The 115,343-nt window shown below is 38.4% G+C and carries 100 protein-coding genes and 2 pseudogenes (2 of these 102 cut by a window edge); 50 read left to right on the top strand and 52 right to left on the bottom strand.

Annotated elements, in window-relative coordinates:
• The 4 genes from tsaB to ALFOR1_RS19565 form a co-directional block, all read right to left on the bottom strand.
• A protein-coding gene (gene tsaB / locus ALFOR1_RS19580) for a tRNA (adenosine(37)-N6)-threonylcarbamoyltransferase complex dimerization subunit type 1 TsaB (RefSeq protein WP_104644122.1) crosses the window boundary here: on the bottom strand, positions 1-511 show its 5' portion. It extends 194 nt beyond the left edge of the window; the window shows 511 of its 705 coding nt (coding positions 1-511); it begins with the start codon at positions 509-511; its stop codon lies off the left edge, out of view.
• A gap of 9 nt (positions 512-520) precedes the next feature.
• Positions 521-2,437, bottom strand: a complete 1,917-nt coding sequence (locus ALFOR1_RS19575; protein WP_058550301.1) for an ATP-dependent DNA helicase — start codon at positions 2,435-2,437, stop codon at positions 521-523.
• Between the two features lie 163 nt (positions 2,438-2,600).
• The gene (locus ALFOR1_RS19570; protein ID WP_104644121.1) at positions 2,601-4,460 is read right to left on the bottom strand and encodes a M28 family metallopeptidase; all 1,860 of its coding nucleotides are present in this window, start codon (positions 4,458-4,460) and stop codon (positions 2,601-2,603) included.
• A 64-nt stretch (positions 4,461-4,524) separates the two neighbouring features.
• Positions 4,525-6,711: a M4 family metallopeptidase gene (locus tag ALFOR1_RS19565; RefSeq protein ID WP_104644120.1), complete on the bottom strand. Its 2,187-nt coding sequence runs from the start codon at positions 6,709-6,711 to the stop codon at positions 4,525-4,527.
• Between the two features lie 931 nt (positions 6,712-7,642).
• Between ALFOR1_RS19565 and ALFOR1_RS19560 the strand changes: the two genes are divergently transcribed.
• On the top strand, positions 7,643-8,926 hold the full coding sequence (locus ALFOR1_RS19560) for a cation:proton antiporter (RefSeq protein WP_058550298.1): 1,284 nt from the start codon (positions 7,643-7,645) through the stop codon (positions 8,924-8,926).
• A gap of 258 nt (positions 8,927-9,184) precedes the next feature.
• Complete coding sequence (locus tag ALFOR1_RS19555) at positions 9,185-11,050, top strand: cytochrome c/FTR1 family iron permease (RefSeq protein WP_227006974.1); 1,866 nt, start codon at positions 9,185-9,187, stop codon at positions 11,048-11,050.
• A gap of 79 nt (positions 11,051-11,129) precedes the next feature.
• On the opposite strand, the gene ALFOR1_RS19550 is transcribed toward ALFOR1_RS19555, so the two are convergent.
• The gene (locus ALFOR1_RS19550; protein WP_104644119.1) at positions 11,130-11,378 is read right to left on the bottom strand and encodes a hypothetical protein; all 249 of its coding nucleotides are present in this window, start codon (positions 11,376-11,378) and stop codon (positions 11,130-11,132) included.
• A 435-nt stretch (positions 11,379-11,813) separates the two neighbouring features.
• Here ALFOR1_RS19550 and hisG point away from each other — a divergent pair, with 435 nt between their 5' ends.
• The 11 genes from hisG to ALFOR1_RS19495 all read left to right on the top strand — a co-directional run bounded on the left by hisG (position 11,814) and on the right by ALFOR1_RS19495 (position 20,597).
• Entirely contained in the window at positions 11,814-12,713 is a 900-nt protein-coding gene (hisG, locus tag ALFOR1_RS19545) for an ATP phosphoribosyltransferase (protein WP_008129142.1), read from the top strand.
• A 5-nt stretch (positions 12,714-12,718) separates the two neighbouring features.
• Positions 12,719-14,020, top strand: coding sequence for a histidinol dehydrogenase (hisD, locus tag ALFOR1_RS19540; protein ID WP_104644118.1), 1,302 nt, complete (start codon positions 12,719-12,721; stop codon positions 14,018-14,020).
• Complete coding sequence (hisC, locus tag ALFOR1_RS19535; RefSeq protein ID WP_104644117.1) at positions 14,010-15,119, top strand: histidinol-phosphate transaminase; 1,110 nt, start codon at positions 14,010-14,012, stop codon at positions 15,117-15,119. The genes hisD and hisC overlap by 11 nt, the downstream gene beginning before the upstream one ends.
• The gene (gene hisB, locus ALFOR1_RS19530; protein ID WP_058405289.1) at positions 15,116-16,177 is read left to right on the top strand and encodes a bifunctional histidinol-phosphatase/imidazoleglycerol-phosphate dehydratase HisB; all 1,062 of its coding nucleotides are present in this window, start codon (positions 15,116-15,118) and stop codon (positions 16,175-16,177) included. The genes hisC and hisB overlap by 4 nt, the downstream gene beginning before the upstream one ends.
• Positions 16,174-16,764, top strand: coding sequence for an imidazole glycerol phosphate synthase subunit HisH (hisH, locus tag ALFOR1_RS19525; RefSeq protein WP_058405288.1), 591 nt, complete (start codon positions 16,174-16,176; stop codon positions 16,762-16,764). The genes hisB and hisH overlap by 4 nt, the downstream gene beginning before the upstream one ends.
• 33 nt (positions 16,765-16,797) lie before the next feature.
• A complete protein-coding gene (locus ALFOR1_RS19520; protein WP_004586383.1) occupies positions 16,798-17,532 on the top strand; it encodes a 1-(5-phosphoribosyl)-5-[(5-phosphoribosylamino)methylideneamino] imidazole-4-carboxamide isomerase in 735 nt (244 codons plus the stop codon).
• Positions 17,514-18,293 carry an imidazole glycerol phosphate synthase subunit HisF gene (hisF, locus tag ALFOR1_RS19515; RefSeq protein ID WP_104644116.1) on the top strand — a complete coding sequence of 260 codons (780 nt, stop codon included), beginning with the start codon at positions 17,514-17,516 and terminating at the stop codon, positions 18,291-18,293. Before ALFOR1_RS19520 ends, hisF begins: the two co-directional genes overlap by 19 nt.
• The gene (hisIE, locus tag ALFOR1_RS19510) at positions 18,284-18,898 is read left to right on the top strand and encodes a bifunctional phosphoribosyl-AMP cyclohydrolase/phosphoribosyl-ATP diphosphatase HisIE (RefSeq protein WP_006793442.1); all 615 of its coding nucleotides are present in this window, start codon (positions 18,284-18,286) and stop codon (positions 18,896-18,898) included. Before hisF ends, hisIE begins: the two co-directional genes overlap by 10 nt.
• A 119-nt stretch (positions 18,899-19,017) precedes the next feature.
• The gene (locus tag ALFOR1_RS19505; protein ID WP_104644115.1) at positions 19,018-19,548 is read left to right on the top strand and encodes a hypothetical protein; all 531 of its coding nucleotides are present in this window, start codon (positions 19,018-19,020) and stop codon (positions 19,546-19,548) included.
• A 2-nt stretch (positions 19,549-19,550) separates the two neighbouring features.
• On the top strand, positions 19,551-19,736 hold the full coding sequence (locus tag ALFOR1_RS19500) for a DUF1289 domain-containing protein (protein WP_104644114.1): 186 nt from the start codon (positions 19,551-19,553) through the stop codon (positions 19,734-19,736).
• Positions 19,737-19,799: 63 nt separating this feature from the next.
• The gene (locus tag ALFOR1_RS19495; protein WP_104644113.1) at positions 19,800-20,597 is read left to right on the top strand and encodes a glycosyltransferase family 25 protein; all 798 of its coding nucleotides are present in this window, start codon (positions 19,800-19,802) and stop codon (positions 20,595-20,597) included.
• Positions 20,598-21,217: 620 nt separating this feature from the next.
• On the opposite strand, the gene ALFOR1_RS20630 is transcribed toward ALFOR1_RS19495, so the two are convergent.
• The 4 genes from ALFOR1_RS20630 to ALFOR1_RS19480 all read right to left on the bottom strand — a co-directional run bounded on the left by ALFOR1_RS20630 (position 21,218) and on the right by ALFOR1_RS19480 (position 24,130).
• Positions 21,218-21,343, bottom strand: coding sequence for a hypothetical protein (locus ALFOR1_RS20630; RefSeq protein WP_269459764.1), 126 nt, complete (start codon positions 21,341-21,343; stop codon positions 21,218-21,220).
• Positions 21,344-21,389: 46 nt separating this feature from the next.
• Positions 21,390-22,208, bottom strand: coding sequence for a M56 family metallopeptidase (locus ALFOR1_RS20585; RefSeq protein WP_232007060.1), 819 nt, complete (start codon positions 22,206-22,208; stop codon positions 21,390-21,392).
• Between the two features lie 11 nt (positions 22,209-22,219).
• A complete protein-coding gene (locus ALFOR1_RS19485; RefSeq protein ID WP_058550288.1) occupies positions 22,220-22,600 on the bottom strand; it encodes a BlaI/MecI/CopY family transcriptional regulator in 381 nt (126 codons plus the stop codon).
• A 258-nt stretch (positions 22,601-22,858) separates the two neighbouring features.
• The gene (locus ALFOR1_RS19480) at positions 22,859-24,130 is read right to left on the bottom strand and encodes an O-acetylhomoserine aminocarboxypropyltransferase/cysteine synthase family protein (RefSeq protein WP_104644112.1); all 1,272 of its coding nucleotides are present in this window, start codon (positions 24,128-24,130) and stop codon (positions 22,859-22,861) included.
• A 364-nt stretch (positions 24,131-24,494) separates the two neighbouring features.
• On the opposite strand from ALFOR1_RS19480, the gene ALFOR1_RS19475 reads away from it, so the two are divergent.
• A complete protein-coding gene (locus tag ALFOR1_RS19475) occupies positions 24,495-24,803 on the top strand; it encodes a hypothetical protein (protein WP_104644111.1) in 309 nt (102 codons plus the stop codon).
• A gap of 123 nt (positions 24,804-24,926) precedes the next feature.
• Positions 24,927-25,580 carry a hypothetical protein gene (locus ALFOR1_RS19470; protein ID WP_104644110.1) on the top strand — a complete coding sequence of 218 codons (654 nt, stop codon included), beginning with the start codon at positions 24,927-24,929 and terminating at the stop codon, positions 25,578-25,580.
• A gap of 86 nt (positions 25,581-25,666) precedes the next feature.
• Here the strand turns inward: ALFOR1_RS19470 and ALFOR1_RS20580 are convergent, their stop codons facing one another.
• On the bottom strand, positions 25,667-26,089 hold the full coding sequence (locus tag ALFOR1_RS20580; RefSeq protein WP_227006963.1) for a group II intron maturase-specific domain-containing protein: 423 nt from the start codon (positions 26,087-26,089) through the stop codon (positions 25,667-25,669).
• A gap of 171 nt (positions 26,090-26,260) precedes the next feature.
• Positions 26,261-26,482, bottom strand: coding sequence for a hypothetical protein (locus ALFOR1_RS20575; RefSeq protein WP_232007058.1), 222 nt, complete (start codon positions 26,480-26,482; stop codon positions 26,261-26,263).
• On the opposite strand from ALFOR1_RS20575, the gene ALFOR1_RS19460 reads away from it, so the two are divergent.
• The 4 genes from ALFOR1_RS19460 (at position 26,471) to ALFOR1_RS19445 (ending at position 28,616) form a co-directional block, all read left to right on the top strand.
• The gene (locus ALFOR1_RS19460) at positions 26,471-27,040 is read left to right on the top strand and encodes a hypothetical protein (RefSeq protein ID WP_227006961.1); all 570 of its coding nucleotides are present in this window, start codon (positions 26,471-26,473) and stop codon (positions 27,038-27,040) included. The two genes, ALFOR1_RS20575 and ALFOR1_RS19460, sit on opposite strands and share 12 nt — an antisense overlap.
• A 37-nt stretch (positions 27,041-27,077) precedes the next feature.
• Positions 27,078-27,704, top strand: a complete 627-nt coding sequence (locus tag ALFOR1_RS19455) for a Vat family streptogramin A O-acetyltransferase (RefSeq protein WP_373864947.1) — start codon at positions 27,078-27,080, stop codon at positions 27,702-27,704.
• A gap of 32 nt (positions 27,705-27,736) precedes the next feature.
• A complete protein-coding gene (locus ALFOR1_RS19450) occupies positions 27,737-28,252 on the top strand; it encodes a hypothetical protein (RefSeq protein WP_131692512.1) in 516 nt (171 codons plus the stop codon).
• Between the two features lie 112 nt (positions 28,253-28,364).
• Complete coding sequence (locus ALFOR1_RS19445) at positions 28,365-28,616, top strand: hypothetical protein (RefSeq protein WP_104644106.1); 252 nt, start codon at positions 28,365-28,367, stop codon at positions 28,614-28,616.
• A gap of 27 nt (positions 28,617-28,643) precedes the next feature.
• Here ALFOR1_RS19445 and ALFOR1_RS19440 read toward each other — a convergent pair.
• From ALFOR1_RS19440 to ALFOR1_RS19430, 3 genes and pseudogenes are all read right to left on the bottom strand, one after another.
• Positions 28,644-29,248: pseudogene (locus ALFOR1_RS19440) on the bottom strand (S46 family peptidase); the annotation flags it as partial.
• A gap of 62 nt (positions 29,249-29,310) precedes the next feature.
• Positions 29,311-31,401: a bifunctional diguanylate cyclase/phosphodiesterase gene (locus ALFOR1_RS19435; RefSeq protein WP_104644105.1), complete on the bottom strand. Its 2,091-nt coding sequence runs from the start codon at positions 31,399-31,401 to the stop codon at positions 29,311-29,313.
• 180 nt (positions 31,402-31,581) lie between these two features.
• Positions 31,582-33,369, bottom strand: a complete 1,788-nt coding sequence (locus tag ALFOR1_RS19430; protein ID WP_104644104.1) for a M61 family metallopeptidase — start codon at positions 33,367-33,369, stop codon at positions 31,582-31,584.
• 204 nt (positions 33,370-33,573) lie between these two features.
• Between ALFOR1_RS19430 and ALFOR1_RS19425 the strand changes: the two genes are divergently transcribed.
• The 6 genes from ALFOR1_RS19425 (at position 33,574) to ALFOR1_RS19400 (ending at position 40,693) form a co-directional block, all read left to right on the top strand.
• The gene (locus tag ALFOR1_RS19425) at positions 33,574-35,109 is read left to right on the top strand and encodes a GGDEF domain-containing protein (protein WP_058550281.1); all 1,536 of its coding nucleotides are present in this window, start codon (positions 33,574-33,576) and stop codon (positions 35,107-35,109) included.
• Positions 35,110-35,167: 58 nt separating this feature from the next.
• Positions 35,168-36,511 (top strand): nucleotide 5'-monophosphate nucleosidase PpnN, encoded by a 1,344-nt coding sequence (gene ppnN, locus ALFOR1_RS19420; protein ID WP_104644103.1) that lies wholly within the window; start codon positions 35,168-35,170, stop codon positions 36,509-36,511.
• Positions 36,512-36,521: 10 nt separating this feature from the next.
• The gene (xni, locus tag ALFOR1_RS19415) at positions 36,522-37,295 is read left to right on the top strand and encodes a flap endonuclease Xni (RefSeq protein ID WP_104644102.1); all 774 of its coding nucleotides are present in this window, start codon (positions 36,522-36,524) and stop codon (positions 37,293-37,295) included.
• Positions 37,296-37,364: 69 nt separating this feature from the next.
• Positions 37,365-37,748, top strand: a complete 384-nt coding sequence (locus ALFOR1_RS19410) for a DUF3192 domain-containing protein (protein WP_058550278.1) — start codon at positions 37,365-37,367, stop codon at positions 37,746-37,748.
• Positions 37,749-37,759: 11 nt separating this feature from the next.
• A complete protein-coding gene (locus tag ALFOR1_RS19405; protein ID WP_104644101.1) occupies positions 37,760-39,448 on the top strand; it encodes a hypothetical protein in 1,689 nt (562 codons plus the stop codon).
• 237 nt (positions 39,449-39,685) lie between these two features.
• Positions 39,686-40,693: an isocitrate dehydrogenase gene (locus tag ALFOR1_RS19400; RefSeq protein ID WP_058550276.1), complete on the top strand. Its 1,008-nt coding sequence runs from the start codon at positions 39,686-39,688 to the stop codon at positions 40,691-40,693.
• Positions 40,694-40,939: 246 nt separating this feature from the next.
• Here the strand turns inward: ALFOR1_RS19400 and ALFOR1_RS19395 are convergent, their stop codons facing one another.
• Entirely contained in the window at positions 40,940-43,945 is a 3,006-nt protein-coding gene (locus tag ALFOR1_RS19395) for an immune inhibitor A domain-containing protein (RefSeq protein WP_104644100.1), read from the bottom strand.
• Positions 43,946-44,422: 477 nt separating this feature from the next.
• On the opposite strand from ALFOR1_RS19395, the gene ALFOR1_RS19390 reads away from it, so the two are divergent.
• The gene (locus ALFOR1_RS19390; protein WP_104644099.1) at positions 44,423-46,147 is read left to right on the top strand and encodes an acetolactate synthase 3 large subunit; all 1,725 of its coding nucleotides are present in this window, start codon (positions 44,423-44,425) and stop codon (positions 46,145-46,147) included.
• Positions 46,147-46,644 (top strand): acetolactate synthase small subunit, encoded by a 498-nt coding sequence (gene ilvN / locus ALFOR1_RS19385; RefSeq protein WP_058550273.1) that lies wholly within the window; start codon positions 46,147-46,149, stop codon positions 46,642-46,644. Before ALFOR1_RS19390 ends, ilvN begins: the two co-directional genes overlap by 1 nt.
• A 370-nt stretch (positions 46,645-47,014) precedes the next feature.
• Here ilvN and ALFOR1_RS19380 read toward each other — a convergent pair whose 3' ends face one another.
• The 15 genes from ALFOR1_RS19380 to ALFOR1_RS19310 form a co-directional block, all read right to left on the bottom strand.
• A complete protein-coding gene (locus ALFOR1_RS19380; RefSeq protein WP_004586404.1) occupies positions 47,015-47,290 on the bottom strand; it encodes an HU family DNA-binding protein in 276 nt (91 codons plus the stop codon).
• A gap of 210 nt (positions 47,291-47,500) precedes the next feature.
• Positions 47,501-48,037 carry a DUF3833 domain-containing protein gene (locus ALFOR1_RS19375; protein ID WP_104644098.1) on the bottom strand — a complete coding sequence of 179 codons (537 nt, stop codon included), beginning with the start codon at positions 48,035-48,037 and terminating at the stop codon, positions 47,501-47,503.
• A gap of 3 nt (positions 48,038-48,040) precedes the next feature.
• Positions 48,041-48,529, bottom strand: coding sequence for a chalcone isomerase family protein (locus ALFOR1_RS19370; protein ID WP_370592861.1), 489 nt, complete (start codon positions 48,527-48,529; stop codon positions 48,041-48,043).
• 81 nt (positions 48,530-48,610) lie between these two features.
• The gene (locus tag ALFOR1_RS19365) at positions 48,611-49,120 is read right to left on the bottom strand and encodes a DUF2878 domain-containing protein (protein WP_104644097.1); all 510 of its coding nucleotides are present in this window, start codon (positions 49,118-49,120) and stop codon (positions 48,611-48,613) included.
• The gene (locus tag ALFOR1_RS19360) at positions 49,098-50,360 is read right to left on the bottom strand and encodes an SAM-dependent methyltransferase (protein ID WP_104644096.1); all 1,263 of its coding nucleotides are present in this window, start codon (positions 50,358-50,360) and stop codon (positions 49,098-49,100) included. Before ALFOR1_RS19360 ends, ALFOR1_RS19365 begins: the two co-directional genes overlap by 23 nt.
• Before the next feature lie 51 nt (positions 50,361-50,411).
• Positions 50,412-51,140: a DUF1365 domain-containing protein gene (locus ALFOR1_RS19355; RefSeq protein ID WP_058550268.1), complete on the bottom strand. Its 729-nt coding sequence runs from the start codon at positions 51,138-51,140 to the stop codon at positions 50,412-50,414.
• Complete coding sequence (locus ALFOR1_RS19350) at positions 51,133-52,389, bottom strand: NAD(P)/FAD-dependent oxidoreductase (protein ID WP_104644095.1); 1,257 nt, start codon at positions 52,387-52,389, stop codon at positions 51,133-51,135. Before ALFOR1_RS19350 ends, ALFOR1_RS19355 begins: the two co-directional genes overlap by 8 nt.
• Positions 52,386-53,096 (bottom strand): SDR family NAD(P)-dependent oxidoreductase, encoded by a 711-nt coding sequence (locus ALFOR1_RS19345; protein ID WP_058550266.1) that lies wholly within the window; start codon positions 53,094-53,096, stop codon positions 52,386-52,388. Before ALFOR1_RS19345 ends, ALFOR1_RS19350 begins: the two co-directional genes overlap by 4 nt.
• A 2-nt stretch (positions 53,097-53,098) precedes the next feature.
• Positions 53,099-53,527, bottom strand: a complete 429-nt coding sequence (locus ALFOR1_RS19340; protein WP_104644094.1) for a nuclear transport factor 2 family protein — start codon at positions 53,525-53,527, stop codon at positions 53,099-53,101.
• A gap of 1 nt (position 53,528) precedes the next feature.
• Positions 53,529-54,923, bottom strand: coding sequence for a deoxyribodipyrimidine photo-lyase (gene phrB / locus ALFOR1_RS19335; RefSeq protein ID WP_104644093.1), 1,395 nt, complete (start codon positions 54,921-54,923; stop codon positions 53,529-53,531).
• Entirely contained in the window at positions 54,923-55,876 is a 954-nt protein-coding gene (locus ALFOR1_RS19330; protein ID WP_058550263.1) for a YbgA family protein, read from the bottom strand. Before ALFOR1_RS19330 ends, phrB begins: the two co-directional genes overlap by 1 nt.
• An 8-nt stretch (positions 55,877-55,884) precedes the next feature.
• Positions 55,885-56,565 (bottom strand): ChrR family anti-sigma-E factor, encoded by a 681-nt coding sequence (locus ALFOR1_RS19325; protein WP_104644092.1) that lies wholly within the window; start codon positions 56,563-56,565, stop codon positions 55,885-55,887.
• Positions 56,558-57,181 carry a sigma-70 family RNA polymerase sigma factor gene (locus tag ALFOR1_RS19320; RefSeq protein ID WP_058550261.1) on the bottom strand — a complete coding sequence of 208 codons (624 nt, stop codon included), beginning with the start codon at positions 57,179-57,181 and terminating at the stop codon, positions 56,558-56,560. Before ALFOR1_RS19320 ends, ALFOR1_RS19325 begins: the two co-directional genes overlap by 8 nt.
• A 67-nt stretch (positions 57,182-57,248) precedes the next feature.
• Entirely contained in the window at positions 57,249-57,827 is a 579-nt protein-coding gene (locus ALFOR1_RS19315; RefSeq protein ID WP_104644091.1) for an LON peptidase substrate-binding domain-containing protein, read from the bottom strand.
• 237 nt (positions 57,828-58,064) lie between these two features.
• The gene (locus ALFOR1_RS19310; RefSeq protein WP_104644090.1) at positions 58,065-58,337 is read right to left on the bottom strand and encodes a hypothetical protein; all 273 of its coding nucleotides are present in this window, start codon (positions 58,335-58,337) and stop codon (positions 58,065-58,067) included.
• A gap of 296 nt (positions 58,338-58,633) precedes the next feature.
• Here ALFOR1_RS19310 and ALFOR1_RS19305 point away from each other — a divergent pair, with 296 nt between their 5' ends.
• Positions 58,634-60,325 (top strand): alkaline phosphatase D family protein, encoded by a 1,692-nt coding sequence (locus ALFOR1_RS19305; protein WP_104644089.1) that lies wholly within the window; start codon positions 58,634-58,636, stop codon positions 60,323-60,325.
• A gap of 78 nt (positions 60,326-60,403) precedes the next feature.
• Here the strand turns inward: ALFOR1_RS19305 and ALFOR1_RS20560 are convergent, their stop codons facing one another.
• The 3 genes from ALFOR1_RS20560 to ALFOR1_RS19295 all read right to left on the bottom strand — a co-directional run bounded on the left by ALFOR1_RS20560 (position 60,404) and on the right by ALFOR1_RS19295 (position 62,564).
• Positions 60,404-61,621: a cellulase family glycosylhydrolase gene (locus ALFOR1_RS20560; protein ID WP_269459766.1), complete on the bottom strand. Its 1,218-nt coding sequence runs from the start codon at positions 61,619-61,621 to the stop codon at positions 60,404-60,406.
• On the bottom strand, positions 61,582-61,881 hold the full coding sequence (locus tag ALFOR1_RS20555; RefSeq protein WP_227006960.1) for a hypothetical protein: 300 nt from the start codon (positions 61,879-61,881) through the stop codon (positions 61,582-61,584). The genes ALFOR1_RS20560 and ALFOR1_RS20555 overlap by 40 nt, the downstream gene beginning before the upstream one ends.
• 338 nt (positions 61,882-62,219) lie before the next feature.
• Positions 62,220-62,564, bottom strand: coding sequence for a hypothetical protein (locus tag ALFOR1_RS19295; protein ID WP_104644088.1), 345 nt, complete (start codon positions 62,562-62,564; stop codon positions 62,220-62,222).
• A 173-nt stretch (positions 62,565-62,737) separates the two neighbouring features.
• Between ALFOR1_RS19295 and trhA the strand changes: the two genes are divergently transcribed.
• Both trhA and ALFOR1_RS19285 read left to right on the top strand, forming a co-directional pair.
• Positions 62,738-63,367 (top strand): PAQR family membrane homeostasis protein TrhA, encoded by a 630-nt coding sequence (gene trhA, locus ALFOR1_RS19290; RefSeq protein WP_058550255.1) that lies wholly within the window; start codon positions 62,738-62,740, stop codon positions 63,365-63,367.
• Between the two features lie 598 nt (positions 63,368-63,965).
• Positions 63,966-64,865, top strand: a complete 900-nt coding sequence (locus tag ALFOR1_RS19285) for an SDR family oxidoreductase (protein WP_104644185.1) — start codon at positions 63,966-63,968, stop codon at positions 64,863-64,865.
• A 231-nt stretch (positions 64,866-65,096) separates the two neighbouring features.
• On the opposite strand, the gene ALFOR1_RS19280 is transcribed toward ALFOR1_RS19285, so the two are convergent.
• The 3 genes from ALFOR1_RS19280 to ALFOR1_RS19270 form a co-directional block, all read right to left on the bottom strand.
• A complete protein-coding gene (locus ALFOR1_RS19280) occupies positions 65,097-65,648 on the bottom strand; it encodes a diguanylate cyclase (RefSeq protein WP_104644087.1) in 552 nt (183 codons plus the stop codon).
• 529 nt (positions 65,649-66,177) lie between these two features.
• Positions 66,178-66,489, bottom strand: coding sequence for an MGMT family protein (locus tag ALFOR1_RS19275; protein ID WP_104644086.1), 312 nt, complete (start codon positions 66,487-66,489; stop codon positions 66,178-66,180).
• Positions 66,479-67,375, bottom strand: coding sequence for a LysR family transcriptional regulator (locus tag ALFOR1_RS19270; RefSeq protein WP_104644085.1), 897 nt, complete (start codon positions 67,373-67,375; stop codon positions 66,479-66,481). The genes ALFOR1_RS19275 and ALFOR1_RS19270 overlap by 11 nt, the downstream gene beginning before the upstream one ends.
• Before the next feature lie 123 nt (positions 67,376-67,498).
• Here ALFOR1_RS19270 and ALFOR1_RS19265 point away from each other — a divergent pair, with 123 nt between their 5' ends.
• From ALFOR1_RS19265 to ALFOR1_RS19250, 4 genes are all read left to right on the top strand, one after another.
• A complete protein-coding gene (locus tag ALFOR1_RS19265) occupies positions 67,499-68,581 on the top strand; it encodes an efflux RND transporter periplasmic adaptor subunit (RefSeq protein ID WP_104644084.1) in 1,083 nt (360 codons plus the stop codon).
• A 2-nt stretch (positions 68,582-68,583) separates the two neighbouring features.
• Positions 68,584-71,664, top strand: a complete 3,081-nt coding sequence (locus ALFOR1_RS19260; protein ID WP_104644083.1) for an efflux RND transporter permease subunit — start codon at positions 68,584-68,586, stop codon at positions 71,662-71,664.
• A 335-nt stretch (positions 71,665-71,999) separates the two neighbouring features.
• On the top strand, positions 72,000-72,311 hold the full coding sequence (locus tag ALFOR1_RS19255; protein WP_174818520.1) for a hypothetical protein: 312 nt from the start codon (positions 72,000-72,002) through the stop codon (positions 72,309-72,311).
• Between the two features lie 228 nt (positions 72,312-72,539).
• Positions 72,540-72,848, top strand: a complete 309-nt coding sequence (locus ALFOR1_RS19250; protein ID WP_174818521.1) for a hypothetical protein — start codon at positions 72,540-72,542, stop codon at positions 72,846-72,848.
• Positions 72,849-72,864: 16 nt separating this feature from the next.
• Here ALFOR1_RS19250 and rluF read toward each other — a convergent pair whose 3' ends face one another.
• From rluF to ALFOR1_RS19200, 10 genes and pseudogenes are all read right to left on the bottom strand, one after another.
• Complete coding sequence (rluF, locus tag ALFOR1_RS19245; RefSeq protein WP_104644081.1) at positions 72,865-73,860, bottom strand: 23S rRNA pseudouridine(2604) synthase RluF; 996 nt, start codon at positions 73,858-73,860, stop codon at positions 72,865-72,867.
• Positions 73,861-73,945: 85 nt separating this feature from the next.
• Positions 73,946-75,016, bottom strand: coding sequence for a DUF418 domain-containing protein (locus tag ALFOR1_RS19240; protein ID WP_058550248.1), 1,071 nt, complete (start codon positions 75,014-75,016; stop codon positions 73,946-73,948).
• Positions 75,017-75,050: 34 nt separating this feature from the next.
• Positions 75,051-76,265 (bottom strand): EAL and HDOD domain-containing protein, encoded by a 1,215-nt coding sequence (locus tag ALFOR1_RS19235; RefSeq protein ID WP_104644184.1) that lies wholly within the window; start codon positions 76,263-76,265, stop codon positions 75,051-75,053.
• A 92-nt stretch (positions 76,266-76,357) separates the two neighbouring features.
• Positions 76,358-77,893, bottom strand: a pseudogene (locus tag ALFOR1_RS19230) (glycogen synthase).
• A gap of 81 nt (positions 77,894-77,974) precedes the next feature.
• Positions 77,975-79,276 (bottom strand): glucose-1-phosphate adenylyltransferase, encoded by a 1,302-nt coding sequence (gene glgC, locus ALFOR1_RS19225; protein ID WP_104644080.1) that lies wholly within the window; start codon positions 79,274-79,276, stop codon positions 77,975-77,977.
• Between the two features lie 14 nt (positions 79,277-79,290).
• Positions 79,291-81,828 carry a glycogen/starch/alpha-glucan phosphorylase gene (locus ALFOR1_RS19220; protein ID WP_104644079.1) on the bottom strand — a complete coding sequence of 846 codons (2,538 nt, stop codon included), beginning with the start codon at positions 81,826-81,828 and terminating at the stop codon, positions 79,291-79,293.
• A complete protein-coding gene (glgX, locus tag ALFOR1_RS19215; RefSeq protein WP_104644078.1) occupies positions 81,821-83,884 on the bottom strand; it encodes a glycogen debranching protein GlgX in 2,064 nt (687 codons plus the stop codon). The genes ALFOR1_RS19220 and glgX overlap by 8 nt, the downstream gene beginning before the upstream one ends.
• Entirely contained in the window at positions 83,877-86,081 is a 2,205-nt protein-coding gene (gene glgB / locus ALFOR1_RS19210; RefSeq protein ID WP_104644077.1) for a 1,4-alpha-glucan branching protein GlgB, read from the bottom strand. Before glgB ends, glgX begins: the two co-directional genes overlap by 8 nt.
• On the bottom strand, positions 86,082-88,076 hold the full coding sequence (gene malQ / locus ALFOR1_RS19205; protein ID WP_104644076.1) for a 4-alpha-glucanotransferase: 1,995 nt from the start codon (positions 88,074-88,076) through the stop codon (positions 86,082-86,084).
• Positions 88,077-88,085: 9 nt separating this feature from the next.
• Positions 88,086-88,388 (bottom strand): isoamylase early set domain-containing protein, encoded by a 303-nt coding sequence (locus tag ALFOR1_RS19200; protein WP_058550241.1) that lies wholly within the window; start codon positions 88,386-88,388, stop codon positions 88,086-88,088.
• Between the two features lie 378 nt (positions 88,389-88,766).
• On the opposite strand from ALFOR1_RS19200, the gene ALFOR1_RS19195 reads away from it, so the two are divergent.
• Entirely contained in the window at positions 88,767-89,699 is a 933-nt protein-coding gene (locus ALFOR1_RS19195; RefSeq protein WP_104644075.1) for a hypothetical protein, read from the top strand.
• Between the two features lie 7 nt (positions 89,700-89,706).
• On the opposite strand, the gene ALFOR1_RS19190 is transcribed toward ALFOR1_RS19195, so the two are convergent.
• Together ALFOR1_RS19190 and ALFOR1_RS19185 are read right to left on the bottom strand one after the other, a co-directional pair.
• Positions 89,707-90,876 (bottom strand): cache domain-containing protein, encoded by a 1,170-nt coding sequence (locus ALFOR1_RS19190; RefSeq protein WP_104644074.1) that lies wholly within the window; start codon positions 90,874-90,876, stop codon positions 89,707-89,709.
• A 341-nt stretch (positions 90,877-91,217) separates the two neighbouring features.
• Positions 91,218-91,646 carry an Lrp/AsnC family transcriptional regulator gene (locus tag ALFOR1_RS19185; protein ID WP_058550238.1) on the bottom strand — a complete coding sequence of 143 codons (429 nt, stop codon included), beginning with the start codon at positions 91,644-91,646 and terminating at the stop codon, positions 91,218-91,220.
• A 182-nt stretch (positions 91,647-91,828) separates the two neighbouring features.
• Between ALFOR1_RS19185 and ALFOR1_RS19180 the strand changes: the two genes are divergently transcribed.
• The 6 genes from ALFOR1_RS19180 to ALFOR1_RS19155 all read left to right on the top strand — a co-directional run bounded on the left by ALFOR1_RS19180 (position 91,829) and on the right by ALFOR1_RS19155 (position 98,839).
• Positions 91,829-93,034: an aspartate aminotransferase family protein gene (locus tag ALFOR1_RS19180; protein ID WP_058550237.1), complete on the top strand. Its 1,206-nt coding sequence runs from the start codon at positions 91,829-91,831 to the stop codon at positions 93,032-93,034.
• A gap of 45 nt (positions 93,035-93,079) precedes the next feature.
• Complete coding sequence (gene astA, locus ALFOR1_RS19175; protein ID WP_104644073.1) at positions 93,080-94,114, top strand: arginine N-succinyltransferase; 1,035 nt, start codon at positions 93,080-93,082, stop codon at positions 94,112-94,114.
• A 7-nt stretch (positions 94,115-94,121) separates the two neighbouring features.
• A complete protein-coding gene (gene astD, locus ALFOR1_RS19170) occupies positions 94,122-95,588 on the top strand; it encodes a succinylglutamate-semialdehyde dehydrogenase (RefSeq protein ID WP_104644072.1) in 1,467 nt (488 codons plus the stop codon).
• Positions 95,589-95,610: 22 nt separating this feature from the next.
• The gene (locus ALFOR1_RS19165; RefSeq protein ID WP_058550234.1) at positions 95,611-96,414 is read left to right on the top strand and encodes a DUF1338 domain-containing protein; all 804 of its coding nucleotides are present in this window, start codon (positions 95,611-95,613) and stop codon (positions 96,412-96,414) included.
• Positions 96,415-96,558: 144 nt separating this feature from the next.
• Positions 96,559-97,344, top strand: a complete 786-nt coding sequence (locus ALFOR1_RS19160) for a transporter substrate-binding domain-containing protein (protein WP_104644071.1) — start codon at positions 96,559-96,561, stop codon at positions 97,342-97,344.
• A 271-nt stretch (positions 97,345-97,615) separates the two neighbouring features.
• Complete coding sequence (locus tag ALFOR1_RS19155; protein WP_058550368.1) at positions 97,616-98,839, top strand: type III PLP-dependent enzyme; 1,224 nt, start codon at positions 97,616-97,618, stop codon at positions 98,837-98,839.
• A 149-nt stretch (positions 98,840-98,988) separates the two neighbouring features.
• On the opposite strand, the gene ALFOR1_RS19150 is transcribed toward ALFOR1_RS19155, so the two are convergent.
• Positions 98,989-100,269: a flavohemoglobin expression-modulating QEGLA motif protein gene (locus ALFOR1_RS19150; RefSeq protein WP_104644070.1), complete on the bottom strand. Its 1,281-nt coding sequence runs from the start codon at positions 100,267-100,269 to the stop codon at positions 98,989-98,991.
• Between the two features lie 146 nt (positions 100,270-100,415).
• Between ALFOR1_RS19150 and ALFOR1_RS19145 the strand changes: the two genes are divergently transcribed.
• From ALFOR1_RS19145 to ALFOR1_RS19115, 7 genes are all read left to right on the top strand, one after another.
• Positions 100,416-100,673 carry a DUF3081 domain-containing protein gene (locus ALFOR1_RS19145; protein ID WP_104644069.1) on the top strand — a complete coding sequence of 86 codons (258 nt, stop codon included), beginning with the start codon at positions 100,416-100,418 and terminating at the stop codon, positions 100,671-100,673.
• Positions 100,673-100,978 (top strand): hypothetical protein, encoded by a 306-nt coding sequence (locus ALFOR1_RS19140; protein WP_104644068.1) that lies wholly within the window; start codon positions 100,673-100,675, stop codon positions 100,976-100,978. Before ALFOR1_RS19145 ends, ALFOR1_RS19140 begins: the two co-directional genes overlap by 1 nt.
• 380 nt (positions 100,979-101,358) lie before the next feature.
• Positions 101,359-101,934 carry a transcriptional regulator BetI gene (gene betI / locus ALFOR1_RS19135; protein ID WP_173827090.1) on the top strand — a complete coding sequence of 192 codons (576 nt, stop codon included), beginning with the start codon at positions 101,359-101,361 and terminating at the stop codon, positions 101,932-101,934.
• Position 101,935: 1 nt separating this feature from the next.
• Positions 101,936-103,399 (top strand): betaine-aldehyde dehydrogenase, encoded by a 1,464-nt coding sequence (betB, locus tag ALFOR1_RS19130; RefSeq protein WP_104644183.1) that lies wholly within the window; start codon positions 101,936-101,938, stop codon positions 103,397-103,399.
• A gap of 11 nt (positions 103,400-103,410) precedes the next feature.
• Positions 103,411-105,078 carry a choline dehydrogenase gene (gene betA, locus ALFOR1_RS19125; RefSeq protein WP_104644067.1) on the top strand — a complete coding sequence of 556 codons (1,668 nt, stop codon included), beginning with the start codon at positions 103,411-103,413 and terminating at the stop codon, positions 105,076-105,078.
• 157 nt (positions 105,079-105,235) lie between these two features.
• The gene (locus ALFOR1_RS19120; protein WP_058550228.1) at positions 105,236-106,453 is read left to right on the top strand and encodes a BCCT family transporter; all 1,218 of its coding nucleotides are present in this window, start codon (positions 105,236-105,238) and stop codon (positions 106,451-106,453) included.
• Positions 106,454-106,462: 9 nt separating this feature from the next.
• Positions 106,463-107,164 (top strand): TorF family putative porin, encoded by a 702-nt coding sequence (locus ALFOR1_RS19115; protein WP_058550227.1) that lies wholly within the window; start codon positions 106,463-106,465, stop codon positions 107,162-107,164.
• Positions 107,165-107,280: 116 nt separating this feature from the next.
• Here ALFOR1_RS19115 and ALFOR1_RS19110 read toward each other — a convergent pair whose 3' ends face one another.
• The 3 genes from ALFOR1_RS19110 to fdxA form a co-directional block, all read right to left on the bottom strand.
• Entirely contained in the window at positions 107,281-109,191 is a 1,911-nt protein-coding gene (locus tag ALFOR1_RS19110; RefSeq protein ID WP_058550226.1) for a putative bifunctional diguanylate cyclase/phosphodiesterase, read from the bottom strand.
• Between the two features lie 287 nt (positions 109,192-109,478).
• Positions 109,479-111,725, bottom strand: a complete 2,247-nt coding sequence (locus tag ALFOR1_RS19105; RefSeq protein WP_104644066.1) for a carbohydrate binding family 9 domain-containing protein — start codon at positions 111,723-111,725, stop codon at positions 109,479-109,481.
• A gap of 141 nt (positions 111,726-111,866) precedes the next feature.
• Positions 111,867-112,190, bottom strand: a complete 324-nt coding sequence (gene fdxA / locus ALFOR1_RS19100; protein ID WP_058550364.1) for a ferredoxin FdxA — start codon at positions 112,188-112,190, stop codon at positions 111,867-111,869.
• A gap of 191 nt (positions 112,191-112,381) precedes the next feature.
• Between fdxA and ALFOR1_RS19095 the strand changes: the two genes are divergently transcribed.
• Positions 112,382-113,989: an NAD(P)/FAD-dependent oxidoreductase gene (locus tag ALFOR1_RS19095; protein WP_104644065.1), complete on the top strand. Its 1,608-nt coding sequence runs from the start codon at positions 112,382-112,384 to the stop codon at positions 113,987-113,989.
• A 92-nt stretch (positions 113,990-114,081) separates the two neighbouring features.
• Positions 114,082-115,343, top strand: partial view of an amidase family protein gene (locus ALFOR1_RS19090; RefSeq protein WP_104644064.1) — the 5' portion only. Its footprint extends 238 nt past the window's final position; 1,262 of the gene's 1,500 nt are visible here — the first part of the coding sequence; its start codon is at positions 114,082-114,084; its stop codon lies off the right edge, out of view.

Below are 115,343 nucleotides of genomic sequence, written 5' to 3'. Positions count from 1 at the left end.
TGAAACCAGTGCCTACAGCTACATAGTTTTGCTCGTTATCTGAAATATAATCGGCGTTTAAAAGTTCAGGCTTGATCACACATTCTTGATTAACAAGCTGCATTAAATTGTTGTTTACTTGGTACTGAGCAAAGTAAATTTCACCCATTCGAGCATCAATAGCTGGGTATACATTAGCGCTGCCATTTTGTTCAAAAGCTTGCTGCGCCATAATCGCAAGTGTAGACACCCCAACTAATGGCAAGTTAGTTGAATAAGCTAACCCTTGTGCAATTGCAACACTTATACGCACGCCAGTAAAACTACCAGGTCCTTGGCCAAAACCAATGACATCTAAGTCTTTTAATTTACAGTTAGCTTTACTTAGTAGCTCATCTATAAGCGGAAGAATTTTTTGGCTATGCTGCTGTGGGCATTCTTCAAAATGATGAAATGTTTGTCCCTTTACATGTAAAACAATTGAAAGTGCTTCTGTTGAAGCATCAAGGGCAAGAATATTACTTTTGATCATTTTAGTACTCTAATTAATTTGTTTTAAAAATGTATTGGCGTCTTCTAAGCTTCGCGTGCGGCGCATAGGCGGTAAGCTTTTTAAAAATACTTGGCCATATTGGCGTGTTACTAATCGATTATCGCATATTACTAATACGCCTTTGTCTTTATTATCTCGTATTAAACGCCCTACACCTTGCTTGAGTGCAATAACTGCTTGTGGAAGCTGAATATGCGCAAATGGGTCTTTACCTTGCATTTGGCAATCTTGCATTTTAGCTTGCAATAAAGGGTCATCTGGTGCGGCAAACGGTAACTTATCAATAATAACACAGCTTAAAGTGCTACCACGTACATCCACGCCTTCCCAAAAAGAAGCGGTGCCAAGCAATACGGCATTGCCGTGTCGGGTAAACTTTTCAAGTATAATACGTTTAGACATTTGCCCTTGCATATACACTGGGTAATCGATTTGCGTGGTTAAGCCCTCGGCAACCAAGTGCATCATTCTATAACTTGTAAAGAGCACAAAGCAGCGACCTTTAGCCGACTTGATAAGCTCAAGTGTTAGCCTCACAATCGCATGAGGCATATTGTCTGCATGTGACTCAGGTAAATACCGTGGTAAACATAATAGCGCTTGGTTTGGATAGTCAAATGGGCTATCTACCATCATACTTTGCTTGGGCTTTAGCCCTAAACTTGCATTAAAATGCTCAAGCTTATTATCTACAGATAGCGTAGCTGAGGTAAATACAAAGCCCGCGCCTGTATCTTCCATCATTTTAGCAAATTTAGCTGATACATTTAACGGTGTAATATTAACGGTTAAATAGCGCCTTGTGGTTTCGTACCAGTAACTAAATCCTGTTTGAGCTGTATCAAAAACACGCTCTAGCTGACCTTTAAAGGCAAGTGCTCGCTCAAACGGGTGTTCTATTTTATCACTGCGCTCTAAGCATAATTTTAATACTTGGTACACAAAGTCTAAATCACTTATTACTCTGTGCAGTGCTGCACAAATTAATTTATCACTAAGCTTTTCGCGCCAGTCACCACGGCTGCCATCAACACCAAACTGTAAACGTAAGTCGGCTACACTCGTTTCAAGTTTATTTAAGCTTTTACCCAATTGCAGCATATCAGGGATTTCGGCTCGGTAAATTGCACGTAAATCGTTAATTAAATCAACCAGCTTTTTAGTACTTATACTTTCGCCAAAGTAATCACTCGCAATTTCACTTAACTGATGGGCTTCGTCAAATATGTAAGCATCCGCAGTGGGCATAAGCTCAGCAAAACCAGAGTCTTTTACTGCCATGTCTGCAAAAAATAAATGATGGTTTATAACGACTACATCTGCTTCGGCTGCATTTAAACGCGCTTTACGTATATAACAACTTTGAAAGTCGGGACATTCTTTACCTAAACAGTTATCTGCGGTTGAGTTTACATAAGGCAACACTTTGGCGTCTTCTTCAATACCAATACAATCGGCTAAATCACCCGACTGAGTTTCGCTTGCAAACTTTGCAACCATGGCCAGTTGATGCATTACATCAGAGTCATCTGTGGGTACGTGTGCAACATGCTGATTTAATCGATAGGTACATAAGTAATTGGCACGCCCTTTTAGTAAAGCCGTTTTTTTAGAGGCGCTTAGCGCTTTAACAAGTTGAGGTAAATCACGGTGGTAAAGCTGTTCTTGCAGGGCTTTTGACCCCGTTGAGATAATGGTTTTACCTTTTGATTTTAGTGCGGGTGCTAAATACGCAAATGTTTTACCCGTACCTGTACCGGCTTCGACCACTAGTTGGGTGCTATTTTTTAATGCATCTGCAACAGCTACGGCCATATCAATTTGAGGCTGACGAGGTGTATAACCCTCAAGCGATAACGCCAATGGTCCGGTTTCACTAAACAGCTGTTTGATAATACCAATCACTTTAAAATAAATAATAGCAGGATTTTACGTAAGCTATACATCAAGGGCAAGTATTTAAGTAAGCAGCGCAGGTACAAAATAAGGGAGCATAGCTCCCATTAATTAAATCCACCTCTACTTAGCAATCTAATATTTATATTGGTAAGCTATTTTGCGGTGCATTTCATTGCGCAGTAATATTTAATGTAATATTACTTGCAGCACTGTACCCTTTTAAATCTATATGCCACTTACCATCTTGAGGATTAGAAATACTGCATTGTTCACTATTGCCATTTTTGTAAGGCCTACACATATAAACTTGCTCGGATGATTGACTACTAAAATTCACATACAAATCAGCATCACCTGAGCCACCAGCTATGCTTATATCTAAAGAAGAATACCCAGCTTGTAATTCTTGTGTAAACCTAACCCACTGGCCTGAGGCAACACTAATATTTTCTTCAATGCGGTTAACTGGCTCAAAGTTATCTTCTTCGGTATAACTTCCTATGAGCGATACATTAGCTATGTCACTCCAAGCCTCCACCATCACGTAATAAACTCCCGCTTGAGTGTTTAAAATATCACAGCTTTCATTGCTAGATGAGGTTGCACTTTTACAATCGTAACTATCAAGTGTTGGCGCAGAGTTATATTTCACATATAAATCAGCATCGCCACTGCCACCAGCGGTGGAAAAGTTTAAATTACTAATATTATTTGCTACTTGTAGCGTGTAAAAAAGTTGCTCTTTTGCATTAGCGGCTATACCTGTTACTGCTACCCCATTTTGTAACTCATTATTATTTACTGGAGGTGTTTCTCCAGCATTTTTAGCCATTTCAGCTAAATAACTAACGGCTAACTTTGCAAATTTACTTGCGTGTTCAGCATCAAAAGCTGCATCATTTTCGCTATGTATTAACGGGTTTATATCAGCCATTTTTGACTCAAACGGTATCGATGCTGAAAAGCCTTGTTGATACCACGAGGCATGATCAGAACAACCATAACCACATTGATCAAATCCATAAGTAACCGCAGGTAAGTATGTATCAATTAACTGGCCTAAATACTGATTTTGTGAATTAGTAGTGTAATCTGTCATCATAACAATATCTTGACTGCTACCATTGTTACCGGTCATATCAAATTGCACCATACCAATCACATTTTTACCTTGTGATTTATACGCTGTAGCAATCTCCTTTGAACCTCTAAGACCCACTTCCTCAGCAGCAAAAGCCATAATTTTAATCGTTCTTTGGGGTTTATAATTCTGCTCTACCGCAACACGAAGTGCTTCAGTTAAAACCGCAATGCCTGATGCATTATCATCAGCACCGGGTGAACGTCCATTGCTTGGGTTTGACTGATTAATAGAATCTAGATGACCACCAATAATTACTATTTCGTCTGCTTTTTCACTGCCGTTAATAGTCACAATAACCGATGACTGAGACCAACTATGTGTAAAATAATCAACTGAAATATCATTTCTAACACTTGCGAGTTGCTGCCAATAACCTTTTAACCATTGGGCTGCATCTACACCAGTTTGAGATGAATAGTAACGGTTATAAAAATTACTTAATGTATTTACCGTATTTGTTAGATTATTCTCGTTTACACGATTTATTAGCGCTTGAACTGTTTGTGAATTATCTATGGTGTAGTTAGTCGAAATATTCGCAAGTTGATTTTGAACAGAAGCTAATTGCTGCGTATATTGCATAGCTTCACTTAGTGAGCTATGCGCAACAAATCCACCACAACGGTTGTAATTGTGATGCATAAACTCACTCAATTGAGTGACGTTTTTCTGATCAATTTTCATTAAGTTTACCGAATCCATATTTGTATTCTTTACGCTTAATAATTGATTGTTTTGTATAAATGTTTTTTGGGCTTGCTGATAATGTTTTGCAACAACCGGGTCAATACTAACCCAAATGCTTTCATTATTTTGAGCATATAATGTCGACGATGTTAAGAGAGTAAATGCGCATAATAGGGAAGTATAAATAGAACTTTTCATAAGTATTCCTTGTTATTAAATACAACTTTAAAAGAAAGGGAGCTATTGCTCCCTTAAAGTAGGTTTAATTTGCTGAAATACTAAGCGTTACACCACTTGCAGAACTATAACCGCGTAAGTCTATATACCAAGTCCCCGCTTGTGGAGCATCAAAGGTACAACTTTCACTATTACCATTTTTATATGGGCGACAAAGATATGTACCCGTACTTGATGCTGTTCCATAATTTACATATAAATCAGCATCACCACTTCCACCGGATATAGAGACATCAAGTGATGAATAACCTTCATTTAATGTTTGTGTAAACCGCGTCCACGCCCCCGTAGCAACACTCACATTAGTTTCTGTTACATTGATAGGAGTAACATCCCCCCCATTACTGCCATCAAAGCTACCTGTTAAAGAAACACCAGAAATTGCATTCCATGCCTCTACCATTACATAGTAAGTTCCGCTTTGAACATTACTAATTGAACAACTCTCAGTACTTGATGAAGTGGTACTTTTACAATCAAAGTTATTTAACGTTGGTTTTGATCCAAATTGTACATAAAGATCAGCATCGCCTGATCCACCATTGGTATTAAACACTAAATTACTTGCTCCAGCAGGAACCTCTAACGTAAAAAATAGTTGCTCTTTAGAAGAACCGCTTATGCCAGTACGAGTTACGCCATTAGTTAAAGCTTCATCGTTAGTTGGAGGAGGTGTTGAGCTACACGTGCTACCTGAACTTAAATTAGAGTTTACTCCCACAGCACTTAGCGCTGCTTGTACATCACTTGGGTCATAGTTTAAATCACAAGCTGCATCCATTACGCCATTACCGGCTAAATCCCAATTTGTACTTGCGCTCCAATAAAGCTGATTAGCTCTAGTCATTACAATAAATGCTTTTTTTGTATCCCAACCGGGTGTGGTAGCCAAATTATAAAAAGCTTTATTAAATACACCAGAGCTATGGTGCACATCCATCCCAGAATAATAACTTGATTGGTTATCTATTGAATTACCATCTTGCGTTGGGTTATTCATGTAGCGAAGCGCACCATTGCCTTTAAATATGTCTTGGCCGACTAGCCAATCATTAGTACCTTTCATATAAAATTCGGCCGCTTCACCCGCCATATCAGAAAAGGCTTCATTTAAACCGCCCGATTTTCCACTGTAAACTAAGCCAGAGTTTTGTTCAGTAAATCCATGGCTTACCTCATGAGCAGACACGTCTAAACTAACAAGCGGATAAAACGTATTTTGGCCATCACCAAAGGTCATGGCGCTGCCATCCCAAAATGCATTTTCATAGTTACTACTGTAGTGAACTCGCATTTTTAACTGAAACGTAAGTGGTGGCGTACCAATCCAATCGTTATACATATTAAAAATTACATTACCAAAATAATGCGCATCATTGAGTGGAGAATAAGCACCATTTATTTCTTTAAATGTATTTTCAGGACAAGTAAAAGAATATGCAGACGAACCACTTGTACCACCGTTGAGGTTTATGGTGCGCACATTAGTGTTGTTCATCGTACAGTTATTGCCTGACTGAGTAACATCTAAACTATCAAAGTCACTACCATATATGTATTTCCCTGTTTTTAAATTTCCACCAGGACCTGTAGCTTCTGCATGTTGAAGATTGTCAAAGCTAAGTAGTACTTCGCCAGAGTTAGCATCAATAATTTGATAGGGTCTAGAAGGCAATTTACCATAGGTGACATACGACACCTCATAAACCAAGTGCGCTTTACTTTGCTGATCGACCCAAATAGCTAATCTAGATTTTTCATTATGTTTTTTTAAGCCAATTGTTTTTGCTGCAATACCCACATTTTGGCTTTGGAGCATAGCCTGTTTAGCTGATAATTTAGCGCTAACATCGCTTATATCACCTTCAATGTCATACACTGCCGCGCCATGCGCTTTTTTTAGCATGCCGTTTTTAAATGTAAGGCTTACAGTATCCCCTATCACGGGCAATCCTTGATAAGTTTGTTGATACCGGCGGGTTACTTCCCCGTTGCTGCTCGTAAACTCTTTTAATACAACTAATTCGTTCCTTACACTTAACCCAATCAATTCTTGAGGGCTTGTAGATAATATTGATGCAGAGTTAGATTGCACCATAGTATTTATAGCCGATTGTTGATTTAGGTATTTCTTATTCGCAGCTACTGCATCTGTTGCTTGAACAAAAGTTAAAGCAGCAAAAGTTGCTAATGTGATTTTTGATAAATTCACGTTTACGCTCCGTTAAAATATTTAGTTTGTAGTGGAATTGTATTAACCGGAACTGCCTGTACCCGATTAAGGATCAAGCATATGTTACAAATTAAAGTTTTAGAAATTAAACATTTAATTTACAAGTAAAGTATTAGTTTGAAATTTAAACTATTTAATTACAGTAAGTTACTAATTTAGTGACAAGCGACTAAAATCTCACCTTTACAATTTGTAAACATATATTTACTTAAAATTACATTGGCTTATATTTCAAAAAGGATTAGAAAAACTCGAGGAAGATTTAAAAGCAGCTGGTAAAAACAAAAAATAGTGTTTATTTTTTGATTAACATTAGGGCGTGTTGATCTTTGCGGATTGAAATTTGTTCAATCTAGGGGCGATTAAATCGCGGCGCGAAGTTTGTAACCCAGTGGGCTAAGTAAAAACCGAGTAAAGCTTCCGCGTCCTGCTCACGCCCCTTACCTACATCCATGTAGGCAACAAAGAGTTTATCGCCCTAGGCAGAACCCGAAGAGCAGCGCATGTTTGGCATTTATGCTGCGTTATCGCCTATTTATGGGGAGTAACCACACTCCATAGGCTCTGCCTTGCCTAAAAACCAAACATACTGCTGCAAATTCAACCATCAAATATCAACACGCCCTAATGCAGTTAAAATATTAGCGCTTTCAAGGATATTAAAAGGGGTATTTAGAGAAATGTTTCGTATTGGTTTAGACAACTACCTGTACCAAGTAACCTAGTATTAAAAAATACATTACAACACGTAACAACAGAAATTATACATTAACTAAATGTCCTACAAGACATAATAAATATAGCTAATCAAACCATAAAGACTGTGACACAGATAAAGCACAGGAGTACCATATGGCGGGTTTATACTCCCCTTTTTTGTGTGTCGTTTAAAAAATAGTAAGGTTAGCCAATGAATGCTTGGTATCTCATTTGTTTTCTCTCTGCCATTGCAATTTTTATTGCTTTTGCAAACCAATATATCCTCAAAATGCAAACTACAATTGCCATTACAACTGGCTCAGTTGTTATTTCTTTATTATTGATTATTGCCGTTAAATTATTAGGCGATCAAAATGCGTTAGCCATGACCCAAATTGTCTCTAGTATTAATTTTAATGAATTATTACTCAAAGGTATGCTCGGATTTTTACTTTATGCTGGCGCACTGGAAATTAACCTTATGGCGCTTCGTAAACAGCGATGGGAAATTACCGCATTAGTACTATTTTCTACTATTGCTTCGACTTTTATAGTTGGTTATTTAAGTTTTTATCTGTTTGCTTTATTTGGCTTTGATGTACCGTTTATATACTGTTTATTGTTTGGCGCACTTATTAGTCCAACAGATCCTATTGCCGTATTGGCTATTATTAAACAAATGCGCGCACCAGAGGGTATATCTGTGCAAGTTGAAGGTGAGTCTTTGTTTAACGACGGTATTGGTTTAGTAATATTTACGACCATTTTCTCGGTTGCTTTTTATGGCACAGATGCACAATTTGGCGATATAGCAGAGCTATTTTTTGTAGATGCCCTAGGCGGTATTGCGTTTGGTTTAGTGATTGCTTTAGTGGGTCACTTTTTAATTATAAATAGCCGCGATGTAAATATTCGTTTATTGATCACGTTAACTATTCCTACTGCAGGCTTTGCTGCTGCAAATATTTGGGAAATATCTGGTGCACTCGCTATGGTAACGAGCGGTATATTAATGGGTAATATTACTCGCACTAAAGCAACAGAGCGCACAGGCCCAGAAGATACACGCTACGTAAAAGATTTTTGGCATGCAACCGACAGCTTTTTAAACGCACTTTTATTTTTAATAATCGGCATGTTAATAGTCACAATGCCTATCACCTTTGAAGAGATTGGCTTAGGTTTGTTAATGGTACCTGCAGTATTACTCGCTCGCTTTATAAGTGTAGGAACACCATTTATATTTTTCAAACGATTTAGAGCCTATGATAAACACAGCGTAAAAATATTGACGTGGGGTGGCCTTCGTGGAGGGTTAGCACTTGCAATGGCTGCGGCAATTCCTCGCGATCAAGTGTTTATTGGTGGCTCAGACTTACACAACTTACTTGTTATTGTTACCTACGTTGTAGTTATATTTTCTATTATTGTGCAAGGTTTAACTATTTCACCGCTTATCCAAAGTAGTATTAAATCGGCTGAGAAAACTAAATAACACTAATTTTAAAGCAGCGAATAGAGCTTTAGCGCCTTTATTCGCTGTTATTTAAGTGTTGCAAAAGCGTTTAAAACTTTTACTAATTGTTATAGTTTTAGCCAATAGCCACGCTTTAGTTCAATCTACTTGAAATGCAAATGAAAACGATTATAATTTTTGACTTTTCCTCTTCAGGGCTTTTCAATGTCCATAAATAATTCTCACGTATTTTTTAAATTATTGTCGTTAAGTAAAAGACAGTTTAATTTTATTTTCATGGTTTTAATTATCACTGTTGTGAGCTTCAATGCTTTGGCTTTAGAAAGTGAACAAACAAAAATTAAACAAATTGCTCAACTTTCTGAATATGTAGGGGTAGATTACGTTGCCGCTGTAGGTAATGGAGAAATACTGGACCCTGATGAATATCAAGAAATGAGCGAGTTTTCACACGTTATTCTTGAGCAAGCAAGTCAGCTTTCAAGTCAAACAACTAAATTTGATACCGTAAAAGTACAAGCAAAAGCCTTGCATACAGCGATTTCTAATAAAGCGAGTGTAGAAGATGTACGAAAGGCGAGTTCTTCACTTCGCGAATCACTACTTGCTTTTATGCCTCAGTTATCTTTACCAACAACACTTCTGCCAACCGAGCAAACAAAAGCACTCTTTGCTGCTAATTGTTCTATGTGCCACGGCGCAAGTGGGCAAGGTAACGGGCCGCTTGCTAAAAACCTAACACCAGAGCCAACCAATTTTACTGACAAAGAACGCGCAACCAACCGTTCGCTAATGGGCTTATATGATGCTGTAACAAATGGCATTAACGATACACCTATGGTTGCTTTTACACAGTTTAATGAGCAGCAGCGTTGGTCATTAGCCTTTTATGTAGGAAGCTTAGCATTCAAAGATGTACAAAAACCCGAAGGGACTTTTGAAAGTGTTACAGCTTCACAAATTGTAAACTTAAACCCGGCACAATTATCGGCAGGTCAAAGTGATGCACAAGCACATTACGTTAAATGGCTTCGTGGTAACCCCGCGCAATTATTTACCGGTAACAAAAATCCGATAACAGTTACTCGCACGCAGTTACTTGCAGCGCAAGCCGCGCATGCTAAAGGCAATTACTCTCAGGCGAGTGATTTAGCAATTAGCGCATACTTAGATGGCTTTGAGCTTGTTGAAAACAACTTAAATGCTTACGACGAAACTTTGCGTAAAAACATCGAAGTACAACTGATGAACCTGCGCCAAACATTCAAAAACGAAAAAGATACAGTCGTCGTTGCCGAAAAAGTAAATGCGGCGTTAGCTCAACTAGCTAAAGCAGATAGCATGCTGAACGAAACCAAACTAACTGATGGCGCACTCCTCTCAGCAAGTTTAGTTATATTGCTACGCGAAGGTTTAGAAGCACTATTAGTTGTTATTGCGTTGATGACTGTACTTATAAAAACGCAGCGCCAAGATGCGCTTAAATACGTTCATATAGGCTGGGTTATGGCACTCATTGCTGGTGGATTAACATGGGCCGCAGCGCAAACATTAATACAAATAAGTGGTGCAAGCCGCGAAGTTATGGAAGGTGCAGGCGCCCTATTTGCAGCTATTATTTTGCTATATGTTGGCGTGTGGATGCACAGTAAAACCAGTGCACAACAATGGCAAAAATACATAAAAGACAATATTGATAAGCGTCTTGAGTCGGGTACATTATGGGGATTAGCAGGGCTTTCTTTTATTGCCGTATACCGTGAAGTTTTCGAAACGGTATTATTTTATCAGTCGTTATTAACGCAAAGCTCACAAGCGCAGTATTCATCGGTGGCTATTGGATTTGCATTGGGTGTCGCTTTATTAGCGCTTATTGCATGGGTGTTAGTTAAATATTCGATTAAGTTACCTATTGCTAAGTTTTTTGCTTATACAACTTACTTATTATTTGCACTTGCCTTTGTATTAATGGGTAAAGCTGTAATTGCATTACAAGAGGCTGATATAGTTGCTATAAGCTCAATGCCGATAAACTTTGATATTGCACTACTTGGTTTAAAATCTACGTGGCAAGGTTTTATAGCGCAAATTGCTGTTGTAGCCATATTTAGCTTTTACATTATTAAAGCTAAAAAACACTAACAAATATATTAGGCGTAAAGAACAACACGCCCATAATAGTAAAAAGTCATTCGTGGCTTTTTACTATTATTAATTCAGATCATGCCCACGTATCTAAATGTTTATTCCCTTCATCATCTACGGTAATCGCTTTTTCATTATCGGTTTTTACGCTTTTGTTGCCCTGAGCTGTTTCTAATCGTTTTTTATTTAGCGTTTGTTTTTTTTCATTTTCCAGCTTAATTTTTTGTGTTTGCGGCGTATTTTGCACACCCGCAATGTGAAAAGCGCCTTTTGGCTCGAGTTCGAGTCGTGATATTTTCCCTAAAAAAGGGATCATTATATCCATACGTTTCTCCCTAACGTTAATTTACTAAATTAGATAAAACGGCTAATAAGGCCTGGTTTGTCTACATTTTAAACATTAAAACAGCAAAAAGTGAGGTTTTGCTTTCAATATTATCGACTGTTATAAGATATGCTTTAATTAGGTAAAAAAAAACTTGCCTTAACAAGGCGGTTTATGTTTTTATGAATGCGAAATTTATTGAAACAGATTAAAGCTTAACGCTCACTAAATAGCGCTAAGCAAAATAGGATATAAAAATGCGCTTAAACCTGACAACAGTACATCATCACCACCATTCACCGGAATAACCTGTCAGGTCTTTCGCTGAGAGGTTATTCCTAAAAGGAACCTCTGGCGATTCAAAACACATTGATTCATTTTCGCCCTGAGGTTCCCCTCGGGGTTTTTAGTTTTTAAATTAAAGGAAAATGAATAATGAATAACACAAATCGTCTACGTATCGCCATCCAAAAAGGCGGTCGCCTGTCTAAAGATTGTCAAGATCTACTAAAGCAACTAGGTGTTAAATTAAACCTACGTGAGCAACGCTTAATTGCACACTCAACCAATATGCCAATTGACGTACTTCGTGTGCGCGATGACGATATTCCGGGCTTGGTAATGGACGGTGTATGTGATTTAGGTATTGTTGGCGAAAACGTGCTAGTAGAAGTTCAAGCAGAACGTGAACGCCAAGGTGTACCAAGCGAAGTTAGCAAACTAGCTAAACTAGATTTTGGTTACTGCCGCCTTGCACTTGCATGGCCACAAGAGCTTGGCCCTCGTGATAAGAGTTGGTTTGAAGGTAAGCGAATTGCTACAACCTACCCAGAAATTTTAACGCAGTGGTTAAAGCGCGAAGGCATTAATGCAAGTACTGTAATGCTTACAGGGTCAGTAGAAGTTGCCCCACGTGCAGGTCTTTCTGATGCAATTTGTGATTTAGTTTCAACCGGTGCAACACTTGAAGCGAACGGCTTAATTCAAGGTGATACAATTTTAGAATCAAACGCGTGTTTAATTCAAAATAAAGACCTTCAAGATGAAGACAAACTAGCGCTAATCAATAAGCTTATGCCGCGCCTTCGTGGTGTTAAACAGGCTAAAGAAAGCAAATACATTATGCTACACGCACCAAAAACTAAACTTGATGAAATTTGCGAAATTTTACCAGGCTCTGGCCAACCTACTCTACTTGCACTTGCTGGTAACGAAGAGTACGTAGCGCTTCACATGGTAAGCAGCGAAACATTATTTTGGGAAACAATGGAGCAGCTTAAAGCCCTAGGCGCTAACTCTATTTTAGTAATGCCAATTGAAAAAATGATGGAGTAAGTACCATGCTTCGTTGGAATGAGGAATCTTCACAAGTACAAGCAGCGGCGCTAATGCGCCCTGCGGTTTCTGCCAGCGCAAAGGTTGAAGCTATATGCCAAACAATTATGAGCGATGTGAAAGAGCAAGGCGATAAAGCCTTACTTGATATGGCTAAAAAGTTTGATAATAGAGCTACCCCTCGTTTACGTGTACCGCTTGATGAAATAAACGCATCAGAGCAAGCACTAAGCGCAGAGCTTAAATACGCAATTGACACCGCTTATGCAAACGTTAAACGTTTTCACGAAGCGCAATTGCCTAAAGATATTAAGTTATCAACCCAACCTGGCGTTGTATGTGAACTGAAATATCAGGCCATCGAAGCTGTGGGTATTTATGTACCAGGTGGCAGTGCTCCACTGCCATCATCTGTTATTATGCAAGGTGTACTTGCACAATTAAGTGGTGCTAAAACCGTCGTACTTGCAACCCCTGTGCAAGGTGATGAAAGCATTAACCCTGCGATATTATATGCAGCTAAGTTATGTGGCATTACAACTTTAATTGAAAGTGGTGGCGCAGGTGCAATTGCCGCAATGGCCTACGGCACTGAATCAGTGCCTAAAGTGAACAAAATTTTTGGCCCAGGTAATAGCTTTGTAACGATGGCAAAACAGCTTGTTGCGCAAACAATTCCTGGTATGGCAATCGATATGCCAGCAGGCCCCTCTGAAGTATTAGTAATTGCAGATGAGCGTGCAAATCCAGAATTTATAGCAGCAGATTTACTCTCGCAAGCTGAGCACGGCGGCGACTCACAAGTTATTTTATTGTGTAACAGCGAAAGTATCATTGAGCAAACGCAGCAGGCACTTACACGCCAGCTTGCAAACTTAAGCCGAAAAGAGACAGCCGAGCAAGCTCTGGCTAATTCATCACTTATTTTAGTGGACTCTGTTGAGCAAGCATTTGACGTATCAGCGCAATACGGCCCTGAGCACTTAATTTTGCAATTAGCAGATTCAACACCTTATTTAGATAAAGTAAAAAATGCAGGCTCTGTATTTGTAGGCGACTACACGCCAGAGTCAGCGGGCGATTATGCATCGGGTACTAATCACGTGTTACCTACCTATGGTTACAGCGCAACGTATTCAAGTTTAAACTTGCTCGATTTTTTCCGCACTTACACTGTGCAAACTATTAGCAAAAGTGGCTTAACACAGCTATCAAAAGCTATTTTACCATTAGCAGATGCAGAAGGCCTTGATGCACACGCAAATGCGGTTTCAATTCGTTTAGAGGCAATTAAAAATGAGCAATGAGAGCGCACAAGCGACAAGCTTATTACCACAAAATATTGCAGCACTTGCTGCCTATAGCTCTGCTAAAAGTGAAAAGCTAACAGGGTCAACTTGGTTAAACGCCAACGAAAGCCCTTATACTAAAAACCTTGAACTGAGTATTGAAGATTTAAATCGCTACCCAGACCCACAGCCGCAACTGGTTATTGACCGCTACGCTGCGTATGCAGAGCTTGAAAGCGAAAACGTATTAATGACGCGCGGCGCCGATGAAGGCATTGAGCTTTTAGTACGCACTTATTGTGAACCAGCTAAAGACAGCATTGCGTTATTTTTACCAACATACGGTATGTACAAAGTTACGGCTGATACTCATAACGTTGCCATTAATAGCCTAACGCAAGCGCTATTACTTGATGGTAGTGTAGATGAAATAGTAAAGGCTGTGGGCAACTCGAAACTGGTGTTTATTTGTAATCCAAATAACCCAACAGGTAGCCTAACACCTCTTAATAAAGTAAAGGCAATTGCTACAGCGCTTGCGGGAAAAGCACTGGTAATTGTTGATGAAGCCTATATTGAATTTTGCCCAGAGCAAAGCGCCACAGCACTTATAAACGAATTTAGTAATGTAGTGGTACTACGCACATTATCTAAAGCTTTTGCACTTGCAGGCCTCAGAACTGGCTTTACGCTTGCACAACAAAGTGTACTGGCGCCAATTCGTAAAGTGATTGCGCCGTATCCGGTATCTGGCGTAGTGGCAAGTATTGCTGCGCAAGCAATTGCACCTGATGCAATTACATCAATGCGCCGCCAAGTGACTATTTTAAATAGCTTAAAAGCTAAACTTGTACAGTGGTTAAACGCCTCCCCCGCTGCATTAAAAATTCTCACTGGTGAAGGTAACTTTGTTACCTTAAAATTAGCCAACAAAAACTACTTTAAAGTAGCACTTGAGCAAGGTTTAGTAATGCGCGCGTTTACCCTATACGGTGAAGACGATTGGCTACGAATTTCAATTGGTAGTGAACAAGAGCTAGAACAAGTAAAAATTTGGTTAGATGGCTTACAAACGCCGGCTACCACAGCACCATTAGCAGGAAACGAAGTATCATGAGTAACCCCTATTTATTTATTGACCGCGACGGCACCATAATTGAAGAGCCAATTACCGACAAACAGGTAGACAGCCTTGAAAAGCTTGCCTTTTTACCAGGTGTTATCCCGGCTTTATTACAATTACAAGCCGCCGGTTACCGTTTAGTGATGGTATCGAATCAAGATGGCTTAGGCACAGACAGCTTCCCGACTGCTGACTTTGACATAGCCCAAGATAAAATGATGGACATAATGCAAAGCCAAGGCATTAGCTTTGACGAGGTATTAATTTGTCCACACTTTGACGAGCAAAACTGTGATTGCCGTAAACCTAAAACAGGTTTATTAACTGAACTTATGCGCTCTGGCAAAGTTGATTTAGCTCGTTCATATGTAATTGGCGATCGCCAAACAGATATTGGCCTTGCTCAAAACTTATGTTGTGAAGGCATTTTGTATGATGGCAGCTGGCCTGCCATTGTTACAAAGCTTACAACTGCCAATCGCGAAGGCCGTGTTACCCGTAACACCAAAGAAACCCAAATTGATGTAGCCATAAACCTAGATCAGACTAAAAATGGCAGCATAGATACTGGCCTTGGCTTTTTTGATCACATGCTTGATCAAATTCGCACGCACGCCAACATTGGTTTAAACATTAAAGCGAAAGGCGATTTACACATAGACGAGCACCACCTTGTTGAAGATATTGGTATTGCCCTAGGTGTTGCACTTAAACAAGCGCTTGGCACTAAATCGCAAATAGCGCGCTATGGTTTTGCACTGCCAATGGATGAATGTAAAGCAGAGGCACAAATTGATTTATCGGGCCGCGCTTCATTTGTATTAAACGCTAATTTTAGCCGCGAAAAAGCTGGCGATTTAGACGTGCAAATGGTTGAGCACTTTTTCAAAAGCTTAAGCGATAATGCCGCTATTAGCCTTATTTTATCGGTAAGCGACGGTAACTGTCATCACCAAGTAGAAGGCTTATTTAAAGCGTTTTCACGTGCCCTTCGTATGGCAGTAGCACAAGACACGACCCAACAAACAGCCAGCTCTAAGGGATGTTTATGATTGCAATAATTAATACCGGGTGTGCCAATATAAATTCAGTTCGTTTTGCCTTTGAACGCTTAGGGCAAACGCCAACAGTAATTACCTCGCCAGAGCAATTAAAAGGCTTTGAGCGTGCTATATTACCAGGTGTTGGCCATGCATCTGTTGCCATGAAACGCCTTGTAGATAACGGCTGGCAACAAGCTATAAACGAATACCAGCGCCCACTTATGGGAATTTGTTTAGGTATGCAGTTACTGTGCGAAAGCACCGAAGAAGGTAACGTGCAGTGCTTAGGTAAAATACCAGGGCAAGTAAAAGCCCTTGATGTTGGTAGTTTAACGTCGCCGCATATGGGTTGGAATAACTTAAGCATTAATAAAGAGCATGCACTTACTAAAGGGTTAACACAAGACGAGCAAGTGTACTTTGTACATAGCTTTGCGCACACTGTAAACGACGCAACACTTGTAAGCGGCGAATACGGCCAAACCTTTTCAGCTATAGTTGCTAAAGACAACTACGCTGGCATGCAATTTCACCCAGAGCGCAGTGCAAAAGTAGGCACCCGTTTATTACAAAATTTTGTTGATTGGCAGCTATAAACTGCCCATTAACCAACAATAAAGAGATTATTTGTGATTATTCCAGCATTAGACGTATTACAAAATCAAATTGTTCGTTTATATCAAGGTAAATACGACACCGCTCAGTTTTACCCTTTTGAGCTTGGTGCACGTTTAAAAGAATACGCCGACAGCGGCGCAGGTAAATTGCACCTTGTAGATTTAGAGGGCGCACGCGATCCGAGTAAGAAGCAGTGGCAACATATTCAAGCCGCAACTAAAGCGCTTAATGTACCGTACCAAGTGGGCGGCGGTATTCGCTCAGAGCAAGATGTAAGTGATTGGCTAAAAGCCGGTGCTAACCAAGTTGTTATTGGCTCAATGGCGGTAGAAAAACGTGAGCAAGTAAAAGCCTGGATTGAACAATTTGGCGCAGAGCACTTTGTTATTGCCCTTGATGTAAATAAAACAGCCACTGGCTGGGCACCTGCTACGCACGGTTGGTTGAGCGAGTCAGAGTTTGGTTTACTTGAGCTTGTTGATTTTTATGTAAGCTTGGGTGTTATTGACTTTTTATGTACGGACATCAGTAAAGATGGCACCATGACTGGCCCATCGTTTGAGCTTTATGAAGATTTAACTCGCCATAACAGCAGCATTAAAGTGCAAGCTTCGGGTGGCGTGAGCTCACTTGATGACATTAAAAAGCTTAAAGAGCTTGGCGTAGGCGGCGTTATTTTAGGTAAATCACTGCTTGATGGCGCATTTAGTGTTGAGGAGGCGTTGGCATGTTATCAAAACGCATAATCCCGTGTTTAGATGTAAAAGACGGCCAGGTAGTAAAAGGCGTTAAATTTAAAGGCCACGAAATAGTGGGCGATATTTTAACAATGGCAAAAGCATACAGCGATGCCGGCGCCGATGAACTGGTTTTTTATGAAATCAGCGCAAGTGTTGAAAAACGCCTACTTGATGTAAATTGGGTAGAGAGCATTGCCCGCCACATCGATATTCCATTTTGTGTGGCTGGCGGTATTAAATCGGTAGCCGATGCAGCACGTGTACTAGAGCGTGGTGCCGATAAAATAAGTATTAACAGCCCTGCTATTGCCCGCCCTGAGCTTATAAAAGAGCTACACGATGAATTTGGTAAGCAATGTGTTGTTGTAGGTATTGATAGCTTTTACGATGAAGTGACCGGCGAATACTTAGTGTATCAATTAACCGGCGATCCTAATGCATCAAGCCGTACACGTTACAAAACCGAGGAATGGGTTAAACGCGTACAAGACTTAGGCGCAGGCGAAATTGTTTTAAACTGTATGAACCAAGATGGCGTACGTAACGGTTACGACAATGAGCAGCTAAGTAAAATGCGCGCATTATGTGATATTCCTTTAATCGCATCTGGCGGTGCAGGCAGTATGCAAGATTTTGTTGATGTATTTAAACAAAGCGAAGTCAATGGCGCATTAGCAGCAAGCGTTTTTCACAAAAATGTGATTAACATTGGCGAATTAAAACAATTTTTAACCGATAACCAAGTGGCAGCAAGACTATGCAAGTAACACAACAAAACCAAACTCAAGTAGATTTTGCTAAAAGCGAAATGATCCCTGCGATTGTTCAAGATGCTCGCTCTGGTGTTATTTTAATGCAAGGCTTTATGAACAGCGAAGCACTAAAGGCGACGCTTGAAAGTAACAAAGTAACCTTTTACTCGCGTTCAAAGTCACGTTTATGGACCAAAGGTGAGTCATCAGAAAACTACTTAAATGTAGTATCGGTGCATACCGATTGTGACTACGACTCAATTTTAGTACTGGCTAATCCAGAAGGCCCAACATGTCACTTAGGCACACAAAGCTGCTTTGGTGATGACGCTAAACCTAGCCTAAGCTTTTTAGCGCAATTAGAAGATGTGATTGTTGAGCGTAAAAACGACGACCCAGCAAAAAGCTACACCGCTTCATTGTTTGCTAAAGACTTAAGCCGTAGCTGTCAAAAAGTGGGCGAAGAAGGCGTAGAAGTAGCGCTTGCTGCAATGAAACACGATAACGATGAACTTACTAACGAATCGGCTGATTTAATTTATCATCTTACTGTATTATTACAACGCCAAGGCTTAGCCCTAGAAGACGTTGTAAAATGCCTGCAAGGTCGCCATAAATAACGCGTGCTAAAGTAAGTTAAAAAGAGGCTCATATTTTATGGGCCTTTTTATTTTCCCTTTTAGTTGAATAAATGATGTGTGTTATAGTGCATGGCTCAATTTATCGGTTACTGTGAACTATGAAAAACTATATTATCCTTCTTATTATCGTGTTTATTTTAGCGGGCTGTACAAGCAAAACTAATCAGACTACAACCAAAGCTACTACAACGAATCAGTCTGTAAAAACCACAGTAACATCCAATGAATGTAGCACCATAAACAGCCTAGTAACCGGTTATGAATCTGAGTTTGACTCAATAAAAACAGATAAAGTAAATAACCAGTTCACTAACCAATGGCGCACTAATACTCATTTAATAGGTTCACGTTGTACTGTTACTTTAAATAAGTCTGAGCAAGTAAGTTACCAATGCCAAACACCTATAAAAACACAAACACATGCAGTAAAGTCGCATCAAACACTTGTTAAGCAATTACGCCAATGCCTATCAAAAACAGGTTGGTTTGAAAGCCAAAAAGAAACAGCAAGTTCAATTTACAGCTCATTTGTACTTGATACTAAAAATCCGGTTATTACACTTTCTACAATTCAAGAAGGTAATGGGTTTTCTACTCGCTTTGAAATTGCTCCACCGTTAGGATTTTAATAATGCGAAAAACGAATAAAAACACACCTAAATTAAAAAGCGACTGTTTAGGTATATGTGAACGTCGCAGCGGTTATTGCACTGGGTGCGGTCGAACTAATGAAGAAATATTTGATTGGATCATTCTCTCTCAAGATGAAAAAGACGCAATTTTAGCGCAGCCAAGAGCAGACTTAAAAAAGCCATAAATTTGCCACTGCCATGTAATACAGCCTTCTTACTATAAGTAAAAAATGTAAGAGGCATTAGGTATGGCAGCAATATTTGTAATTAATTTGGCACGATCAACCAAGCGTTTAATACAAACCACAGAGCGGCTATCTGCAGTTAAATTAGCGTTTAAGCGTATAGACGCTATTGATGGTAATAACTTAACTGATAAACAAAAATACCTTCATTACAACCCACAACTAAACAAACAAAAATACCACTACGCACTTAGCAATGGTCAAATTGGCTGCTATTTAAGCCACCGTAAAGCATGGCAAAAAATAGTTGATGAAAAATTAAAATACGCGATTGTGCTTGAAGATGATTTTTATATTGATGAGTCTATTCATGATGCGATTAAAAATATTGAGCAGCTAAACCAGCCTTGGCAACTTATTAAACTTGCAGCTTATGAAAACCGCACACGCCCTATCGCCTATCAGCACAGCCTTAATAACCACCAGCAGTTAGTAATACATAAAAAACTAATGACCGGCTGCTGCGCTACAGCAATAAGTTATGAAGGTGCAAAACAACTACTTAAAGCCACAGCCCAATTTGGTCGCCCTGTAGATTGCGACTTGCAACATATATGGGAAACACAGGTTAATGGTTTTTCACTTATGCCATACCCAATTAAGCAAGACGCCAACATAAAAAGTGATATTGCCAGCCGCACAACTAAAACACGAATTAAAAAAGCATTTTTGCGGCGTAAAACACAGCAAATTAAAAGCTGTATTTTTAATAAGGTTTACACAAGCGCCTTTGTAAAAAAATTTAAACAGAATGAAACAGGAGCCTCAAAGGCCCCAAGTTTAATTACTCAACGCTTATAACATCCTTAATAGTTGAGAACCTGGTAAGCCAGTTTGCGGTAATAACGCGGGGGTAACTGCAAATACGTCTGGAATTTTACTTTTAATTTCGTTCATCTTTTTGCGGTTATTTTGTTTATCATAAACATAGTATTTAAGGATATTTCCGTATACATCATCTTTTGCATCAACCTGATCTAGGGTTTTTAATGCCTTATCGTAATCAGCAAGGTAAATGTATGCTAGTGCTAAGTTATCAGCAGAGCCAACATGTAGTTTCCCTTCAAGCTGTTTTGATAAATCTTCAAGCTCTACAACTGCAAGCTCATAACGCCCTAGTTGTATATACGCGGTTGCTAGTGAATTTTTTAAAAAGTAAGGCGGGTTACTACCAGGCTCATACCATTTTTCGTAAGCACTCAGTATATCTTCATATTGCTCAAGTTTAGAGTAAACGTGATTTAGCAGCCTAAAGCTTTGTAGTTTGATTTCAGCTTCTTCAAAACCTGTAAGTTTATCTCTACTTAAGTGCCATTGTTGAATGCCTTGCGCAGCTTGGTTTAACAGTTCAGTGTTATCACTTTTTGCCCCTGCTGCACTTTTAAGAAGTTGTGCAAGTTGTTGATTATAAGCTTCACTTTTTACAGGTACCTGAGAAGTTTTACTACTTGCTGTTTACTACCCGTAGTACCATCTACAATTTGCGCTGCAGCTAAAGCACTAAAAGACATTGCCGCCGCAACCATAACCAAATATTTACTTTTCATTGTTTTTTCCTTGTTTAACATTTTGATCCTCTGAATATTAAAACTCTTAGAATGAGCAATATTCAAAAGTGGGGGGGGTAAAAAAGTTAGGCGAGCTTTTAGCACTTTGCTTTTGTAGCAATAAACTTGCTAAATCCAATTGGTATTTACCTTTTAGCTTTTGCATACACAACTCATCACAGCTAAGTTCGAGTTGCTCTCGCGCCAAACCAGTTAACTTTGAGCAAATAGGATTCCACCAAAAAACGCTTTCTATAAAACAAATAAGCCACGTCCAATAAATATCACCTTGTTGTAAGTGCGTAACCTCATGTTGAATAACTGAATTTAATTCTTCACGATTCATCATCGACGACTCTAACCAAATAACAGGCTTTATTAACCCGGTAGCAAAAGCTGGCTCTGTATGGGTTGTTAGCCTAATTGGGTACTGATTTTTGATGTGTTTAAGTTCAGGACTTGGCTTTGAGTTAATGTATAGATTTTTTATAAGCTTTACATATAAGCCCATACGTAATAAAAACAATCCAAAACCAGCTAAAACTAAAACCATAAAAACATTACTAAGTGATGGCAATAAGTGCCATATATCCATATCGCTTTGTAATTCGTCCTTAGTTGCTACTTGTTCAGCGTTTGGTATTAATGCTTTAACATCGGGAATTAATTGCGCCACGTTGAATGTGTAACGATTTGTCCCTTCAAATAACGGTATCTGGGAAAAGTACTGCCAAGGGACAAACCAACATGCCAACGCAGTCATTAAAATGTAAAAGTTTAATCGTGCTGGGGCATTTTTTAGCCATTTTACAGTAAGCAAAATACATAAGCTAATAAGTGTGCAAGTTAGTAAATAATCCGTCATTACCCTCTCCTTTAATCTAACTTTTTATTTTTTAAAAGCGTTTGTAAGTATTCTATATCGTCATCATTTAGCTTTTCTTCTTTGATAAAGTGGGCAATTAAACTACGAGAATTACCTTTAAAAAATCGTTGCATAAAACTAGGCATAGCTTGCTCCGATAATGTGTCTTGAGTAACTATTGTTCTAAAAACAATAGCTCGCCCTTCATGTCCACAGCGCTCAATCGCTCCTTTGTGTTCTAACCTATCTACAATAGTTTTAACTGTTGTATAGGCTACTTTTTTATCTTTTTGCTTATCAGCTAAAAGCACTTTATGTAGTTGACTGGCGGTACAGGGTTCTTCCTGCCAGAGCAGCTGCATAATATCCATTTCAAAATCACTAAGTTTCATTGTCGCTCCTAATACTACATTTGTAGTTGTACTGTTACAAATGTAGTAGTAAGTAATCTTAGTGTCAATACAAAATTGTCATATGAATAAAAAACAAACGGTAGAAATATAAAAGTCTTAAGAAGGTTTTATAAAAAAGGTAGATAAAATAAAGAGGTATACTTATTAATCGATTTTAGAAAAACATAAAAAACGATAGTTTATTTTCAACTATCGCTTTTTATGCTTTAAAGGTTTTTATGAAAGGTAGTGAGGTAACTATGCTTTATCGAGCGCTTGGCTTACATCGGCAATTATGTCTGCAATGTTTTCAATACCAACCGACAAACGAATTAAATCAAGACTTACGCCTGCATTTGCTAATTCTTCATCGTTTAATTGGCGGTGTGTGGTAGACGCTGGATGGCACGCAAGCGACTTTGCATCGCCAATATTAACTAAGCGTAAAATCATGTTTAGTGCATCAATAAAACGAGTACCCGCTTCAAGGCCACCCGCAATACCAAAACTTAAAATACCCGATGCTTTACCACTGGTAATTTTTTGACTCATTTCGTTATACGGGCTTGATTTAAGCCCTGCGTAATTAACCCAAAGCACTTTTGGATGATTTTCTAAATATTCAGCTAACTGCTGTGCATTTTCGCAGTGGCGATCCATTCTTAAGCCTAAGGTTTCAAGGCCGATTAAAATGTCAGATGCGTTTTTAGGGGCAAGCGCTGCGCCGGTATTTCTAAGTGGCACTACTCTGCAGCGACCAATAAATGCAGCTTCAGCAAAGGCTTCGGTATAAACCACATTGTGATACGACGGATCGGGCTCGTTCATCATTGCAAAACGCGTGGCATTCGCTTTCCAATCAAATTTACCTGAGTCGACAATCATGCCGCCAATAGCAGTACCGTGCCCGTTTATATACTTTGTCAGTGAGTGAACCACTATATCGGCGCCCAGCTCAAATGGGCGGCATAAATACGGCGTAGCCACGGTATTATCAACTATAAGCGGCACACCTTTGCTGTGTGCAATACGTGCTAAACGCTCAATATCAACAATATTACCTGCCGGATTACCAATAGATTCACAAAAAACAGCACGGGTATTGTCGTCAATGGCATCCTCGAATGCGCAAAAGTCATCAGCCTTAATCATACGCGCTTCAATACCTTGCCTAGGTAATGTATGTGCAAATAAATTATACGTGCCGCCATATACTTGGCTGGTGCTCACAATATTAGTACCTACTTCGCACAAACATTGAATAGCATACGTAATAGCCGCCATCCCAGAAGCAACAGCCAGCGCACCAATGCCCCCTTCCATTGCAGCAATACGTTGTTCAAGTACGGCATTGGTTGGGTTCATTATACGGGTATAAATATTTCCAGGTACTTTTAAATCAAATAAATCGGCACCATGTTGCGTGTTATCAAACGTGTACGATGAAGTATGATAAATAGGCACCGCGGCAGATTTTGTCGTAGCCTCAGATTCGTAACCGTGGTGCAGTGCTAATGACTCTAATTTCATAATTATTTCCTTAAATTAATTTACCACTAAGCTAGCACTTCTTGGTTATAAAATGCACATGAAATATATTATAGGATGTTGAGGTGGTTTGATTTAAGTTAAAGACAACTCAGAGCGATTACCGGTCATTGAGATATGCTTAATATCGTCGTTAATTGATTAGTTTAACTGCTCTTTGCGCATATATTCACGAAAATGAGCGGTGAGCGCAAATTGATCTATTTAACTTAACTCAAATATTTTAGAAAACTTAGTGATAGTAATACCTTAGGTTATTTGTTAAAACTATATAGAGTAGACAAATGAGCGTTTAGTCGGCAGAAATATGCGCGATGAGCGCACTATTAAATTGTTAGGAGTCAGGATGGAAACTGATAATACAGTGAATTGTTGTAAGCACGGTGAACAACAAGCTACTTTTGTGTGCCAGCATCTCATGGATAGTATGACAACGAAGAACAAAGTAGGTTACAACTCAGCACCAGAATCAGACGACAACAAAAGACCAGATGCTTGGTGCAATCAATGTGAAGTTAAAAGGTTAGAATGTGGTGGTGACTGGAATGAAGAGTCTGAAGCATTCGCGAACATAAAGTTACTTTGCGGCTGTTGCTACGACCAAGCGAAAGTAATCAACACCTCTAATAAAAGTTGGTGGAAGTTTTGGCACTGACACCTAACAAAAAAATTAAGTCACTCACTTCGTTCGCTGGGACGCATACATGCGGGGCGGCTTCGCCATTATGCCCCACATGCCTGCGCCCCTTATTTAAGGGTTATGCGAAAAGGAAGAAACGTGAAGCTTAGAGAGTTTTCACTTTGGGCATATAAACTAGAGCTGAATGATTCAAGGGCTTTCACACTTGAAAACAGGTGTGTTTGCGCTCATTTTGAAAGGCACTTTAAGAGCCTAGAGGAAGATAATATATACAGGGTAGTCATTAAACTAGGTGAGCCTGATCAACGAGATGGAACCACAGAAGAAAGTAGCTCCGTTCTAAAGTTTTACTCTAATTTCGATTTCGATCATTTTTACAAATTAAAAGGCATTGAAAGAAAAGAGTTTTTACTTAGCACTCTTTATACAGCTCTTTTAAAAGTCTGTGAGCTAAAAGTCTGGGATATAGAGCCTTTTAAGCAAGCATATCGAAGAGTCATTGAAGATAAATTTGATAATTCATATGAGGTTAGCACTAAAAATAACCGTGCCAGGAGTATGGCGGCGAGCTTGAATGCTCAGCATACTGAAGAGCAGTTCAACTTAGTCATTATCGTGAAAAATAATGATGGCAAAGTTATATTCGAAAGGCAGGTTCTATCAGAAGAGCCAGATGAGTTTTTATTCAACGGTCAAATTGGCAACTTAAAATGGACTTCCAATGACATTTTAACTTATATAGCTAAAGACAAAAGTGTCATTGAAACAATGAATTTAAGTCCTAATGGTTAACTGTATAAAATCGCATAATCGGGTAGCCGGAGGTCTCTAACCTCCAGCCCCCACACCACCCATCATGCGGGTCCGCAATGGGCGGTTCATTTCCCGTAATGAATATTGATCCAAATATCTCTCAATGACACTAAACCTTGTGACGCTAAGTAATCATTACCTAGCGCAATGTTAATTCCTTTTGTTTTTGAGCTTCTACAAGGGCCTTTACTGGTGATACCACAGGCTATGGCGAGTCGTTCGCTAACACCCAATTTCATTAAACTGCTTACTTTGGTGCGAGGTTTACGCCATTGCCGCCAGTAGCACATTCTTATCCTACGGCGGATCCAATGATCTAAATCCACCGTTAGCTGATAAGCGTTGGCTATCAGGTAGTAGTGTCCCCAGCCGCGTAAATACTGCGTGAGTTTATGAATTTGTAGGGTCATTGAGATCCCCCAGTTGCGGTTAGTGAGCTCTCTTACATTTGCTTTAAATTTCTTTAGCGCCTGTTCGTGGTTCTGCACTTGAGCGTAACGGAATGTAAACCCGAGAAATTTCGAGCCTGATACGGGACCGACTCGACTTTTCGATTCATTCACTTTGAGTTTTAATCGGTTAGTGATAAACGCAGTAATGTCCCGTTGGATTATTAGCCCTTCGCTTTTCGTTTTTACTAAAATGATTATGTCATCAGCCTAACGTGCAAACTTAAGGCGTTTGTAGGTTAACTTCTTATCTAATTCATCGAGTAAAATGTTGGAAAGCAAAGGGGATAATGGCCCACCTTGAGGATCTCCCTTGGTTGACTCAAACCACAGACCAGTTTCGCGTTCTGCTACCCTTGCTCGCAGATATTTACCGAGTAGGCGCATGAGTGCTTTGTCTTTGATTTTACGAGCAACACGATGCATCAGCATGTCATGGTTTACTTCATCAAAGAACTTAGTCATTTAGTATTGCTACTAAGTTCGACTTTCACAGCAGGGAGCTTCGCTAACGTATGCTCAAGTGATGAGCTTATTCAAATCAATAATTATATTTATGACGTTAAGAACCTATCAAAAAGTTATCACTCTGCTGATCGAATAGATGAATATCATGATTACTTAACTGCAATGGAAAGGTATAAGAAATCAATTCCAGAGTGGAATGATAAACAAGCCTTAATTAACGCGTTCAGTTCTTCCTTAATTCTGTACCCTGCTTTTTACCAAGTTTCTTCTGTTACACACGTTAAAATGCAACGCACAGAAAACCAAACCTCTTTGACTTTAAAAATCAATCGCAATGAAGCTAAGGGAGTTGATTCGTTAAGTGTGTCTTTTAACCCAACAAATAATAAGATAATTGGTGCACTATTTTATTCTGATGAAAAGTTTGAGAGCGGAGATATATGCAAAAAAGAAATGGGACTAGAGTATATTCAAGCTAACAAGCAAATGCAGCCGACGCCAAACAACGGCTCGACTGATTAGCGCGTTAAATGTCACAAATAGTAAGGAGTATGATTTGATTGGTCCAAACCCAAATAATAAAGAGCCAATGAAAGGATTTCCACAAGTTGGATATCTTAAAAATTATATTAAAAATGAAAATATAATAGTAGGCGATTACACATATTATGATGATCCCGACGGTCCTGAAAATTTTGAAAGTAATGTTCTGTACCACTTTCCTTTTATTGGAGATAAGTTAATTATCGGAAAATTTTGCGCTATTGCAAAAGATGTAAAATTCATAATGAATGGCGCAAATCATAAAGCTTCTGGTTTCTCTACTTATCCATTTTACATTTTTGGTAATGGCTGGGAAAAGTCGATGCCTAAAGAAGGTGAGTTACCATTTAAAGGCAACACCGAAATTGGTAGTGATGTTTGGATTGGTTATGAAGCAACAATAATGCCTGGAGTTAAAGTTGGCCATGGAGCTGTGATTGCGAGTAAATCTGTCGTTACTAAAGATGTTCCTGCTTATAGCGTTGTTGGTGGTAATCCTGCGCAAATAATTAAACATAGATTTGAACAACCAGTTATTGATAAATTACTTCAACTAGCATGGTGGGACTGGACAGCAGATAAAATCACATTGAACCTTGAGGCTATTGTTGGAGCTGAAATTTCAAAACTGGATGATGCCTAATGACACTTAACAAGCTAATGAACAAGGAAGATATGCGTAAATTTCTAGCATTGGATAAAAAAGATCAAACATATTTACGTGAAAAATTTCCAGATCTTGATAAGTTGTGTGCTGTGGAAGAAACCGATGCATACACTTACATGGCGGTTTCAGTTTTCGATCGTTGGTTGGGAGCAGAAGACTCAATAAAATACTTATCCGATGTTTCTGAAGAGGAGCAACAAAGTAGAGATTCAAAGTTCGTTAAATTTGCGAAGCAACTAATCGAAAATACCGAAGTTTTAAACTTTACATTCAAAGGTCGTTGGAGTTCAGCCAAACCGCAGTTTCGCAAATTTAGATCAGACACTGCTAAAGCAAGTTATCTAATGTGCGCTCAGCACAATGTAGATAGTAGTCATTTTTATAAATTGGTGTTGCCTGAGTTAGAAGCTGTGTATTTTGAAAGCTGGGACGACACCAATGTTTTCTATTTACGTAATCCTACGCATGCAGATAAAATTGAAAAATGGGCTAATGAATGTGGCTTATACCGTCTAAACAGGTAACTTAACAAGTCGGTAAAGCAGGACAAATAACAGTTGGCTTTTGCTCCTGCGTCGCTAATTTTAACCAACAATTTTTTCCTCTGATTGAGGCGTTAGCAGTACAAGGGAAGATATGAGTAAATCCGAAGAAAAAGGAGCATCTACATTTGTAAGAGTATTAATTTCAATATTCTGCTTCCTTTTAGCCGCAATGGTACTTTTTAATTATGTTGTAGTTGAGCCAAAAGGTGAGATTAATAACGGTATTGTTTTTCTATTATTTCTATTGCTGGTTCTCGTTTTGGCAGAGTCGTTTGATAACTTCTCCCTATGTAAGCTCGTCTCAATTACACGGGAGGCAAAAAAAGCGCTTCCTTTGCGGTAAGCGCCCTTCTGTTGTCTCACTAATTACTTATTTTACGATTGTCATTTCGTCTAACAAGTTTTGTGCATTATCTACTTTATCCATTACCCACAACATATAGCGTGAATCAACGTGGATTGAGCGATTAAGCTCAGGGTTGTAATCCCAGTCACCAATAATACTTTCGTAAACACCGTCAAACAGTAAACCAACAAGCTCTGCTTTACCGTTAAGTGTTGGCGAGCCTGAGTTACCACCAGTAGTGTCTACATTAGATAAAAAGTTAACGGGCACTGTATTCATGCCACCTGTATAGTCACCGTAAAGTTTGGCTTTAATTTGCTCTTGTAACTTTTTAGGTGCATTAAATGGGTCAACACCAGTGTTTTTAGCGAGTAATCCTTCAAGCGATGTAAAGGGTGTTGCTACCAAGCCATCTTGAGGTGAGTAGCCGCCTACGGCACCATAGGTTACACGTAATGTGCTGTTGGCATCGGCGTATACAGGTTTGTTTTTAGCTTTGTTAAGCGCAATGATTGCGCTCATTAGCTCTGGCGAGCTGCTTGTAATTTACCTGTAAGTGCTTTTGGTTTATCTTCCTCAGCTTTCGATACTTTAAAGATTGCTTTGGCGTACTGCACAAATGGGTCTTGCTTTGACTTAGCTGGCCAAACGATTGCTAAAATAGTGAATTGTTACAATCGAGTGTTTAATCTTACTTTTTATCAAAATTCATCGAAAAATCAAGAAACTGTTCTGCTGGTATTGGTTTACTAAAATAGAAGCCTTGCATAAAATCACAACCCAATTCGTTCAATAAAGTATGCTGCTCTTTTGTTTCTACACCTTCGGCAACAACTGTCAGTCCTAAGCTGTGCGACATGGCAATAATTGCCTTTACGAGATTACAATCTTCATTGTTTAGCACAATGCCATCAATAAAACTTCTATCTATTTTGAGTACATTAAAAGGGTATTCTCTCAAATAACTCAATGACGAATAACCTGTACCAAAGTCATCCATTGATAAGTAAATGCCTAACGCTGTAATTTCGGTCAGTATATCAACAACATTTGTGTGGCAACTCATCAATACTCCCTCAGTTATTTCAAGCTCTAAACTTTCGGGATTTACGTTTGCTTCACTCAATGAGTTTTGAATAAAACTGAGTAGTCCTACGTCTCTAAATTGGCGAGGAGATAAGTTAACAGCCATTGTATATTTTTGTTGGCGTTTACAGGTACTTTGCCATGTGTTTAAAAAGTGTAAAGCTTGGCTAATTACAAACTTGCCAATAGGTACAATTAATCCTGTATTTTCGGCAATAGGTATAAACTCATCAGGTGTTACATTACCTAACACAGGGTTATGCCAACGTAATAACGCTTCTGCACCAATGATGTGTTTATTTTTGGCGTCAAATTGGGGCTGGTAGAATAGCTCGAATTCATTGCGTTCAAGGGCGTCACGCATCTGCTCTTCTATTACTAGTCGGCGCTGAATAATTACATTCATTTTTTTAGTAAAAAATGAATAAGTATTACGACCATATGATTTTGCTTGATACATTGCTGTATCGGCATTTCGTAATAAATCAGCAACTGTTGTACCATTTTCAGGATATATGGCTACACCAATACTCGCTGTAAGTATGTGCTCTCGGCCTTCAACTTTAAAAGGGGCTCTAAAGTTATTAAGCAGTTTTTCAGTAATTTTTAGCGCTGCATGGTGATCAGTTATACCTCGTAGCAATACGATAAACTCATCTCCACCTAGGCGCCCTACCGTGTCGTCTTTTCGAAGTGCCTCTTGCAGCCTCTGCGCTGATTCAATTAAAAGTTTGTCTCCTGTTTCATGGCCTAAAGAGTCATTTATTTTTTTAAAGTCATCTAAATCCAAAAACAGTACTGCCGCTTTCTCGTTATTTCTTTGTGCTTCAATAAGTAATTGCGACAAACGATCAAGTGCTAAAAAACGATTTGGGAGTAAAGTTAGACTATCGTAATACGCTTGATGTCTAATTATTTCATCTGCTTTATGCTGTTCTGTAATATCTCGAATAATAACCATTAACTGATTATGTTCTGTTATTTTATTTATTCTTGCTTCAAAAAAAACGAGCCCATGGAGCAAAGCTAGCTCGTATTTAAAGCTCATCATCTGCTCTTTTTCTAATACAAGGCTGATATAAGTTTCAAATTTTTTGGCTACTTCCTCAGGTAATACATCTCCCATCTTTTTACCAATAAACTGCTTTGGCTTGGTATAAAGATCGGTTTCATTGCTCGCATGATACTCTAGGATAGTTCCATCATTTTCCATCAAGAAAAATAAATCAGGGATTGCCCCAAAAATGGTTTTTAGCATATCCTCATTAAATGAAGCCTCTGCTTGTGCTTTTTTCACATCCGACAAATCGATATCAATACAGTACATTTGTTTTGTATTATATTGATTTGTAAACATAACATGGCTGGAAAAAACCGATACGTTGTTTCCATCCTTGTCTTGTAAGATAATTTCAGATGCTGGAATTTCTATATCTTTTTTTACCCAATCACTGTGCGCTTCAATAACAAATTCACACATTGGCTCTGGAATTATAAGATCTTCTATTTTTTGCCCTATGGCTTCTTCTTTGGTATAGCCATAAAGTCGCTCACTGCCTTCATTCCAATAAATAACACGACGTTCATTGTCATAACCTTGAACAGAAATAACATTTACTGCATCAAATAACTGATGCAAATAGTCGTTAATTACAAATTGATGGGTTAAGTTTGAAGTCGGGTTATCTGATTTCATTTTGAGGCTATATCCATAATAATTTTATTTAATAATAGAGAAATACTAAATAATAATTAGATTTAACTTTAATGTTAAATTTCCATATACATTTTATACGTCATTATGCAAAACAAAAAAAGAGCCGAAGCTCTTTTTTTAATGGTAGTTATTTATATTTAAACACTATAAAAACTGAGTTTAATTTTTTGTCACATCATTTGGATGTTCCACGCCAATCCATGCTTTAAATAGTGCTTTTTGCTCAGGTGTTGCCTCTTTATCAGCAACTACTTTTTTAGGTTTATCGTAATTTTTAGATAAAACTAACGTTAAGCTTTCAAGTTTATCTCGACGAATATAATCAATTGTCACCTTATCGCCCGCATTAAATGTTTCTAGGCTACTTTTTAGATCTTTGCCTACATGTTGCTTGTTAATAGCAACAATCTTGTCGTCGGTTGTTAAACCCGCCTGCCATGCACTACCACCGCGTTTAACGTAGCTAAGAGTTAACAGCTCGCCTGTGTTTTTAGCCGTTGCATCAATGCTTGCAACTACTTTAGCTTTTTCAGGACGCTCAAGTTTTAAACCAACCTTAGCAAGTAGCTCATCAAAGTTAATATTTGCTGGAGAGTCTACATTTTCTTCCCACCAGGTTGAATAATCACGGCCGGTTAGATTTTCTAAAATATTTAGCACATCAGTTTGTGTAAAGCCGGCAGGCATCTTATGGTTGTTATAAAGTGCCTTATGTACGTCGCGGTAACTAATTTTACCTTGGCTTTTTTCAAGTAAGTCGATATCTAAAGCTAATGAAAGTAACGAGCCTTCTGAGTAAATATTGGTGCTGTAGTTACGTGCGTGATCGCCACCTTGATTAATCCATTTATCAAAGCTTGTTTCACTTGCACTTTGTACTTCTCGACCTGGTGTTTGTAAGTGTCGATTAATAGTTTTACTCATCACTTTAAAAAATTCGTCGGTTGTTTCTATACCCGAGCGAACTAATAAGTGATCTTCAAAATAACTTGTTGAACCTTCTGCAATCCAAAGCAGTTTTGAATAGTTCATATTAGTGTAATCGTAAGGCACCAAACCTTGAGGGCGGTATGCTTTAACATTCCACGTATGAACAAACTCATGCGCAGCGGTGCTAATAAATGCTAGGTAATCTTCGCGGCTACCAAATCGGTCACGTGGACGTTGAATAATTGTTGAGTTTAAATGCTCAGTTGCACCACCAGCACCCGACGTAGCGTGTACCATAAATACATAACGTTCATAAGGGTAGCTATCCCAAATTACATTGCCTGTAGCCACTAATTTTTTTAAATCACTTAGCATTAAATCTACATCGTAGTTACCATCACCCCATACCACTAAATCATATTCTCGATTATCTACTTCAAAAGTATGTAGTTGGTTAATACCCGTTTCGATAGGTGAATCTACAAGCACATCATAATCGGCCGCTTTAAAACTATTTTTCCCTTTTAAATTATCCATCCCCGATACAGAGCGCCACTTTTTAGGCACGTCTAAATTAACGGTTACTGGCTCTTGGCGAAATGATTCACTAAACATAAAAAAGCCTGACGCATCTATAAATGCATGGCTGTCGTCAATGTGACGTGCACGCTTACCAAGCTCATTTGCATACACTTGATAATCTACGCTTACTTGAGTTGGTTCAGTTAAATGAACTCGCCACGTACTGTGATCAATTTTTTCCCATTTTAGTGCTTCACCATTATCACCTTGTGCTTTGAAATAACGTACACCATTGGCTAGGTTAAGCATTTCATAGCGACCCGTGCGCCACGCAGGAAGTTTTATATCAAGATGTGCTTGCGCTGTTTTTGGAAACTCTACACTTACATCACCTAAATGATGTTGTGGCTGCGATATGTTTAAAGAATAATTTACATCGGCAAATACAGGTGCTGAACACGCAGCTAAAATAGATAGGGCTAATAACTTTTTCATAGAGACTCTTAGTGGAAACTTAATTACCTATAAGACTAACAAGCCCCTATTTAAAAGTGAATTAAATACGACAAATTGCCCTGTATACGAGTTTATACGTACTATGACTTTAAATTTTATAAGTTTTTTACTAGATAACTACACTTAATAAAATTTTGTTGTAAACTGAACTTAATGAAACTAATACAATGGCGGTATGCTTAGGTGACTGAAAAATCTAAAGCTACAGATAAAAAGTTGAAACAAGCTATTGATGCTCGTATGGCAGTAGAAACTGCGCGAAAACACCAAGTTGATATTTTATCTAATTTAGCTGCAAAATTGTCTTTGAGCTGTAAAGGCCTAGACACAGAGCTTGATAATAGATTAGCTAGGTTTCGTTCTGCATTAGTAAAAGGGGTTAGTTTTGAAAATTTATCACCACTAATTGACGAACTGGTTGGCCTATTACAAAACCAAGAGGCAGTTCAACTAGCGCAGCAAAGAGATTTATTTACGAGTGTTCAAAGCGCAGGTAAGCAACTACAAAAAACAAAAGGCTTACCAGATGAAACGCGTCGTACTTTGCGTCACTTATTAGATCATGAAATAAATAACGTTCAGTCTACGCACGACTATATCCCTTTATTAGATCAACTCATTAGCTTTTATCATCAAGCTCTTCAAACCAAACTAGCAGCAAACCAAGGTGAAGGCGGCTCAGTATCCTCACAAATGGCAAAGCAATTGTTAGAGCTTGCCAATGAGTTAGTTCTTGAAGATGAGTCGACGGATCAAATAAAAGTAATAAAAAATACAATCACTGATAGCGACAGCCTAGAAAACCTTCTTGATGCTGCAATAAAAATAATAAGCGTTATCGTAAAAAATATTAATAAAGAACGTCAGTCAGCTCAAAGTTTTTTAACTTCACTTAATCAAACATTAGAAGAGCTACATCACTCGATTGTATCTACCAGTAAACACTCTGAATCAATGAATGTTGAGTTTAATATTTTAAACAAAAGCATTGAAAGTAAAATTAAAAATCTCAATGAGCAAACTCAACAGGCCACCTCAATCTCATCGTTAAAAGAGCTTGTTGATAACGAATTAAAATCTTTGAGTGAAGACTTCATCGCCAAAGAAAAATTAGAACAAGAAGACCGTCAAATGCTTGTTTCTAGTTTTGATAGCATTACAAAACGAATTGTTACCCTAGAAAGCAAGTTAACAACGTATAAAAAACGCTTAAACGAACAACGTTTTAAAAGCTTACTTGATGGGCTTACAAAATTACCTAATCGCGCTGCCTTTGACGAGCGCTACAATCATGAAATGCACCTATTTAATGTGCAACCATCAGATGTTACCCTTGCGGTGATTGATGTAGACCATTTTAAATCAATAAATGACCGATTTGGCCACACAGCGGGTGATATTACATTACAGGTTATTTCTAAAGCACTGCAAAAGTCGGTAAGAAAATCTGATTTTATAGCCCGTTACGGCGGTGAAGAATTTGTATTATTAATGCCGGGTGTATCGCTAGAAAACGCCGCACTTCCGCTTGATAAGGTTAGAAAGGTTATTAAAAATATTCCTTTTAAATTTAGAGAAAAACAAATAGAGATCACTATTTCTGTTGGTGCGACTCAATTTAAAAAAGGCGATACCCCGCTCAAAGCATTTGATAGAGCAGATGACGCCCTTTACGAAGCAAAAAATTCTGGTCGGGATCGCCTTTGTACTAGTAAGTAATAAATGTTGTTTATTTATTACCACGCAGTTTACTATTTTAGCCTCAAGGAGAACGCCGATGTTAATACAGTTAAACCCTACTGGGGTTTTAGATTTACTGTCGCAATTAGAAGTTGATTTATTAGAGAAATCTTCCGCTAGCGAGCGTTATAAGTTATTTAGAAACTGTGCGCTTGCAGTTCTTAATGTAGGTAGCCATACCGATTCAAGCAACGAAATTTATGACAAATATCAAGACTTCGACATTCGATTAGTTAGCCGTGAACGTGGTATTAAAATTGAACTTGAAAACCCACCCGAAACAGCTTTTGTTGATGGCGAAATAATTACAGGTATTCACGAACATATTTTTTCGGTTATTCGTGACATTTTATTTATTTGCCAAAAATATGAAAAGGATCTTAAAGAGCAAAAAGCTATCACACATATGGTTTTTGATATGCTTAGAAATGCAGGCGCTTTGAGAGTAAATAGCGAGCCAAGCATGATAGTTTGTTGGGGCGGCCACTCAATTAACGAAATTGAATACAAATACACTAAGCAAGTTGGCTATGAACTTGGCCTACGTGGTTTAAATATTTGTACAGGTTGCGGCCCTGGTGCCATGAAAGGCCCAATGAAAGGTGCAACTATTGGTCATGCTAAACAGCGAAATACCGATAATCGTTATTTAGGGTTAACCGAGCCAAGCATTATTGCTGCTGAGCCACCAAACCCGATCGTAAATGAACTTGTTATTTTACCTGACATTGAAAAACGCTTAGAAGCATTTATAAGAACAGCCCACGCAATTATTATTTTCCCTGGTGGTGCAGGTACAGCAGAAGAATTACTATATCTTTTAGGGATTTTACTTCACCCAGATAACGCTAAGCAGTGTTTACCTGTAATTTTAACAGGGCCAAAAGAAAGTGAAGCGTATTTTAATGAGCTTTGCCAATTTATTGAAATGACTTTAGGCACGCAAGCACTCGATAAATTTGAAGTGATCATAGATAACCCTGAACTCGTTGGCCAAAAGCTAAAGTCTGCCATGGCAAGTGTACGAAATTATCGTAAAAGTGAAGGTGATGCTTACTACTTTAATTGGACACTTAAAATTGATAACGATTTTCAGCAACCGTTTGCCCCTACTCACGAAAATATGGCAAACCTCGACTTACATCTTGAACAACCCAAGCAACAATTAGCGGCTAATTTACGCCGTGCGTTTTCAGGTATAGTTGCCGGTAATGTAAAAGATGAAGGTATAAAAGCCATTAAACAAAATGGGCCTTATATTTTAAGTGGCGAGCCGGCCTTAATGACCGATATGGATAAACTACTACAAGCATTTGTTGACCAAGGTAGAATGAAACTCCCTGGTAGTAAATATATTCCGTGTTACAAAATAAAAGCATGAGTTATATAGTTTGAAACCCCAATTACTTCTTATTGATGCGCTTAATTTAATTAGGCGCATTTACGCTGTTGATGCTAATCAAAAACACCACAGTGATGCACAAATGATTGAAATATGCTGCTCACGTGTTGCCCACGCATGTAAAAAACTACTTAAAAGTAGTAATGCAACACATGCTATTGCGGTCTTTGATGGAGATAGAAGCTGGCGATACCATTTTTACAAAGATTACAAACATTCACGCGCACCAATGCCGCAAATGTTAAAAGACGCATTAGTAGATTTTAAAACGGCAATAGAACAAACAGGCATTGTTGTATTTGAACCCGTTAACGATGAAGCTGACGATATAATAGCAACGCTTGCTTACAAGGCCTCCAGTAATCAAATAAGTAACATTGTAGTATCAACGGATAAAGGGTTTTTACCACATATTGGCTCTTACATTACCGTTTACGATTACTTTAAAAAGTTATACCTTGACGAGACAAGTATAAAAGATCGTTTTGGAGTAGAGAAAAACAAGCTGGTTGATTTTTGGGCTCTAGCAGGCGATAAAACCAATGATATACCTGGCGTTAAAGGTATTGGCACAAAGTCTGCGCAGCAATTAGTAAATAACTATAGCTCTATTGAGCAAGCGCTAGAGGATGACTCTTTAACCCCTAGTATTAAAAATAAGCTTGCCGCTAATATGGATATGTATGTTATTTCAAAACACTTGGTTAGTTTGCGTACCGATATAAATTTAGGCTTTAGTTTAAAGCAGTTAAGACTAAGTTAATCGCAAGTTTATAGCCTGCGTTACCATCAATACGTATACTATTATTAGTTACAGCAGCCAGAGTTAAGCATGTTGAAAAAGTTTATTAGATATTTAATTTTAGGTTTAGGGCTATATGCGCTAATAGCAGCATCTGTGATCATGTTTTATAAAGACGATCCGCAAGCTATGATCTGGCAAGACCGCGAAGCATTTAATAAACGATTTATAGAAAAATTATCTCTTGAGCAACCCACTACTTTAAATAGTGTGCTTGATTACTTAGGCAGCCCCGATTTAACGTATGCTAAACGCGATGGAGAACAAGTTTTTCAAATTGTTTTTTATCGTACACAACATAAAACATCTGACGGTATTACAACAATGGATGAATGTACTGGATTACTTTTTAAAAATGGACAGCTTTTTTTATGGGGTCCCAGCGCTTATAACAAATACCAAGAACAAAATTAGGTGCAGGTTTAATGGAAGAAACCGTATCAACCACCTTAGAGCAGCTACTTAGTAATACGCAGTTATTTTTAGGTACTTATAGTAATAAAAAAAAGTGGACAGCCATATACCCTATGGCAAATAAACTCGCCGAACAATATAGAACACTCTATGCTGAACAACCCCATGCTCTTCAAGCACGGCTTACGCTTTACAATCCAAATTATTCATACGCTACAAACCTCGTTATTGCACAGTGCGTTGTCACTGCAGCTCTGTGTAAATCTCAAAGCTACGACTCAAAGCTAAGCGAGCTATATATTAGCACCGCGCTTATTGAGCATTTATGTGTTGGTGCTCAGTTAAATAAATTAGGCAATCAAGATGAGTTTACCGATACAGATAAACATATTTGGAAGATGCGTCATAAACTAGCTGCAAAGATTATGCTTACGGCTGGAGAGCCAGCCCAGCACGTTGCGCAATTGCTAGCTAAGCTAAATAAATACAAGCAAGCATTGGTGAGTACCCCAAAAATTATGCTTTACGACGGCGGTATTACACTACTTGCCATCGCAAATATCATTGCAATGAACATTAGCAATAACTCGCAAAATAAGCATATGAGCATATATAAAGCTTTAAGTGATTTATATATTCGGACTCCAAACTTGTTTGCCCTAGAACTAATTAAATCACTAGTTTCTCATTTGGGTCCGTTATTACCAGGTAGCCGAGTAAACTATGCTGACCAATCAATGATTTATTTAGCGACAGATCCCCAAGGGAAGCATGTATTAATAAGCACTGAAAATCCTAAAAAACTCGTGTGGTACAAAGTTAAAGCATCCTTTAGCGACAACGCAAAACAATGGAGCTGCGTTAATAAAAGCATTAGCTTTACGGTATTTAATAGCGAGCATATTAAAACAAAAAGTCCCTCGTTTGAAAATAAAGCACAAGAGCTGCTTAATTTAATTAGCCACATTAAATTACAACATGAATACAGTTATAAAGGGTTAAGCCAACTAATGGCAGCCCACCCACTCGTGGTCGCAAATTTATGTGAAGCAGTAAAGCCTTATAATAAAGAGTATCAAGCCGCAAAAGATTTAAAGCACAGTCTGTCAATGGTCGGCTATTATAACGCGCCAGCTATAATACAACGTGTTGTATTTGAGCAGCTTGTAAATGTTACCCCCCACCCTTTGCATGCCTATATTGTTAATAGATTAAATGCACTGGTAAAAATAATGGCTTTGCTTGTAAGTAAAAATAAACACGATCAGTTTGAGCATATAACATTGCCCTTATATGCTTATACACATTTTTTACTAACACAGTGCAGTAAATTACTTTCTCGTAAAACATTAATAGACAGCACCCCTAATAAAATATTGAGCGCGCCCATTTGCTCATTTTTTGGCGTAAAAGAAGTTAATTCTGATGCACTAACTCAGCAATTAACTCATTTATTAAGTGATAACCCATGGACAATGGCATTATTAGAAGCAGAGCAAACACCTAAAAAACATTTAACTAACTCTCATAAGCTATGGGTGTCGCTCAAGATACTTGCACAGATCGTATTTAAACCAGACCTTGAAATGAGTGCTTGGCAAAAGCAAACATTAAACGAGCAACTAAAAATACAAAAGTGGCATGACGAAACAGATTTCAATCAACATTTAGCTGCTTTGGGTATATTCAATAGTATTTAACCTAAATTGCGAATAATAAATCTAATTTAAGTTGACTAAAGGTTATTTAATATTTCTATACCCACTATAAATTTCATTTATACCCGGTATTTACTGTATAAACTAGCAAAATGGGTGATAAATTGGTATAAATGCGCCCTTAAATTTTCAAGCACGTTCACATAAATGACCTAACAAGCAGTTACTCTCTCAGAGTAATAATTTATGTGCAAATCAAACTCTTTAAAGGAAAAGTCAATGGCCAAACAAACCATCACAGTGATCAAAGGCGACGGCATCGGTCCGAGCATTATCGACTCAGCACTTGAAATATTAAAAGCCGCAGGTTGCGACTTTGATTATGAATTTGTTGATGCAGGCCTTGCAGCACTTGAAAAAACAGGTGAGCTACTTCCACAGGAAACAATTGATACAATAGCTAAAAATAAAATCACTTTAAAAGGCCCATTAACTACGCCTGTAGGTGAAGGTTTTACGTCTATTAACGTTACACTGCGTAAGCAATTTGGTTTATACGCAAATGTTCGCCCTGTGAAATCGTTTGTTGGTACTAAAGCACGTTACGACGATATTGATATCATCACTATTCGTGAAAACACGCAAGGTATGTACTCAGGCGCAGGCCAAGTGGTTAGTGAAGATGGCAACGAAGCTGAAGCAAAATCAGTGATCACACGTGAAGGCGCAGAAAAAATTGTAACGTTTGCTTACGAGCTTGCAATACGTGAAGGCCGTAAAAAAGTAACAGCGGTACATAAAGCTAACATATTAAAATCAACATCAGGCTTATTTTTAAAAGTAGCCCGTGAAGTAGCTGAGCGTTACCCACAAATTGAGTCAACAGAAATGATTGTTGATGCAACATGTATGAAACTTGTAATGACACCAGAAGAGTTTGACGTAATTGTAACGACTAACTTATTTGGTGATATTTTATCAGACTTATGTGCAGGTTTAGTGGGTGGTTTAGGTATGGCTCCAGGCGCTAACATTGGTGAAGATGCCGCTATTTTTGAAGCTGTACACGGTAGTGCGCCAGATATCGCAGGTAAAAACTTAGCTAATCCTACATCAGTAATCTTAGCGTCTATTCAAATGCTTGAGCATTTAGACATGGGCGACACTGCAGAGCGAATTCGTAGCGCTGTAGCTGATGTGATTAAATCAGGTGATCGTACAACACGTGATTTGGGCGGCAGCCACGGTACTACAGACTTCACTCAATCAGTGATTGATCGTCTTTAAAAAGTAGCCGCTTAATATCGGCTTCTATTTGAACGTTAAAAAGCCAGCTATGCTGGCTTTTTTGCTTTTACGGGCGAAGAAATAGTTTTATACCAATTCGCTTAATTAATTGATCTATTTTGAGGTAGGAAAAACGTGTTGATAGCGAGGCAAAAAAATCGCTACTTGCTCTACCTTCTGCATCCATGCAGTCATTAATGAGAATTTTTTAACACAGGTAGCGACACGTTTAGCCTTGTGGAATGATTAAGTATTTTTGCCCATTGGTATTACTCTCAGGGTACTAAAGGCTAATAAAATAAGTAAGCCTACTAGTGTTCCACCACTTGAGCCTGAACTACTTTGCTCTATGTTTACGCCTACAGTTAAGCTTTCAGTAATAACTTCGCCCGTATGAGCATCAGTCGCTTTAAGTGTCACAGTATAACTCCCTTCATTTTGATAAACATAACTTGGGTTTTGTATGTTAGAAGTACTTCCATCACCAAAATTCCAGTTGTATGTGTAGTTACCAAAACCACCGCTTATATCACTATTAAACTGAACATTTAAATTATTAGAAGTAAAACCACTTTCAATGCTCATAGGCACTGTTGTAGAAATATCTAGCGTTTTTTCAGTTTGATTTCCTTGACTGTCTGTTACGGTCAGTTCAACTTGGTAATTACCTGAATATAAATAACTATGTGTAATACTCTGCGTCGCTAAGCTGTTATTATCACCTAAGCTCCACTGATAAGTAAAAGGTGAAACGCCACCCGTAATATTAGCTTGGGCTGTCAATACCCCTTGGTTAATATCATAATCAACCTCGTTAATTGCTAATGGCTTAGTAATATTTACTTCAGCGGTAAATACTTGCTCAGCATTATCGTTGCTAACAATAAACTCAACATTATAAGTGCCAAAATCATCATACTCATGAGAAGGTGCAAGCTCAGTGCTTGTTGAGCCATCATCAAAACGCCACATAAACTTATCGGTTGGTATTAAAGTTAATCCTTCAATATCAAATTGCACATTAAGATCATTAATACTAAATTTAATCCCATTTGCAGAACTATAACTTAGCTCAACACTAACGCTTTCGTTATTAGTTGATTGATTTAATAAAGTAAACCCAAAACCTAATTGTGGTAATTCAACACCAGATTCAGTTTGTTGTGAAAAACTATAATCTGTTTTATCACTAAACTCACTAATGGCTGATAAATCGTTGTCGCCTAACCCTGCACGCTGGTCATATAAACTAAATGCAGCATCGCGTATTTGTATTGCCGTATTGGCAGTTGTTTGCGTAGTGCCTGTTTTAATTGCTCGCTGGTCTGCGTCAACAACTAACGCAAAGCCAGTTCCTGGGTGCTCGGTGGTATTATTATCTGATTGTGATTCGTCGGCGTACCACAAAAGTACTCCCGGGGAATATTGCTCACTTTGCAATCCGCTATCGATACCTAGATAAGATCTTAATTGTAAATAGTAATGCGATGGTGCGGCGTATATGTAACTACCTATTCTTTCAAAGTTTGTTAGTTGAGCAGATGTTTGCACTTCTGCGTTGTTTTGCCAAATTAACGTTTCGTTTTGCCTAACCTTCATATCATCAACAACAAAACCATAGTAATGGGTATTTGCATCAGTTATGTATTCAATACTAAACTCTACTGTTTGCCCTGCATAAGAGGTTAAATCAAACTCATGCGTTAAATAGCCGTTAGGTTGTTTAGCATCACTATTTAAAAAAGAATCACCGGTAATGTAAGGCCCAATATCGCCATAATATGGGTTAATAGCTTGGGTGTAATTGCCACTAATTGGCGTACCATTCACTTTTATTTGCACTAAATCGTAATCACGTTCAATGCTGTAATAGGCATTAAAACTTAGCATTAGTGCATCATTGCTCGGTGGCAGTTCTATCGTATTTATAAAACTATTACGCAGGTTATCACCTGTATTTGAATAATATTGAAACTCCCCTTCTACCGGTGTTTTAAACTTTTCTAGACGCTTAGGTAAAACAACTTTTAATTGGCTTTGTGATTGTGAAGTACTTGAGGTATCAACAAGTATTTGCTCAGAATTTGCGTTAACTTCTGTCATTTCAAGCTCTAGCTGATTGACCCAATTTCCCTGATAGCGCGTTTGTAAGTATTCAAGCGCATAAGGACTAAACATCACAGGCTCTGAGCCCCTTAAAGCCCCCGACCAACTACCAGTAGACATAACAGACCAAGATGCAACCGGCTCACCCACAGTATTAGATTGTAAATCGTATTCATCAAGCAACCCTAAATCGTGGCCAAACTCGTGCACAACTACACCAATTCCAGCATCAATTGGGTTAATTGTATAGCCAAAAAGCTTAACAGAACTTCCCGTTACTTCACTAGGTTGGCTGTTTTCATCAAATACATAGTAACGATGAGACCAAATCGCATCGGTAGCTAAGTAACCTCCTCCAGCTTCTTCACCAATACTTGAATGAAAAATCATCACATGGTCTATTATTCCGTTGGGTTCGTTAATAATACCGTCACCGTCAATATCGTCTAAATCAGTAAGGTCGTAATCACTTAAATTGATATTATATTGTGCTACAGCTTTTTCTACTGCTTCTTTAACTAAAGATGGCGCATTAATATCTCGGGTATTCCCTTGTCTTTCTCCATATACTTTGGCGTTACTATCAGCGGTTACCCAGCCATAAACATCACCGCTAAAATTTAAGCTTGCACCCGACGCGTCTGAATAATAGCTTTTTGCGGTTAATAGGCTTTGATCATCTGGACCTAAATAACTTTCGCTATTAAATAACATCTGTTGATAATGTTCTTTAGAGTAATCAGCGTAAAACATATCGGTATCTTGGGCTGTTAACTTATTATCGTCATGTTTCAAATCAGGAAAGTCTATTAATATAGTCAGTATTTTAACTTGATTTACAGTCTGATCGGGAATCAAAGCAGTAGAAAAACTTACTTGAGATTTTACTGAAACCGTTGAATTATGAATTTTAGAATTAAATTGCCTAAAACCATTTTTAATTAAATGTTGGTTATTAGCACTCATATCCATGTATTGATCATATGATGACTCAAGATCACTCGGCGCAATGTTATCTCTTTTATTAAGCCAATATAAAATACGTTCCTTGTTAGTAATACCCACATCATGTGGAGATGCTTTATCAGCAATTGCTAAAGGACTTATTAATGTAGATAAAAGCGAAATTATAGTCACTTTTTTCACTGTAGATTCCTCAATCATTTTTATGAATTCATCATACCTAAAATTTACTATTTAGGCAGTTTCTAAAACATATAATTAACACAATTAAACTTAGCTAAATTTAATTGTTATGCTTACCTTTATAACAGTAAAAAATGCATAATATTTACTGAGTACTCAGATAAAAACACCACATTTTGCAATTTCAAGTTGAAAAATAATTTAAAATGAAATTTCAATGCAAAAAAGCCATTTCAAGGTTGACATAGAGCCTTAAAACCCTTAAAAATAACCTTATACAGAATATTTAATTTAAAAGCAGTGTTTTGCTAAATAGAGTAAAAACTATGAACACACAAATTAACCTTTTAGTCGTACTCGTACTGGTCTTAGTTATAAGCCCAGCGGGGATGTATTAAAAGGTGATACTGCTTTTTAAAAACCCTCGCACTACGCGGGGGTTTTTTTATGCACAAAAAAGCGCACAGAGGAATGAGGATGAGCAAACAAGAGTATAATGGCTCTGAACTAGTAGTTCAGGCATTGAAAGACTTAAAGGTTAAATACATATTTGGCTACCCCGGTGGTTCGGTTTTAGACTTATATGATGCACTTTTTCAGCAAGATGATATTGAGCATATTTTAGTACGCCATGAACAAGCAGCAACGCACATGGCTGATGGCTATGCCCGTGCCACCGGTGAAGTAGGTGTTGTACTTGCAACCTCTGGCCCTGGCGCTACAAACTGTATTACAGGAATTGCTACAGCTTATATGGATTCAATCCCTATGGTTGTTTTATCAGGCCAAGTACCGACTAATTTAATTGGTGATGATGCCTTTCAAGAAACCGACATTGTTGGTTGTTCGCGCCCTGTGGTTAAACACAGCTTTAACTGTCGAAGTGCTAAAGAGATCCCAGCGATCCTTGCAAAAGCGTTTTATATTGCAAGTACTGGTCGCCCAGGCCCTGTAGTGGTTGAGCTACCAAAAGATATGCTCAACCCAGCGATTAAGTTTGAGTACGAATTTCCTAAAACTACCGAGCTTAGAACCTATAGCCCAAATACAAAAGGTCATTCAAAACAAATACGCAAAGCAGTAACTGCTATTCTTGAAGCAAAAAAATTAGTGATTTATTCTGGCGGCGGAATTGTACTTTCTAATACCTCAGAGCAATTAACTCACTTAGTTGAATCATTAAATGCTCCTATTACAAATACTTTAATGGGCCTTGGTGGTATTTCAGGTGTACACCCTAATTTTGTAGGCATGCTTGGAATGCATGGTACGCTTGAAGCAAATAAAGCAATGGCCAACGCTGATGTAATTTTAGCCTTAGGCGCACGTTTTGATGATCGTGTTACAAATAACGTTAACAAGTTTTGCCCTAACGCAACCATCGTGCATGTTGATGTAGATCCGACCTCAATTTCTAAAACTATTAAAGCTCATATTCCAGTTGTAGGGTGTTTAGCAACGGTTATAGAACAACTACAAACTGCTATTGATAAAAGCCCAATACAAATTGATAGAAGCGCCCAAGAAGATTGGTGGCGACAAATTATTAGCTGGCGTGAACAAAAATGCCTTAATTACAACGCCGATGGCGATAAAATTAAGCCCCAAGCTGTTATTGAAGCAGTGTACAAAGCAACAAATGGCGATGCATATGTAAGCTCAGACGTAGGTCAGCATCAAATGTTTGCCGCTCAATATTACCCGTTTAAAAACCCTCGCCAGTGGATCAACTCTGGAGGCCTAGGCACTATGGGCTTTGGTTTACCTGCTGCAATGGGCGTTAAACTTGCGTTCCCAGATAAAGAGTCTGTATGTGTAACGGGCGATGGTTCTATTCAAATGAACATCCAAGAGCTATCAACGTGTTTGCAATATAACTTAGCTGTTAAAGTTGTATCATTAAATAACCGCTCTTTAGGTATGGTACGCCAATGGCAAGACATGATTTACGGCGGTCGCCATTCATCGTCTTACATGGACTCTTTACCTGACTTTGTAAAACTTGTAGAAAGTTACGGTCACGTTGGTATAAAGGTAGACACGCTCGATGAACTACAACCAGCGATAGACAGAGCTATGAGTATAAATGACCGTTTAGTATTTTTAGATATAAACGTTGATGAAAAAGAACATGTATACCCAATGCAAATTAAGTTAGGCGGCATTGATGAGATGTGGTTACGTAAAGGAGTAAAAGCATAATGCGTCGTATTTTATCTATATTATTAGAAAACGAACCTGGTGCACTATCGCGTATCGTTGGGCTTTTTTCACAACGTGCTTATAACATTGATAGCCTTACGGTGGGTACTACTGACGATCAATCACTATCGCGTATCACTATTACAACTATGGGTGATGACAGAATTGTTGAGCAAATTACGAAACAAGTAAATAAGCTTGTTGATGTACTTAAAATCATCGACTTAACAGAAATGAGCCATATTGAGCGTGAGTTATTACTTGTTAAGGTATTTGCCCAAGACGAAACCACACGCGCTGCCGTAACACGTGTGGTTGATGTGTTCCAAGGCGCTATTTTAGATATGGGCCGACAAAGTTACAGCCTACAACTTGTAAGCAGTACAGACAAAATAGAATCGTTTTTAGACACACTGCGTCATGAAACAGACATTATTGAAGTTGTACGCTCAGGTGCCGTTGGTATCGGACGAGGCGACAAAGCTTTAAAAGCGTAACTTTAAATACGTTACAGCCCATTTTTAGTGAGTTTTAAGCAAAATCCCTGCTAAGTAATTAGTAGGGATTTTTTATGGTCTGTACCTATAAAAAATCATACTGATTCGTTTAATTAAGAGCAATTTTGGGCAATAAACCGTATAAGCAAGAGGCAAAAAAGTTGTTGTTTAGTTATTAACACTAATTGCTTTTGCATTGCTCTACGGCCTGCATTAATACAGTCGTATATTAGAAATTTTTAACGCATTAACGTCAATTTAATTGAGTATTATTGCGGATTAGTAGTTGACCCGCTTTGGTGGCAACTTTTATACAGGCAAAAAAAAAGAGCTTAATAGCTCTTTTTTAAAAAATTCTGTAAATCGCCAATTAAGGGTTTACTTGGTCTTTAAGACCTTTACCTGCTTTAAAGCTTGGGATAGTTGCCGCTGCGATTTGGATCTCAGCACCCGTTTGTGGGTTACGGCCAGTGCGTGCTGCACGTTCTTTAACTGAGAAAGTACCAAAACCAACTAATGCAACTGAATTACCTTCTTTTAAAGAAGAAGTTACAGCGCCAGTAAACGCGTCAAGTGCACGTGTAGCAGCAGCTTTAGAGATTTCTGCATCAGTAGCGATTTTTTCAACTAATTGAGCTTTATTCATTGTTAGATTCCTATTCGTTATTATTTTGCCTTCGCAAAACCTATCTTTATGCATTTTTAAAGAGTTAGCAACAGCAAATTGCGTTTTTTGCTTAAATTCTTAAAAAATGCGTAAAATTTAAATAATTCTCGGTAAAATACAGCGTGTTGGGTTAACAAAGACTTAATTTGAGTACAATTTTGGTGCAAGTTAAACAACGACGTAAATCAACTATATTTTTTCGATAACTAAGGTCACTTCCCCGACCTCGACACCAAACTTAACAATAGATGTGCGGTTTATCAAGCGCGATTGTGTAACCAGGTACATCCAATCGTCAAAGTTTACATTTAATGTTGAGCCATCGTAAGGTAGCTCTACATTGTAGTTCCAGTGAAACACACTGCCCATACTTTTTCCTTTAGCTACACCTGTAACATCTGCGGCTGTGCCCGTTAATGTATTATCATCGTTAAGTGTTACTTTCCAAACACGCCTTTGCGCTTCACCATCGTCGTATACAAAATCTTCTTCAATAACGCCTTGTGAGCCATTCCAGCTTGCATTCATATCAACAACAAGCTTTCGGGTTAATTCACCTTTAAAGTCTTGTACAACGCCATATGCTTTTAATTCACCACTAAAAAACTCTTTGAAGTTAAACTCAGGTGAACTGTTTTTATAATGTTCAACACTCGGCGCTGAGCAGCTAATTAAAAATACGGCAAAAATACACACCATAAGTGGCTTTATCTTTAATAAGCTCATGAGTTAGTTTCCCAGTAGTTGTTGTCGAAGCGCAGGCTCAGACGTATTTTTATCAAGCCATATTGCCAAAAAATCATTAGCAAATTGAACATCATCTATTTGGCCCACTTTTTCATCATTATAATAAAATGTACTTTTACCATTTACGTCTGTTTCTAGCATTAAGGAGTCGCCTTTGCTTATATTTGGCCAAATATTAAGTAATTTATCAGCATACTTTTGAGATAAGTCAGGTTTGTTTAAGTGCTCCCACTGCTCTTTAGTTGCTTTAACAATGTCTTTTGCCTCAAAGTCACGCAAGTATTTAAGCTTAAATTTTATCGGGTTTTCACCGCTTTTATATTTACCAGAGGGTGTAAACAATGTGGCATCGTAAACGTCCCAAAATAAATACTCCATTCTGGCTTCGCCTACTTTTGTAAAGTCATCATTTGCATAGGCATTATAGGAGATGAGTAAAAAGCAAAAACTAATCAATAAATTTATTTTCAAAATCGTTCCTTAACTTTATAAAGTACTTAATATACGCGCTACAGAACAAGTTTGATCAAATCACAAGCAGGCTGAGGCATGCTAAAGAGATTTTGTGTTCAGCACCGCTTTTATTTTTGAGTTTATAAACAATATTAAAGTAAACATACTTGACCATATTAAGCCGTATATCAGCCAAAATTGTATCAGGGGAAATTGTAAGTTTAGTACACCAAAGCGTGCGCCGGCCCAGTAGCTTGCAGGTGCAAAGGCCAAACATACTAAAAATGCTTGCCAAAACTTAAGTGACGTCAAAAAAGACATTGAGCTGTTAATACATAGCACTAAAGAGGCCCATAAAAATACAAGCCAAAGAGGAAATGGGTAAGAATGAAACTCAAGCAATCCAATTTTTACAGCAATATACTCGCCTAGTAACCCTAGCGGAAGTGCTTTAAAAATTAAAATAGCATCGTGTTTTTTTTGCTTTGATAAATAAAACATCAGAGCAATTACTAAAGGCGTTACATAAATAGATTGCCCTTCAAGCAGTAATGATAAAAACCATACTGCTTGAAACAAGACAAAATTAATAACCGAGTGCAATTTCATCGTTATCGCTAGTAAAACGCGGTTTACGAGCCATTAAGTGAACCGTACTAGTGGCACGAGTTCTAAATGCCCCTTCACAGTAAGCAAAATAAAATAACCATAGTCTGTAAAAGCGTTCGTCAAATTTAGTTCTGTCTAACTCTGGCCAGCTTTGAATAAAACGCTCGCGCCAATCCGCTAATGTTCGCGCGTAGTGAGCACCAATATCATTCACAGTATGAATAACCATGTTTGTGTTATTTTTAATTTGTTCACTCATTTCGTTGAGCGATGGCAAACACCCACCAGGAAATATATATTGCTGAATAAAATCGGAATTTTTTAAATAATGTTTATAACGCTGATCGCTTATTGTTATTGCTTGAATAAGCATAGCGCCATTTTCTTTGAGTAAATCACCGCACTTGGTAAAAAAGCTTGGTAAATACTCATGGCCGACAGCTTCTATCATTTCAATCGAAACAAGCTTGTCGTACTGCCCTTCTAATAAACGATAATCAAGCTTTAATAACGTTATTTTTCTTTCAAGACCAAGGGCTTTAACCTTATTAGCAACGTAATCGTACTGCTCGTCAGAAATAGTTGTAGTTGTTACGTGGCAATCATAGTGGGTGGCTGCATAAATAGCGAAAGCACCCCAACCTGTACCAATTTCAATCACCGAGTCGCCTTGTTGTAACTCTACCTGCTCACAAATACGTTTAAGCTTATATTGCTGCGCCTCCTCAAGCGTTGCATCTTTACTAGGGTAAACGGCGCTTGAATACAACATTTCATCAGATAAAAAAGATTCATACAAATCATTACCTAAATCATAGTGAGCAACAATATTCTTTTTTGAACCAGACTCTGAATTTTTATTTTTAAAATGGTTAATTCTATGGGCAATATTACTAAAAAAAGAGAATTTCTTTTCAAAATTGTCTAATTGATCTTGGTTAATTGCAAAAATTTCGATAAGGCGCGTCAAGTTGTCGCAAGACCACTGGCCTAAAATATAAGATTCACCAGCGCCAACACTACCTGATAATGCAAATGCTTTATACATCGCTTTATCATTTACGCTTATAGTCACCTTTAAGTTTGACGAAGTATCACCAAAAACAGAGCGAGAGCTACCGTCAACTAAAACTACTTGGCCTGTTTCTATAGAAGAAAATGCGCCTATTACTAACTTTTTATAAAAGTTAGTAAACCAACCTGTGTTTTGTGCGCAATTTAAACTCGACACTTTTTCCATTGAATTACCTATATTATTGTTTTAACTACCAAGGCTTAACACCTAATGGCTTTACGAATGACCTAAAAAAGGCACTCTTTTAACAAACAACTTAAAAGCTTGAACATAAATACCTTTGAAAACAGACCACGTCATAGCTGGAAAGCGTTTTAGTAATTGACTAACCGCTTCTTTGGTTAGGTCTTGACGTTTTAGCCTAAGAGAAGCATCAAATAACAATGTTTCGTCTTTCTTATTTTCTATGTGTATCAATGTATTGCTAAGTGTATGTCGAATGTTCCAGTGGTAGTCCATATTCAAATCCATAAATGGTGATACGGAAAAAACCTTTTTAAAGTTCACTTTTTTTCCTAAAGGAACTAAATAGTAATGTCTCTCATTCCAAGGTGTATTACTTACTTCTGCTACTAAATACTTAAATTCGTCACTAGTGTGGCCATAAAAATAAAAATTTACTGGGCTGAAATAAATTCCAAAGCAACGCAACTGCCCCAACATATAAATATGCTCAAACTCTTCATTAACACCTAATGATTGCAATTGCATTTGTGCACGCTCAAACACGGTATGTTGCTGCGGATGAGGTACATTTTGTAAGTAGTCTGCCTGTTTAAACCTAAGTGCTTTAAACCCAAATGTACCCAACATAGGATGAATATTATTTAAGTTTAAAGGCTGCTTTAAGTCAACCCACATCATATAAAGCGAGTAGTTAAAGCTATGGTTTTTAACAGCAAATCGGCGATGTCTAACATCTCCTAAGTACACTGCACTAGTCAAACTCAACACCTAACTGCTTTGCTACGTCTACACCGCTTCGTACACCGTCTTCATGAAAGCCGTTATACCAATAAGCACCACAAAAATAACTGTTATTTTGCCCATCAATACTGTGTTTTTGCTTTTGTGCGGCTATGGATGATTGATTAAATACAGGGTGGTGGTAAGTAAACTCACGAAGTATTTTACTTTGTTCAATCCCCTGCAGGTGATTAAGCGTTACACAAAATTGTGTATCACTTGCAATTCCTTGCAAAATATTCATTTGATACGTAACAACTGCGGCTTTGTCTGTGTTGTTATTAAGAAGATAATTCCAGCTTGCCCACGCTGCTTTTCTGTCCGGTAATAAACTCGTATCGGTATGTAAAACCACAGAGTTTTCAGTATAAGCGATGGCACCTAATACGGATTGCTCTTGCGCTGTTGCATCACCCAAAAGGCTAAGTGCTTGGTCTGAATGGCAAGCAAAAATGACTTTATCAAATTCGTCTTTGTCACCATTTGCAAACTCAATAATAGCTTTGTCGTTAGTACGAATCACTGATTCTATATTACTATTTAGTTTTATTTTATCTGCAAACCCCTTAATTAAAGGGTTAATGTACTCACGAGACCCACCAGGAATAACAAACCACTGCGGACGGTTTGTTATGTCTAAGAGTCCATGATTAAAGAAAAATTTAACAAAAAACTCGACACCAACATTTTCCATTTCTTTAATACTGGTAGACCAAATAGCAGCGCCCATCGGCAAAATATAATGATATTTAAAAAAGTCGTTAAAGCCATGTTCGTTAAGTAACTCACCTAACGAGTGTTCTTGTTTGTAGTCACCTTGCTCGTAAATAGCTTTACACACTTTATTAAACTTAACAATATCGTATAAAAGACGCCAAAATTTAGGTCTAAATATATTTCTTCGCTGAGCAAACAAGCTTGTAAAAGTATGGCCGTTATATTCAAAGCCAGTAGCATCGTTATGCACGCTAAAACTCATTTGAGTAGGCTGTTTATCAATGCCTATACGAGCAAGTAGTTTTTCAAAGTATGGATAAGTTCTATCATTAAAAACAATAAAACCAGTATCAATAGCGTATTTGGCTCCGCTTATAGTTACATCAACTGTTGCAGTGTGCCCGCCTATGTAATCATTTTTTTCAAACACCGTTACATCGTAATGTTTATGAAGTAAATGTGCGGCAGTTAATCCAGATACACCAGATCCAATTATTGCTATTTTTTTCAACGAGTTAATCCTTTTGCGATTTTAAGCCATAGCGGGAGTGGTAATATTCGCAAAGCTTTTAAAATAAGTGTAAAACGATAAGGGAAATGAACTTCTTTGCGGCGCTTACCGATACCTTTAATCATATAATCTGCCGCCTCTTTTGCGGTAACCGCCATTGGCATAGGAAAGTCATTTTTGTTTGTGAGCGGTGTTTTTACAAACCCAGGATGAACTAGCGTTACATCAACGTCACTTAAATCTACGGCTAAGCTCTTAGCTAAATAACTAACGCCTGATTTAGATGCCCCGTAGGCTTCTGAACGAGGAAGCGGCAGATAAGTTACGCTTGAGCTTACTAATACAAGTTGGCCACCTGCATTAATTTTAGGTAGTAAAGCTTCTAGGCAGTAACCCATTGCTAATAAATTAACTGTAATGACACGTTCAAATAAAGCACTATCAAAATTTCGTGCATCATCAACATATTCACAATTGCCTGCGTTTAATATAACGCGGTCATATTGTGTAAAACCAATGGTTGATTGTTTAATATCATCCAGACTTGTGGCATCAAATTGACAAATTTGAATATTTTTATGCTGAGCAAGTTCAGCTAGTTTTTCTCTGTTTCGACCACAAGCAATAACGGTATCGCCCTGCTCAGCGTATTTAATCGCTAGTTGCTCACCAATACCTGAGGTAGCCCCTGTAATTAATGTAATCATATTCAGCCTGCCCTTTTATCTATGTAGTTAATAACAGAGCCTAATAACGGAATGTGTTTGTACAAAAGCTCACCAACATTAAAATAATCTCGATGCTTAATAATCTTATCTTTTTTAAAAATAAGCTTACTGTGCCCTTGTACAGATATTGTTTTACCCGAGGAAAGTTTTGGGTGTGCGTAGTGCATAGTCCAGTAAATAAATGCGTTATTGTCAATGCTAAAAGAATCCGTTATGTCAAATTGGCAGTGTTTAACATTGCTATATAAATTAGCAAAATAAGCACGTAACTCGGCAATACCGTTTATCTGATGCATTGGATCTATAAACTCAATATCATCACTGTAAATTTCACTTAATAGCTCTAAATTGCTGTTATCAAGTTTTTGATAAATATCTACAAATTTATCTACTGGTAGCACGTTATCCATATCACACCTTAAAAGCAGCCAACGCACGCTCACGTGCAGCTTTATGATCTACAATTGCCGGCCAGTAACAGTCCTTCGTTTTACCCATAGAAGCAATATAAGTATGTGGAAAGTGAATTTGTTTATCTGGCACATTTTTAAGCTCTGGCAAATACTTACGTATAAACTTACCTGTTGGATCAAAGCGTTCACTTTGGGTAATAGGGTTAAAAATTCTAAAATACGGCTGAGCGTCACACCCTGTACTGGCAGCCCATTGCCAGCCACCATTATTAGATGCTAAATCACCATCAATTAGATGCTTCATAAAGTACTTTTCGCCTTCACGCCAATCAATAAGCAAATGCTTAGTTAAAAAACTTGCAACAACCATACGTAAACGATTGTGCATCCAACCTGTTTGCTTTAACTGAAGCATAGCAGCGTCTACAAGTGGGTAACCTGTACGACCTTCGCACCATGCATTAAAGTCATCTTCGTTTTTACGCCACTTTACCGCGTTATACTTTTCGTTAAAATTATCTCCACGCGATAACTTAGGAAACTCTGAAATTAAATGTCGGTAAAATTCGCGCCAAACAAGTTCATTTATCCATGTGAAGGTTTTACTTTTTGACGTTGTTAAAATATCAGGATATTGCTGCTGAATATTAATTAATAGTTGCTTTGTACTCACTATACCAAGCGCTAAATAAGGGCTTAAGCCCGAAGTTCCTTTAATACTTGGAATATCACGGTTATCGTCATAGCTTGTTAGTTTGTCAGCAATAAAACCATTCACTATTTTAGAGAGTGTTTCATCATCTACAGGCCATTTTTCAGAGCCATCATCACTTTTAAGAAGTGGTTCAGCTTTTACATCAACTGACGATTTTTCTAAAGGCCACGTTGGTAAATTAAAGTGAATGTCTTGATACTGCTTTAGCCATGCGCGCTTAAACGGAGTAAACACTTTATACATTTCATTGCTTTGGTTTTTAACACTGCCCGCTGGCGCAATTAAATCCCCTTCGTACAGAGTAAATGTAACACCAACATCATCGCATTTAGCTAAAATTGCCTTATCACGATTTACTTCATTTAATTCATATTCAGTGTTAGCAACAATATGTTTAACGTTATTCGACTGGCAAAACTCAATTAACTTCGATTCGCAATCACTAAAGTATGGCGCACTAATTACATGCAGCGTAATACCATAATCAGCTAGTTGCTGTTGTAAGTACTTTACTCGTCGCTTAAGTAAGTCTATTTGAATTGGCGCGGTGTTATGCTGATGCCATTGCTTTTCGCAAACAAAAAAAATGGCGTGTTTAGCGCCATCATTTAGCGCCTGAATCAACGCTTCGTTCGAAAAAAGGCGCAAATCGCGCCTAAACCAAAATAATGTGTTCATTAAATACCGTATCGTAGTTTTAGTTCGTTAGGGTAAGGGTTAAAGAATACTTGTTTTTCAAGGTACTCGTTTGGATGCACTTTTAAGTGGTGTTTAAGTAACGTTAACGGAACATATAACGGCACCAAGCCTTCTCTATATTCATCAATAGCGTCACGTAACTCTTGTTTTTCAACTTTAGATAAATCTTTTTTAAAGTAACCTTGTAAATGCATTAAGGTATTGCAGTTATTTCTACGAGAAGCAGGCTTTTTTAAACCCGTCATTAAACCTAAAATATATTCGTCGGCAAGTGCGTTTACATCATCCCCAACAAAAGTCCCCAGTAAGTTGCCGAGGTCTCTATAAGCTTTGTAGTTATGGGCCATTAGCAAATATTTATACTGAGAATGAAATTGAGTTAATTTGTGAACACTTAGCGGCTCTTTTGCTAGCATTTGCCAGTTTTTATATACGTAAACACGCATTACAAAATTTTCACGAAGGTGCATGTCATTTAAGCGGCCGTTTTCTTCACATGGCAATAACGGATTGTGTTTCATTATTTGCTCTGCAAAAAAACCAACGCCTTCAGATGTGTTTCCTGTACCTGCTTCGTTATAAATTTTTATGCGTTCCATACCGCAGCTTGGGCTTTTGGCACAAAAAACAAAACCGCTTAATGTACTTGCTTGCTCTGTTGCTACTTTTTTACCATATTCGGTTAATTGTGGGCCTACATCCCCAGAGCCATCTGGCCTGCACACTTTAATTGTGTCGCCAACCCTAACCTGCCTAATCGTAGGTCGAGGTATTGGTAAACCTACGGCGACCTCTGGGCAAAAACGCGTGTATTCAACGTGCTTCCCCAGTTCATCCATACAAAAGTTAGATTTTTTATGACCTGTATCAAATCTTACTTTTTCGCCTGCTAAGCATGCGCTTATGCCTATTTTTATTGTGTCTGTTTGCATAAATTCTCTTAATAAATCAAATTACCAATTGGATTTAGTAACTTGCTGAAGCCCTTATTAAAATGTAGCGCACTACTGACCACTGTAAAGCATAAACAACCATCTTTTGTTAGTGGTGTATGTTGGTGGCTACCATCTTGAAAAATAAAGTCACCTGGTACGTAGCTACCTTCTTCGTCACTAAACTCACCATCAAGTAATAAAGTAATTTCAAAACCAGTATGAGTATGCTCCGGAATTTCACCACCAGCATCAATATGTAACAAGCTTGAGCGCAGTGGGCCGTCATCAAGCGATACACGTGAGCGGGCTAATTTACCAACCTGCGTAAACTTACCATGCGATATACGTGTCAGTGCTCGTGGTAACTGGTAATTATGGTTATTTACTTTAATAGCAACTGGTTCTACTTCATATACTTCATCAACGCTTGTATCGGCAGTAATAAAATCGAATAAGCTAGACTCTTGCTCACCTGTAATATCAGCAGGCAGTGGTTCTGCATGCGTACTTTGCTCAAAAGAGTCGCTAAAAACTTGCTCGGCATTGCTCGCCTCGATTTTTGCTACTTTTGCTTGGCACACTGGACACATATCTACATGAATAGATACGGCTAAGCTAAGTGATGCGCTAAGTGATGCACTGCAATATTGTGTCAGTAAGGTTTCACTCGGGTGATGTTTAATCATGCTGATCTCCCATTTCATTACGTAATTTCTGTAAGGCCAAACGTAAACGTGATTTTACCGTGCCTACTGGAATGTTAAGTTGATGTGCAAGTTGCTCTTGCGACATATCTTGAAAATAAACCCCTCTTACAACTTCTCTTTGTGCAAGTGGTAACTTGTCGAGATAACGTTTGATTTGTTTATCTTCAAGGTGATCGGTGTATTCGTGATTTGTATCTTGGGTTTCGTTCAATAACGGCCAAATATCTTCGCTGATATTTTCTTCTTTATTGCTTTTCATTTTACGAAGCATATCAAACGATGCATTACGCATTACCGTGTAAACCCACGTAGTCGCAGCGCCTTTGTCGCTGTGATATAAATGCGCTTTTCGCCATACAGATGTTAGTGTTTCTTGCACAAGTTCCATTGCTTGCGCTTCAACACCAAACTGTTTAATACCAAATCGTTTAATTTTTGGAGCAAAATATTCAAATAAATAAGCAAACGCTTTTTTGTCTCTCGATTGAGCTACATCAATGAGCGCTTGCATGAGTTCTTTGCTTGGCGTTTCTGGCATGGCAGTGTACTTACCTGTATTAGGTTCACAACGTGGTGATTGTTGTTGACTTACCATAATAATATCCCGTTATTGCTTTTGTATTAGTAAATACGCACGCAAGTTTGTTTGGGATCAAATAAAATTAGGCAAATTCGTTATTAATCACAGTATGGAGGAAACTTAGTAAGTTATCAAAGTTAGTTTCGAACGCAAGTTGCTGTTTTTTCTCAATAGATATAGGCAATAGCTCTAACCAGCGGGCTACAACCCACGTTAGTTCGTCAAAGCGAGTTTGCTTATACAATTCACTCAGTTCAGGATTGGTTGAAAATATATTTTGAAGGGTCAATTTAAGCTTTGTATGCTCGCCAATATCAGCGAACGATTGGCTGTACCAATAAGGTGCAGTACAATTTGAAATTAAACCATGGCGAAGCTCTTGCTCATCTTGGTAAACATCATCAATTTGCACGGTTTTGGATGCAATTACATCTATAAGCAACATACCGCTGTCATCTTGGTTAAAGTCTATAATGTCGACTAAGCAACCTTGAGCGCTTATATTAAACGGTGTGTCGTGCTCAAAAGTACACAGTACAAATCCGGTGTCGTTTTCTAGTGCTGTTTTAACCATATTTAAATAGCGAGGCTCAAATATACGCAAACGCGTATAGCCCTGAGGTAGTATAAAAATTGGTAATGGAAAAATCGCACGCTTCATAAAGTCTACTTATTTAAATCACTCTGCCTTTATTTACGTGCGCTTTTGCTAAGTCGATCAGCTTAGTATCAATCGAATTAATTACCTGTAATGTTATTAATTAAAGATTAAACCAACTCCCCATAACTTTAATCATTTGAACCGAGTAATAAGCACTTATCATACTCACTACCGGTGCTAACATTAATGCAAATAATCCTAATTCATTGCTCATCGTCTTAATTCCTTTTAATTAGTTTACTGCGCGTTATTTGCTAATTTTTTTGCTGTAGTACTATCACTAACTTCACTTGGCTGCTTGGTTTCTAATAAGCTATCTAAAATAGCTTGTGCATCAAAACTTAGCGTTTCTTTTAACGAGCTTTCAAGCTCAGATGTTGTTTGCTTTACATAGTTACTAACACTGGTTGATAAAATATCAGTTACATCTAGGTCCACTTCAGCTGCATTAACATGTGCAGAACCTAATACTAATAAACTTGCCATAGCGATTTTAATTGAATTTTTCATAATGGTATTCCTTGTTTGTGTATTGTTTAGACGTAATAACATAATCAAGGGTTGTGCCAATATAAAATAAAAATTAAAGTGTTGTTATTAAACAACTTTATTAAGTAACATTAAAATCAAACAATTCAGCGCTAGTTAATTTAACCACTGTATTTAATTTTTTGACCATATTTTAGTAAATAAATAAAACGCTATTCTCCCTCACTCCGTCATATTAAATACATTTAGCGTGTATAAAAATGTCATATCGACACAATAAAATTCAGGCCAATTTAAATAACTCTAAAAAGTGCAGTATGCCAATTTCATCTCGTCGTAATTTTTTAAAAACAACCGCTGCAAGTGTGTTTACCGTGGCAGTTTCAAGCAGCATTACTGGTTGTACCAACTCATTAATCAATAAACCATTGTCACATACTGAATTTAACCACGGCGTGGCAAGTGGTGATCCATTAAGCAATGCGTTAATAATTTGGACGCGTGCAACTTCATCACAATCAACAGCTTTAGTAACTCTTGCATGGGAAGTAGCACTGGATCCTCAATTTAAAAACATTATCAGAAAGGGGCAAGAGCAAACAGATGCAAGCCGTGACTATACAATAAAAATAGACGTACAAGGGTTGCTTCCAAATACGCAGTACTTTTATCGCTTTATAGGAGCAAATACGACAAGCCCTATCGGTCGTGCTAAAACACTTCCTATAGAGAACGTTGAACAAGTTAAAATGGTTGTTGTGTCATGCTCAAACTATCCGGCAGGATATTTTAATGCATACACTGATGCTGCTACGCAAAAAGATCTAGATGTTGTACTTCACTTAGGTGATTACATTTATGAATACCCAATGGGTGGATACGCAACCGAAAATGCAGAAAAAATTAACCGTAAACTAGCAGATGATAATAGCGGTGAAATAATTACATTGAATGACTATCGAAAGCGATATGCTATTTATAGAACCGATAAAGGATTACAAGCACTACATGCAGCAGCCCCTTTTATAGCAATATGGGATGACCATGAAATCACAAACGACACGTATAAAGCAGGTGCTGAAAACCACAGCCCCGATGAAGGTGATTTTTACAAACGCCGCGCTGCAGCCATACAAGCGTATTATGAATGGCTTCCAATTCGCCCGCCAATGGGCGAACAAAATCCCCATATTTACCGCACGTTCAATTTTGGAAATTTAATAAGCCTACATATGCTAGATACTCGTGTAATAGCACGCGATAAACAACTCCTCTACAGTAATTACCAAAGCGCTGAGACTAAGCAATTAGATATTACTCGCTTCATGAGTGACTTAAATAATCCACAAAGGCAATTACTAGGAAACACTCAGCTAGCCTGGCTTACAAATGCAATAAAAAACTCAAATGCAAAGTGGCAAGTATTAGGGCAGCAAGTACTCATGACAAAAGTGTGGCTACCTATAGAGGTTTTTTCTCAATCTGAGCGTAAAAAAACTGCGCAAATACTTGAAGAGCTAGTTTCAATAAAAAACGCGGTACTGGATAATAAAGCTGTAACACGACAGCAATTAGCACGCATAAATACATTAATGCCTTATAACTTAGACGCGTGGGATGGTTACCCTAGTGAACGCGAAGCACTGTATAAAAGCGTTGCTGCATTAAATAAAAAATTAGTCGTCCTTGCGGGTGATACTCACAATGCATGGCAAGGCACGTTAAAAAATAAAAAGGGTGAAAACGTAGGGGTAGAATTTGCAACGCCAAGCGTGACCTCACCCGGTATGGAGCACTATTTAGCTCTTAACCCGCAGCAAGCCAAACAAATGGCCGATTCACTTTCGTTACTAATTAACGATTTAGATTATTGCGAATTATCGCATCGTGGTTATATGTTACTTACAATTACAAACAATCAAATTACAACCGATTGGCGTTATGTGGATAACATACAATCACCTACTTACAATCTTATTAATCAGCACCAAAGTATTTATAAAGGCTAACTTATATAACAATGCTTTATAAGGTTAAAAGGCAAATACACTGAGTATTTACCTTTTAACTTTTTGTACAAAGCCTAATTAATTACAACTGTAAATCAGTGTCCACGAAGCATCACTTCCTGGCGTCGTATTAGTGTACCAATTAGCAATGTATGCATTGCCTTGATATTGCATTTTATCGTCTGTGTTATTGTGCGTATAAGGACCTGCAGCATAGTCTTTTTTCACCCAATTAGGATATGCGTTTATATCACTGCAGTCTGTAGAGCTCACTATAGCGCATCCGTTCGAATCAACACTTGCTCCTGCAGGTGTATCAGGACATTGATCAACATCATCATATACGCCATCGTTATCGGTATCAGTTTGTGGCTCCTCTACTTCCAATACACAGCCTACATCATTTACCGTTTCGCCGACTGGTGTATTAGGACACTGGTCAATATCATCGCTAACACCATCAGCATCAGTATCAGATACTTCACACCCGATGCTATCGACAATAGTATCCGCAGGTGTATTCTCACATTGGTCAAGGCTATCAATAATACCGTCGCCATCACTATCAAGCTGAATGTTATCATTAGCATCATGCCAACTTTGAATGATTTCTTTTGCTTTAGTACCAGAGGCTGTTAATGAATCCCAATCTCCACCTGGTGTGAACATTGACGCACTTTCACTTTTATCGTTAAGTGCCCACATTGCATGGCTAATGTTGTTAGTTTTTAAAAATGCCATCCAAGCATCTGTTTCATTAATATTAACACCACCATTACCGTCTGCATTTACACTACCCCACTCGGTGGCAAATAAAGCAATGCCGTTATCTAAAGCAACTTGAGCTTTATTACGGTATGACTGGCCATGCGTACCTGCATAAAAATGAAGAGTATAAGCAACATTCGCACGATCGATTGGGTTTTGTGACGCAACATCAACATCCTGAGACCATGTCGGCGTACCAACAACAATTAAATTGTCAGGATCAATTGCGCGTATTTTGTCTATAACGGTTTCTGCGTATGGCTTAATATCGTATTCCCATGATATTTGTAATGGCTCATTATAAATCTCATAAATTACGTTATTATTGTCTCCATACTTAGTGGCTACTTCTTCAAAAAATTTGATTGCAGTAGCTTGATCTTTATGCGCTTCGTGGCTATGGAAATCTATTATAACGTACATATCTTCGGCAATTGCCGCAGTAACAACTTCATCAAGTCGACCCATGTTACCGTTCCAATCTTGATTTATATCACCGCCAGCACCGTGGCCGATTGCTGCACGTATAATAGTTGCACCAAATTCAGACTTAGCTTTAGAAACTGTTTGCGCGGTGTAAAATTTTCCCCCCCCCAGCCTGTATTACTCCAAAACAAACTAGGGCCTGCAAAACTTTTACTTACACCGTCTACCAATACCTGGTTGCCGCTTACCGTTAGCTTTTCAACTTCAGCATTTGCTACTGACGTCATTCCTAGCATTAATGCTAAAGATAGGCTGCTAACTTTAAAGCTTCTTTTAACACGATTATTGGTACAAACATTCATAACACTTTCCTTAAAAATTATTAGCTTTTTTAGGCTAAAACAATACATTTTAGTATCAATTTAGGTACACAAATAATAACTAATACTATTTGAAAGCGAGAATAGCAAACTTTTGTTAACAAAAAAACGCCTATTACAATATAAAAATATTAGATAAATTAAAATTAAAAACCATAAAGTAGTGCATTCGAGTTATTTAGAGGCAACAATAAGGAAGATAAGGGACTTTACAATACATTTACATAAGTGGATTTAATTGAAAAATAATTTACTAAAATAAAAAATGGCTGCTCTTGGCAACCATTCATTAAAAAATCAACCTAAAATAACCATAAAGTTTATTTAATGTGAGCTTTTCTACCTAAGCGATAAGCATCAACAATGCTCAAAGCCCACACAATAACCATTAAGGGTACATACTTATATTGTGCAAGCTTTGCGCACTCATCAGAAGGTTGTTGCGCTGCTTTTAATATACCCACGATTGTCATGGGTATTTTACCCGACACAAGTTCATTAGCAGTACATTGAGCAATCACAAAAATATCTCTAAGCGTCAATATTAATAAAATAGAAAATACACCTGCAAAAATACTCCCTATTAGATGTTTCTTTAACGAAAAGTGCCCCGCTCCAGGGTAAACAACAGCGGTAAGTAAAGCCGCTTTTAAATCTTTTTTCATGTTTGTTTCAGCTCGTAATATGGATTACAGTAGACAACAACATAGTGAATTAATTCTCTTTAAAATCAAGTAAAAGCTTAATTAACTCAAATCGAGAACGCATAAAAACCATATTGAAACTTTCAGCGTACAACTGTACACTCAAATTAAATTTTACAGTGGTAGGATATGTTATGTCGTTAGACGCGCCTTATTCCCGAAAAGAAGAAAAGCTCAATGTATTAAGCCATGCATTGGGTATTGCATTTGCAGTGTTTGTAATGTGGGATTTGTTCACTCAAGCAACCAGTGTTAAAGCATATATAAGCACAGCTGTTTATGGGGCAAGCTTATTTATTTTATTTTTATCATCCACACTTTATCACGCAAGCGTACAGCCTAAACTCCGTGCCTTTTATAAAAAATGTGATCACTGCGCAATTTACGTATTAATAGCGGGTACGTACACCCCCTTTTTATTAATATCGCTAAATGGCGCTTGGTCTTGGGGCACACTTAGCTTTATATGGGCTGTAGCACTTAGCGGCGTTGCTTATAAAATACTGGTTAAAAATGGTAACAAAAAAGTATCGTTAGCTACTTACTTACTCATGGGCTGGTTTGCCCTAGCTATTGTATACCCGCTTTATTTAAATATTGATGTAAATGCACTTTATTGGTTACTCGCCGGTGGTATTTTTTACAGCTTAGGTACTTTATTTTATAGCGCTAAAAGCACCCAATTTAGCCATGCTATTTGGCATTTATTTGTGATTGCTGGGTGTGTGTGCCACTACATTTCAATTACTAATTACGTGTATTAATACATGTAATTAGTAATTTACTGCCACGCACATAAACCGCATTAATTTGGCTACCCTTTTACGTAAAAGCGCGTTGTAGCTTAGTCGATATCACCTGGCCTTAATTAAAAACGCTGTTATTTACGGCTCTGACTATAAGCCTATCATTGTCCCTTACTCGCCTAATTAACTAGCTCAATAAACAGCGTGTAACATTTTCGGTACTCTTATCCATTTTTTACCCATTTCATTCACTTACTCTTCTCCTAGTTTAAAAATAAATTCTTTAAAATAAGTGAGATAGCTTCATATCTTGAATGTAACGCTATGGCATATCTATTGCTCCTTCAATATAAATGGTCAGTAAAACCTTGGCCAAGCAAATACGTTAAAGGAGATACAAAGTGGGCGCATTCCAGGCTGATTCTACAATTGAGTTAAGTGCTACATTAGTAAGTTGCTACTTATACTCAATATTTTACAACCACACTCACTTTTACGTCTATTCCCGCAAAGCAAAGAGGTAGGTAACATGCATTACTGCGTTATCTAACATTAGGCTCTTTGTGATTACATGCAGTTAATCCAACTTAAACTTTACGTTAAAGGAGACGTTGATATGCCAACTAACCAATTTACGATGCAAGACCCTAGAAGCCAATATCAAATGGGACGAACCGAAAAAGACAGTGATCAACCAGACCCAGGCCTAGATGAAATTTTAAAACCCAAAGCAGATCACGGCGAAGATACCTATGTAGGTAGCGACAGATTAAAGGGTCGCAAGGCGTTGATCACTGGGGGCGACTCGGGCATTGGGAGAGCGGTTGCCATTGCATTTGCCAGAGAAGGTGCCGATGTAGTTTTTAATTACTTAGCCAGCGAAGAAGCCGATGCGAAAGTAACACTCGATATATTAAAAGACAGCGGTATAAAAGCATGGGGAATTGCAGGCGATATCTCTGACGAGAGTTTTTGTAACGATCTTGTGGCTCAAAGCGTTGAAAACTTAGGCTCAATCGACATATTAGTGAATAATGCGGGTAAGCAACAGTTTGTTGCCGAGTTAGACGATTTATCTACCGAGCAATTTTGCCAAACATATGCAACAAATGTATTTGCTATGTTTTGGATAACAAAAGCGGCGGTAAAACATATGCCACCGGGCGCTAGTATTATTAATACAACCTCTATCCAATGTTATCAACCCTCTGCTGGGCTTCTTGATTACGCATCGACTAAGGGTGCAATTACAAGCTTTACTAAAAGCTTAGCAAAAATGGTGATTGATAAAGGCATTCGGGTTAATGGGGTTGCTCCTGGGCCAATTTGGACCCCGCTTCAACAAAGTGGCGGCCAACCGGCTAAAAAATTGCCTGAATTTGGTGATAACGTGCCATTAGGTAGACCAGGCCAACCTGCTGAACTAGCACCCACCTATGTATACTTGGCATCGCAAGAGTCAAGTTACATTACCGCTGAAATAATGGGCGTGACAGGTGGGCAGCACCTACCTTAATCATGATGGTTAACTCATATTAGTTAATCTCAGCTTATTGATTTTATAAAATAATAGCGGCGTATATACGCCGCTATTATTACCTAGCTTTTTTTTCAATCACACCTAAATAAAGCCCGCTAAATATTGGCCAGGCTCTGGTTAACAACACCTTAGATACACACTAAAACTTGTGCTTACACAGCAGTATTTATACACGCATAAATTAACTGCTTAAATAACTCAAGCAGATTAAGTGTTATCTTTTTTAGCACGTATACCGCGAATGAACTCTTCTAAATAAGGTGTAAACTCTAACGCGAGTGCTATAAATAGCACAGTTGCCAAGTAAGTTATTGGTAAAGGAGATGCTTTTAATTGCAACGTAAAGTCAGGAGGAAAGCCGCCTGATGTAAATAAAGCGGTAAATTGTCCCCAATGGCGCGCAATAATTAAAACCAAAGCTAATAGGGGTATCATTTCTAAAAAACTATGTATATGTTGCTCTACCGGCCCTACCCTTCGCTTACTTACCGCATAAGTTACATCCCACATTGCTGTAAGCTCATGAAGAAAAAACAACACAATACAAATGGCAATAATTAAACTATTAACTTCAAAAATTAAAACTAAGATTAACGGAATGCCCACTTCGGCAAACATTAATAAATGGATAAATGACTCTTTAGCACCGCTGGTTGTAGAAATATTACTACGTCGATGACAAAACCAATCAGCAATGCCAGCGACAAGCCAAACAGGGATCACAAAGTACATTAAAATAACTAAAGTTGGGTCAGTCATAGTTTTTTTAGTCCTTAATATTTGGTTTTTATAACCCTCATGCTGAAATTAAATATCTACACTTAATCACCTCGATTATTCATCACTAGCGATGTGAAAAAACGTATTTTTAAAATAATTTATCAGTCAAATTTAAGATGGCTTGGGGATTACTTACTTTTTACCTTTTTGCAAATGAGATACCATTTTTAAACGCGCCTTTGAGCCAACATTTGGTATGCTCAAAATCTATTTACAACAAATAAGTATTTCAAGTGTTATGCCAAATCTCGACGCTAAATTGAATTAATGAAGGTATAGGTATGTGTAGAGGTGTTTTTACTTTGCCGTATATATTTTTGTTGTGTAAAAAATAGAAAATATTTCACTTATCATTGTAAGTTTTTCATTTATGAAGCTAGATAAGGAGGTTGTGCTAAAAGTAGAACTAAAAAGCCCAATTTGTTGTAGATTTACGATAGCTAAAAAAAGTAAGCAGCACACTTATAATAAAGCAGCCTTTAAAAGCTCTTTTACGATTATACGTTCACTATTGCCATCTACACTCGCGCATATTAACTTTATTATTCTTAAAACTAACACCTTCTGATAATAGCTTTTGGCGTTGTTCTTGGTATTTATCACTGCCTTCGGGAAATGATATTTTACCTTGGCTGTTTACTACTCTGTGCCACGGTATAATAGAATCATCTGGCATTTGCTTTAAAAGGCGCCCTACTAAGCGTGAATTTTGCGGATAACCGGCAAGCGTTGCTACTTGCCCGTAACTTGCTACAAAACCTGCAGGTATATTTGCAATAATGGTGTAAATGAGGGTTTCTTTATCAATATCAGCGGTCATTAACGTAAGCCTCACTGAGTACTTTAAATTGCTCCCAAATAGAGCGCGCAACGGGGCCATGATGTATTGCATCACGCCTAAATGCACGCACTTCTATACCAAACTCATCTTCTCTGTCGTTTATCTGTATTTGCTGCAACAGCCCGGCTTCTATTTCTGGGGCGCAGTAATCTATATTCATCATTGCCCAACCTGCGCCTTGTAATAAAAACGACTTTAAATTGGTTACATCATCTATTTTCATTAAGGCTGAGCCTTTTGAATACGAAAGCTTGTCGCTGTCTATATTTAAGTCGCTTTCAAACATAGCCAAACAGGGGTAATTTTGTAATTCGTTAAAGGTGATATGTTTTGGAAACGTATTGGCCGCTGCAATTATACCAATATTAAATTTACCTATTGGCAGACTTTCTAGGTGCCCTGTTGCATGAAATAAATCAAACCATGGGCCAATGCCTAACTCTACTTGGCCGCTATTTACTTGCTCTAAAGAAACAAAGCGTTTGCCACTGGTTAAATTAAACTCTGTGCGTTTAAATAGCCTAAAAGTATTACTTATGATCTCGTTATAACTTTGCTTTTGGCAAATTTGCTCATAGCATATTCTAAATTGTGGCTCGTTACCCAAAGCAAGCTCTTTAGCAAGCTGTGCTAGCTCATCATTTGCATGCAATAATTCTTGTGCTTCGCGGTGAAAAACACGGCCTTTTTCAGTTAACTGTAATCGGTACTTGGTTCTATCAAGTAACTCAAAACCTATTTTTGCTTCAAGGTTTTTTATGGCAAGTGTAAGCGCTGGTTGAGTTTTATGTAATTTAAGCGCCGCGCCACTCAAACTTGCACTTTGTACAATGGCATCTAAAATTTGTAATTGATTCAGCTTCATACTGCGCTCAACATGATCATAAATAAAACTTATTATGTTTCTAAAATTTAATGAATTTTATTTTATATGGTTGCAGCGTATCCTGCACTTAATTATTTTGCCCATCATTGCCACGGAGAAGACATGAAACTCTTTCGTCTATGTATACTTACTACGACTTTACTTACCTTAATGGCCTGTTCTGAGCCAGAAAAGCAAGTAAAAGAAGAGCCAATAAGGCCTGTTAAATTATTTAATATTGGACATGATTCGCAAACAAATGTACGCAGTTTTCCTGCTGAAGTGGTTGCAAACCAAGGCTCTTACTTGGCGTTTAGAGTAAATGGTGAGCTTGTTGAGTTTCCGGTTTTAGCAGGTGAGGAAGTTAAAAAAGGTCAGCTACTGGCAAAGCTCGACCCAGAAGACTTTCAACTACAATACGATGATAGAAAAGCCCGCTTTGAGCTTGCTAAGTCGCAACTTGGTCGTATTGAGCAATTACTTGAGAAAAGAATCGCGAGCCAATCAGAATACGATGAAGCATTGGCTAATATGCAGGTAGCTGAATCTGCCTTTAAAATAGCGGAAACAAATTTAGAATACAGCGAATTACGCGCACCATTTGCAGGCACTGTAGCTAAAGTATTTGTTAAAAACTTTGAAAACATTCAAGCCAAGCAAAATATTTTACGTTTAGAAACCCGCGATTTAATGGATGTAGAAATACAAGTTCCTGAAAAAATAATAGCGCGCATTAAAAAAGGCAGCGATTACCACCCTACCGTTGTGTTTGATGGTTTTGCTAACAAAGAATACACCCTTGATTTAAAAGAGTGGGATACACAGGCTGATCCAACTACGCTTACCTACCAAGTTGTTTTTTCGCTGCCAGTACCTAAAGACTTTAATTTACTTGCCGGTATGACTGGGCGTGTATTTATTGATTTATCAAAAGTTACTAGCTCGCAAGTGGCTTACACTATTTTACCAGTTGAGTCAGTTTTTTCAGAAGCTAAAGAAAGCGTGTCGGATAACGCCTATGTGTGGATATATAACCCAGAAACCGGTGTTGTTAATAAACAAGCCGTTAAAGTAGGCCAAGTACACCGCGACGGCATTGAAGTGCTAAGCGGCATTAAAGAAGGCCAAATTGTCGTTTCTGCTGGCGTACACTCATTAGATGAAGGCATGAAAGTACGTCCATGGAATAAAGAGCGAGGCTTATAATTATGAGCTTTGCGCAACTCTCCATAGAGAAAAAAGTAATTAGCTGGATGTTTGCACTACTGCTGTTAATTGGCGGAAGTGTGTCGTACTTTGATTTAGGCCAACTAGAAGACCCTGAGTTTACACTTAAAACAGCCATGGTTATTACCATGTACCCGGGGGCATCGCCACAGCAAGTCGAGGAAGAAGTCACCTTCCCTATTGAAAATGCGATTCAGCAACTCCCATATGTTGATTATGTGACCTCTATTTCATCAAATGGTAAATCTCAAATTTCGGTAGAAATGAAAAGCACCTACCGAAAAGAACAGCTGCGCCAAATTTGGGATGAAATGCGCCGTAAAATTAATGACCTTTCCCCCTCTCTTCCTAGTGGCGTTTACCCAAGCACCATTTTAGATGACTTTGGTGATGTATACGGCGTTATGTATGCGGTTACCGGCGATGGCTACTCATATGATGAACTTAAAGATTACACCGATTACTTAAAGCGTGAACTCGTACTCGTTAAAGGTGTGAGTAAAGTGACCATTGCTGGTGAGCAACAGCCTCAAGTAATGGTTGAAGTGTCTACGCGTAAATTAGCGCAGCTAGGTATTGCCCCAAGCCATATTTTTGGTTTACTGCAATCGCAAAATACAGTCTCTAACGCAGGTAAAATTAGAGTGGGTGATGAGTCTATACGCTTTCACCCAACCGGCGAATTTAAAGATGTTAAAGAGCTCGAAACCCTGCTTATTTCAAAACCCGGTGCTAGCGAGCTTATTTACTTAGGTGATGTAGCCAAAGTATTTAGAGAATACGCAGAAGTACCCAGCAATGTTATTCGCTACAACTCAGAACAAGCGCTTTTAATTGGTGTCTCGTTTATGAATAGCGTGAACGTAGTTGATGTAGGTAAACGTATTGACGAGCACTTAGCAGAGCTTGAATATCAACGCCCACATGGCATTCATGTTGAATCGGTATATAACCAACCTAAAGAAGTAGAAAAATCGGTAGATGGCTTTATTGTAAGCCTTGTAGAAGCTATTGCCATTGTAATTGTGGTACTGCTTATATTTATGGGGTTAAAAAGTGGTATTTTAATTGGCGGTATTTTATTACTAACCGTTTTAGGCACCTTTATATTTATGAAGTTGTTCGCGATAGACTTGCAACGTATTTCTCTGGGTGCGCTTATTATTGCCCTTGGTATGCTGGTAGATAACGCCATAGTAGTAACCGAAGGCATATTAATAAATTTAAAGCGTGGCCAAACTAAGTTAAAAGCTGCAGTTAATATTGTAGAACAAACTAAATGGCCGCTACTAGGCGCTACAGTTATTGGTATTACTGCGTTTGCCCCTATTGGCTTAAGTTCTGATGCTACGGGTGAATTTGCGGGTAGCTTATTTTGGGTATTGTTTATATCGCTTTTACTAAGCTGGATCACCGCCATAACTCTTACGCCATTTTTTGCAAATTTAATGTTTAAACAAGATGAGTTTAAAAAAGCTAAAAATGCTGAGGGCGATGAGGAAGATGACGACCCATACCAAGGCTTTATTTTTACCGGCTATAAAGCACTTTTAGATGTGTCTATGCATTATCGTAAAACCACGCTTGTGCTTATGGTCGTGCTCCTTTGCTCGGCTGTGGTTGGTTTTGGTGCGGTTAAACAATCGTTTTTCCCTGCGTCTAACACGCCGATGTTTTATGTAGATTACTGGCAGCAGCAAGGCTCAGATATACGTGCAACGCTTGATGGCATTAAAAAGCTAGAAAACTACCTTCAAAAAGAAGAGCTCGTAGAGGAAATAACCAGTACAACCGGCCAAGGTGCTCCGCGCTTTATGCTTACTTATGCACCACAAAAGTCGTACTCGTCCTACGGGCAGCTCATTATTAGAGTAAAAAGCCGCGAGGCGGTGGCTGTAGTAATGCAAAAAGTGCGTGAATACTCGCAAAATACACCGCTTTCAGCTGAACTTAAAATTAAGCCTATGGAAATTGGCCCCTCAACCGATGCTAAAATTGAAGCACGCTTTACAGGCCCAGACCCTGTAGTCCTTAGAAAGCTAGCGGCTAAAGCAGAAGACGTTATAGCACAGGATGAAGGGGCTTATAATATTCGTGATGATTGGCGGGCACGTACTAAAATGATTCGTCCACAATTTAACGAACAAAAAGCGCGCCGCTTAGGTATTAGTAAGTCAGACCTTGATGATGTACTGCTTACTAGCCTTTCAGGCAAGCAAGTGGGTGTATACCGCGATGGTACACAACTACTGCCAATTATTGCTCGCTCACCGGCAAATGAGCGCCTAAATGTAGAAAGCGTTCACGATTTACAAATATACAGCCCTGTACTGGGTGTATTTGTGCCAGTAACGCAAGTGGTTGACGAATTTGTGGTTGAATGGGAAGACAGCCTAATTATGCGCCGCGACCGTAAACGTACAATAACGGTAATGGCCGATCAAAACGTTTTAGGTGACGAAACCGCTGCTAAATTATTTGCCCGTATACGAGGGCCTGTAGAAGCAATAGAGCTTCCGCGTGGTTATAAGTTAGAATGGGGCGGCGAATATGAATCGTCATCTGATGCGCAATCGGCTATTTTTGGCTCATTACCGTTAGGCTATTTAGCTATGTTTGCGGTAACCGTAGTGTTATTCAACTCACTTAAACAACCTTTAGTTATTTGGGCTACAGTGCCACTTGCTATTATTGGTGTAAGTGCGGGTATGTTAATAATGAATGCGGCATTTAGCTTTATGGCACTACTTGGATTACTAAGTTTAAGCGGGATGCTAATTAAAAACGGCATTGTGTTAGTCGATCAAATAAATCTCGAGCTTCGCGATGGTAAATCGCCTTACCAAGCTGTGTTTGAATCTGGCGTTAGCCGTGTACGCCCTGTAGCCATGGCGGCTATTACCACCATTTTAGGTATGATCCCACTGTTGTTTGACGTGTTCTTCCAGTCAATGGCAGTAACTATTATGTTTGGTTTAGGCTTTGCAACCATACTTACGCTTATCGTAGTGCCTGTGCTTTATACTGTTGTATTTAGAATAGACTACGAGCCTAGAAAGTAATTTAAAAGCGCCTTAGAGGATGTTTAAAACGCAGCTTACCTCACAGTAGCTGCGTTTTTTATTATTTAAACCGAGGTTAAAGATGGACTTAATAAACTAGGTTATATTTGTATTCTCTTTGGCTATTTTCGCTTTATAATCGACGAAAATGGCAATGTAGATTTAAACAACTACCGGTTCACTGGCGGTATTACACTGGTAATAACAGACATGTTTGACGGTACTTACGATTTAATTAAACGACTGCGCTCTAAAAACAGCATATCTGCATTAGCCATTTATTTAGGGCTTTTTTTACTTTATATTGGCGTTGTGTTTTATAAATAACCCCTCAAATGACAGCAAAACAACTTTTTAGAATAATAATTACCGCTAGTTTACTATTCCCACCCCTATTTTTTATTGCTTGGGATGAAAATCTCGATCCCCCCTTTATTGCCAATACCGCTTCTAATTTTTTAACACATAAGCTGCTTCCTGTTTTGTCAGTAATAATTAGTATTGCAGGGGGGATGTACGGATACAAAAAGTACAACGCATGCATAACGTTTAAATCAAATTTTAAAGACTATGTAGGGCCTGTTTATCTTTCGAGGTTAAATTTGCAGCAGTGTGTTTGGCATTTAGGCAAGGCAGAGCCTATGTAGTGTGGTTATTCCCCATAAATAGGCGATAACGTGGAATAAATGCCAAACATGCGCTGCCCGGAGGGTTCTGCCTAGGGGCAATTTACTCTTTGTTGCTCAGTTTTTACTTAGTCCACTAGGTTACAAACCTCGCGCCACGATTAAACCGCCCCTAGTTTGAACAAATTTTAATCCTGAAAGGTCAACAGGCCCTAGCACGATGGAAAGCTTCGCGGGTGGCTTGGTATTTTGTTTATACCTTTTTTAGTTTACTTATGGCTGTGGGCTGCTTTTTGTATTTCAGTAAAGTTATGGACGTATTATTATAGCGACAATAGCTGGCAGCAAGAGTACCAGCTACTGGCTGTAGAGGCGTGTCCGAGTGATTACGAATACAACTGCGCAAAACTGGTTGTGCTTGATTTACAAACTTACAGAAAGCGCTCTTTTAGGTGGTATTTAGATAAACCAGCATTAAAGCGGCTAAAAAATGAGAAAATAAACATAGTGGGCGTTAAAAGCCCACTAGGGTCTGTAGTTCATCAAATACAGTGGTAGTTGAGCTTTTAATACACTACTTTTTTAAACTTAACGTGCCAGATGAACGAGCTTTACGATTTGCTGGCTTATTGTTATTTGAGTTTTTATTATCGTCTTGCGTATTTTTACTAGCTCCACCTTTACCTACATAGGTAGTAGAGCGTTTTTGATAGGGTGAATTACTTCTTTGCGTGCGGGTGCCTCGTTCATTATTAAATGCACGTGGGTTTTCGCCCTGAAAATCACGCTTTTTAGGCTCGCCTTTATTGTTATTACTCATGCTATTTTGCTTGTTGTTATCAACCGAGTGCTCTTGCGTTTTACCCGAATCGGCTATCGAGTCGTTAATTTGCGCCATTTCTACATCGGTTAAATGACGCCACTGCCCTACTTTTAAGCCCTTAAGCGTCACGTTCATAATGCGTGTACGTTTTAATGTCACAACTTCATAGCCTAAGTATTCGCACATACGGCGAATTTGGCGGTTTAAGCCCTGAGTAAGAACAATTTTAAATTCTTGAGGAGCCGTTTGGGTCACTTTACACTTTTTGGTAACAGTATCTAAAATAGGGATGCCGTTTGCCATTTTGGGCACAAATTGGCGGTTTAGTGGTTTATCAACTGTCACCACGTATTCTTTTTCGTGGTTATTACCAGCACGCAAAATTTTATTTACGATATCGCCTTCGTTGGTTAAAAAGATTAGCCCTTCTGATGGTCTATCTAATCGTCCAATAGGGAAAATACGAGTTGGGTAGTTAACGGCTTTAACTATGTTACTTTGAATTTTACTCTCGGTGGTACACGTAATACCAACCGGTTTATTATAAGCAATATAGACACGCTTTGGTTTTGCGCGAAGGGGGTTACCATCAATCAAAACGGTATCAGTATCTGCTACTTTTACGCCCATTTCTGGAATATTACCATTAACCGTAACACGACCCTGCTCAATATATTTATCGGCTTCACGACGTGAGCAAAACCCGGTTTCACTTATAAATTTATTTAAACGTTTTAATTCGGTCATGGCACTTAACAGTCGTAATTTTAAAGGCGACTAGTGTAAACCACACACACTTATTTTTCGCCCCTAATTTAATATAAATAGGTGTTTAAGTACTAATTTTTAATTGAGTGAGCTTACGCCATATAAATTCAAGCGGCCCTTGTATATAAAAGCGGCTATATAGCGCTGTAAATAACAGTTGCACAATGACCAAAGCGGTTGCCACTAACCAATAATCTATGCGGTTAAAGCTTAATACCCACTGCGGAAATAAAACTTTATAAAGCAGTAATTGCATTATGGTTTGGCTTATATATAAGGTGAATGCTAATCGCCCTGCTTGTTGAATAAGCGTGCCAACGTGTACCCTGTTATTGCAAAATTTAACTATGATATGAATATAAAGCACGGCTATAAAAAGCGCTGCAAATGTATTTACTAATTCTTGAGTAGCTATACTTAAACCATCATTTCCCTGAAGTATTAAAAGCCTTAAGCTTGTAAAAACAAACGCCCCACTAACGCACACAAATAACTGCTGCGAAGTAAGCCCTTTGGTAAATACCTCCAACTTATATAAGTATATTCCAATGAGCATAATGCCAGAAAACATCAAAAAAGCTAAGAATGGAACCGCTACAACTGCAATCATATTGTAACCTAAGTTACTGATAAAATAGTCCTTATAGTGCGGGCTATATAAATCTATAAATGCTTGAGAGTCGCGGTGAATATTCTCATCAGGCAAGTTCATTAAAAACAAAAAGGTCACTGCGCAAGCTAATAACATAAATATAATGCCTCTTTTTAAAAGCATATTATTATTAGTTTCTACAAATTTAAGCACCCACCAACCGCATACTCCGTAAACAAATAAAATATCGCCAGCCCAAAGTAAAAAACCATGTGCCAAACCAAAAATAATGAGCCAATACAGTCTCGCTTTTATAGGAATAGTTGATTTGTAGCGCTGCCACTGAATAAATAGGCCAGCACCAAAAAGAAGGCTGAACAGCGTTCTAAAACGCCCATCAATAAAAATACTACTAAGGGTTTGAATAACAGCATCGCTAAAAGGTGGAGTAGCTAATGGTGTATAGATATATTCCCCTAATCCAAAAGCATAACCGTTCATGTAAACAAGGCAAAGCACTGCAATACCGCGTATAAAATCCATATTATAATTACGCATAACTGAGATTTAATTTCCTTTAACTTTTATTTTTATAATTATCTGCCCAATCAACAGCTTGTTGATATAAGTTAGGTAATACTTTGCTATCGAGATTAATTAATATTACAGCTTGTTCAAGCGCCCACCAGCTTCCAGTTTCGTACGCTTTAACCACATTCAAAATATAATAAAGGGTGTTTTTTTCATTTAAAAGCGCGGCTTTTATTTCATCTGGAAAAGGAAGTTTTTCAACGAGTAGGCTCATTGGTTGATCAAGTATTGCATCGAGTAATGAAAATAGCCCAGTTAAAAAAGCTTCTCCTGATTGCTGCTTAGCGACTTTTTTTGCAATTAACTCGCAAAAGCGAGCACGCACAACACACACTTGCATAAGTTCTGCTGGCTTCTTACCTGCTGTGTGTGCAGTAACAATAAGACTCACAAACTTTTTTAATCGCTCGTGCCCAAGGTAAACCAAAGCTTGTTTAAGTGATGATATTTTACTTTGAATAGGAAAAACACCACTATTGATTAATCTAAGCAACTTATAGGCTAACGCAGCATCAAGTTCAAACAAACCAGCAATCGCTTTTATATCTGGACTGGGTTTCATTATCTCTGCGTAAATAGCGACGACTAAAGCATAGTTATAATCAATGTCGTTTTGTTTGACCATGGTGGGTTTTGCAAAAAAGTACCCTTGAAAATAATCAAACCCCATTTTATGGGCTAATTCAAAATCCTCTTGGGTTTCTAATTTTTCAGCTAATAGTTTTATTTTTTTGTGCTTCTGGAGCTTTTTTATTACGGGTGTTATTTCACTTAATGGTGTAATTGAAATATCAAACTTTATTAATTTAACAAGCTTTAAAAACCTATCCCACTGCGGTTTATAAACAAAATCATCAAGTGCTAATTTGTAATTACGATGAAATAAGTCACGACACATCTCGTAATTTTCATCGTTTGGCTCTATGGTTTCGAGCAATTCAATTACAACATCTTGGCAAGGTAAAAACGCACATAAATCAAGCTCTAACGATTCAGGGCCGATATTTATTAATGCTTTTTTACCCGAGGTAATATGGCGAGTTCCGAGATTTAATTGGTTTTCCATTATTAGGCGCGCAGTGGCTTCGCCTTCACAAATATCAGGGAAATAATTTTTAGGGCTGTCCCTAAATAGCAACTCGTAGGCAACTACGTTTTGACGACGATTAAATATTGCTTGTCTTGCAACAAATACAGACACATTACCTACTTTTATTAAATTTACCAATACCAAGTAATTAATAACGTAAATAAGCTGCTATGTCACGGAGCTAAAGTATATTTACATTAACTTTATTGATATAAGTATGAAATATAATCAGTTGCCACTTGAGTCCACGAAAAACGCGCACCCTTAGCATTAGCTTTAATTTTTTGCCATTGCTTAGGCTGTTCTTTGTGTAACGTTAGTGTTTCATCTAAACACTTTAGCAGTGAATCGGCTTACTTACTAAGCGTACCAGCATTAAAACTAAAACCGTTGTCATTATGCTTTACGGTATCTTTTAGTCCGCCAACACTGTGAACCAAACAAGGCTGCCCTGCTCGCATTGCCAGCATTTGGCTAATACCACAAGGTTCAAATGAGCTAGGCATTAAAAATAAATCGCCTAATTGATACATTAAATCACCAACGCCTTGTCCGTAACCTTTCAAAAATAAAAGATTTGCATTGCGCGCCATTGCTTTAGTAAACGCCTCTTCTAGTGCTTCATCTCCTGAACCTAATATAATAATCCGGCCATTAAATTCATCCACTATTTTGCACACTTCATCGATAACTAATGAGCTTTCAATAGACTGACACAACAGCAACACTTTTTGCTCAGTAAGTCTGCCAACACTTGTAACTAATGGCCCTTTAACAGGTGATGCCATAAACTGCTGTAGTCGTTGATGAGCAATATAGTAGCCACTTTCAAGCTGTGGCGTTTTTGCCATCCAGTTAAATAAGGTGTCTTGTGCTTGGCTATATAAATCATCCATTGATACTTTTTTATCTGTGCTATTGGGGTATTCACAGCCATTTAAAATACCAACGAGTTTTCCTTTGTCTGCGGCATTTTTTAGGTCTTGCTCTAACCCTTCACCACCAAAAAAACCATGCTCATAATTACTCGGTTTTAGTACTTCTTGACTATACGTTGGCGACACTAGGTGAACCTTATTTGCCAAGTTAATTGCACTGCGCATAGGGTTAAAGCAATGTGGATAGCGGGGATCACACAGTTGCTGCCCATCGTAACTAAGTGAAGGAAACCACGCCTCTAGGCTTGAGTCGTCATACTTAAAAGGTCTTATTCCTTGCAGTGCAATATTATGAACTGTGTAGGCAATGTTTAAGTTACTTAATGTTTGATAACGTGGTTCGAATTTAAGTAAAACAGCAACACATGCACTGTGCCAATCATGTAAATGAAGCGCTGTTGGGCGTTTTAATACACCTTGCAATAACGCTTCACACACAGCTGCATTAAACAAAGCAAACTTGGTTGCATCAGTTGCAAAAGGTCTCCCTGGGGCATCGTTACAATACACACTGCCCGAATTACTAAATAATGGATGGCTAATAACAATTTGCGTTACATTACTTTGACTCTGCTCTACTTTAAAAAGTGTTAATACATGTGGATGAGCATTAAAAGCAACGGTTACATCACCAATGTGAGTTCGATTTAGATCGTGTATACCATAATCGGGGATCACCACATCAACTGTTATGCCTTGCTCTGCAAGCGCTTTTGGTGCGTCACGAACCACATCCGCAACGCCACCTACTTTTGCGCCTGGTAACGCGTCGTTTTCTGCTGCAACCATTAATACATGCATTAATTCACTACTTCCTATAAACCTATATTAGCTTGCTCAAATATGAGCAAGCTTGTGTTGTCGTGCTTATTTAGCTAATTGTTACGCTAGCTTTTTATTCTCTTGGGATTGACGCTCTAACTTTTTTGCAAGCTCAGTGAGCATATCACGGGTGACAAGTACTATGCCCTTTTTAGACACTCTAAAGCCATTTTCTTGATCTGCTTTGCGATCAATACCAATTTCAAGCCCTGCCGGTATTTCACAGCTTCTATCAATTATCGCGCGTTTAATTTTACAGCCACGATTTATTACTGCACCGGGTAAAATAACGGACTCCTCAATGGTACAAAAAGAGCGAACATGCACATTAGAAAACAACAATGATTTTCTGACCACTGAGCCTGAAATTATACAGCCACCCGAAACGGTTGAGTCCAGTGCCATTCCGCGTCTATCATCGTCATCAAAAATGAATTTGGCTGGCGGTAACTGCTCTTGATATGTCCATATTGGCCATGTTGGATCGTATAAATCAAGTTGTGGCTCTGGCATTACTAGCTCCATATTGGCTTCCCAAAATGAATCAAGCGTACCTACATCGCGCCAATAAGGCTGACCTTCTTGAAGTGGATCTCTAAATGGAAAAGCAAACACATTATGCTCTTCAATAATGGCTGGGATTATATCGTGCCCAAAATCGCGTCCTGAGCCCTCATTTTCAGCATCTTTCTTTAGCTGTTCAAATAAAAATTCAGTATTAAATACGTAATTCCCCATAGAGGCTAAACACGTCCCTGGTTTACCTGGTACTGAACTTGGCATAGCTGGCTTTTCGTCAAAACGACATACTCTGCTTTGCTCATCCACGGTCATAACACCAAAGGTATCTGCAGCTTCTTCAACTGGCACTTCTAAGCAGCAAACAGTCATATCTGCGCCCTTTTGAACATGCTCAGCAAGTAGCGCACCATAATCCATACGATAAACATGATCGCCTGATAAAATCATCACGCACTTAGGGAGCTCGTGACGAATAATATCTATGTTTTGAAATACGGCATCTGCGGTACCACAATACCAATCATCACCTTGGCGCTGAGATGCAGGCAAAATCTCTACAGATTCTCCAAGCTCCTTTTTAAAGTGTCCCCATGCTCGGTTAACGTGTCGTATTAATGAGTGCGACTTATATTGTGTGGCAATACCGACACGCCTCACACCAGAGTTAATACAGTTTGATAGCGGAAAATCAATAATTCGATGCTTTCCGCCAAAATAAACTGCAGGCTTTGCACGCCAATCTGTTAGCTCATGCAGGCGAGAACCGCGTCCGCCTGCCAGTATTAACGCGTAAGTTTCTCTGGTTAGGCTACTTATGTAGCGATTTGCATAATTAGGCATAATACTCTCTCCATTTAGTCTAGGCTGTTAGTGGCATGGCTTGTAGTTGTCGTTAAGTCTGTTTCACTAATATTGAGGGGTTCTAAATGCCAAATATCTTCACTGTATTGGCTTATGGTTCTATCACTTGAAAACATACCACTGGCTGCCGTATTTAAAATACTCATTTGTGTCCAGTAGGTTTGATCTGCATAGGCTTTATCAACCTCTTTTTGCGCCGCTACATAGCTTTCAAAATCATGTGCAGTGAGCCATGGATCGTGTGGGCTCTTTATTGAATTTGTAATGTCTTCAAATAAGCATGGTTCAAATAAATTGAAATGCCCGCTTTGAAGAAGTTGCATTACATTATTTAAATCACTATTTTGCGCAATTATATGTTCGGGGTTGTAACGCGATTTAATATCGTCAATTTCGTGCGCTTGTGCACCAAACAAAAAGAAGTTATCAGCGCCAACAGCATCTCTAATTTCAATGTTTGCACCATCTAATGTGCCAATAGTCAGTGCACCATTCATCATAAACTTCATATTACCAGTGCCAGAAGCTTCTTTACCTGCTGTAGATACTTGCTCTGATAAATCTGTTGCTGGGCATATAGTTTCCATTGCCGTTACATTGTAGTTTGGTAAAAATGCGACTCGTAAATAGGGCGCTGCTAAAGGGTCTTTATTAATAACCTCAGCGACATTATTAATCAGCTTGATTATTTTTTTAGCCATGTAATAACCCGGTGCAGCTTTACCGCCTAATAATACACAGCGAGGTACTATACCCTGAGTGTCGCCACGGCGAATACGGTCGTACAAATGAATAACATGTAATATATTTAAAAGCTGACGTTTGTACTCGTGAATACGTTTTACCTGTACGTCAAACATCATTGACACATCAAATTCAACATCACATCGCGCTTTAACTAAATCAACTAAACGTTGCTTGTTTTCGCGCTTAGCGTTTTGCCATTGACCATGAAATTTTTTGTCATCATAAAATCGGCGTAAATCACTAATTTTAGAAAACTCTTTAACCCAATCTTTACCAATTTTTTCGCTAATTAATTCGCTTAAGCTCACATTACAATGCGCAAGCCAACGCCTTGGGGTAACACCATTGGTTTTATTATTAAATTTGTTTGGCCAAAGTTCGTAAAACTCTTTAAATAAACCTGCTTTTAATAATTCTGTGTGCAGTGCCGCAACACCATTTACAGAGTAACTACCCACAATAGCTAAATAAGCCATGCGAATTTGCGGCTCGTCACTCTCTTCTATAAGCGACAGCGCACGTTGTTTTTCAACGTCTCCAGGCCATTGCTGGGCAACTTGCGCTAAAAAGCGTGCGTTTATTTCAAATACTATTTCTAATATGCGCGGTAAAAGTTTTGCAAACAACGATACAGACCATTTTTCCAGCGCTTCTGGAAGTAACGTATGATTTGTGTAGGCCATTGTTTTAGTCGTAATTTGCCACGCATCATCCCAATCAAGCTCGTAGTCATCAATTAAAATACGCATCAGCTCTGCCACTGCAATGCTTGGGTGGGTATCGTTTAATTGAAATACATGATAATCAGCAAAGTCTGTAAAGTTTTCGCCATGTTGGCTTACCCACTGATCAACAATGTCTTGAATACTTGCAGATGACAAAAAGTATTGTTGGCGTAACCTAAGTTCTTTACCATTTTCGCTGCTATCGTTTGGATACAGCACCATCGTAATTTGCTCTGCTAAGTTTTTTTGCGCAACCGCTTCTGAGTAACTGCCAGCATTAAACTCGGTTAAGTTAAATTCATCAGTTGCCTCTGATTTCCATAAGCGAAGTGTATTTACAATATTGTTTTTATAACCAGGTACAGGTACATCATAAGGTACAGCTAATACATCCTGTGAGCTTATCCATTGACGATGCTCACGTGCGTATTTATCTGTGTAGCTTTGTACATAGCCGCCAAATTTTACGCGTTTAGCATGCTCAGGCGCACTAAGCTCCCAAGGATGACCTTCCCTAAGCCAATTATCAGGCTGCTCTATTTGGTTGCCATCTTTAATTGATTGATTAAACATACCGTATTCGTAACGCAGGCCATAACCTACAACCGGTAGCGCTAAACTCGCGCAACTATCTAAAAAACAAGCCGCTAAACGCCCTAGGCCACCATTACCAAGCCCAGCATCGTGCTCGGCATCTTCAATCGTTTCTACTGAAGTGCAATACTCCTGCAGTGCAGCGCTTACTTGCTCATCTAAATCTAAGTTTAATACGGCGTTGCCTAGAGCTCGCCCCATTAAAAATTCAAGCGATAAATAAGCCGTTTTACGGCGCTTATCTTGTTTAATTTGTTGGTTTGTTTCTCTACAACGCGCAACAAGTCTGTCACGAATAGTAAGTGCTAATGCATGATACAAATAATGCTGCGACTCGCCGACTTTATCTCGTCCGAGGGTATAATAAAAATGCCGTGTTAAGTCATCTTTAAGGGTACTTTCATCAATAACAGGGCCTTCTTGCCAACCCTTTACTACACACACTTGTTCACCTTGTTTAGCCATGACCTACGTCCTCTAAATTGGCACTAAAAACCCAACTACTTTGTGCTGAAATTTCAACCATCGCATCTTCATTACTTCTCGCAGATGCATTATTGACACTCGATAAAACCATTTGCCACTGCGCTTTAATTGGCGAAGGTGGCAATTGGCAAAAAATTGTTTTTTTACTGGCATTAAATACAATCAGCAATGCATGTTTATTTTGCTTATCAAGTAAGCTGTACATTAAAAATTGTCTGGTCTGTTCATGCCAATGTGCATCAGTCATGGTTTTACCTTGCTCGGTAAACCATTTAACTGTAAAGCGCTCGTCTATATCGTCTAAAAATACACTGTGTTTAAACGCACTGTGTGCACGTCTAATTTTAAGGGCGTCGTCTATAAATCGTGTTAAAGAATGATTCAGCTGTGAGTCTTTCCATGCAAGCCAACTCGTGCGATTGTTTTGACAATAAGCATTGTTATTCCCCCCTTGAGAATGTGCCATTTCGCTGCCAGCAGCAATCATTGGCACTCCTTTTGACAGTATTAAAGTAAGTAAAAAGTTTTTTTGCTGTTGTAATCTTAGTGATGTTATTTTTACGTCACTGGTAAAACCTTCTACGCCACAGTTAAATGAGTGATTTGCACTGTGACCATCTCTGTTTTGCTCGCCATTTGCTTCATTATGTTTATGCTCATAACTCACTAAATCAGCAAGGGTAAAACCATCATGGCTGGTTATAAAGTTTATGCTATTGAGTGGGCCTCGCTGGCTATGCTCAAAAATGTCAAACGAGCCATGTAATCGTTTAGCTACGTTTGCAATTATGCCGGTTTCACTTTGCCAAAAGCGCCTAATAACATCACGATATTGATCGTTCCATTCTCGCCAAGGTGGCGGAAATGCGCCTAATTGATAGCCGCCTGGGCCAATATCCCATGGTTCACTAATAAGCTTTACTTTGTTTAATACGGGGTCTTGTGCAATGGCTTGTAAAAAAGTATGCCCAGAGCTAAACCCCGATTTAGAACGTGCCAAAATAGTCGCTAAATCAAACCTAAAACCATCAACCCCCATCACTTCAACCCAATACCTTAAGCTGTCGAGTACTAGTTGTAATGTTTTTGGGTGATCAATATTTATGGTGTTACCACAGCCGGTATCGTTTATATATACGTTAGGTTGATCGTGTGCAGTACGATAATAAGCTAAGTTATCGAGCCCTCGCAGCGACAATATTGGGCCATCGTTACCAGCTTCTGCTGTGTGGTTGTAAACAACGTCGAGTATCACTTCTATGTCGGCGTCGTGAAACTGCTTAACCATTTGCTTAAATTCGTTTATATCGTCATTTACTAAATAGTCTTTATGGGGAGTAAAAAAGTTTAGTGTGTTGTAACCCCAATAGTTTTGAAGCCCTTTGGCTGTTAAAAATTGTTCACTAATAAACGCATGAACAGGTAATAACTCTACTGCGGTTACGCCTAAATTATGTAAATGCTCAATAAAACTTGGGTGACTCAACCCTAAAAACTTACCTTGTAAAGATTTAGGTATTTTAGGATGACGACAAGTAGTTCCTTTAACGTGGCATTCGTAAATAACAGTATTAGACCAGCGATGCTTTGGCTTCTTATGCTCGTAATGAACCTGAGCAGCTACTTTAGATTTTGGAATATCAATAGAATTATTAACACAGCTTTTTGTGCCAATTGGCATTTGCCCATAATGGCGCTCACTCCATGTAAACTCACCAAAAATGTCTTTCGCGTATGGGTCAATTAGTAACTTGTTTTCATTAAACAGCAAACCATGTGATGGATTATATTCTCCTTCAACCCTAAAACCGTAAAGTGCCCCTGCGCTAAGTGGTGATATATGAATACTCCACACGCCACCTTCGTTGATGTTCATTGCCATTTTTAAAATTTCTGAATGACCACTTTTATCAAACAAACAGACATAAGCTTGGCTTGCATTAGGTGCATATAACGAAAAGTTTACACCGTTATCACTAACACTCGAACCCAGTGGCTCTACATTGCCATGGGCAGCATCGAATAGATTACTCATCATCAACCTTTTGTAAGTAAATAGTGGTTAGGCCACCAATGGCAATAGAAATACTTTGCTTGAAACCATGATTGTCTTCATCGATTGTGTTTACAATTTGCGATGGGTTATCTGTTACTTTAATTCCTGAACCAAAAAACTGTGTTTCATCTGTATTTAAGATAACTTTATATTGCCCTTTATTTGGTACACCAATGACGTAATTTTCATACGAAGCGGGTGTAAAATTAGCAATAACAACGACAAAGTCTTTGGCAGTTTTTGCATAACGTACAAAGCTCAAAATACTTTGTTGGTTGTTGTTATTATCAATCCAAGTAAAACCAGCAGCGCTAGAATCAAGCTCGTACAAAGCAGGTTGATTTTTATAAACAGTATTAAGTGCTTTAACCGTTAGCTTTACTCCGTTATGGCTTTGATGCTCAAGTAAATGCCAATCGATAGAGTGGTCATGCCCCCACTCTTTACGCTGAGCTATTTCACCGCCCATAAACAATAGTTTTTTACCCGGATGCGCCCACATAAATGCGTAATAAGCGCGTAAATTTGCAAATTTTTGCCAATCATCACCTGGCATTTTTTCAATTAAAGAGCCTTTGCCATGAACTACTTCATCATGGCTAAGCGGTAATATGTAGTTTTCGCTAAAAGCGTAGACCATAGAAAAGGTCATTTCGTGGTGATGATGCTGACGGTACAAAGGGTCATGCTGCATATAATGAAGGCTGTCGTTCATCCACCCCATATTCCATTTATAGCCAAACCCAAGCCCGTTGTGTTCAACACTTTGAGTTACACCAGGCCAAGCCGTTGACTCTTCAGCCACCATCATAATGCCAGGGTTATTTTTGTAGCTGCGCATGTTCACTTGTTTTAAGCACTCTATTGCACCTAAGTTTTCACGTCCGCCATAACAATTAGCGACCCATTCACCTTCTTTTCGGCTGTAATCTAAATAAAGCATGGAAGCTACAGCGTCTACTCTCAGCCCATCCAAACCAAATTGATGTAGCCAATACATCGCGTTAGAAATTAAAAAGCTTTTTACCTCTGGGCGGTCGTAGTTGTATATGTAGGTATTCCAATCAGGGTGAAAACCTTGGCGCATATCAGCATGCTCATATAAATGAGTGCCATCAAATCGATGTAACCCATGCGGATCACTAGGAAAATGACCCGGCACCCAATCAAGTAATATACCTATATTGGCTTTATGACATTGCTCTACAAAATATTTAAAGCTGTTGTAGTCGCCAAAGCGGCTAGTTGGTGCAAATAAGCCCACGGGTTGATAGCCCCATGAGCCATCAAATGGGTATTCACTTATTGGCATAAGTTGTAGGTGGGTAAACTCCATCTCTTGCGCATAGCTAACTAGTTTGTCGGCAAGCTCTGTGTAACTTAAATAACGATTATTCTCTTCTCGCTGCCATGAGCCTAAATGTACTTCGTATATGCTTATTGGCGCATCTATATGATTTCGCTTTTGCCTATTGGTTAATGCACTTTCACTTAACGTTATTGGCTCAGGTTTATATTGCAAAACACTTGCTGTACCCGGTGCTTGTTGCATTTTAAAAGCAAAAGGGTCCGCTTTTTCAAGCACTTCTCCACTTTGTGCAGTAATAGCAAACTTGTAACACATATCAGCCTCAAGCTTAGGAATAAATAATTCCCACACACCACTTGCTGGATGAAAGCGCATAAAATGACGATTAGCTTGCCAAAAATTAAACTCACCAATTACAGATACACTTGCTGCATTAGGTGCCCAAACACAAAAACGTACACCTTCTACGTTTTGCAAAGAGCTAAAATGGGCGCCAAAATGAGAGTAAGCATGTTCTAGGCTACCTTCATTAAATAAATACATGGCGTCTGTATCAAGTGCGCTCTCAAAGCTATATTCGTCATAAAAGGTAGAGAGGGTATTTGAATATTGAGCACTGCATTGGTAGGGCTTTGTGGGTAGCTCTTTTACCTTAGCTATAAATAAATCAGTGTCTTTATATCGTTTAGCTTCAACACTATTTTCATTTAACGTAATGCTTGCACTGATCGCTGAGGGTAAATAAAGACGAATTTCTATATCTGAATTTGTTTTATGTGCCCCTAAAAAACTAAAAGGGTCTTTGAATCGCCCTGCATTTAATGCATTTACCTGCTCATCATATTCTGTATTATTTGTACTGCTCATTTAACCTTTCCTTATTGAGTCTATAGCAGCTAATAGCGGAGCATTTTTAGTAAAAATATCTTTACTTGAGTGCGTTAATACACGACGCCAATTAGGATACTCTTTATCTGTACCGGGGATGTTAACGGGGTACTTTTGCTCATCTAAATCATCTATTTGTAGCGCGAATAGGCCTGATTGAGAACCTGCTAAACAAAGCGCTAGCTGAGCATAAACATCTGTTGCATTACTATTTAATACTAGTTCAGGTTTATTGCTGTGGCTGTTTATAAAACGTAAAAGCTTATGCTGCTCTTGAATTCTTTGTTGTTTTTGTTGCTCGTATTCACTTTTATTAATCAATTCATATTGTTGTTTAATATTTAAATCATCGTGACACCACCAGCCCGAGAAAGGCGGCACGTCATGATTAGCTATCATTAACAAGCAATGAGGCGCTAAGTCATCTACTGATAAAAACTCACCATCGTGATGTTTTTCAAAATAAAATAAACTATTTGAAAAAATCCCACTGGTAGATAACGCGTGTTTTACTTCAGGTGGAACTATGCCTAAATCTTCACCAATAACAATGCTTTGATTGATATGCGATTCAATTTTTAAAATAGCGAGTAAATGCTCAAACGGATAGTAAACATAGCAACCATCTTGGTGCCCGTTAGTTTCAAAGCACCACCATAAACGCCTAATTGCCATAACATGATCTATTCGTAAACCGCCTACACTTTGCATATTGGCGCGTATTAAAGAGCGGTAATATTGATAATTGTTATGTTGTAAGCTCTGTGGATTTAATGCAGGTAACCCCCAGTTTTGTCCGGCTTCCGCCCATGGATCTGGCGGTGCACCAACATTTGCTCCCTCAGAGAATAATGCTTGCTGATTATAAAATTCAGCTCCATCACCAGCACAACCAACGGCGAGGTCGTTGATTAAGCCAATCGCCATTCCTTGGTCCTTACAGCTTTGTTGGCAAAGCGCTAACTGCACAGTAGCTTGCCATTGTAAGTAATAATCAAATGCTGGCTCTGTTGAATTTAGCGTAGAAAGTGTACTTAAATTTTCATTACAAAATTTATCAAACGCTTCACGCCTTTCATTACTGGCTGTTAATTCAAAATGATTATAAAGCGCTTTAAACAAAGCATATTTGACCTGGCTAACCTTATGGTAATTAATAAACTGATCGGTTGCGTTTAATAAATCAATTACATCATCACTATCCATAAGTACATTTAATTGCGTATTATTTTGTGCATCTGCACTAAGTGCGACAGAAATATAAAGAGGATTAAGCAACGCACGGCTATTAGGGCTATATGGACTTGCTCGCTCTGGTATATTGGCAAAGAGTAAATGCAGAGGATTAAGTAATATATAATCCATATTTTTCGTTCCACAAAGAGCAGTTAGCTCAAGTAAATCGTTAAAGTCACCTACACCTAATTGTGCTTTATTTTTTAATGTATAAAGCTGAATTGAAAGCCCCGTACGCTTTACGTCTTCAACCTGAAAAACCTGATCAGGAACACTCCAAATTTGAGTACGAGCAAGCTGTTCACCTACTTTAACAGCCGCATCATGATAGCCAATCGGCATTTCATTAATTGGCACAGCAAGCTCGATATAACGAACACCATGTAAATAGTATTCACCTGTGACTGCTAAGTTATACAGATTATTGAGTGTAATATTTATATTCAAAGAAGGTACAGTTATGTTGACTGGTAAATTCTGCTGGCGCTCATCTATTTTAATTTTTAAGAGCGGGCTTTGTTGCTCAACCAAACTAACGTTTGCGACTAGACCTAACCAATTGGAGGCATCTAAATCATAATTTAGTTGAGCTATTTGCGCTTCATTATTTGTATCTACGCCACAACATTGTAAGGCACGTTTGCGCGTGTCTTCGCTAAAAAATACCTGTTCACCTGTATACTTAGTGAATTCATAGCCTATGCCATGCAGGTAAAACAACTGCGAAATTGCGTCCATTTACCCGCCTTAATTAATGCGTTGAGTATTTACTATGCTGTTTTCAGTACCAAAATTATTTGCGATATAGCCGTCGGCTTGATGATCGTTATCCCAAATGTCTCCATTTACTAAATAACGAAAGTGAAATTGCTGGTCTACAGGTAAGCGTTGTTTAAATTTAAAAACGCCTTGTTTTTTATTAAGCTTCATTGGCACAGGTTGCCAATCAGTAAATTCACCTAATAAACAAACTTGCTCTGCTTCAGGGTGAGAAAATTCAAAAGTTACTTCAGCTTCATCTTTTGTTTTAAAAAAACGCTTATTCAACATAACAGGCTCCAACTAAACAATTAAGGGTATTTAATCTTTGCCACAGGGCCGATTTAACATCAAAGGGCGATGTGGAATCCATTCAAAATCATTAAACGTGTTGTTAGTTAAGCAAAACTTTATTTACGCTTTATTACAGTGCAAATGTTATTTTTACCGCACCAACAAAGTGCATTAATCATTAATATATTACGTTTAAAATGATACTTTTATACAGAGCAATATTTAAACCAACTCAACAAAACTGGTACATACCCAATATACACATATTTAGGGCACTTAAATCCAAATAAAATTAAAAGTATTAAATTCTTTTTTTATATACTTTCATCATGGATAATACACAGCATCCTAATACTCTGAAATATAATTAATTTCATGTTGAAAAAAAGCATTTTAATAACTACCGCCATTATTTTTTTAGTTGTAGCTGCATTTATTGGTACTTCAATATACACCTTATATAGTAAAAAAGAGATTTCTGTTGACCCCAAACTAAAAGAAATCTCAGGCATAGAATTTGATAAGCATCAACGCTTGTGGGCCATTAATGACAGTGGCGATGAGCCTAAGCTTTATAGACTAAATAAAGACGGTTCTATTGCTAAAGAAATTTTAGTGACGAATGCTAAAAATATTGATTGGGAAGACATGACCCAAAATAAATTTGGGCACTTTTTTTTAGGTGACTTTGGTAATAATAAAAACGAACGCAAATGGCTAACTATTTATAAAATAGAAAATCCAATCGATATTAAAGGCAATACAACCGAAGCTGAAATAATAAAATTTACCTATCCTGAGCTTGACGGTACCCCAGTAACACCAGAGCAACGTAACTACGACCTAGAAGCATTTGTTGCACTTGGGCGTCATTTATACTTATTCACGAAAAACCGCACCGAACCTTTTGATGGAATAACAAATGTTTATAAAGTTGGCGATCATGCTGCTAATTTTGACGCTCAGCTTATCGATTCTTTTAAAACTTGTACCACTATGGAAAAGCTGTGCTGGATAACATCTGCGGCTTTAAGCCCCGATCGTAAAAAGCTAGTACTTTTAGATTCAACAAGTATTTGGTTATTTGAAAACTATAAAGGTGATAAGTTTTTCTCTGGTGATGTATCGCGTATCGATTTAGGCATAGTTACTCAAAAAGAGGCTATTACTTTTTATGATGACAATACTATTGTATTTACCGATGAAGAGTTTAAAGGCATTGGCGGGAATGCCTATTTTATAAAGTTAGATGAAGTCACTAAAAATGTTATACGTAAAGTATCTAACCTTCAAAGCGCTGATAAGTAATACTTAATCAGCGTCTTAAGCTAGCGTTTAAACGCAGGGCCTTTTCTACATCAATACCAATTATTAATACCCCGATGTGATTATAGTGCTCATTAAATACAGGTATACTTAGCTGTACTTGAAAGTGATGGGTAGATGCATCATATTCAACATTATCAAAATAATAGTCATCTATAAGCGTGAATACTTTATTGAACTTATCTTCATCACCTTGCCAGTAATCAGAGGTTAATTTACTTATAGCTACATTTTTACCTTGGTTATCCGTAAGAATTACCTCGGTCACTCTTCCATTAAATTGAGATTGCCATTCATTTAGCTTTTGAGATAACGCTTTATCGAGCATTAATTTACCTAACTTGGCTTGCTCATTTTTCACCTCTGTTTGCCATTGCTTATCAGCTTTAATCAGCTCATCTTCGCTCAATGGCAAACTGTTACTAATGAGAGTTTGCTCTGTTAAACTTGCCTGCGCTGCTAACGCTTTAGCTTGATTATATATAAAGCCTAAAACGTGATCTTTTTCGCTTTTTGATAAAGAAAAGGGAGTTTGAGAGCACGTTGCAAGATTATCGTCAAATTGACTCATAAAATTAGGAAAGCGTTTAATTAAAGAATTAGAAGCAAACAAGCCTAGCGGTACATACCGAAAAAACTCTTTGCTGTAAGCTGATTGATCTATTTCTAAACGTGAAGTTACATGCTCAAAATCATCTAAATCAAGTAATATTCTGTCTACTCTTTGATGGTGTAAAATTTTGATTATTTCCTCTATAGAGTTAACTTCAACTTGCACCTGAATATTTTGAGATTTAAGCCAATTAGCTTGGTAGCTTCCTCTTACAGCACCATAATGTATTTTTTCTTCAGGTTTATTAACGCTATCTGGATGAGTAAACCAATACCACTTCTCTAAAAAAACAGGTGATGTTATTTTTCCATATGCTTTCATTTCTGGCGTTAAATGAGTAGTAAAGTATCCATCTAAACGGTGAAGTTTCACTTCTCGTCGAGCACGAAGCCAAGGTAAAGTGTGCAGCTTAAAAGGTGTACCCATTTCATATAGAATACATTGTACTTGATTTACAGCGTTGTCGGGTGACGTGGTCGGTAAATTTGAGCCAAACTTTAATGGCTCAGACAATCCAAGTAACATAAAAAAAAAGTATGCAGGCATAATCCATTGCTAATAATTGCAAAAATTAAAAAAAGTATAGTTAGGCATACGAATAATGCATAATTTAAAAATAAAATATAGCTATAGAATCAAAGGCTAACAATTTTATTTTGGAATTAATTATAATTACAACAATTGCTAGGGCGTGTTGACCTTTGGTGGGGGATTTTGCAGCAGTATATTTGTTTTTTAAGCAAGCCAGAGCCTATGTAGTGTGTTTACACCCCATAAATAGGCGATAACGCGGGAGCAGTTACCGAGCCCACTAGGTTACAAACGTCGCTCCGCGATTTAATCTTCCTTGGATTGAACAAGTTTCAATCCGCAAAGATCAACACGCCCTATCGTTTAAATTTAGTTTCCAAAATTACTGACGAGGTTGTGCGCTCTACGCCATCTAAATTACCAATATCATCAAGTAGGTGGCTTAATTTTTCTAAGTTTTGCGCTTGTACAACAGCAATTAAGTCAAACTCACCGCTTATTGCATAAAGCTGAGAAATAGCATCGATTTGTTTAAGCTCTAAATTGGTTTTGGTTGTGAGTTTTTGCATCACCTTTATAGATACATGAGCCGAAACCATACTGCTTAAATAGTCTTCACCGTAATCTACGCTATACCCTTTTATAACACCGGTTTCTTCAAGCTTTAACATACGGCTTTGCACAGTAGAACGCGATAGATTAAGCATACGCGCTAGGTCAGAGATACTTGCACGCGCATTGGTTTTTAAAATTGAAAGTAGCTTTTCATCTTGTGGAGTTATCATATTGCTTATTAATTTCGTTATTTTGACTTTTATTGTAATCATTTTTCACAAAATAGCACTGCAAATTTAACCTGTAACCTTCGATAATAACCACCAATAACAAAAATTATCTAGCTGAGAAAACGCTAACGTTTTTATTTTGCTAATTTTTATTCAATATTCACAATTTTTAGGTGTACATAATGCAAGTAACAAGAGACTTATTTAACGATGTAATGGTGCCAAACTACAACCCGTCGGCCGTTATTCCAGTGCGCGGCGAAGGCTCACGTGTATGGGATCAAAATAATAACGAGTTTATTGATTTTGCTGGTGGTATTGCCGTTAATTGTTTAGGCCACTGCCACCCTGCGCTTGTATCTGCTTTAAAAGAGCAAGGCGAGAAAATTTGGCACTTATCAAATGTAATGACTAACGAACCTGCCCTGCGTTTAGCACAAAAAATGGTTGAAGCAACATTTGCTGATAAAGTTTACTTTGCAAACTCAGGCGCAGAAGCTAACGAAGCAGCACTCAAGCTAGCGCGTCGTTTTGCTTTAGATGTACACGGCGAAGAAAAATCGCAAATTATTGCCTTTAATAAAGGTTTTCACGGCCGCACATTTTTTACAGTAACCGTGGGTGGCCAAGCTGCTTACTCTGATGGGTTTGGTCCTAAGCCTGGCGACATTATGCATTGTAATTACAACGACATTGCAGCATTTGAAGCACTTATTAGTGATAAAACGTGTGCAGTAATGATGGAGCCACTGCAAGGTGAAGGCGGTATTATTTCACCAACAGATGAATTTGCTAAAAAAGTACGCGAGTTATGTACTAAGCATAATGCACTGCTTATTTTTGATGAAGTACAAACCGGTGTTGGCCGTACTGGCGATTTATACGCATACGAAGGCTTAGGCGTAGTGCCTGATATTTTAACGACCGCTAAAGCACTTGGTGGTGGTTTTCCTATTGGTGCTATGATCACCCGCACAGCTATTGCAGAGCATTTAAAAGTAGGTACGCACGGCTCTACTTACGGTGGTAACCCACTGGCATGTGCCGTAGCAGAAGCAGCCTTTGATACAGTAAATACGCCTGATGTATTAAATGGCGTTAAAGAGCGTGAACAGTTATTCCGCGATGGCTTAAACGCTATTAACGAAAAGTACAACGTATTTAGCGAAGTACGTGGTAAAGGTTTACTTATTGGCGCTGTATTAAACGAAAAATTTGAAGGCCGCGCACGCGACTTTTTAGTTGCCAGTGCTAACAATGGCTTAATGAACTTAGTGGCGGGCATGAACGTGATTCGTTTTACCCCTTCTTTAGTAATTCCATTTGAAGACATTAAAGAAGGCCTAGCACGCTTTGAAAAAGCAGTAAGCGACGTAGTAAACGGCTAACTTAATTAAGCGCGCCTCAGGGCGCGCTGTTGGAGCAAGTAATAAATGCAAGTATTACGTCCTATTACCACTGATGACTTTGCTGCACTTAAGCAAATTGCAATCGAGTCAGGCCATGGGTTTACCTCACTGCCTGTAGATGATGAGCAATTAAAAGACAAAATAGACCGCGCCGAAAAAAGCTTTGCTAAAAATATCAATCAGCCACTCGATGAAAGCTACTTATTTGTTTTAGAAGATAGCGAAACAGGTGAAGTCATTGGTACTACCGCCATAGAAGCCGCTGTTGGCTTATCTGTGCCTTTGTACCATTACCATTTAGGTAAAACAGTACACCACTCACCTACACTTAATGTTTATAACACCGTTGATATTTTAAGCATGTGTAACGATTACACCGGATGCTCTGAAATATGTACTTTGTTTTTGCGCGAAAACAACCGCAAAGGTTTAACCGGTCGATTTTTATCACGCTCACGCTTTTTATTTATGGCGCAGCACAGCGAGCGTTTTGCCGATACCGTGATTGCTGAAATGCGTGGCGTAAGCGACGAAGATGGTCACTCACCGTTTTGGCAGTGGTTGCAAGAGCACTTTTTTAGTATTGAGTTTCCCAAGGCTGATCACTTAGTGGGGCTTGGCGATAAAGTGTTTATTAGTGAGTTAATGCCTAAATACCCTATTTACGTCAACTTACTGAGTAAAAAAGCCCAAGCAGTTATTGGCCATGTGCATGACAAAACAAAACCGGCGCTCAAACTGCTTGAAAAAGAAGGTTTTGAGCATCGTGGCTATGTTGATTTGTTTGATGCGGGCCCAACGGTAGAAGCAAAACTTGGTAATATTCGCAGTATTCGTGAGTCTCAAGTATGCCCTATTACAATTGGCGAGCTGGAACATATTAGCCAGCACAGCTCAGATACACTTGCCGTTTGCAACCAAGGTGTAAGTGGGTTTAGAGCTACATTTACCCAGCACGCTCACTACAATCATGCAAAACACACATTAGTAATAAGCCAAGAAGTGGCTGATGCCCTTAATCTATCCCAAGGAGATGCAGCGCGTTTTTTCCGCCTGTAAAACAAATATGAACACACACCTTATAAATAACCAATGGCATACAGGTCAAGGCCCCGTTTTTAACTCTATTAACCCAAGTAACGGCGAAATTGTGTGGCAAGGTAATGGCGCAAATGCCGAGCAAGTAGATTCTGCAATTAATGCAGCTAGAGCCGCACAAGTACAATGGGCAGATACGCCAATTGAGTCGCGTATTACCATACTTGAAAACTTTGTAGCGCAATTAAAAGAGCACAGCGAAGAATTTGCAGCCATTATAGCGCGTGAAACTGGCAAGCCTCTTTGGGAAACACGCACAGAAGTAGGCGCTATGACAGGTAAAGTGGCCATTTCGATTAAAGCGTACAACGAGCGTACCGGCACCACTGAAAACCCAATGCCGGGTGCTAAAGCCTTTATACGCCATAAACCACACGGCGTTGTGGCTATATTTGGTCCGTATAACTTTCCTGGGCATTTACCTAATGGTCATATCGTACCGGCTATTTTAGCGGGTAACACCGTGGTATTTAAACCGTCTGAGTTAACCCCTCACGTTGCTGAATTTACTTTATCACTTTGGTTAAAAGCAGGCTTACCAGCAGGTGTTATTAACCTAGTGCAAGGTGAAGTAGAAACAGGTAAAGCACTTGCTTCGCATCAAAACATAGACGGCTTATTTTTTACCGGCAGCTCAAACACCGGCCATTTATTACATAAACAGTTTGCAGGCCACCCAGGTAAAATATTAGCGCTTGAAATGGGCGGTAATAACCCATTAATCGTTAAAGATGTAGCCGATGTAAGCGCTGCAGTGCACGATATTATTCAATCGGGCTTTATTACTTCTGGGCAGCGCTGTACTTGTGCACGCCGCGTGTTTATTGAAAAATCGCTCAATGGCGATGCTATTTTAAAAAAACTTATTAGCGCAACTAAAAACATTGTTGTTCACGACAGTTTTGCAACTGACCAGCCATTTATGGGTGCAATGATAAGCGAAAGAGCAGCCCTTGGTATGGTTGCTGCGCAAAAAGAATTAGTAGAAAGCGGCGGCGAAATACTCGTTGAGCTTAAGCAGCTAAAAGCAGGCACTGGGTTTGTAAGCCCAGGTATTATTGATGTAACTAACATTACCAACATGGCCGATGAAGAACACTTTGGCCCGCTCATTAAAGTGTATCGCTACAACGACTTTGACAGCGCAATAGCAGAGGCTAATAACACCAGCTTTGGTTTATCAGCAGGCTTACTTAGCGATAATGAAGATGATTACAGCCACTTTTTAAAGCGCATTCGTGCTGGCATTGTCAATTGGAACCGCCCTATTACGGGTGCCTCTAGTGCTGCGCCGTTTGGTGGTATTGGTGCAAGTGGTAATCACCGTGCTAGCGCATATTATGCGGCAGATTACTGCGCTTACCCTGTTGCGTCGGTTGAATCAGAAAAAGTGAATTTACCGCAAACTTTAGCACCTGGCTTAGTAATAGAATAATACCCATTTTTAAGGATTTAACATGCATACCAACGTAAATACATTATTTGAAAACCTATGGGATAACTATTTAGCAGTTACGCCATCGGCAGATAAAATTCATGACCTTTTAGGTTCAACCCAAAAAGACGACATAATTAACGATCATATTGCGTTACGTACGTTCAATATAGAAAAAGTAGGCCTTGAAAAACTAGCAGCACACTTTTTAGCGTTAGGTTACACAGAGTGCGGCGAATACCACTTTGAAGCTAAAAAGCTATACGCTAAACACTACGAACACAGCGATCCTAATCAACCTAAAGTATTTATTTCTGAGTTATTAGTAGAAAAGTGCTCGCCAGAGTTACAAGCTATTGTTACCGATATGGTAAATCAAATTGATGAAAGTGCTGTAACGGCTGATAACTTTTTATATTCAGGTACACATTGGCAAGTAAGCGGTGAAACCTACAAGCAGTTATTAGCAGAAAGCGAATATGCCGCGTGGATGTCAGCATGGGGCTATCGTGCCAATCATTTTACTGTAAATATTAATATGCTTGCCAAGTTTGATAACATTCATGATGTTAACCAGGCGCTTAAAGATGCAGGCTTTGCGCTTAATACATCAGGCGGCGAAGTAAAAGGCTCACCTGAGGTGTTACTAGAGCAATCATCAACACTTGCTGATGATTACGCCGTTATGTTCAGTGATGGCGAGTTACGCATTCCTAGTTGTTTTTATGAGTTTGCAATTAGATATCCTAAAGCCGATGGCGAGCTTTACACAGGCTTTGTCGCAGCGTCTGCTGATAAAATATTTGAAAGTACCAACGTACGCTAATACTCGCAGTGGTTGAGTTTTCGACGTAAAAAAAGCCCTCTTGGGCTTTTTTTATAACAATTTTATTCTAGAACAATTACACTAAGGGCTATGACGAATATATTTAAAACCTCTCTAATTATTCTCCTGTTGCTCGTATCAAAAATGAGTGTTGCAGATGAGCCTATTACATTACTTTCTCGGGCTAATGCCGCTTCTGATGGGTTTTTAAATTCAGATGAAACATTTAATCGCCTTTTAAGCCATGCTTTTACTACTAAGTTACAGTGGACCAACCAAGCGCGCCTTATTAAGCGCCTTACAACTAACGAACCCGTTTGCAGCTACGACTTAATTAAAACACCAGAGCGCGAACAGCATATTATATTTTCAGAGCTCCCTACAACGGTTTATGAGCAAAGAAAAGTTTATGCATTTAAAAGCTTTTTGGGCAATCTGCCCAAACGAGTTTCAGTTTTAGAGTTACTTGAGAAAAACCACACCTTAGGTATTGATTCAGGCGCTAGCTATAAAGAACTTGAGCCCATATTAAAAAAATATAAAGACCAAGTTGCATCAATTAGCAGTGAAGATACAAGCTCGCAACTACCAAACTTACTTATACATAAAAGAATCGATATGATTATTGATTATGAAATAAATATTCAAGAAACATTTAGCGACGAGCAGTTAAAAAAAATAGGTAGCCGAGCAATAGCTGAATACCCAGAGTATGTTAATGGCTACTTTGCATGTAGTAAAACTTCGCAGGGCAGTAAAGTCATTCAAGCCTTAAATCACTTGATGAAAACCCCGGCAATTTATAATTATCTACGCCAGCAACCTCAGCACTCTTATAGCGCTGACACCTCGAGTAAAATCATGCTTGCTCACAAACAAATGTTCGTTATCCCCCCAAAGATTAGTAAAATTAATCGTCAAGATAAATAATTCGAATTAACTTAACCCGCTGATATTTATAGATAATAAAATAATTTTATTTTTATTAAAATTTTTATTGCACTGATTAAAAACTCGTTTTATTATCTCGCCGCTTCTTGATGATAGCCAATCCGAGCACATTACAAACCCTGTTTGTAGCAAGGCGATAGAGCAACTATCCAAGAGTGAATTTGACTGTGCGTAAGCACTCTTGATCTCACTCAACCGACTTGTGGATAACCATAACCCGAGCGGTTGCTTAATTGACTCGGAAAATATAATGACTTTATCAACTCAACTAAAAGACACCGTAACTAAAGTACCTGCAGCAGCGGTTGCTGCAAATCAAGCATTTGATTATGTACAACCGACCAACACGCACATTGAACAACTTGCAGCACAATTTGGCGCACCACTTATGGTCCTTGACTGCGAAGCTATTCGTCGCCAATACCACGCGCTTAAAAATGCACTACCAGGCGTTGTTTTACACTTTGCATTAAAACCACTGCCTTTAGCCGCTGTTGTACGCACTTTACTTGAAGAAGGTGCAAGCTTTGATTTAGCAACAAGTGGTGAAGTTGATTTAGTGGCAAGCCAAGGTGTGCCAAGTGAGCGTACTATTCACACTCACCCTATTAAGCGCGACAGTGATATTCGCGATGCGCTAGCGTATGGCTGCACAGTGTTTGTTGTTGATAACATAAACGAGCTTGAAAAGTTTATTGCCTACAAAGATCAAGCTGAAATTTTAGTGCGCTTGAGCTTTCGTAACAAAGATGCATTTGCAGATTTATCTAAAAAGTTTGGCTGCAGCCCTGATGTTGCAATTGACATTATTAGCTACGCACAGCAACTAGGCATTCGTATAAAAGGGTTATCGTTTCATGTTGGCTCGCAATCACCAAACCCAACTAAATACGTTGAAGCAATTAATGCGTGTGCAAAAGTAATTACCAAAGTCAGTGAGCTTGGTTTACCAGCACTTAGCACACTCGATATTGGTGGTGGTTTTCCTGTGCCATACAGCGTAGATGTACTACCAATTGACGTTTTTTGTGCACCAATAAACGTAGCTTTAGCGCAATTACCTGAAACAATGCAAATTATTGCAGAGCCGGGTCGTTTTATTGTAGCAAGTAGCGTAACTAGCGTAGCCTCAGTTATGGGCCAAGCGCAGCGCGAAGGTAAAACGTGGTATTACTTAGATGACGGTATTTACGGGTCTTTCAGCGGCTTAATGTTTGACGAAGCAGCATACCCTATCGACAGTGCTAAACAAGAAGGCGAGCGTTTTGAGTCTGTACTTGCTGGCCCAACATGCGACAGCATAGACGTAGTGAGTGACTCGATTATGTTACCAAAACTAAACAACGGCGATTTAATTATCAGCCGTATGATGGGCGCATACACACTGGCTACAGCAACCGACTTTAACTTTTTCAAACGAGCTGAAGTTGTTGTATTAAACGAGCAAGTACACAGCCAAGTATTAACTGGCTAATTGGTTAATTTCCTCAACTATAGTTACGTTGGCTTGTAACTATATACTTAAACGCAGTTGCTCATTCCAACTGCGTTTTTTTATATTTTCTGCAATCGATATAAATGTAGTTCTACCTTTGAGCCAATAAAAAGGAGCTAACGCTCCTTTTACAAAAATAACGGCTTGTAATCGTTTTCTAACTGCTCAAACGACAAATCACCAATAAAACGACCAAAGCTTAGCCACGTTGCTAAACCACGTAAATCTTTGAAGTGCGGAGGAACAAATTTAGGGTCCTCAATTACACCTAAATCGTGCAGTTGCGATATGAGTCTAAAATCATCAATGGAGATTTTACCGACTAATAATAATGGCAGCTGATCAATACGCCCTAGCTGAATAGCTACGCGAATTAAGTTATACACCAAAACAAAACCTTTAATGTAGGCAATATCTTTTGTAAATGGTAATCCATTTGCTGTACTGCCTCTAAATACCCGTTGCGCTAATGTGTAGCTGTCATCTTTTGAAAGCCCTTGCGCCACATAATCTCTATATATGTCTACAAACTCAGCCCCATCTATCACCTTGGTAACCGCTTGAATACGGTTAACTAATTTTGATAAACGCCTCGGCGTTGATTTAAGAGTAATTATTTCGGTTAAAACAGCTAACCCCTCTTGGGTTACTGTTGAACTTGGGGTGCCTTTACTTAAACAAGTTAAATAAGGCTGAGCTAGCCCGTTTTGCGTCGTACCTACGTGTATCCAGCCTTCGTGAACTTCTAATATATCAAGCTCGCGCTGAGAAAATTTAACGTCTTGGTTTAGTTTAATGTTATTAGCACCGGCCGCTGCATCACTTACAATGCCGTCGCTAAGCATTACTTCTACATTAATACCTGCCATACTACTATTAACTTGCTCAGATAAAATACGTACTGCATCCACCGCATCAATATTTTTAGGATCATCAGGTAAAATATCGGCAACTAACAAATTTTGCAGTGGTTTTTCTAGCATATTTGCAAGTTCGAACAGTGAAGGCTCACCTGCATGAAATAGATCTTTTGGGTGACCAAATAGCTCTACTGATAAATCATGAAATTCAGGTGTGCCTCTGTATTCCAGCATACTTAGAACCGTTTTATATTCGCTACACATTTTACCCATATATTGCGAAATAGGATTTAACTGCCCTAGCTGATTTATAATATTTCTATTAAGTGTAGAAAACGCTTGGCGTAATTCACTAGGTACAAACCCTAAATCGCGTTGCTGGTAATAAGCACGATCAATTAAAGGGTTTTTTTGACATTTTTGTCTAAAAAACTCTTCTTTTATTTGTTTATCCCAATTAATAGCATCGAGTATTCTAATAGGCGTTTGTAACGCTATTAATTGATCAGATAATTCTCGTGTTTTAAGTAGTAACGCCTTGTCTATCATAGTAAAAGCTCAAGTAAAAATGAGCGCTGAGCATAGTTTATAAATGCAAAAATACAAAGTAAATTTACACATAATTAAGCATTGTTTTTTAGGTGATCGAGCCGCATATCTATAACGTAAATCTATTTAACTTTTAAAGGTGAAATATGAAAAACGAACTCGATAATAAACAAATTTTAGCAGTATACGAGCGTATTCAAAAACGTGGAGAAGCAACTAATGAAGGTAAGCATTATCAAGGTATTACCGCTTATTCTGATATAGACGGTTACACTATATATTTACAAGGCAGCGGTGTAATTCTTCGTTTTGGTTTTCATAACGCCTACCACCTAGATTACGAACACGACAAACACAAAGACGATTTTTTAAAGAAAATTGTTAATATTGCTAACGAAGAATAATGTACCCTAGAAAAGTTAGAAAGCGTAGCGACAGTAAACTCAATACCTCGTTTATAAATCAGGTTATAGCTGCGCTTAAATCTGATCCCGCTAAACTCGCCATCATCCGTAAAAATTTAGAATATTATCGTAATCAGCGTCATTTAAAGCGCGGTTTTTTACTCGCCATTGAGCGTTTTGACTGGGTATTTGAAGCCAGTGATGACGTAAATTTTATATGCGATCAAATTTTAGCTGACGATTACATAGGCAATCGTCTCAGGCGCTATCCACTTTTATTTAAAGGTTTGCTCGATGAAGGATAAATCTCCTCATATTTGCCACCCGTTAGTTATTAGAGTACTAAGCAATTAGGTTGTATTTATGTCATTGGTTTAAAAAAATACTATTAGTACTCTAATTATTACCGCACTAAATATTTTATTATTACTTTTATTAGCATAAAGCAGTAAAGAAAACAGTACAGTAAATGAAAAACCCAACAAACAGCATAACCATCTGTTTTATAACAAATTATACCCCACAGTTAAATATCCTCTTTCTTACAAAATTTAGCCCCATTTGTTAATAATTCATCTACATTTTGGCATCTCAAGGTTTACTTCACCCTTGAATTATTAGACCTATTACCTTAAGCTTATCTTTATTGAACGTTCAATTAATAAAAATTATGCCTAAAGTTGGAATGGAACCTGTCAGGCGTCAACAGTTAATTGACGCGACAATTGAGTCAGTGGCGATGCGTGGATTACAAGCAACCACTATAAACAGCATTAGTAAAAATGCAGGTTTATCGTCAGGCATTATTAGTCATTATTTTGGTGGTAAGCAGGGTTTAATAGAAGCGACTGTTCGTTATTTGCTTTCTAATCTTAAAAAAGACCTTATTGAAAAAGTTAGCCATAACACCAGCGCTACACAGCGCCTTATGTTTATTGTTGAAGCTAACTTTGCGCTTGTGCAACAGCGCAGTGATACCACCAAGACATGGTTGAGCTTTTGGGCGCAATCAATGCACGACGACGAGCTTCACCGACTGCAAAATGTAAACAGTAAACGCTTGCAAAGTAATTTAGCATTTTCATTTAAGCAATTAATGCCTATTGAGCAAGCAAAACAAGCTGCTGAACTTAGCGCTGCCATGATCGATGGCCTATGGTTAAGAACAGTACTTAGTAAATCCGACGTAAACCAGTTTAAACACAGTGAAACTTTAGCTAAAAGCTATGTAAATTCACTCATCAAGCAATATGGAGCCTAGCGTGAGCAAACCAGTCTATCAAAACTTTATTAATGGCCATTTTCTTGCTAACCAAAGCGGTGAAACTTTTGATGTAACTAACCCTGCAACAGGTAATGTTATTTATAGCGTAGAAGTTGCCGATGAATTTGTTCAAAACGCAGCCATTAAAAGTGCAAAACAAGGTTTTGCACAGTGGTCTAAAATGACACCTATCGAACGCAGCCGTATTTTATTAAAAGCAGTCGCAATACTTCGCCAGCGAAACGATGAACTAGCCTTAATAGAAGTGCTTGATACCGGCAAACCAATGCAAGAAGCAAACTGTGTTGATATAGAAACCGGCGCTGATGTAATCGAATACTTTGCAGGCCTAGCCCCTGCACAAGTGGGTCAGCAGCAAATGGTAGGTGATGACTTTTACTATACGCGCAAAGAACCATTAGGTATTTGTGCCGGTATTGGTGCGTGGAACTACCCGCTACAAATAGCATGTTGGAAATCTGGCCCTGCCCTTGCAGCTGGCAACGCATTTATTTTTAAACCATCTGAAGAAACACCACTAGGCGCTATTAAACTGGCCGAAGTATTTGTTGAAGCAGGTGTACCTGCTGGCGTATTTAACGTTGTACAAGGTGCAGGTGACGTAGGCCAATGGTTAACCTCGCACAGTGAGATTGACAAAGTGTCGTTTACTGGTGAAGTAGGTACAGGTAAAAAAGTAGTAGCAAGCGCTGCTGGTACCTTAAAAGACGTAACAATGGAGCTAGGTGGTAAGTCGCCGCTAGTTGTATTTGATGATGCAAATATAGAGCAAGCAGTAAGCGCAGCCATGCTAGGTAACTTTTATACGCAAGGCGAAATTTGCACTAACTGTACACGTATTTATGTTCATAAAAATATTTATCAGCAGTTTATTGATGAGCTTAAAACGCGTACAGAGCAAAATATTATTGCTGGCGATCCGCAAGATTTAAACACAAACTTTGGTGCGCTTATCTCTAAAAAGCATCAAGACTTAGTAATGAGTTATGTTAATAAAGGGATTGAAGAAGGCGCAACACTGCTTACCGGTGGTTCAACGCTTTCACCTGAATCTGCGCCTAATGGCTACTTTGTTGCACCTACCGTTTTTATTGATTGCAACGATGAAATGACTATCGTTAAAGAAGAAATATTTGGCCCAGTAATGAGCGTACTTGTTTTTGAAGACGAAGACGACGTAATTGCACGTGCCAATGGCACTCACCTAGGCTTAGCTGCGGGCGTATTTACAAGCGATATTAAACGCGCACACCGTGTTATTCATCAATTAGAAGCGGGGATTTGTTGGATTAATGCCTATGGTAACTCACCTGCTGAAATGCCTGTTGGAGGTTATAAGCAATCTGGTATTGGCCGTGAAAATGGGATCGAAACACTTGATCATTACACGCAAACTAAGTCTATTTATGTTGGTATGGCCGACATAGAAAGCCCATTTTAAGGCGCCTTACTATGAGTAATCATTACGACTATATTATTGTTGGTGCGGGATCTGCGGGTTGTGTTTTAGCTAACCGATTATCTGAAGATTCAAGCAATCGCGTGTTACTGCTTGAAACCGGCGGCAGTGATAAAAGTATTTTTATAAAAATGCCAACTGCGCTGTCTATTCCTATGAATACCGATAAGTACGCATGGCAATTCCATACTCAACCAGAGCCACATTTAGATAACCGTGAAATGCATTGCCCTCGCGGTAAGGTACTCGGTGGCTCGTCATCGATTAATGGCATGGTGTATGTACGCGGCCACGCTAAAGACTTTGATGAGTGGCAGCAGCACGGTGCTAATGGTTGGGACTACCAATCGTGTTTACCGTATTTTCAAAAAGCGGAAAGCTTTTACCTTGGTGAAAACACATACCGAGGTGGTAAAGGCCCACTTGGCGTTAATAACGGTAACGAAATGCAAAACCCGTTGTACACCACATTTATAAAAGCCGGTGTAGAAGCTGGTTATGCTAGTACAGACGATTATAACGCGTCGCAGCAAGAAGGCTTTGGCCCAATGCACATGACCGTTAAAGACGGTGTACGCAGCTCGGCTTCTCGTGAATATTTAGACCCTGTAAAATCGCGTAGTAATTTAACTGTACTTACCGGCGCACTTGCTCAAAAAGTTATTCTTGACGGTAAAAAAGCCACAGGCATCGAGTACAAAGTAAACGGTAATGTTCAAACAGCACATGCAGCAAAAGATGTTGTTTTAAGTGCAGGCCCTATTGGCTCTCCGCATATATTACAGCTATCTGGTATTGGCGATAAGGACATCCTTGAAAAAGCAGGCGTTGAAGTTAAACACCACTTACCGGGTGTGGGTCAAAACTTACAAGATCATCTTGAATTTTACTTTCAATACAAATGTAAGCAGCCAATTACACTAAACGGCAAATTGGGCCTTATTTCCAAGGGCTTGATAGGCGCTAAATGGTTATTTACTCGTAAAGGTTTAGGCGCTACTAACCATTTTGAGTCATGTGCATTTATCCGCTCTAAGCCTGGAGTTGAATGGCCTGATATTCAGTATCACTTTTTACCAGCCGCTATGCGATACGATGGTCGTAGTGCATTTGCAGGTCATGGTTTTCAAGTTCACGTAGGTCATAACAAACCAAAAAGTCGCGGCAGCGTTACTATTCAATCAGCTAACCCTGAGCAACCGCCACAAATTTTGTTTAATTACTTACAGCACAAAGACGACATTGAAGGCTTTAGAGCATGTGTGCGTTTAACTCGCGCCATTATTGAGCAAAGTGCCTTTGATGATTACCGTGATGAAGAAATTCAGCCAGGTAAACACATTCAAACAGATGAAGAAATAGATGCCTTTGTACGCCAAGCCGTAGAAAGTGCTTACCACCCTTCTTGCTCATGCAAAATGGGTGAAGATGATATGGCCGTTGTTAACTCTAATACCCAAGTGCACGGTATTAAAGGCTTACGTGTTGTTGACTCGTCTATTTTTCCAACCGTTCCTAACGGAAACCTTAATGCTCCTACGATTATGGTTGCTGAAAAAGCAGCTGATTTAATTTTAGGTAAAAGTCCATTACAGAAATCGGATGTGAGTGTTGCCATACCAACTAATTGGCAACAAACACAACGTAGTGCGGAGATCTAACTTTAGCCACATGCTTGGTTTAGCCTCGTCGGGTTAAACCACAGCGTGCCTTGCAGTGGCACACGATGTAAATAGGTTATGTTGTGTTAATGCGAGAATAAAACAATAAAATACGGAGTGCTTATGAATTCTATATATTCATTTTGGGAGGGTAACAATGACTATTTGGCTTAATGCAGGCATCATTTTTACCTTACTTGCCATTATCACTATTTTAATAAAATGGGGTAATGTTCGCGTTGTTGGCGTAACACCAGTTCGCACCTTTACGTTTATAGCAATATTATTTACATCAGGCCTTGATGTTGGCCTTATTATGTTTCCTTTAACTGAGTTTGCAGGTTATGCAGACATAAAAGCAAGCCCAGAATATGCGTTTGCAAATCCACTGGCCATTGAGTTTGGTTACTGGGGATTTTTGATCTGGGGATTTTACTTTCTTACGTGTTTTTATTTCTGTGTAATAGAACCTAAAGTTAAATTTTTCGAAATTCCTTGGGTTAAATTTATCAATAATGTAGTAATTATTGGTACATGTGCGTTTACTGCTTATTTATTACTTACAAACCTACCATGGTACTTACCAGAGCTCGGTGATGGCGAAAGCGTTATACCCACTTTTTACTTTGTGGTATTAGCCGCTATATGTTTTGCGGTTTACTCAAGTACAGATATTAAATACGTACGTATTCTAAGCATTGCAACTACTTGGTTATTTATTGCATTAATTGGCTTTATGTGGGCCGGTGCATTTGTGTTAGGTGACAGTGAAATGTCTGCATTTACAAGTAACGTAGCTTCCATTGGTGTTTACTTTGCTAATATTAATGAGTTTGTATTACCTCTTAACGATTACCACGAATTTTACTTATTTTGGTGGTTTGCGTGGAGCATAATGATTGGCCAATTTACATCTCGTTTTGTTGGCGGACTTAAGACATATCAAGTACTTGGGGCAATGCTAATATTCCCTTCAATCCCAATTGCAATCTGGTTTAGTGTGCTTTATCACTATCATGATATGGGTATTCCAACTCAAGGTATTAAAAACTTTGCGATGGTGTTTGTAGGTGTTGTGTTTGTAATCAATTCACTTGATTCATTGATACGCTTATATACCGATAACTTAAATTTAACGGTAAAACGTTTAGGTAAGCTTAACTATATGGCACTAAATATAGTTGCCCTTTCACTGCTTACTTTATTATTTAAGCTAGAGTTTTTACAAATTCAATGGGTTGGTGCGTTAGTAATTGGTTTATTCTTTGTGTGTGCAGGCTTTATTGGTTACAGCAAGTTTAAAACAGTTAAGAACATAGATAGCTCACCAAAAGATAATAAAATTGATTATACAAAAATAGAAACTGTACATTAGGGATCAACAATGAATAATAAATTAAAACAACTAGCAATAGCAGTACCATTCGCACTTTTATCAACAACAGCTGCGGCAGATTGGTCAACAACAATCACTGCAGCATCTGATTACACCTTTAACGGTGTAAGCCAAACAGATAACGACCCTGCAATTCAAGGAAGTCTTGATTACGCTTTCGATAACGGTGTTTACGCTGGTGCATGGGCTTCAAATGTAGACTTTGGTGATGACACTGATTTTGAACTTGATGCATACCTAGGGCGTTATGTGCAGTTAAATGATGAAGTAAGTGTTGATTACGGTATTGCGTATTACACGTACCAAGGTAATAACAGCGATGGCAACTACGCCGAAGCTTACACTAAATTCGGTTACGCAAGTGAATACGGCCAAACTGAGCTTAACTTTTGGTACAGCTGGGATTACTTTGGAACTGGCGCAGGCCATGTAATATCTATGGTTGCACATACCTATGAACTAGCGCCTAACCACGCTATTCGTGCAAGCTTTGATATTTCTAACTCGCTTGATGGCGAAAAATGGGCATGGGATGTAAATCAAAAGAAATCATACAAACATTACCGTTTAGCATATCAAACAAGCTACGAAGGTTTTGGTATTGAAGTTGCTGCAGAAAACACAAGCTTAGATTACGATTATGCAGATGAGCGTATTGTGCTTGCAGTGTCTCGTACATTCGACCTTTAATTAGCGTTATAGCCCTGGGCTCTAACTAGTAAATATTTTTATCAGAACCTAGGCTATATAGATACAAAAATGCCACCCAATATAGGGTGGCATTTTTTTTACTAACTCTTTACTCTCTAACTAATAATATCCCAAGCACTGGTTCCTGAAGCAGATAAGTTACTATTATTATTACGTAAAACTTTGTTTCCCACGTTTATCGATGTCTCGGGCCGGCTAACTAAATAACCTTGCACTGAACTCACACCTATTTTTTTAACTAACTCAAATTGTGCGATTTCTTCTACACCTTCCGCGACAATTTTAAGCCCTAACTTTTGTCCAAGTTCACTAATTGTATTTAAAATATCATTATACTTTTGACTTTTATTAGCCTGAGTTATAAATGAGCGATCTATTTTAATTACATCAATGGGTAAGTCAGCAAGTGTACTTAATGAGCTAAAGCCGGTACCAAAGTCATCAATAGCAATCGTGATCCCTTCAGCGCGTAAGCGTCCTAATTCTTCAATTATTCTAGGGCTTGCTTTAATAAAGGTAGATTCTGTTATTTCGAGCATTAACGATGTTGCTGGCAAGCCGGTTTTTTTCAGCTTTTTCATGATCCAGTCATAAATATCCCGGTGCTTAAGTTGCACACCCGATACATTAACCGATATTTTAACTTTACGCATACCAGCATTATGCCAAGCAGCCATTTGTCTACACGACTCAAGCATAATCCAATCGCCTAACTCTAATATTAAATTAGACTCTTCAGCTATTGGAATAAATTCAGTAGGTGAAATCATTCCCTCTACGGGATGATCCCAGCGAGTAAGCGCCTCAAAGTAATCAATCATGCAATCTTCTACGTGCACAATAGGCTGAAAAGATAAATAAAAATCTTTACACGCAACAGCTAACCGCAACTCTTCCAATAGATAGTGGTAGCGACGCATTTTGTTACCCATTTCAGGCGAGTAAACTTTAAATATACCCTTACCATCACTTTTAGCTCGGTACATTGCAACATCGGCAAGTTGTAATAAAGCCTGAGGGGTTGATGCGCTTTCTGGATATGTAGCAATACCAATACTTGCGCTAATTTTTACTATTTTATTTCCCAGTACAAAATCTTTTTCAAGCTCGCTTAAAACATGCTTAGCAATTTCTACAACTCTATCACTTTCATCTAGTGACTCTATAAAAATAGAAAATTCATCTCCTCCTAAACGAGATAAATTTTGCTCTAATTGGTTTGCAGTATTTATATTACTTAATTTATGGTGGCGTAAAACGTTTGCTAATCGGCTCGCTACTTGTACTAATATTTCATCGCCAAAACTATGCCCAAAAGAGTCATTAACTTGTTTAAAACCATCTAAATCAATAAATAAAAGTGCGCATTTGAGCTCTTCTTTTGATGTGTGGTTAATTTGTCTGTCGATATGCTCTATATAAGCGTGACGATCAATGAGTAAAGTAAGCTTATCTTGGCAGATGCTCGTTTGGGTTTGCTTTAAATAGTTAGCAACATGTGTATTTAAACTAGTGATTGACTGGCTTAAACTACTCACTCCTGAAGGGTTTTCTGCTGGTTTAACATTTAAATTAAAGGCATTAAGTAACGTGTTTGCTTGAAGGTTTAATTGAGCTATTTGGTTTTTATATTGGCGTTTTCTTCTTTCTCTGCGAAGGTAAGCTCCACAACCAAATAGCAAAATACAAACAATTAAAAAATTAATAGGTGACGCTAATGTCATCAGCACTAGTTTTTGAGCATTCGCCGCTAAAAATTCGGTGTCCGTTGTTTTTATAAGGAGATAATTTACCGAAGAGTCTTCTATTATGTAATGGCCATTAATAATAGGATTATACCAAGGGGCCATATTTAACGAGGTGCTCGCTATTTCGAAACTACGTATATCTATATCAGAGTGAAATAAATTGATGCGATTAATTTGATTTGTCAGTTCTATATTTATGCAAAAGCAAAATAAGATTAAAACTAAAATTATAAATCCAACAGGCTTCAATTTACTCATCAATAAAATCCATCTAAATTACTTCTCCTACAAATCCGTTACTAAAAGGTGATTATATCGCCTGCATTTAGTACTAAGCAAGCGATAATACAATACTTATTAATGAGAATTTGTAAGGCCAGCAATAATAAAGAAGTAAATTATTGCTTGATCATTAACTAATTATAGAGCGTAGTGAATAAAAATAAACCAATTGTTAAGTATTATGTATAAATTATTCTCACTATCTCGTAATCAAGTTTTTAGCAATTTGATTACCAGTCATTATGAATTAACAATACTAAAGCTTAAAGTTGCCACGCATAACTTACTTTTGTAAAAAATGTGCGCTGATCACGCTCAACATGCTTTAGCGAGTCGTCTTGATAACTTTTATCTGAGTACCCTAAGTAAAATAAGGTTTGCGCATTTATTTTGTACGAATAAACAAGTTGGCTGGCATAATCTTTATTTATGTGACTTACTTGATAAAAGTAAGCGTCTTCATTTCTATCAATATCTTCAAATTGTAAAATTAGTTTAAGCATTGAACGCATACTAAATTTATAATAAAGCCTAAAATCTAATAAGTTAGCGGTATATACTCGCTCACCTTGAGGGTTATCTAACACACTGTAATTATGCTTAACGTCTACCTGCCAGTGATCGTTTATATCCCACTTAGCTTGCGTTTGCGTAGCGTACGACTCGCCAATTTGCTCATTTGCGTAATCTATACGGCTACCATATTCACCATAAAACGAAAGCCATATATTATTTTTAGGTTTAAAGCCTGTATAAACAAAGCCAATGTTTTGGTTATAAAAAGTATCGTTATAATTCTCATAACGATGAAGTAAGCCAATTTCAAAAATAGACTGTTTTTGGCCTTTTAATGTTATAAACCCTTGGTATTCATCTTCAAGTAAGTCGCCATTTTGAGCCCATGTTTTATTCCAGTCGGCCTCGTAAGACCATGACGTTAATAAGCCTGACTCGTCGCTGTACCAAGTTTGTCCGCCTACAAGGCCTACTTTCTCGTAATCTACTTTTTCTTGGTAACCTAGGTCTGTACGATAATCTTTCCCGATATTTTCGTAGCTCGCAGACACATTGTAGTCACGCTTATCTCTTGTGAATTCAATAGCGTATGCTTCATCTGATTGATTTTTAACTAAGTTATAGTTATTGGTTAAAAACGCTGAGTTTTTAGAATCAGCCGTTGCCACTTGATAGGCAAGCGTATCTGATTGATTAAACCAGTAACTGCCATCAACAGAGATCACCGTATTGTAGTAATCATCACTTTCTCTATGAGTAGTACTAAGCCCTATAGTACCTTGATCGCCAATATCATATTGATAACGGGCAGCTGCTGCGTGAGTTTTTTCCTCTAAAATAGCAAAACCAGAGCCTTGGTTTGTAGGTAATAAAATATTACTGTTATCGTCATCTGCATACATAAATGCATAGCTATGCTGATCCGTTTTACCAGTCAGTTTTGCCCCTACCTCAGGCTCTGCAATAGTGCGGGTGTAAAGTAGTTCAAATAAACTACTTTGAAAATACGATGCCCCATCTAAAAAAAACGGGCGCTTTTCGTCATAATATATCGAGTAAGTAGTGTTTACATCAAGCTCTAAAGCATCACTTTCTATTTGCGAAAAATCAGGATTAATTGTCGCATTAATCACCGCATCTTGAGTAACACCCCAGCGTAAATCTAGTCCTGCTTCGGTATTAATATCGCCGTTATCCCAGTTGCCAGGTAAGGTTGGCTTTGAATCATTTCTAAGCGCTGTAAGCGTAGGCGTTAATTGTAAATTTTTACTGGCTTTTACGTTTTTAAAACCGTGGAGTTTATCAAACTGACAAAGGCTGCATTTTATATCTCGGTCAAAACCCATATTTGAAAGTTGATAAAGCACGTCACGTTGATAATTTCGTAACACCGCAAACCCCCACGTTAGGTCGGGCTTATTTTCAGGAAATCGAAGTGCTTTAAAAGGTATACGCATTTCAACCACAAAGCCTTGCTCAGTAATTTTACCTGCGCTATCCCATATTGCATCCCAAGATGGGTCTGACTGCCAACCATCGGTGTCACTCATTCGAGTATCACCTTGCGCGCCTAATGGGTTTACATAAAATTCGTAAGCTGAACGCTCATCGTTAAAGGTATCAATAATTAAAATAACCGTGTCGTCTTGCCAAAGCGTATCTCTATCACGAAGTGACGCTGTAATTTGGCTAGGCTGAGGATCTTCGGCTACAAATGCAACATATAAGTTGCTGCCATCTTCGTACATGTAAGCGTCGGTTTTAACAGGTGGTATACCCTTTTCGTTTGGCTCATCTTGAAACGCAATAGGTACTAATGTGGCATTTTGCCAATGTGGCTCGTCAAGTACGCCATCAACGGTAATATTAGTACTGATATGTGACAGCGAATACTGTGTTTTTTCAGCGGCTAATAGTGGGGTTGTAGATAAAAGTGCAAAAGTAAGTGCAAACAAAACACTGAAGTGTTTTTTTATAGTTATAAAGTACTGCATAAACATCCATTTAGAGATATTTACCCTAAAAAGGTAAACTTATCTACGGAGTGTAATTTAAGTCAGTACATTTGTTAATAGTATGATACTAAAAATATTGGATATTTTAACTAATTAATATTAAAGGATTAATTTAAAAAGCTAGGTTTCTATTAATTTAAGCTTATTAGCCACACCATTCCATTGGTCTGCATCATCAGGTGCTGGTTTTACCTCAACAATACGTGGCCAAACTAAAGCAAGCTCAGCGTTAAGTTCAGTAAATTCTTTTTGATCTTCTGGAAGTTCGTCTTCTTGATAAATTGCCTCTGCGGGGCACTCTGGTACACACAAACCGCAATCAATACAATCTATTGGGCTTATTGCTAAAAAGTTAGGGCCTTCGTAAAAGGCATCTGCAGGGCACACTGCCACACAATCTGTGTATTTGCATTTAATACAGTTTTCGGTGACTACAAACGCCATAACAGTTAAAACCCAATAATTAATCATCTAAGGCGCGGATCATACCCAACCACACTAAAAACACAATAAATAAGTGCCATAATTGGCCAATTTAACGTAATATATGCGCCCTCAATGTAAAGCCATTACGTGCCCTACACTTCTTATTGTGAGCGGAAATAAACCCGCTAAGACACCTAAAAGAGATACTAATGATACGTTTAACCGAAATAAAGCTGCCGCTTGATCATAACGAAGATGCTATAGGCCAAGCCATAGTAGACAAACTAAAAATAAAACCTGAGCAATTGCACAGCTATAATGTGTTTAAACGTGGCTACGACGCACGTAAAAAAACAGCTATTTTACTTATTTACACTCTTGATATTGAAGTAGATAACGAAGAAGCGCTCCTTAATACATTTTCTAAAGATCAGCACGTAAAACCGGCGCCCGACACTTCTTACAAATTTGTAGCGCAAGCACCTGCTAATATTACCGAGCGCCCAGTGGTAATTGGTTTTGGCCCGTGTGGTTTATTTGCGGGTTTAGTCCTTGCTCAAATGGGCTTTAACCCGATTATTTTAGAGCGTGGTAAAGAAGTACGCGAACGCACAAAAGACACCTTTGGCTTTTGGCGTAAACGCACACTTAATACTGAGTCTAATGTGCAGTTTGGTGAAGGTGGTGCAGGTACATTTTCAGACGGTAAACTATACAGCCAAGTTAAAGATCCAAAACATTATGGTCGTAAAGTTATAACCGAATTTGTAGAAGCCGGTGCACCAGATGAAATTCTATATGTAAGTAAGCCGCACATTGGTACGTTTAAACTTGTTACTATGATTGAAAAAATGCGCGCGCGTATTATAGAGCTTGGCGGCGAAATACGCTTTAGCACACGCGTAGATGACATTCATTTAGATGATGGACAAGTAACCGGCTTAACGCTTTCAAATGGTGAAAAACTAGATACTCGTCACGTTGTACTTGCAGTAGGTCACAGCGCTCGTGATACCTTTAAAATGATCCACGACAAAGGTATTTATGTAGAAGCTAAACCCTTCTCTGTTGGCTTTAGAATCGAGCACAAACAATCAATGATTGACGAGTGCCGCTTTGGAGATAACGCAGGCAACCCAATTTTAGGCTCAGCCGATTACAAACTCGTTCATCATTGTGATAATGGCCGCACGGTTTACAGCTTTTGTATGTGCCCAGGGGGCACTGTAGTAGCCGCAACCTCTGAAGAAGGCCGTGTTGTTACTAACGGTATGAGCCAATATTCACGTAGTGAGCGTAACGCAAATAGCGCCATTGTTGTAGGTATTAACCCAGAAAAAGATTTCCCTGGGCACCCGCTTGCAGGTATTGATTTACAGCGTAAATTAGAAGAACAGGCTTATGCATTAGGCGGCAGTAATTATGATGCCCCTGCTCAGCTTATCGGTGATTTTTTAAAAGGCAAACCATCGGGTAACATTGGCGGCGTTGAGCCTTCATATACACCAGGGATTAAATTAACCGATTTAGGTAAAGTACTTCCGCAGTTTGCTATCGATGCTATACGCGAAGCCATACCTGCATTTAATAAGCAAATTCGTGGTTTTTCAACTAACGATGGCTTATTAACCGGTGTAGAAACGCGTACATCATCGCCTATTAGTATCAAACGCGATAAAAGTTTTCAAAGTATAAATACAAAAGGTTTATACCCAGCAGGTGAAGGCGCAGGTTACGCAGGTGGTATTTTATCTGCAGGCATTGATGGTATTAAAGCGGCTGAAGCAGTTGCACTCTCAATGTTAGAAAACGCTTAAACCGGTTTTTTAAGTTATTTACCGAAAAGCCTCACTTTGTGAGGCTTTTTTGTGCTAAATGTATAATAAATAACAATTAGCGGCTTAATAGAATGACCAAAACAACCATTATTTCTTTAATTTGTGTGCTTTGTGTATTTAGTGCTAAAGCGAATAATTTAAAAACTATAGAGCAAATTCACATAGCTTATAAAAACAAAACTACAAATGCACAACACGTTACACAAGCTTATATAAACCGAATAGAAAAACTCAACCCACAATATAACGCTGTGATTAATATCGATCCCTCAGCTATTGAACAGGCTAAAGCTTTAGATTTACTCTATGCAAATTCTAAATGGGCCGGGCCACTTCATGGCATACCCGTTTTGCTTAAAGATAACATAGAGACCAAAGGTGTATTACCAACCACAGCAGGATCGCTGGCTTTAAAAAATAACATTACAAATAAAGATGCTTTTGTAGTTAAAAAACTGCGAGAAGCAGGCGCTATCATTTTAGGTAAAGCAAACCTGAGTGAATGGGCCAATTTTCGATCTTCGTACTCTTCTTCTGGGTGGAGCGCAGTAGGTGGACAAACACATAATGCTCACGATATAACTAGAAACCCGTGTGGTTCTAGTGCAGGCTCTGCAGTGGCCGTAGCACTTAACTTTGCACCAATTGCACTGGGCACAGAAACCGATGGCTCTATTACCTGCCCCGCATCAGTTAATGGTGTATATGCTATAAAACCAAGCATGGGCCAAGTATCACGCAATGGGGTTATTCCCCTTTCAAGCAGCCAAGACACTGTTGGACCTATGGCTCATACCCTAAAAGATACGCTACTTGTGCTTGCAGTATTACAAGGCGAAAATAAAAAAGATGTATCAACACATGAGTTTGTTTTAAATTCAAAAGAGTTAACGGCTAAATCAACACTCAAAATTGGTGCGCTACCAAGTGATAAATTTACCATTCAAACTCAGCAGCTTTATAAAAAGCAATTAAATGCACTTAAACAAGCAGGGCATACCGTTACTGAAATAGAAGTAACCGACAATCTAGATTCTTTATTCGCTGATGAATACTACATTTTACTTTACGATTTTAAAGCTGAAATAAATCATTACTTATCTAACACACCAAAAGAAGTAAAAACTAAAAGCTTAGAGGCACTCATTAACTTTAATAGCCAAAATAAAGAAACAGAAATGCCCTACTTCGGACAAGATATACTTACTAAGTCGCAGGCAATTGATTTAACAAATAAAGATAAATATCAACGCGTTAAAACACGCTACCGTGCACTGGCTAAATCAGCAATTACTAATTTATATAAAAATAATGATATAGATATCGTTATTGC

Source organism: Pseudoalteromonas carrageenovora IAM 12662 (assembly GCF_900239935.1).
Lineage (GTDB): Bacteria > Pseudomonadota > Gammaproteobacteria > Enterobacterales > Alteromonadaceae > Pseudoalteromonas > Pseudoalteromonas carrageenovora.
The sequence above is the reverse complement of the archived record's forward strand: the minus strand, read 5'-3'. Positions and strand labels throughout refer to the sequence as shown.

Bases quoted from the DNA above. Each gene is read 5' to 3' on its own strand.
- ALFOR1_RS19265 (WP_104644084.1), top strand. From the start codon at position 67,499: ATGAAACTCTTTCGTCTATGTATACTTACTACGACTTTACTTACCTTA.
- ALFOR1_RS19495 (WP_104644113.1), top strand. From the start codon at position 19,800: ATGGCAGCAATATTTGTAATTAATTTGGCACGATCAACCAAGCGTTTA.
- hisG (WP_008129142.1), top strand. From the start codon at position 11,814: ATGAATAACACAAATCGTCTACGTATCGCCATCCAAAAAGGCGGTCGC.
- ALFOR1_RS19475 (WP_104644111.1), top strand. From the start codon at position 24,495: ATGGAAACTGATAATACAGTGAATTGTTGTAAGCACGGTGAACAACAA.
- ALFOR1_RS19115 (WP_058550227.1), top strand. From the start codon at position 106,463: ATGAATAATAAATTAAAACAACTAGCAATAGCAGTACCATTCGCACTT.
- ALFOR1_RS19180 (WP_058550237.1), top strand. From the start codon at position 91,829: ATGCAAGTAACAAGAGACTTATTTAACGATGTAATGGTGCCAAACTAC.
- ALFOR1_RS19150 (WP_104644070.1), bottom strand. From the start codon at position 100,269: ATGATAGACAAGGCGTTACTACTTAAAACACGAGAATTATCTGATCAA.
- ALFOR1_RS19305 (WP_104644089.1), top strand. From the start codon at position 58,634: ATGCCAATTTCATCTCGTCGTAATTTTTTAAAAACAACCGCTGCAAGT.
- ALFOR1_RS19480 (WP_104644112.1), bottom strand. From the start codon at position 24,130: ATGAAATTAGAGTCATTAGCACTGCACCACGGTTACGAATCTGAGGCT.
- ALFOR1_RS19110 (WP_058550226.1), bottom strand. From the start codon at position 109,191: ATGAGTAAATTGAAGCCTGTTGGATTTATAATTTTAGTTTTAATCTTA.
- ALFOR1_RS19550 (WP_104644119.1), bottom strand. From the start codon at position 11,378: ATGGATATAATGATCCCTTTTTTAGGGAAAATATCACGACTCGAACTC.
- hisD (WP_104644118.1), top strand. From the start codon at position 12,719: ATGCTTCGTTGGAATGAGGAATCTTCACAAGTACAAGCAGCGGCGCTA.
- ALFOR1_RS19195 (WP_104644075.1), top strand. From the start codon at position 88,767: ATGTTGAAAAAAAGCATTTTAATAACTACCGCCATTATTTTTTTAGTT.
- hisH (WP_058405288.1), top strand. From the start codon at position 16,174: ATGATTGCAATAATTAATACCGGGTGTGCCAATATAAATTCAGTTCGT.
- ALFOR1_RS19405 (WP_104644101.1), top strand. From the start codon at position 37,760: ATGGAAGAAACCGTATCAACCACCTTAGAGCAGCTACTTAGTAATACG.
- glgB (WP_104644077.1), bottom strand. From the start codon at position 86,081: ATGAGCAGTACAAATAATACAGAATATGATGAGCAGGTAAATGCATTA.
- ALFOR1_RS19260 (WP_104644083.1), top strand. From the start codon at position 68,584: ATGAGCTTTGCGCAACTCTCCATAGAGAAAAAAGTAATTAGCTGGATG.
- ALFOR1_RS19365 (WP_104644097.1), bottom strand. From the start codon at position 49,120: ATGAAATTGCACTCGGTTATTAATTTTGTCTTGTTTCAAGCAGTATGG.
- ALFOR1_RS19145 (WP_104644069.1), top strand. From the start codon at position 100,416: ATGAAAAACGAACTCGATAATAAACAAATTTTAGCAGTATACGAGCGT.
- ALFOR1_RS19285 (WP_104644185.1), top strand. From the start codon at position 63,966: ATGCCAACTAACCAATTTACGATGCAAGACCCTAGAAGCCAATATCAA.
- ALFOR1_RS19330 (WP_058550263.1), bottom strand. From the start codon at position 55,876: ATGCAAACAGACACAATAAAAATAGGCATAAGCGCATGCTTAGCAGGC.
- hisB (WP_058405289.1), top strand. From the start codon at position 15,116: ATGAGTAACCCCTATTTATTTATTGACCGCGACGGCACCATAATTGAA.
- ALFOR1_RS19240 (WP_058550248.1), bottom strand. From the start codon at position 75,016: ATGGATTTTATACGCGGTATTGCAGTGCTTTGCCTTGTTTACATGAAC.
- ALFOR1_RS19410 (WP_058550278.1), top strand. From the start codon at position 37,365: ATGTTGAAAAAGTTTATTAGATATTTAATTTTAGGTTTAGGGCTATAT.
- ALFOR1_RS19105 (WP_104644066.1), bottom strand. From the start codon at position 111,725: ATGCAGTACTTTATAACTATAAAAAAACACTTCAGTGTTTTGTTTGCA.
- hisC (WP_104644117.1), top strand. From the start codon at position 14,010: ATGAGCAATGAGAGCGCACAAGCGACAAGCTTATTACCACAAAATATT.
- ALFOR1_RS19200 (WP_058550241.1), bottom strand. From the start codon at position 88,388: ATGTTGAATAAGCGTTTTTTTAAAACAAAAGATGAAGCTGAAGTAACT.
- ALFOR1_RS19505 (WP_104644115.1), top strand. From the start codon at position 19,018: ATGAAAAACTATATTATCCTTCTTATTATCGTGTTTATTTTAGCGGGC.
- hisIE (WP_006793442.1), top strand. From the start codon at position 18,284: ATGCAAGTAACACAACAAAACCAAACTCAAGTAGATTTTGCTAAAAGC.
- ALFOR1_RS19270 (WP_104644085.1), bottom strand. From the start codon at position 67,375: ATGAAGCTGAATCAATTACAAATTTTAGATGCCATTGTACAAAGTGCA.
- ALFOR1_RS19155 (WP_058550368.1), top strand. From the start codon at position 97,616: ATGACTTTATCAACTCAACTAAAAGACACCGTAACTAAAGTACCTGCA.
- ppnN (WP_104644103.1), top strand. From the start codon at position 35,168: ATGTTAATACAGTTAAACCCTACTGGGGTTTTAGATTTACTGTCGCAA.
- ALFOR1_RS19120 (WP_058550228.1), top strand. From the start codon at position 105,236: ATGACTATTTGGCTTAATGCAGGCATCATTTTTACCTTACTTGCCATT.
- fdxA (WP_058550364.1), bottom strand. From the start codon at position 112,190: ATGGCGTTTGTAGTCACCGAAAACTGTATTAAATGCAAATACACAGAT.
- phrB (WP_104644093.1), bottom strand. From the start codon at position 54,923: ATGAACACATTATTTTGGTTTAGGCGCGATTTGCGCCTTTTTTCGAAC.
- ALFOR1_RS19430 (WP_104644104.1), bottom strand. From the start codon at position 33,369: ATGAAAAAGTTATTAGCCCTATCTATTTTAGCTGCGTGTTCAGCACCT.
- ALFOR1_RS19280 (WP_104644087.1), bottom strand. From the start codon at position 65,648: ATGACTGACCCAACTTTAGTTATTTTAATGTACTTTGTGATCCCTGTT.
- ALFOR1_RS19380 (WP_004586404.1), bottom strand. From the start codon at position 47,290: ATGAATAAAGCTCAATTAGTTGAAAAAATCGCTACTGATGCAGAAATC.
- betA (WP_104644067.1), top strand. From the start codon at position 103,411: ATGAGTAATCATTACGACTATATTATTGTTGGTGCGGGATCTGCGGGT.
- ALFOR1_RS19560 (WP_058550298.1), top strand. From the start codon at position 7,643: ATGAATGCTTGGTATCTCATTTGTTTTCTCTCTGCCATTGCAATTTTT.
- ALFOR1_RS19325 (WP_104644092.1), bottom strand. From the start codon at position 56,565: ATGATTAAACATCACCCGAGTGAAACCTTACTGACACAATATTGCAGT.
- ALFOR1_RS19360 (WP_104644096.1), bottom strand. From the start codon at position 50,360: ATGGAAAAAGTGTCGAGTTTAAATTGCGCACAAAACACAGGTTGGTTT.
- ALFOR1_RS19445 (WP_104644106.1), top strand. From the start codon at position 28,365: ATGAGTAAATCCGAAGAAAAAGGAGCATCTACATTTGTAAGAGTATTA.
- glgX (WP_104644078.1), bottom strand. From the start codon at position 83,884: ATGAGTAATCTATTCGATGCTGCCCATGGCAATGTAGAGCCACTGGGT.
- ALFOR1_RS19275 (WP_104644086.1), bottom strand. From the start codon at position 66,489: ATGACCGCTGATATTGATAAAGAAACCCTCATTTACACCATTATTGCA.
- ALFOR1_RS19390 (WP_104644099.1), top strand. From the start codon at position 44,423: ATGAGCAAACAAGAGTATAATGGCTCTGAACTAGTAGTTCAGGCATTG.
- ALFOR1_RS19485 (WP_058550288.1), bottom strand. From the start codon at position 22,600: ATGAAACTTAGTGATTTTGAAATGGATATTATGCAGCTGCTCTGGCAG.
- ALFOR1_RS19345 (WP_058550266.1), bottom strand. From the start codon at position 53,096: ATGATTACATTAATTACAGGGGCTACCTCAGGTATTGGTGAGCAACTA.
- ALFOR1_RS19435 (WP_104644105.1), bottom strand. From the start codon at position 31,401: ATGAAATCAGATAACCCGACTTCAAACTTAACCCATCAATTTGTAATT.
- ALFOR1_RS19555 (WP_227006974.1), top strand. From the start codon at position 9,185: ATGGTTTTAATTATCACTGTTGTGAGCTTCAATGCTTTGGCTTTAGAA.
- ALFOR1_RS19310 (WP_104644090.1), bottom strand. From the start codon at position 58,337: ATGAAAAATTCAATTAAAATCGCTATGGCAAGTTTATTAGTATTAGGT.
- ALFOR1_RS19165 (WP_058550234.1), top strand. From the start codon at position 95,611: ATGCATACCAACGTAAATACATTATTTGAAAACCTATGGGATAACTAT.
- ALFOR1_RS19460 (WP_227006961.1), top strand. From the start codon at position 26,471: ATGCATCAGCATGTCATGGTTTACTTCATCAAAGAACTTAGTCATTTA.
- ALFOR1_RS20575 (WP_232007058.1), bottom strand. From the start codon at position 26,482: ATGCTGATGCATCGTGTTGCTCGTAAAATCAAAGACAAAGCACTCATG.
- ALFOR1_RS20555 (WP_227006960.1), bottom strand. From the start codon at position 61,881: ATGAATGTTTGTACCAATAATCGTGTTAAAAGAAGCTTTAAAGTTAGC.
- rluF (WP_104644081.1), bottom strand. From the start codon at position 73,860: ATGACCGAATTAAAACGTTTAAATAAATTTATAAGTGAAACCGGGTTT.
- ALFOR1_RS19500 (WP_104644114.1), top strand. From the start codon at position 19,551: ATGCGAAAAACGAATAAAAACACACCTAAATTAAAAAGCGACTGTTTA.
- ALFOR1_RS19295 (WP_104644088.1), bottom strand. From the start codon at position 62,564: ATGAAAAAAGATTTAAAAGCGGCTTTACTTACCGCTGTTGTTTACCCT.
- ALFOR1_RS19320 (WP_058550261.1), bottom strand. From the start codon at position 57,181: ATGGTAAGTCAACAACAATCACCACGTTGTGAACCTAATACAGGTAAG.
- ALFOR1_RS19255 (WP_174818520.1), top strand. From the start codon at position 72,000: ATGACAGCAAAACAACTTTTTAGAATAATAATTACCGCTAGTTTACTA.
- ALFOR1_RS20630 (WP_269459764.1), bottom strand. From the start codon at position 21,343: ATGAAAAGTAAATATTTGGTTATGGTTGCGGCGGCAATGTCTTTTAGT.
- ALFOR1_RS19095 (WP_104644065.1), top strand. From the start codon at position 112,382: ATGATACGTTTAACCGAAATAAAGCTGCCGCTTGATCATAACGAAGAT.
- betI (WP_173827090.1), top strand. From the start codon at position 101,359: ATGGAACCTGTCAGGCGTCAACAGTTAATTGACGCGACAATTGAGTCA.
- ALFOR1_RS19220 (WP_104644079.1), bottom strand. From the start codon at position 81,828: ATGGCTAAACAAGGTGAACAAGTGTGTGTAGTAAAGGGTTGGCAAGAA.
- malQ (WP_104644076.1), bottom strand. From the start codon at position 88,076: ATGGACGCAATTTCGCAGTTGTTTTACCTGCATGGCATAGGCTATGAA.
- ALFOR1_RS19450 (WP_131692512.1), top strand. From the start codon at position 27,737: ATGCGTAAATTTCTAGCATTGGATAAAAAAGATCAAACATATTTACGT.
- trhA (WP_058550255.1), top strand. From the start codon at position 62,738: ATGTCGTTAGACGCGCCTTATTCCCGAAAAGAAGAAAAGCTCAATGTA.
- astA (WP_104644073.1), top strand. From the start codon at position 93,080: ATGCAAGTATTACGTCCTATTACCACTGATGACTTTGCTGCACTTAAG.
- ALFOR1_RS19140 (WP_104644068.1), top strand. From the start codon at position 100,673: ATGTACCCTAGAAAAGTTAGAAAGCGTAGCGACAGTAAACTCAATACC.
- glgC (WP_104644080.1), bottom strand. From the start codon at position 79,276: ATGCCTAATTATGCAAATCGCTACATAAGTAGCCTAACCAGAGAAACT.
- ALFOR1_RS19190 (WP_104644074.1), bottom strand. From the start codon at position 90,876: ATGCCTGCATACTTTTTTTTTATGTTACTTGGATTGTCTGAGCCATTA.
- astD (WP_104644072.1), top strand. From the start codon at position 94,122: ATGAACACACACCTTATAAATAACCAATGGCATACAGGTCAAGGCCCC.
- ALFOR1_RS19340 (WP_104644094.1), bottom strand. From the start codon at position 53,527: ATGGATAACGTGCTACCAGTAGATAAATTTGTAGATATTTATCAAAAA.
- ALFOR1_RS19375 (WP_104644098.1), bottom strand. From the start codon at position 48,037: ATGAGCTTATTAAAGATAAAGCCACTTATGGTGTGTATTTTTGCCGTA.
- hisF (WP_104644116.1), top strand. From the start codon at position 17,514: ATGTTATCAAAACGCATAATCCCGTGTTTAGATGTAAAAGACGGCCAG.
- ALFOR1_RS19185 (WP_058550238.1), bottom strand. From the start codon at position 91,646: ATGATAACTCCACAAGATGAAAAGCTACTTTCAATTTTAAAAACCAAT.
- ALFOR1_RS19400 (WP_058550276.1), top strand. From the start codon at position 39,686: ATGGCCAAACAAACCATCACAGTGATCAAAGGCGACGGCATCGGTCCG.
- ALFOR1_RS19160 (WP_104644071.1), top strand. From the start codon at position 96,559: ATGAGTGTTGCAGATGAGCCTATTACATTACTTTCTCGGGCTAATGCC.
- ilvN (WP_058550273.1), top strand. From the start codon at position 46,147: ATGCGTCGTATTTTATCTATATTATTAGAAAACGAACCTGGTGCACTA.
- ALFOR1_RS19570 (WP_104644121.1), bottom strand. From the start codon at position 4,460: ATGAAAAGTTCTATTTATACTTCCCTATTATGCGCATTTACTCTCTTA.
- ALFOR1_RS19315 (WP_104644091.1), bottom strand. From the start codon at position 57,827: ATGAAGCGTGCGATTTTTCCATTACCAATTTTTATACTACCTCAGGGC.
- ALFOR1_RS20585 (WP_232007060.1), bottom strand. From the start codon at position 22,208: ATGACGGATTATTTACTAACTTGCACACTTATTAGCTTATGTATTTTG.